This window comes from Halomicrobium sp. HM KBTZ05, assembly GCF_041530035.1.
Classification (GTDB): domain Archaea; phylum Halobacteriota; class Halobacteria; order Halobacteriales; family Haloarculaceae; genus Halomicrobium.
Genome location: NZ_CP168058.1, coordinates 57,672 through 173,014, shown reverse-complemented (window position 1 = coordinate 173,014; position 115,343 = coordinate 57,672). Strand labels below are relative to the sequence as shown.

Genomic DNA, 115,343 nt, shown 5'->3' with positions numbered 1-115,343 from the left:
ACGACGTGATCTACGACGCCGTCGGTGACGCGGTCGCCCCGTTCATGTACAGAGGGCTGATGATGGACGCGGTCAGCGGCCGGTCGATCTCGCGAGCGGACCAGACCGACCACGTACGCGGCCACGGCATCACCGCGACCGTCCTTCGGCTGGCGAACACCGCGCCGGAACCCTACGCCAGCGAGTTCCGGTCACTCGCCAAGGGCTGGATCGAGAACGACACGTGGGACAGTTTCCTGAGCGATGCAGACGTGCCCGACATCGCGAACGCGACGGCAGTCCTCGACGATTCGACGATCAGTGCCGCCGACGAACCGGTCCGACACGACGTGTTCCACAACATGGACCGGGTCGTACACAACCGCTCTGAGTGGGCCTACACGATCAGCATGTGCTCGGAGCGGATCGCACGCTACGAGGCGATCAACGAGGAGAACCTCCGTGGCTGGTACACCGGTGCCGGGATGACCCAGCTGTACAACGACGACCTCGGCCACTACACCGACGGCTACTGGCCGACCGTCGACCCCTACCGGCTCCCCGGAACGACCGTCGACACCCGCGAGCGGTCCGCTCTCGACGGCACTCACCACCCGCGGCCGTCGACACAGTGGGTCGGCGGCGCGTCGGTCGACGAGTTCGGGATCGCCGGAATGGAGTTCGACGCCGAGGGTGCATCACTCACCGGCAAGAAGTCCTGGCTGCACCTCGACGATACCGTCGTCGCACTCGGTGCCGACATCACCAGCTCCGACGGCCGCCCGATCGAGACCACCGTCGAGAACCGGAATCTCCACACGGACGGGAGCGAGACGCTCACCGTCGACGACACCGAGAAGTCCACGACACCGGACTGGTCCGAGACGCTCACCGGCGTGTCCTGGGCGCACCTCGACGGCGTCGGTGGCTACCTGTTCCCGAACCAGCCGAACCTCGAAGCCAAGCGCGAGGAACGCACCGGTTCCTGGCAGGAGATCAACGCGGGCGGACCGAGCGAGTCGCTGACCCGCGAGTACCAGACCCTCTGGCTCGACCACGGTGTCGATCCCAGCGCCGAGACGTACGCGTACGCACTGCTCCCGGGCCACACTGCGTCCGAGACGCGACAGCGGAGTCAGGAGCCCGGCTTCGAGATCGTCGCCAACGACGCCACGGTCCAGGCCGTCACGGTGCCACGCCTTGGGTTGACAGCTGCCAACTTCTGGAGTAGCGGTTCGATCACGGTCCCCGGCTCCGAGCGGACGCTCTCGGTGAGTGGCCCGGCAGCCGTCGTCGTCAGACACCGCAACGACGAACTCGTGATCGGCGTCGCCGATCCCTCTCGAACACAGGAGACGGTCACCGTCGAGTACGAGCACTACACGGACGGAATCGTCAGTACAGACTCGGCGGTCGGCGTCACGCAGTTCCAGCCAGGTGTCACGATGGAGGTCGCCGTCGGCGGCACTCGCGGTGCGACTCACTCGGCGACCTTCGACGCCCCCGTCACGGAGCTCTCACCGCGTGCAGACACGTTCGTTCGCGACGGGTCGTACTCCGGCGACAACTACGGGTCGTGGTCCTCGTTGGTCGTCAAAGGCGGCCCGACGGGCTACAGCAGAGAGTCGTATCTCGCGTTCGACCTGGCGTCAGTCGCGGGCGAGGTGCAGGAGGCCGTGCTCGACGTGTACGGCGCGGTCACCGACGACAACGGCGGAGCGTCCGTCGACTGTACGGTCGCCGCCGTCGACGACGACAGCTGGACGGAGGACGGACTCACCTGGGACACGAAACCCGAACTGGGCTCGTCGCTGGGCTCTCTGACCGTCACGCGGGAACGGCGCTGGTGGCGCGAAGACGTGACCGAGTTCGTACAGACAGCCGCCAGCAGTGACGGTATCGCCAGCGTCGCACTCCGACAACCGAACGACGAGCGCTACGCCAGCTTCGACAGCCGGGAGGCAGACGAGCACCCGCCGTCGCTGCGGGTCACGACCAGTCGCCCCGACACGACGGCGCTCACCCCGACGGCCGACACCTTCGTCCGGGACGGGTCGTACTCCGGTGACAACTACGGATCGTGGTCGTCGCTGGTCGTCAAGAACGCGTCAACCGGCTACAGTCGACAGGGGTATCTCACGTTCGACCTGAGCGCGCTGTCGGGTTCGATCGACGAGGCCGTGCTCTACCTCTACGGCGCGGTCACCGACGACAACGGCGGAGATGCCGTCGACTGTGCGATCAGCGCCGTCGGCGACGACAGCTGGACGGAGAGCGGACTCACCTGGGACACGAAACCCGAGCTGGGCTCGGCACTCGGTTCTGTGACCGTCACCCGAACGCCGCAGTGGTGGACCGTCGACGTGACCGAGTTCGTCCAATCGGAGGCCGGCGGCGATAGCGTCGTCAGTCTGGCCGTCCAGCAGCCACAGAGCGGCCTGTACACCGACTTCAACAGCCGAGACGCCGACGAGAAGGTGCCGACGCTCCGGGTACAGACCTCGTAGCCGGATACCGAACTCTTTCATCACAGTTGGAGACCGTTCGAGCCGCCGACAGCGTGACCAGACTGACGACAGCCGTCGAGAGAGTCAGTACGTGTACAGGCATGGCGACTGGAGTTCAGCATAGCTGAACCGTTCGCTTCGAGAACCAGATCTATGCCAGAAGAACGCGAGGGAATAGCCAATAGTGAACGAAGTTCGCCTATAGTGCATAGAATTCCCTATTAGCGGACTTGGTGGCATATCGGACCAGCGCCTGCATTACAACACTAATGCTGTAATAGAATCGGACTATCCCGTATCCCGTGCAGTCACTCGTGGAACGACCGTGGCACCATGACCGGAGGAAGAATCACCAAATCGCCCGTATTTTCGACTGTTCTATAGATATATGCACCCCTATTACAACAAAATATCCTATATCATTCCGTATTTCAGAGAGAGGAAGCCATCTTCGAGCTTTTCAAATATAGACAAGCATTTTTAGTTCCACTAATCTAAGATACGATGATTGTTTTGACCCACCAGGAGGTTAGATTCGCCTTTCGAACTGACAGGCGACCACACACGACTCTAAGCGACGGTCGGTGTCGCCACCGGCGAATCGGTTCGGGAGAACACTCTCGGTCGTCGGGCAACAGCGATCCGCATGAAGCAATCGGTAATCGACCGGCCGGAGATCGCGTGCGCGCTGCTGTGCGGTGCTGTCGGGTTCGGGTTGTACGGCGTCGAGAGTGGCGTGCTGTGGGCCATCGTCGGATACTTCCTCGGCAAGTCCATCGAGAGTCTGTTCTGGACCGTCACTGGAGGCCCGAGCTCGTAGACCACGACCCACGCAGCGAACGACGACGGACCCGCAGGTGTGCGAAGCGATCGGAGACGACACGTGTGACCGGCGACCCACTGTGCTTTTGCATGCGTCGAAGCGCCGTCGCGGTGGTCCTCGTCACGAGCGAGGAGGATCACTGATCCGGACGGAGACGCCGACATGGTCTTCACACGACTGCAACGAGCCTCTCCTCCATCGGAGCGATGTCTCTCAGAAGAGGGAGAGACCGGGCACCACCGCTCCCCGATCGATATGAAAAAAGCCCGCAGCCACCACGGCTGCGGGCTCTGTAGTATGAATAGCAGGCGGCGAACCGGCTTTCCCAGGGGTTCGCACACCCCAGTACTCACCGGAACGCTGGCAGGCTTAACCGCCGTGTTCGGGATGGGTACGGGTGTTTCCCTGCCGCTATGGCCGCCTTTACGCCGAGTCACGGAATCGAACCGTGAAACTACCACTCTCGGTCTCCGCGCAATACGTGCGATCCAGTAAACGCCTGGACTCGTGCAAATTGAGTCACAGTGCAATGAGTGTGTGGCTTCGGTCGATTAGTGCTCGCGGGCTCAACGTCTCGTTGCCTCGACGCGTACACCCCGAGTCTATCTATCTCGTCTTCTACGAGTGACCTCTGCGGTATCTCTTTTCCAGGTGGGTTTCGAGCTTAGATGCATTCAGCTCTTACCCCGTGTGGCGTGGCTGCCCGGCACGTGCCCTCTCGGACAACCGGTACACCAGTGGCCACCAATCGGAGTTCCTCTCGTACTATACGATCGTTCCCGTCAGATACCTTTACACCCCCAATAGATAGCAGCCGACCTGTCTCACGACGGTCTAAACCCAGCTCACGACCTCCTTTAATAGGCGAACAACCTCACCCTTGCCCGCTGCTGCACGGGCAGGATGGAGGGAACCGACATCGAGGTAGCAAGCCACCGGGTCGATATGTGCTCTTGCCGGTGACGACTCTGTTATCCCTAGGGTAGCTTTTCTGTCGTAGATCGGCCCGCATCAAGCAGGCGCATCCGTTCGCTAGACCACGCTTTCGCGTCAGCGTCACCGTGTTGGTAGTGACACTGTCAAGCTATCTTTTGCTCTTGCGCTCTTCGCCGCGTCTCTGTCACGGCTGAGATAGCCTTAGGGCGCGCTCGATATTCTTTCGAGCGCGTACCGCCCCAGTCAAACTGCCCGGCTATTGGTGTCCTCCGCCAGGAGTGAGGGTCACAGTCACTACCGGGTAGTGTTTCATGTCTGCCTCGGTGGTCCGCTAGCGCGGATACCTGTGTAATGGCTCCTACCTACTCTGCACAGTAGCGACCATGTCCCAGCAACAGCCTGCAGTAAAGCTCCATAGGGTCTTCGCTTCCCCTTGGGGGTCTCCAGACTCCGCACTGGAACGTACAGTTCACCGGGCCCAACGTTGGGACAGTGACGCTCTCGTTAATCCATTCATGCAAGCCGCTACTGAAGCGGCAAGGTACTACGCTACCTTAAGAGGGTCATAGTTACCCCCGCCGTTGACGGGTCCTTCGTCCTATTGTACTAGGTGTTCAGATACCCGCACTGGGCAGGATTCAGTGACCGTACGAGTCCTTGCGGATTTGCGGTCACCTATGTTGTTACTAGACAGTCGGAGCGTCCGAGTCACTGCGACCTGCTCCTGTCAGGAGCAGGCATCCCTTATTCCGAAGGTACGGGACTAACTTGCCGAATTCCCTAACGTCGGTTGTTCCCGACAGGCCTTGGCTTTCGCCGCCACGAGCACCTGTGTCGGATCTCGGTACGGATCATATGCTCCCTTTTCACGGGCCCCAGGTTGAACCAATTTTCACTATCCCGCCGTTCGTCCGCTTCCTGCCATTACGGCTTCCACGGATTTGGACGGTTCGACCGGGCGAAGGCCCGGCTTGGTCGACCCCGAGGCGTCGGTTTCACTGCATATGAGCGCTGGAATATTAACCAGCTTCCCATGTCGTCCCCTTCGAATTACGGGGGGACTTAGGACCGGCTAACCCTCAGTTGACGAACAGTGCTGAGGAACCCTTGCTCGTTCGGCCGTCGGAATTCTCACCCGACTATCGCTGCTACTATGGCCAGAATTGTCGTCACCGATCGGTCCACAGGAGTTCTCACCCCTGCTTCCATCCAATCGGAGCGCCAACCTACTCGATCTCCCTTTCACGGGAGCGGCCAGGTCTCGGTGGTGGATTTGAGTCCCGATCATTTTCAGCGCCTCAAACCTCGGCCGGTAAGCTGTTACGCTATTCTTAGAGGGTAGCTGCTTCTAAGCTCACCTCCCGGCTGTCTAGGGCTTGAGACCACTTTCGATCACACTTAATCCACACTTTGGGACCTTAACCCGGCGCTGGGTTGTCTCCCTTACGGTACACAGGCTTACCCCGCATACCGGACTGCCCGCGTCGACGGCGTTCGTAGGTTCGGAGTTTGACAGAAGTGTTCACTTCTCTCGAAGTGAAGCACCTCAATCGGTCGCTCTACCCCACGAACTACCTCGGCGGACGTCATGCTTCGACATGTTTTGGTTGGAACCAGCTGTTTCCGGGTTCGATGGGCCTTTCACCCCTACACGTAGGTCACGGGAGGGTATTGTAGGACACCATCCCTAACGGGCCTCCACGTGCCTTTCGGCACGCTTCACCCTGCCCACGCGTAGATCACCCGGTTTCGGGTCGTGCCCGTTTGACTCCCCGCCCTTGAAGACGGCGGCCCTCGCAATGCTGCGGCCATGTCGGTTTCCCTATGCCTTCCCCGATTATCGGGTTAGACTCGCCAAACAGGCACACTCTCTGGCTCGTTTTTCAAAACGCACGACGGAACTTCGGCTTCCTGTAAGTCCTACACGCGGCTCGCGCCGCTTTCGTTTGTTACAGGACCTTTCAAGCCCCGTCGCTCGATCGCCACCTGATTTCAAGCCCTATTGCAACCCCCGTCTGAGGGTGCTTTTCAGCGTTCGCTCACGCTACTTGTTCACTATCGGTCTCGGAGAGTATTTAGCCTTGGCAGTCGATGCCTGCCATCTTGACGAGGGATTTCCAACCCCCGCTACTCTGGAACTACCGCACGACGTACTGATCTTCACTACGGGGTTGTCACCCTGTATCACGCTTCGTTCCAGAAGACTTCGTGAAGATGGTCGGCCGATGAAAGGTAGTCCGTACACCACATTGCCCGTGAGGGCTTCGGTTTGGGCTGTGTCGCGTTCACTCGCGGTTAGTAACGACATCGCATTGCGCTTTCTATTCCTCTCGATACTAAGATGTTTCAATTCTCGAGGTTCCCCATTGCGCGAAGCAATTGTTGAAGGGATTCCCATTCGGAGATCCATGGTTCTTTGCCTCCGTGCGGCTCCCCATGGCTTTTCGCAGCTTGGCACGTCCGTCATCGGCTTCCGAGCCGAGCTATCCACCAGGCGGCACAGTAGCCAACGTCAAATTTGGTTGTGACTCGATGAAATTGCACGAGTCCAGTGGACGCCTGGATCGCACGTACACGCGGTGTCATCAGTACAGCCGGTGCGACCCGGTCTGTACATCGACCCTTCCTACCCACGCTTGCACGGGGTAGTGCACTGGTCTTCGTACCAGATCCGAGCGCCGTCCCACACTTAAGGGGCTCGGTTCGGAACTGCTACGAGGTACGGACCCGCTGGGAGTTGCACCCAGCCTCCCCGGAGGGGAGATCCGCCTCGGATAGGTCTTGTGAGCCCTGACGGCCCAACACGGTCTTCCGACCAAATTGTTGGTCGCGCTCGACCAACGGTAACAGCAGGTGGGCCAGGCGCGTCGGCCTGATCCCGTTCAGTAGGAGGTGATCCAGCCGCAGATTCCTCTACGGCTACCTTGTTACGACTTAAGCCCCCTTGCGAAGCCCAGATTTGACCATCGCATGATGGCCTCATCCGGACCTCACTCGGGTGCTTTGACGGGCGGTGTGTGCAAGGAGCAGGGACGTATTCACCGCGCGCTTCTGACACGCGATTACTACCGAATCCAGCTTCATGTGGGCGAGTTTCAGCCCACAATCCGAACTACGACCGAGTTTGGGAGATTAGCTCTACCTCTCGGTATCGCGACCCATTGTCTCGACCATTGTAGCCCGCGTGTTGCCCAGTCCATTCGGGGCATACTGACCTACCGTTGCCCGTTCCTTCCTCCGACTTAGCGTCGGCGGTCTCCGTAGTGTACCCGACTACCTCAGGGTATCGCTGGCAACTACGGATGCGGGTCTCGCTCGTTACCTGACTTAACAGGATGCCTCACGGTACGAGCTGACGGCGGCCATGCACCTCCTCTCAGCAACTCGGGTAAGCTCGTCAAGCTGACCGTCGTTATTGCTGTCGGGACTGGTGAGATGTCCGGCGTTGAGTCCAATTAAACCGCAGGCTCCTCCGGTTGTGGTGCTCCCCCGCCAATTCCTTTAAGTTTCATCCTTGCGGACGTACTTCCCAGGCGGCTCGTTTATCGTCTTCACTTCGGCTCACCGTGCACTCGTAGTGCACGGCAGACCTAACGAGCATCGTTTACGGCCAGGACTACCCGGGTATCTAATCCGGTTCGAGACCCTGGCTTTCGTCCCTCACTGTCGGGTCCGGCTTCTCAGCGTGCTTTCGCCATTGGTGGTCCGTCCAGGATTACAGGATTTCACTCCTACCCCGGACGTACCCGCTGAGTCTTCCGGCCCCAAGCCGTGCAGTTTCCACCGGAAGCCGACGCGTTGAGCACGTCGATTTCCCGATAGACTTTCACGGCAAGCTACGGACGCTTTAGGCCCAATAACAGCGGCCATCACTCGGACTGCCGGTATTACCGCGGCGGCTGGCACCGGTCTTGCCCAGTCCTTATTCGTCGACCACCTTACGGTCGAGAAAAGCGAGGGCTATATGCCCTCGCACTCGGAGTCCCCCTATCGCACTGTCGTGCAGTGTAAAGGTTTCGCGCCTGCTGCGCCCCGTAGGGCCCGGTATCTTGTCTCAGATACCGTCTCCGGGTTCTGGCTGTCACCACCCGTACCGATTACTGGCACGGTGGGCCGTTACCCCACCGTCTACCTAATCGGCCGCAGCCACATCCTATAGCGCCGGAACGTTTCTCGCATTCGGCAATTCAAGCATGAATGCGATATCCACGATTAGCCTCAGTTTCCCGAGGTTATCATGGTCTATAGGGTAGTTTGGCCACGTGTTACTGAGCTATACGCCACGGGTCTAAGCCCGTGCGACTAGCATGGCTAAATCGGACTCCGATAGCAATGGCCTCCGGCAGGATCAACCGGAATGTGCTGACATAGTCAGCGGCGGAAAGGTATCACTCCGTCGGAAGCAAATGCTGGGGTATCCCTCCCCAGCTACATCGTGTTGGGTCCGTCAGGGCTCACATCAGATCTCATCTTGACGGCGGACCGCAGGGGTGAGATCCTCATCCTTCGCGAGCGTGCCGATCACCGCGAAGCGGCGATCGGAGACACGCTCGCTCGCTACTCGCCGACGACCGAAGTCGCCGAGAGCCGGGGTGACGTAGCGGGCAGCGACCCGGCGTCCGTCATCCCTCGTACGGATATAATCGTGAGAGAGGAGACTATAAAAGGCCAACGATTCGAACACGGCGTGGGTAGTGAAACCACAGGACAGCGGTGGGGAGGGTATCGAGGCCGGAGTCGCCGATTTGGGGGTGTAGGGGGACGCTCGGAGAACTTCTCAGAGACGACAGGCGTTCGCGGCGACGTGGGGAGGTTCGATCAGACGATGTCCGAGAGTCGAACAGCATTGGGACACCCTGGCGAGCGAAAACAGCACGTAGAGTTGCCCAGTCGTACTACGACGAGGAGTTCGTCGTCGTATCCGGGGTCGACTCGGGACAGGCCACGAGCGTCGTCATCGTACTCACGGACAGTTCGCCGTCGGCGTCGATCGTCGCCCGCGTCGAGGACTCGTTGCAGTCGAACGACGAAGACGGAACCGTTTCGGTCGCAGTCCCACCGGTTTCGAGCACGTCGAAGGAGACAGAGTAGCTGCCAGGTTCGGCGAGCGTGAGCCGGACACGTCCGCCGGGCGCGACGGTGTACACGCCGTCGAACAGGGGACCGGCGTCGCTGTCGACGAGGAGGCGAGCCGTCCAGGTCCGATCGGATTCGTTCCGGAGGGCGACGCCGTGCGTCGTCTCCTCCGGGTCCTCGTCAGTCGAGGCGTCTCCGAGCGTGCGTGAGGCGACGGCGTCTGCCGAGACACGTTCGGTGACGACACCGGGACAGGCCATGCGCGTGGACGTCGACAGTACGTCGAGAGCGCCACCGTCCTGTATCCCGATCGACGTTTTCGTCACGTTACACGTAAAGCGATCGGGACCGAGAGAGATCGTCTCCGTCGCGTCGGCTGCTGGCACGGTCACTGTGAGGTCGTAGCTGCCCAGTTCCGTGAGCGCGACACCGACTGTTGCCGCCGATCGGAGTGTGAACACCTCGTCCAGAACGGTGGTACCCGACCGCTCGAGAGAGACAGTTACCTGTTTGGGCTCGTCGCCCGAGTTCGTGACCGCGACGCGGTGTGGCCGACGGCGGCCGCGCTCTTCGAGGGCGCCCGTGCCGACGGTGCGTTCGACAGTCTCGTCGGTTTCGACGAGTGTCGCCTCGAATCGATCACGCTCGGTCGACTCCGTCGTGTCCGTCGAAGGGTCAGTCGTCTGTGAGTTCGCACTCCCAGAAGAGAGACAGCCACTAGCCGCCGTCAGTCCGACACCGATCGTCGTCAGAAACGCTCTGCGTTCCATACCACAGTGTCAGAGTGGGAACGCCATCGGTCTGTGGAAGATTCAAAGACGGCTTTGAGTCCACGAAGACAGCACGCTCGTCTCTCTGCTGTCGTCTCCTAGCCGCCCTACGTGGAGTCGTCGTGAATGGGATCGAGCGGGACGATCCGAGGGCCGTGTTCGGTCTCGACGACCGTCGCTTCGATCTCGAAGACGTCGGCGAGCAGGGCCGGCGTCACGATCGACTCGGGGGGGCCGCGGGCGTACACCGCCCCGTCTTTGAGCGCCACGACGTGGTCGGCGTAGCGGGCCGCCTGCCCGATGTCGTGGAGAACGAGGACGACGGTCGTGTCGCTTTCGTCCCGCAGCGTCTCGACGATCTGCATCACTTCGAGCTGGTGGTGGGGGTCCAGGAACGTCGTGGGTTCGTCGAGCAACACCACGTCGGTGTCCTGTGCGAGTGCCATCGCGATCCACACGAGTTGCTCTTGGCCGCCGCTGAGACTACCCACGTCCCGTTCCCGGAGGTGGTCGATGCCGGCCAGCTGTATCGCGTCGTCGACGGCGGCGTGGTCCGTGTCCGACAGCGAGTCGAAAAAGCCACAGTGGGGATACCGACCGCGTTCGACGAGGTCGGCGACCGAGATCCCCTCAGGTGCCACGTTCTCCTGAGAGAGCAGCCCCAGTTTCCGAGCCAGCGCCTTCGTGCCGAACGAGTCGACCGCTCGCCCGTCGAGCAGAACCGTCCCGCGGTCCGGTTCGAGCCTGTGTGCGAGTCCTTTCAACAGGGTGCTCTTCCCGCTGCCGTTGGGCCCGATGAGCGCGGTCACCTCGTCGGTCGGGATGTCGATCGACTCCCCATCGATGACCGGGTCGGACGTGTCGCCGTAGCCCACGACGAGATCCGTGCCACGGACCGCCGTCGTCGGCGGGCGTCGGTCGGGCGTCGCGTCGTCCGTGCGGTCGTCGGTCCCCGACTTGCGCGAACGGTGATCGCCCGCCATCAGACCTCACCCAACTTCTCTTTCTTGCGCATCAGGTAGAGGAAGTACGGCCCACCGACGAGCCCGGTGATGATCCCGACGGGGAGCTGTATCGGGCTCAGAGCGAGACGTGCGCCAACGTCGGCACCGACCAGCAGCGTCGGCCCGAGGAAGAGACAGCCGGCGAGGAGCCGGCGGGAATCACTGCCGACGATGTTGCGAACCATGTGGGGGACGATCAGACCGACGAAGCCCACGAGCCCCGCCACGGCGATTGCGGCGGCCGTCGAGAGGATGGCGATGCCGGCGACGGCAAAGCGGACCTTCTCGACGGGCATACCGAGCGACTCGGCAGTCTCTTCGCCAAGCAGTAACACGTCGAGCTCTCGGGTCACGGCGAAGGCCAGGAGCATCGCGAGCACGGTAAACGGGAGCGCGATGCGGACCTGTGCCCAGTCGGTTCCCAGGAGCGACCCGGAGAGCCACGTCTGGGCCGACATGACGACACCGAGATTGTCGATGAAGAAAAACAGTGCTCGCTGGACGGACCCGAAGACGGTCCCGACCACGACGCCGGCAAGTACCAGCCGGACGGGACTGGTCCCGTTCTTCCAGGCGATGACGTAGACGAGCAAGAACGCAGCGCCCCCGCCAGCTGCGGCCAGCACCGGCAACAACGGGAGCAAGCCGGAGAAGGCCGTCAGCGTGAGGAGCACGACCAGGCCAGCGCCGTCGCTCACGCCGAGGATGTAGGGGCTGGCGAGTTCGTTGCGCGTGATGATCTGGAAGATCGCGCCCGAGACCGCGAGGTTCGCACCGACGAGGACGCCGACGAGGATCCGCGGGAGCCGGATGTTCCAGACGACGAGCTGTCGGCGCGTGAACCACTCCGGGGTGTCGCCACTGAGGAGAAACGCGTGCCAGACGTCCCCGTTCAGCAGGATCGCCGGGTCGAAGACGGTCGCCCACGCCTCGCCGAGTGTCAGCGGATACGCGCCGAAGCTCACCTGCAGGAGGGTGACGAGCAGCAGGATCCCCAGGCTACAGAGCGCGAGTGCGGCGAGTTTGGAGGTCACGTACCAGTCACGCCCGACGGCGGAACGCTCGGCGAGTTCGTCGAGTACCTTCGCCATCGATGCCTAGAAGTTCCCGTTGATGATCGCCGAGAGAGCCTGCCGGTCGAAGAGCTGTTCGGACGGCTCGATTGCGTCCGGCGATCCCGGCCACTCGCCGAAGGACTCCGGATAGACCATCTTGGCGAGTGCCTCCGTCGAGAAGAGGTCGACGATCGGACCCATGAACTGACCGCCGGTCCGGACGAGGTTCCGTTCCTGGACGGCGGTCAGGTCCTGTCCGTTCGAGTTGGCCTCGAACGGTTCGACGACGGTCTCGACGAACTCGTCGTGAGTGAGCGACGTGAGCCCACCGACAGCACCGATGTAGTCCGGATCGGCGTCGAGGAGCTCCTCGTACCCGATGGGACCGTCCGGCACGTTGCCGGCGAAGGCGTCTCGCATGCCCAGCCGGCGGTACGTGAGCGTGTTGTTCTGGAGCGGGTCCAGTGGTGCGATACGGAACTGGCCAGAGTCCGGCCTGACGCCGCGCCAGATGGCGGCGACCGTCGGGCGCTCGTCTTCCGGTGGGAGGCCCGCCTCGATCGTCGACATGAAGTCGGCGTGGAACGACTGCCACGCTTCGAACTGCTCGCGGCGCTGGAAGATCTCCGCGGCCTTCTCGAAGGCCCCGTAGAGTCGGTAGTACGGCTCGCGGCCGACGGCGGAAGAGGACGCGAACCGAATGCTCGATCCGAGGAACGGCCCGACGCCGGTCCGGATCTCCTCGATGTCGGAGTCGTTCCAGTTCGCGAAGAACTTCAACATCCGCGGGTCGATGAGGTGAACGTCGCAGTCGGCGGCGTAGAAGTTCTCCTTGTCGTAGCCGGATTCGGAGTCGGACGCGAGTTTCACCACCTCGTCTTCCTCGAAGGAGACGTTCGGGAGAGCGTCGTAGTACTTCAGCGGCGCGCGTTCGAGACTGGCTGTCGCGGTCGGCTGGATGCCCAGCGCCATGCCGATGTCCATCCAGACACTCGGAATCGCCGCGTAGGTCTCCGGGACTGTTTCGAACGTGTACGATGGGTTCGGTTCGACTGTCACCGTGTACGACGCCGCCCCGTCCGTCGATCGGGAGCGAGTCGTCGTCGACCGATCTGTGGTGGTGGTCGTCGGCTCCTCCGAGCCGCTGGTGTCGCCGAGACAACCGGCGAGAGCTGTTCCAATGAGAGTGCCACCACTTGCGAGTAGTTGCCGTCTGCGTACCATATGAATTAGGCGTGCCTAAACAGCATTAGTAATTCGCGCCGTGTGGTGTAACGGGCCCGTTTACGCTGTTCACGCCGTGTTACAGCCAGCGGTGTGTGTACAGGCGGCTGTTCAGGATCGTGCAGAGAGACACCGATCGAGCGGGGTCGCGTCCGCCAGTTGTCTCTCGATCGTCTCTCGGGCCCAGCGAACGACTGCCGGATGGGTACAGCGAAGAATGTCGAAGCCGCTGTGCTGTTCGCGGTCGACGGTCAGAAACACCGTGTCGCCGTCGATGAGGTCGATGCTACAGGGAACGGGGTCGTCGACCGTGTAGTAGACGGTCGAACCGATCTCGGCTTCGATGTGTCGCCAGCGATTTCGGAGGTCGGCGTCGTCGACCATCGTCTCCGTCAGGCTCGCGTCGAACAGGACCACACCGTCGGGCGGGTCGCCGGATCGAACTGCGTCCTCGAACGTGTACATCGGCAGCGAGATGAACGTCCCGAGCAGCGCGTGAAAGCTCGAAGCGTCCTGGACGGCGTTGGCGACGACCCTCGCGGCAGCGAGCGGGTCGTCGCTGTCGGGGGCCACCAGCGTGCTCTCGCTGAGACACCGAAGCTCGAAGTCGAACCACTCCGTGGGCAGTCGATCGACGACGTCGGGAACCGCCTGCCCGACGGAGACAGTGCCCAGGAGGCGAGCGAAGTCCGCGTAGACGAGTTCGCCGAAGCCGGTCAGTGCGTACGTGTTTTCCGTCGGATCGTGCTCGATCAGCGTACGGTCGGCGAGGTCGTTGAGGATGCGACTGAGCGTGACACGCGAGACGCCCGTGTGCTCGCCGAGCGCGGTACGCGAGTGGACGCCGTCGTCGAGCAGTGCGAGAACGCGAAGCCGATGCTCCGAGCGGGCCAGGAACGCCACCGCCTCGATCGCGTCGTCCCCGAATGCCGGTTCGTGACTGTTTTCGATCGGTTCGTCCGTGTTTGCCGCCGTCATAAGGCATAGATAATTTAGGTGGCCCTAAACAGTTTGCTACTCGGGACGGCGGCGCGAGTGGGCGACGGTCACCCGAGGCTCCCCTCCATCTCGAGTTCGATGAGGCGGTTCAGTTCGACCGCGTATTCGATGGGCAGTTCTTCCGTGATCGGCTCGATGAAGCCGGCGACGATCATCTGCTTTGCGTCGTCGTCGTCCAGACCGCGGCTCTGGAGGTAGAACACGTCCTCGTCGCCGATCTTGCCGACGGTCGCCTCGTGGGCCACGTCGACGTTCGACTCCTGGATCTCCATGTACGGCATCGTGTCCGACGTGGACTCGTTGTCGAACATCAGCGCGTCACACTCGACGCTCGTCGAAGCATCTTCGGCCCCGTCGGCGATGTGGACGAGGCCCCGATAGTTCGTCCGGCCGCCGTCCTTGGAGATCGACTTCGACTCGACGGTCGAGTGAGTGTCTGGCGCGTTGTGATAGACCTTCGCGCCGGTGTCGATGTTCTGGCCCTCGCCAGCCATGGCGATCGTGATGTGGTTGTCCGTCGCGCCGGGACCCTTGAGGACCGAGGCCGGATACAGCATCGTCGCCTTCGACCCCATCGAACCGGACACCCACTCCATCGTCCCGTCGGCCTCGACGATGGCGCGTTTGGTGTTCAGATTGTACGTGTTCGTCGACCAGTTCTGGACCGTCGAGTACTGGACGTGAGCACCCTCACCCACGAACACCTCGACGCAGCCGCTGTGGAGGTTGTGCGTGCCGTAGTGGGGTGCCGAGCAGCCCTCGATGAGGTGCAGTTCCGAGTCCGGTTCCGCGATGACGATCTTGTGCTCGAACTGCCCCATTCCCTCGGCGTTCATCCGGAAGTACGCCTGGAGGGGCATCTCGACCGTGACCCCCTCCGGAACGTAGACGAACGAGCCGCCCGACCAGACGGCACCGTGTAGCGCCGCGAATTTGTTGTCCGACGGTGGGACACACGTCGTCATGAAGTGTTCGCGGACCAGTTCGGGGTGTTCCTGGACCGCCGTGTCCATATCACAGAAGATCACGCCCTGCTCTTCGAGGTGGTCTTGCATGTTCTGGTAGACGACCTCGGATTCGTACTGCGCACCGGCTCCCGAGAGTGCCCGCTGCTCGGCCTCCGGGATACCGAGCCTGTCGAACGTGGCCGCGATGTCGTCGGGGAGATCCTCCCACGAGTCGACGCTGTCGTCGGTCTCCAGGTCGGGCCGCAGGTACGGGACGATCCCGTCGACGTCGATCTCCGAGAGGTCGGGCTGTCCAGGCCACCCCTCGGGCATCGGTAGCTGTCGGTACCGTTCGAGAGCGTCCAGCCGCCGCTGGAGCATCCACTCGGGCTCGTCTTTCTCCGCCGAGATGAGCCGAACGGTCTGCTCGGTCAAGCCGGTCTGGGACTTGAACTCGGCCAGCACGTCGTTCTTGAAGTCGAAGTCGGTCCCCGATCCGGTCCGTTCCAGTCGGTCGTGTTCAGTCATGGCTGGCAGGGCGACCGAGAGAGGGTGTTCGTTCGAGGCGTCGCTTGTGGTTCCACCGAACGGCGTCGACGGAGTCGGTCGAGCGGCCGATTTGGCAGGGCGATCGCGACGGTCATCCCGTGCTAGTTCCCGAAGTGGGGGAAAGACACCTGTGCCGAAGCGGTTCGGCAGCGGCGAATCGCCCGGTCTCCGGCGGCGTCGCCGAGAGAGGGGACGACGCAGAGAAGCCGTCAAGTCACGGGGACCCGTAGCGAGGGTATGCGCGAACTCGTCTTCGCTCTGGAGTACGAACCCGGCTGCAACAGGGTGGCCGACACGCTCGCCGACCACCCCGAGGCTCGGATTCGATCGCTCTCGCTGCACGCGACCGCGGATCGGCTCTGGCGGGTCGACCACGCCACCGGATCGCCCGAGGCACTCAGCGCCCTCGAAGACGCCTTTCTGGACGCGGACTACTACGCGGACTGTCTGGCGACCGACCACTGTGGCGCGACCCAGACGACACAGGTGCTCGATCACGACGACGAGACGCTCGTGCTCTACTCGAACTGGGAGCGGACGCCGGACTGCGACTCCGTGCCCCACATCGCGCGCGACCACCTCGGTAACGGCGTCCTCTTCGAGACGCGCCACGAGAGTCGCCACTACACGTGGCGGATCATACACTCGGGAGCGGGTGACGTCACGACCTTCTTCGACGCGCTCGAAGCGGCAGTCGGGGACTGTGCTCGGACGGAGATGCTCCGGACGGCAGAGACGTCGACGGAGGGCGAGACGAGCGGATCGGGGTCGCTCTCGGCCGAACAGGAGGCCGCGCTCCGGGCCGCCGTCGAACACGGCTACTACGAATCGCCCCGCGAGGTCGACGTGGGCGAACTCGCCACCCACCTGGACGTGCCGCGGTCGACGCTCACCTACCGGCTGCGACGGGCCGAAGAGCGACTGGCAAAGCAGTACGTGGCCGACGAGCAGCTGATGGGTGAGCTGGCGAGCTACGACTGATACTGCGGGCTGTCAGCCTGCGACGACGGGCGTCACCCCCGTGTGGCGGCCGGCGAACGAGCGCGGGCGGCGGCGTAGTTGGAATATTCCAACAAGGGCTTATCGAACTGTGGCCCGAACGAGTACGTAATGACGAGCAAATCGAAGACGGCGGGAGACGGTGGACAGGACCCCGGTGAGACGACCGTCCGGGTGACCGTCCCCGAGATGGACTGTCCGTCGTGTGCACAGAAGGTCGACAAGAGCCTCCAGCGCCTCGACGGCGTGCGTGAGACGACTCTCCAGCCGACGACCGGAACGGCGATCGTGAGCATCGACACGGGCGCGACGAGCGAGGCCGAAGTCGTCGGAGCCATCGAGAGCGCCGGCTACGAGGTCAGCGGAGAGCCGGGCGACTCGTCCGGCGAGGGAATCGAGGTCGCTCCGCCGGCAGAGATCTGGCGGAGTTCGCGGGCCATCAAGACGTGGATCGGGGCCGCGTTCGTGACGCTGGGCCTCCTCTTCGAGTTCGTCCTCGGGGGCCAGAACGTCGCTCTCGGGAGCGTCTTCGAGTTCCCGCTCCATCTCGCCGACGGGCTGTTCCTCGTCGCGATCGTCGTCAGTGGCTACCCGGTCGTCCGCGGAGGCTACTACTCGGCGAAAAACAGGAGCCTCGACATCGACCTCCTGATGGGGACGGCGATCATCGCCGCGACGGGGATCGGCTACTTCGTGGAGGCCGCGACGCTCGCGGTCCTGTTCAGCATCGCAGAGCTCCTCGAAGACTACGCGATGGATCGGGCGCGGGACTCGCTGCGTGAACTGATGGAGCTGTCCCCCGACGAGGCGACCGTCCGCCGAAACGGAGACGAGGAGACCGTGCCGGCCGAGGACGTGGCCGTCGGCGAGACGGTCGTCGTCCGCCCGGGCGAGAAGATCCCACTCGACGGCACGGTCGTCGAGGGCACCAGCGCGGTCGACGAATCGCCGATCACCGGCGAGAGCGTCCCCGTCGACAAGAACGTCGGCGACGAGGTGTACGCCGGCAGCATCAACGCGGAGGGGTACTTCGAGTTCGAGGCCACGTCGTCGGCCTCGGAGTCGACGCTCTCCCAGATCATCGAGATGGTCCAGGGCGCACAGGAGAAAAAGACCGAGAAAGAGCAGTTCGTCGACCGCTTTGCCGGCTACTACACGCCGACGGTCGTCGTGCTGGCGATCCTGACGGCCGCGCTCCCGCCGTTGCTCGTCGAGGGCGGCGCGACCGTCAGTGTCGCCGGGCTCAGCCACACGTTCGTCGGGAGCTGGCAGACCTGGTTCGTCCGCGGGCTGACGCTGCTGGTCATCGCGTGCCCGTGCGCGTTCGTCATCTCGACGCCCGTCTCCGTCGTCTCGGGGATCACGAGCGCCGCCAAGAACGGCGTCCTCATCAAGGGCGGCAACCACCTCGAAGCGATGGGCGGCGTCGACGCCGTCGCCCTCGACAAGACCGGGACGCTCACGAAGGGCGAACTCGCCGTCACCGACGTGGTTCCCCTCGGCGAGGCGAGCGAGACGGAGCTGCTCCGGTACGCCGCCGCCCTCGAACAGCGCAGCGAGCACCCCATCGCCGAGGCGATCCGCGAGCGCGCCCGGGAATCGGGGGTCGGCGAGCTACCCGCCGTCGAGGCGTTCGAGAGCCTCACCGGGAAGGGGCTCCGCGCGGAGAGCGACGGCGAGACGTACTACGCCGGCAAACCGGCGCTGTTCGAGGAGCTGGGCTTCGATCTGTCACACGCCCACGCTCGGCCCGACGGCGGCACCGTCGTCGAGGCGACCGACGAGGAGTGTGACCGGGACGACTGTGCCGACCTCGAAGCCGGTACGCTCTCGCAGTTCGAAGCGGAGGGCAAGACGGTCGTCCTCGTCGGCACGGCCACCGAACTGCTCGGCGTCGTCGCCATCGCCGACGAGGTTCGCCCGGCGGCGTCACGAGCGGTCGAGCGGCTACACGAACTCGGCGTCGAACACGTCGTGATGCTCACCGGCGACAACGAGGGGACCGCCCGCGCGATCGCCGAGCGCGTCGGGGTCGACGAGTACCGCGCCGAGCTGTTGCCCGACGAGAAGGTCGACGCCGTCGAGTCCTTACAGGCCAGCCACGGCGAGGTGGCCATGGTCGGAGACGGGATCAACGACGCGCCCGCGCTGGCGACCGCCGACGTCGCGGTTGCGATGGGGGCTGCGGGGACCGACACCGCTCTCGAAACGGCCGACATCGCGCTGATGGGCGACGACATCGGGAAGCTCCCGTATCTGTATGCGTTGTCGAACGAAGCAAACAGCGTCATCCGACAGAACATCTGGGCGAGTCTGGGCGTGAAGGCGGTGCTGGCACTCGGAGTACCCCTGGGACTGGTCAGCGTCGCGCTGGCGGTCGTCGTCGGTGACATGGGGATGAGCCTCGGCGTGACCGGGAACGCGATGCGACTGTCCCGGATCGATCCGGGTCGGTTCTTCGACGGCTGAGCGGTCAGTACGGCTACAAAAATCTCGTTCAGAGAACGTTCAAGTCGCTTTCGCGCGTACCGATGGACGCACGATGAGCGAACACGAACTGCCGCCGCTGCCGTACGACTACGACGCACTCGAACCACACATCAGCGAACAGGTGCTGACCTGGCACCACGACACCCACCATCAGGGCTACGTCAACGGCTGGAACGCCGCCGAGGAGACGCTCGAAGCGAACCGCGAGGCGGGCGACTTCTCCTCCTCGTCGGGCGCACTCCGGAACGTCACGCACAACGGCTCCGGACACGTCCTCCACGACCTGTTCTGGCAGTCCATGAGCCCGACCGGCGGCGACGAGCCGTCGGGCGCGCTGGCCGACCGGATCGAGGAGGACTTCGGCTCCTACGACGCCTGGAAAGGCGAGTTCGAGGCCGCCGCCTCGGCCGCCGGTGGCTGGGCGCTGCTGGTCTATGACTCGTTCAGCAACCAGCTCCGGAACGTCGTCGTCGACAAGCACGACCAGGGCGCACTCTGGGGGAGCCACCCCATCCTCGCGCTGGACGTGTGGGAACACTCCTACTACCACGACTACGGGCCGGCCCGCGGCGAGTTCGTCGACAACTTCTTCGAGGTCGTCGACTGGGAAGAACCCAGCCAGCGCTACGAGCAGGTCGTCGAACAGTTCGAATAGCGCAATTGAGGCGACTGTGAGGCATCACGTCGGCGCTGGGGCGCTGACGGTCTGAGTGCCGTTCGACCCTCCCGACTCTCGGTTTGTTACCACTCTCCCGCCGATTCCTGTACCAGAGATGCAGACAATGGGAGACGGTTTACCCCTCGGACCACTGTGTGTTCCTGATGAGGCGACGGCGATCAGCCACCGGCGAGGACACGCCACTGAAATCGACGCTGTACTGCCCGGAGTGTGACCACCGGAGTCCGGCGACCGGGGAGTGGAACGTCTCCGAGACGGCCCGCCGGACCCGCTATCGCTGCCCCGAGTGTCGGACCAGCGTTCTCACACAGCCCAGATACGATGACGGAGAGACCGCCGCGCCGGTCGTCGCGATGTGGGGCCGCTCCGTCCGGGGCGTCGTCGACCAGCTACGACTCTGTCGGCGGTTCTGGGCCGAGACGACCGCGTAGCGCTACGACGGAGAGGGCGTCGGCGTGTGAGAGTCAGTCGCCGCTGGCCGACGACGCGGTGCCGTTCGTCTCGAAGGTCACCGTCTCGTTGCCGTCGACGACGACGGTATCGGTCTCGTCGACGCTCTCGATCGAGAGCTTCGTGTAGGCGGTGACGACGCTCTCGGTTTCGAGATCGATCCGGACCACGACGGTCGGACTGTCCGACGACGCCGTGAGTTCGAGTGCGACCTCGCCGTCGTTGGTCGCTTCGACGACGGTCGCCGCCAGCGCGCTGGGATCGTCGAACCGCTGCTGGACGGTGTAGCTGGCCTGTGAGTCGTTCTCGACGAGTCGCTCGACCAGCGTCCGTTCCTCGTCGTCGAGGACGCCGATCGTGTCCGTGATCGTCAGGTCGAGATCGTCGAGTGCCGGCTGTGCGGAGCGCACGTCGACCGACTCGTTGTCGAGCGAGACCGTCCCCGCGACGCTCGGGAGACAGCTGTCGGCGGGACTGGCGCGGACGCCGACGGTGTCGGTCGGCTCCTCGCGGTCGACGCTCTCGTAGTACTGGTTGACCCGGAGTTCGACGTGCTCTGACTCCCCGAGTCCAGCGCTGGTCGAGAACTCGTCCCAGACCAGCGCCGCGAATCGCTGGCGGTCGATCTCGTCGAAGGCCTCGCCGCCGTGTGCCTCGATCAGCGTGACGGTGACGCCGTCGACGCGCACGTCGGTCCGGGTCCGGTTCGGATCGTCGACCCGGAGCGCGCCGCTGCACGTTCGGCCGGCCTCGCTGACCGTAAACGTCGTTGCGCTGGTGTTGGTGACCGATACGTCGACGGTCTCCGTGTCGGCGTCGGTGTAGGTGCCGGACGAGGTGACGGTGCCGTTCGTCGGTTCGGGCGACTCGTCTGTCGAGTCGGTCACGCTGCCGTCGGCGACGACGACCGCGCCACTGGCGGCCAGGAGGAGCGCCGAAACGGCCAGCGCGTAGGCTGCAAGCCGGTACTCACGTCGCATCTGTACCACTCCGTTGGCGGGGACTGGATCGTGTCATGTGTTCGTGTGGCGATCAGACCAGCCCGCGAGCGGCCGAGAGCGGCTCGTGGAGGGGGAACGTGTGACGGGGTTCGTCTCGGGGCCGCCGGCAGGGGACTGACCCGATCGCGCCACCCGTGGGTTGACAGAAAGGGCTTGTAAGCGTCCGTTGGAAACGGCCGTGAAACAGGTGTGAAACGCGTTTCAGTTCCGTTTCAGGCGTTTCGAACTGGTGGAAACCAGCACCTTCTTGGGAGGACGTTCGGTCTCGGAAGACATGAAGACGGTCGTGCGGTCCCGAGTGGTGTTGGTCCTCGCACTCGGCGTCCTCGGCGGCAGTATCGCGGTGTTCGCGACCGTGACCGGCGTCACTGCGGCGGTCACGCCACCCGCGGAACACGAGTTCGCGATCGACGACGGACAGCTCGTCGAAACGAGCGGCGAGCGCGACCGGACGGTGGTCGCCGATCTGCGTACCGTCGAGCGGGTCGAGATCGCCGGTCGCGGGAGTTCCCTCGTCGTGACGACGACGCCGCGCGAGCCGGTCGAGCTCCCGCTCGCGACCCGAGAGCGTGCCAAAGAGATCGTGACGACAGCGGGGACGGTCGCCGACGAGTCCACGCCGGAGGGCGCGGTGTACACGATCCGACCGATCCCCGAGTCCGTTCGAAGCGACACCGCCGCAGTGGCAGGAGCAGACCCGGGGACGGCGTGGACGCAGCTCGCGCCGGCAAACGACTCCGCGTTCACCCTGCGAGAGCGAGCGGACGGCGTCGTCGTCGAGCGAACCGAACGGCGAATGAGCGACCGGCGGGCGCTGGTGGTCGTCGATCCGGTCGAACGAGCGACGCGGTACAGCGTCGTCGTCGATCTGGAGAACGAGACGGTCGACGCGTTCGTCCGACTCAGAGAGGGGGCCAGCGGGTCCCCTCGTGGACGATGAACAACGAGAGCCGCGACCGACGAACGGTCGTCGCCGCCGGGACCTTCGTCGCCGCGACGGCCGTGACGGTCGCGCTGGCCGCCCGCCTCGCCACGCCGCCGTCGATCACGGTCGCGATGGGAGACGCCACCGTGCGGGCCGGGACGCTGGGTCCGTCGCTTCGCCCCGGCGGCGCGATCGCACTCACGATCGCGGCGTTCGCCGCTGGCGCGAGTGCGACCGTCCTCCTCGTTGACGGCGAGCCTGCGTCGCCAGCGGACCGGTCGATCACAGAGCCGGACAGCCCAACCGACGGTGACGGCGAGCAGACAGCGCCGTCGGAACTGCTGGCGGCCCGACGCAGCGAGTGGGAAAAAGTGGCAGACCGGCTCGCGAACAACGAGCGGATCGTCTACGAGACCGTACTCGACGCCGACGGCGTGCTCCCACAGAGCGAGATCGTCGAGCAGACGGACGTGTCGAAAGCGACCGTCAGCCGGGCGCTGGACAACCTCGAAGCGCGGGACCTCATCGAGCGCAAGCGCCGCGGGATGGGGAACGTCGTCGTTCTCACCTGAGACGGACAGTTGTCGTTGCTTCCCGGTGAGCGCTGGGACGGGGTCGATGCTCACCAGTACATCGCGACAACGGTCCGTATGATCGACCGTCGACCTCGCTGGCTGCGGGACCGAGACCGTCGGCCAGACGATATGAAAGGTTAATTCGGAGCGACTGTAACAGGCCCCCGTGAGCGAGTACAGCCCTGTTCCCTCCCCCGATGCGACGACCGTGTTCCCGTATCACGATCTCACCCCACCAGCGACCGCCGACGTGTACGAGGCCCGTCCCGTCGTCGACGACCACCTCCCGCGAACGCCGCTCGTCCGGAGCGAGTCGCTCTCGGCCGAGTTCGACGCCGACGTGTACCTGAAGCGCGAGGACACCCTGCCGACGGGGGCGTTCAAGGTCCGCGGTGGCGTCACCCTCGCGTCGCGCCTCGACGAGGAGTTCCGCGAGTCGGGCCTGATCGCCGCGAGCACCGGCAACCACGGGCAGTCGGTCGCCTACGCCGGCCGCGCGTTCGACCTGCCGGTGACGATCGTGGTGCCCGAAGCAGCCAACGCAGCGAAGGTGGCCGCGATGGAACGGCTCGGTGCCGACGTACAGTTCCACGGCGCTGACTTCGACGAAGCCCGCGAGCACGCCGAGTCCCTGGCCGCGCAGGCGGGCTATCGATACGTCCACTCCGCGAACGAGCCGAGTCTCGTCGCCGGGGTCGGGACCGCCGGCCTCGAAATCGTCGAGACGCTGCCGGATCTCGACTATCTGTTTTGTCCCGTCGGTGGCGGATCCAGCGCCGCCGGCTACTGTCTGACGGTGGGCGCGCTCACGGACGCCACCGTGATCGGAGCCCAGTCGGAGGCGGCACCGGCGATGCACCGCGCCTGGGCCGAGGACACGCTCGAACCCCACGATCGGATGGAGACGTTCGCCGAGGGTGTCGCGACGCGCGTCCCCTTCGCGCTGACGACGACGGTCCTCCGCGAGCGACTCGACGAGTTCCGACTCGTGAGCGAGGCGGCCCTCCGGCGAGGCGTTCGCGATCTGTTCGTAAACGAGGGGGTGCCCATCGAGGGTGCCTGTGCGACGAGCCTGGCGGCGATGAGACAGCGCGCGGACGAACTCGCGGGATCGACGGTCGTGTTCCCGATCTCGGGTCGGAACATCGAGCCCGAAAAGCTGACCGACATCCTCGACGGCGCGCCCTGATCGGCCGGGCTCGCGGGGACGCTCCCCAATACCTATCTCAGAGGAGCCAGAGAAAGCAGACAACGGAATGGGAGGGACACAGCCAGGAGCGACGCTGGCCGCAGGCGTCGGCATCGAAGTCGATGGCGGTCACTGCGAGCAGTTGCTCTCCCGAGGGCAGTCGCTACCGGCGTCGGCGAGGGAGACCTTCACGACGGCCGAGGACAACCAGCAGACGGTCCAGATTCGTGTGTTCCAGGGCGAGCATGAACGTGTCGAGGAAAACGAGCTGCTCGGCGAGTGTACGGTCTCCGGCCTCGCACCCGCCCCCGCGGGCGTGCCGGAAGTAGCAGTCATGTTCACCGTCGACAGCGATGGGACCCTGCGGGTCTCGGTCCAGGACGCGACCGGCGACGCGACACTCCAGATCGAGGGACAGCGTGAGTTCGACGACATCGCGGTCGAGACGGCAGGAAGGACCGGCGCAGGTCCGACCAACGACGTGATACTCGGCGTCGATCTGGGGACGACCGACAGCGTCTGTGCAGTGCCGGTGGACGGCGAGCCCGAAATCGTCGTCAACAGCGAGGGGGACCGTGCGACACCCACCGCGCTGTCCGTCGACGACGACGGGAATCTGCTGGTGGGCAAAGCGGCCCGGAAGCGAGCGGTCTCCCGACCGGAGCGGACCGTCACGTCGGTCAAGCGCGTCCTCCTCGGCGAGGGCAGCACGGTCGAGCTGGGCGAGCGAGAGTACTCGACCGTAGAGCTGGCGGGATCGCTCTTCGAGAAGTTTCGCTCTGACGCCGAGAGCGCCCTCGGGCGGCCCGTCGAGAAGGCGGTCGTCACCGTCCCCGCGGTGGCGTCGATTCGCCAGCGGAGACGCATCGAGCGAGCCGGCGAGATCGCCGGGCTGGAGATCGAACGGACGATCGACGACGCGGCGGCCGCGGTGATGGGATACGCTTACGGGAGCGACGGAGAACAGACCGTGCTGGTCTGTGATCTCGGCGATGGCTCGCTGAGCGTCTCGCTGCTGGACGTGGAGAACGGTATCTACGAGATCGTGGCCAACGGCGGAGACGACGAGCTGGGGGGCGAAGAGTGGGACGCGGCGATCGTCGACCACCTCGCCGATCGGTTCGAGGCGGACCACGGCATCGATCTGCGCGAGGACCCACAGGCCCGTAGACGGCTGGCCGACGCAGCGGCGGCCGCGAAGATCGAGCTCGCCTCGCGCGAGCGGACGCGGATCGACACTCCCTACGTCGCGACGACGGACGACGGTCCGCTGGATCTGAACGCGACACTCGATCGAGACACCTACGAGTCACTGACTGAGCCCCTCGTCGAGCGCGTCGTCGAGTCGACCAGCGCGGTCCTGAATGAGAGTCGACACGAGACGGACGACGTCGACGAGCTCCTCCTCGTCGGCGGCGCGAGCCGGCTCCCGCAGGTCCGAAACAGAATCGAGACGCTGGTCGGACAGCAGACGACCAGACGCGTCAACGAAGACGAGGTCACCGCACTCGGGACGGCCGTGCAGGCTGGCATCCTCTCGGGCGAGGTCGACGACGTGGTGCTGCTGGACGTGACCTCCCTGCCGCTGGGCATCGCGGTCGAGGGCGGTGATTTCGAGCGCATCGTCGAGCGAGGCGAGACCATCCCCACCGTCGAGTCAGTGGTGTTCACCACGACGGTGGACGACCAGACGGCGGTGCCGATACGCGTGTTCCAGGGCGAACACGAAACCGCCACACGGAACGAGTTGCTCGCCGAGTTCGTCCTGACCGACGTGCCACCGGCCTCGGCTGGGACACCGGCGATCGAGGTCACGGTGAGCATCGACGAGAACCGGAGGATCAACGTCGAGGCAGCCCACGACGGCGGCAGTGAATCGATCACGATCGATCCGACGACGGAGCTACCGCTGGAGGATGGAACGAGACGGCAGTCCGAACAGGAACGGCCCGCGCCCCGACTGGTTGCCGCACGGGACGAGGACGAGGCGACGGCAGCCGACGGCAACTCGGAGACGAGCGCCCCGATGGAGCTGGAGACGCTGATCGACGAGACCCTCGACGTGCGCAACCAGCTCCACCGGGGCGTCCTCTACTGTCGCCGATCGATCGACAACGACGTGGCGAACCTCCGCGACAACCTCGAAAAGACGGCCCGGAACGTCGAGTCGATCCTCGGGACGAACGCGGAGAGAGCAGACAGCCATGACGAGGACGGCGAGAGCCAGGGAGCCGACCGGCTCGTCGACGAGCTCGCGGCCGTCGAGGAGTCGCTGCGAGGACTGCTCGGCGAAGACACGTCGACCGGGCTGGCGTTCGACGACCTCGAAGCGCTGGTCGACCGGATCGACCGCGGGCTCGAAGCGGCGGGACTCGTGCTCGTCGATCCCGACGGCGGGGCCGAAACGGATCCCTACCGCCATCGGGTAGTCGCCTCGACCGAGAGTTCCGTTCCGGAGGGGCGAATCGTCTCCGTCCAGCAGATCGGATACGAGCGCGACGGTGCGGTGCGCCGGGAGGCGAAGGTGGTCGTCAGCACGGGTTCTCCAGCGGAGCGTGTCACAGCGGCCACGGACCAGACCGATCCCGACCGGTCGAGCGCCACACTCGATCGGGCGATCAGAGACGCGCGCGCCCCGGCTGTCGAACAGTTCCCGAGCCCACCACGACGGTCGGTGAGCTACGAGGACTTCGAGATCGGAGCGACGCTGGGAACCGGCGGCCAGGCGGTCGTGTACGAGACGACCCACCCGGCGATCGAGTCGCCGGCCCGGATCGCGCTGAAAGAACCGGCTCGCGGCGAGCGAACCCTGACACACGACGCGATCAGTTCGTTTCTCCAGCGGGCACAGACGTGGCGGACCGTCGACGACCGCGAGCGAGAGGGCCGCCGGTGGCGCTCCCACGAGTACATCGTCGGCGTCGTCGACGTCGGGGACACCCGCCCGTGGATCGCCATGGAGTACATGGACGGCGGCGATCTCGCCGATCGACTCGACGGCACCGACGGGCTGGCGGTCGAAGAGGCCGTGTGGATCGCGCAGTGTCTCTGCCGCGCGCTCGAAGTCGCACACGAGTACGGGATCGCCCACCTGGACGTCAAGCCGGGGAACGTCCTCTTCACCGAAACGGCACCGTCACGCTGGGACCTGCCGAAGCTCGCCGACTGGGGCCTCGCGAGAAAGCTGCGGGACCGAACCGACTCGATGGAGGGGTTCTCCCGGCACTTCGCCGCGCCCGAACAGTTCGACGCCGAGACCTTCGGCGAACCGGACCCGGTCACGGACATCTACCAGGTCGGCGCTGTGCTGTACGCGATGCTACGCGGCGAGCCCCCCGTGAGCGGCGGACGCCTCGCCGTCCGCAAGCGGATCGTCCGCGACGACGGGCCACCACCAGCCCCGAGTGCCTACCGTGACGACGTGCCCCATGAACTCGACGAGATCGTACGCACGGCACTGGCGACGGCAAAGCGGGATCGGTACGAATCGATCCGGTATCTGCGGGACGATCTGGAAGCCCTGTGGAAGTCGCCGGACGATACCGGCTAGCTTCGATCCCACAAGGGTCCGTCTGAAACTGAACACGACCGTCAATGTCGGAGATTCCGGCGGCGCTTCAATCCCACAAGGGTCCGTCTGAAACCTCGCCGAAGTGCTGCTCCTGGGCGAGATTCATCGCACGCTTCAATCCCACAAGGGTCCGTCTGAAACCGGCGGTCGAAACCCTTCGGGACGACGGGCAGATGACGCTTCAATCCCACAAGGGTCCGTCTGAAACAGTTTCTAAGAACGACTCGGGTTCGTCGGCCCAGAGTGCTTCAATCCCACAAGGGTCCGTCTGAAACAGTTTCTAAGAACGACTCGGGTTCGTCGGCCCAGAGTGCTTCAATCCCACAAGGGTCCGTCTGAAACGCCGGCACTGGCCAGGTTCGCCGGCCCAGTTCCGAGCTTCAATCCCACAAGGGTCCGTCTGAAACGATGTCTGAGACGGTCGCCCCATCGCCGTCGTCTCCGCTTCAATCCCACAAGGGTCCGTCTGAAACACGGCCATCCCGAGCACCGGATCGGACCGCATGACGCTTCAATCCCACAAGGGTCCGTCTGAAACGTGTCGGTGGGTGTACGACCGAGTGGCCCGGCGACGAGCTTCAATCCCACAAGGGTCCGTCTGAAACCATCGGCTCGAAGCGCACGTCCCCGCCGCGGCCGGCGCTTCAATCCCACAAGGGTCCGTCTGAAACTTTGGCAAGAGGTGACTGGCATATCGAGCGACCTCGCTTCAATCCCACAAGGGTCCGTCTGAAACGCGGCGACGTGTGTCCGTGGTGTGGTGTTCCCCTCAGCTTCAATCCCACAAGGGTCCGTCTGAAACGCGCGTCGTGGCAGTATCCGCGGCCACCTCTCGCACGCTTCAATCCCACAAGGGTCCGTCTGAAACCATGGCCGATTTGACCACGTGTACACCGCTATTTGCCGTTTGCACTTCATGGTTTCCGTCGACCCTCGATACCCCTCGAACCCCCCGGGGGTCGATGGAAACGCGTGCACTCCGGTCAGTACGCGGGCGAGAACGGTCGACGTGGCGGGAAACCGGCGACAGAGGGATCGGTCCGACCGTCTTAACCAACAGAACGACGGTTCTGGAGTCCGTGTTGGTTAACAGGGAGATCGAAGTGAGCGACGATCCACCGACGCCGCCGACAGACCTGCCCGATGACCTCGGCGACGGACTCGAACAGTGTTCGCCGACTCGTCTCCGCCAGATCGCGGAGTACGCCGAGGCGCTCGCAGCGTTTCGCGAACGGAACGATCGTCTGGATGGGGCCGACGACGGCGACGGCGAGCACGCCGACAGAGCCCACAAACGGGAGGACGGACCCGAGAACCCTCCCGACGGCGTCCCGTCGAAGGCGACGATCACGGTCAAGGAGATCAACGACAACCGCTACTACTACTGGCAGTGGCGCGACGGCGAACAGATCCGTTCGCAGTACGAAGGTCCCGTTGATCCGGCGTAGTCGTCGCCCGAGGCGACAGTGGCTGATACTACCGGCTGTACATCTGTGAACGATTTCGCCACCCCGGGGTGGCGAAGCTCGTCACGAAGTGACAGCCGGCAGTATGAGGAGTGTGACACACCCCGTGTGCGAAGTGATTCTCGGGTCGTGTCCGGAGCACCACCCCCCGTGTGCGAGATGAATCTCGACGAGAGCGGGACCGACCCCGTGTGCGAAGTGAAACGGAGTCCTGTGCTGGGTGCACGCCGGAGGCGTGTCGCCGCCGCCAGTGAGTGGTACACACCCACCCCGTGTGCGAAATGACTTGGGCGCTCTCAGTCTGCGAAACGATAGGCCACGAGATCGGCACCACACCGTCTGCGAGATGACCACCCCGTGTGCGAGATGAAACTGTCAGTGCGAGCGAGAGAGATCGTCCGGCGTATGCGAGCTGGGTCGGAGGGCATCAGAAGTCACGCGGCCTCACCCCTCGAAGAAGTCCTCGATCTGAGCGTTGACGACGGACTTGATCAGTGACTCGTCCTGCTCGACCTCTTCGAGTCGGATGTCCGAGCGTAGCGTTTCGGCGACGACCTCTGGGTCGTCGACGAACGTGTACTCTTTGTGGACGCCGCTGCCGTAGCCACGGCCCCGCTTCTCCGAGGTGACGAAGTTGTAGGTCTCGGCCTCGCCCATGTACCGGAGGTAGGAGTCCCGAGACTTCTCGTCCGTGTCCAGAAGGTCCGTGAGGTACTGATAGACGCGGTAGGCGACCGTACTCGGGACGGCGTTGAGGGTGCGATTCGAGTAGACCGGGACGATCGCCGTCGCGTACAGCGAGAGCTTCTTCTGCGAGGAGAGGCCCTGCATCTGGGTCAGCGTCCGGTCGCGTTCGGCCTCTTCCTGTGCGTCGCGAACGTGCTGTTCGTGGACCGTGTCGTCGCCGGCACGATCCGCGATCTCGCCTGCCGTCCGGAACAGGTCGATCGCCTTCCGCGCGTCGCCGTGATCCTGTGCCGCGAAGGCAGCACTGAGCGGGATGATCCCGTCTTCGAGGACTCCCTCCTGGAACGCGTCGCGTCGGCGTTCCAGGATCGCCTGCAGTTGGTTGGCGTCGTAGTCGGAAAACACCACGTCCTGGGGGTTGAACGAGCTCTCGGCACGGCCGTCGAGTTCCTCCATGAAGCGCGGATCGTTCGTGAGCGCGGCGACCGAGACGTGCTGGTCGATCCGGCCCAGTTGGGAGGCCCGCGACAGCTGATACAGGAGTTTCGAGTACGCCGGTTCGTCGTTTGGATCCCGCTGGCGACCGACGAGCAGGTCGACCTCGTCGAGAATGATGATGACCGACTCGAAGTGTTCGCTCAGAATATCGTAGAAGCGGTTGAGCTTCTGGCTCGTCGAGACCCCGCTCTGTGGGACGCCGACCTCGACGCCCGCTTTCGCCGCGGCGTTTTCCACGAGCTGGTAGACGGCCCGGTCGTGTGACTTGAGCGTCTGGCAGTTGATTTCGACGACGCCGAAGTCGATGTCCTGGCTGTTTGCCAGTTCGAGCACCTGCTGGCAGACGGCGTTGATGATCAGGGACTTGCCGGTCCCGGACGGGCCGTAGAGCAGCATATTCGGCGGGCGATTGGCCTGCAGCGCCGGCCGGAGATAGGTAATGATGTCTTCGAGTTGGTCGTCGCGACCGACGATGCGGTCCTCGTCGATAACGGCATCCGGATCGAGGAGACCCTTGTCCCTGAAAACGGAGTCCTGGACGCCCTCCTGAAGCCGTCCCTTGATAGATTGGGACAGTGACTGCTGGTCGTCGCCGTCGCCCATGATACCGTGATATGGCCCACTTCGCAGATAAAGATTTGGAACCGCCTGCGAGATTAAATATGGCGAATATACTGCAGAGAGTGGCTAATGTCTACGAGATGAGAGTGGCGGGACGTACCGTGGGCAAAGTCAAATTCGGTCGTGTTCAAATACACAGATGTCCAGGAATGGATGTGTTCAGAGACGAACGTGATAGGTCACGGGCCCCGTGTGCGAGATGAAACGACAATCCGGAAGCCACGACGACTGTGAAGATCGAGGGAACGTCGTCCCAGCGAGCTCGGACTGCGTCCGGATTCGGACGACATGCAGACCCGCACACCCCGTGTGCGAAATGAAATGTAGACGAACGGGGAAGGTACTGGTAGAGAGTCGAATCACGACAGCAGTCGAGATCCGTCGCTCCCACAACCCGTGTGCGAAGTGAATCGGAGCGGAGGACAGACTGGTGAACTGTCCCGAAGTCCGAGCGCTGTGGAGTGATACGGATTGTCGTCGCCCTTTTTCCGCCAACAAGAGATAAAGCGGGGAAGAGGAAGGGAAAGAAGAGGAAGGGAAAGAAGAGGAGGGGAAAGAAGAGGAGGGGAAAGAAGAGGAGGGGAAAGAAGAGATGGGTGAAAGAAAGCGGAGAGTGACCCCCACACCCCGTGTGCGAGATGAAATTGGTAAAGAGAAAGAGTCCCCTCCAGTCAGAGTCGGCGACAGATATCGTCGGAACAGCCGAAAATCCGTGGTTGATATGTTGTGAAGTGTATCTAGCGGTAATTGACGATCGATAGATTCTATCTAGATCGTCTAAGCTATCTAGCCCAAGTTACCTAACCAAGTTACCTAATAGTGTCAATATATTCACTATATTTCTGTCTTCGACTTGCAGTACGGCTATGGTTGCATACACTTGTTAATAAGTCTTTCTCATATAATAGCTTATTTTCTATTCTGTCTTATTAGACCTTCTCTCTGCTGAAAACGCCAATATCTGGTGTTTTCCGTCTCAAATCGCCCGCTCTCGCTAACACCCCACCCCCACTCTCTCACCAATTTCATATCGCACACGGGGTGAGGGGGTTCACTCACCCACTGACCCACTCATCCACTCACTCGCGCTTCTCCTCATACTGCCGGCTGTAACTTCGTGAGGATCTTCGCCACCCCGGGGTGGCGAAATCGTTCACAGATGTACAGCCGGTAGTATCACCACAGCACCGACCGAACAACTCGCCCTCTGTATTTTGTTGTCTCTTTCCTCTCGCTACGCTCTCTCGTTCTCCTGTTACGCTCTCTCCCGACGTTCTTCTGTCTTCTTTTCGTGTTGCTCTCACCCACGTCTTCCTTACGTGCCGTTACCGTCCCGCATTCCCTTCCACTTCGAGTGGTCCAAATGATCGACGGCTACAGGAAACGGTCGACGGCTACAGGTCTTCACACGCTTCCTGTAGAGCGTCCCGGAGGTAGAGAATGTCGTCGTACCGCTGGGTCTTCGATTTGGACAGTGCCGTCAACAGGATCTCGTCGATGCGCGGTGGGACCGCTGCGATCTCGCTGGGCGGCGTCGGCTCACTCTCCAGGATCTGGTACATCGCCTTCGATGGATTCCCGTCGAACGGTGGCTGTCCAGTGAACAGCTCGTAGAAGACCGCGCCGAGCTGATAGATGTCGGTGCTGTGATCGCTGGTCCCGTAGTCGTCGTCGAACTGCTCCGGTGCGGCGTACTGTGGCGTGAGTCCCTGAACGCTCTGGGAGTGTTCGAGCAACTGCTTCGAGAGTCCCCAGTCCGCTACTTTCGGCACGTCCCAGGCGTCTTCGACCGTCCGAAAGAGGACGTTCTCGGGCTTGAGATCGAGGTGAGCGACGCCGTGTTTGTGGGCGTGGCGAACGCCTTTCGTGACTACGAGCGCGGTCCAGAGCTTCTGGGCCAGACTCATCTCCCCGGCCCGTTCGCCGAGGTGTCCGCCGTCCATGAACTCCATTCCGATCCACGGGACCGGGCTCGCCCCCCAGTCGACGACGCCGACGATGTGGTCGTGTCCGTCCAGCCTCTCCCACCGCTCGGCTTCGTCGAGCATCCGCTCGATCGTCTCGCCGTGAATCGTCCCCGACATCCGCGGTCTCTTGATCGCGATCGACGTGTCCACCGTCCCCAGAACCGACGCTTCCACCACGTCGGCGTTGCCTCCCTGTCCGATCGTCCGTTCCTCTTCGATCTCGTCGAGGGCGATCTCCGCTTCTGGCGCACCTGGGATGTCTGCCGGTCGCCGTTTGTCGACGTGTTCGTCGACGTGGCTCGACTCTGCGATGTCGTCCTCGCCGTCTTGTGTCGACTCTGCGATGTCGTCCTCGTCGTCTTGTGACGTGTTTGCAGCCAGAATTGCTGCTACTCGCTCGACCGCCGCCTCTCCGAACTGCTTCGACTCGGAAGAGCGGATCAGGTCTCGCAACGGCTCGGGATCGTGTCTGGCGACCTGGGCGAAGCAGGATCCTGCGTAGTCCTCGACGGTGTCGTTCCCGTCTGCCAGCAGTGGGACGATCGACGGGAGGTAGTCGACGACCTGTGACGGATCTTCTTCGGATACGGTTGCGAACGTGGAGGCGGCGAATTCTCGTGTCGATCGCTTCGGATCGTCGAGTCGCGGTTCGATCGCGTCCAGATAGTCGATCACCTGCCGGGGCTCTTCTTTGGCCACTTCGGTGAACACGTAGGTCGCGAGATTCCGCGTGTTCTCACTCTCGTCGTCGAGCCGTGGTTCGAGCGCGTCCAGATAGTCACTCACTCGCTGGGGGGCGACCTCGACGCCCTCACTGAATGGCGTGGTCGCGAAGTTACGCGTCGGTCGTTTGGGGTCGTCGAGCCGTGGTACGAGTGCGTCTAAGTAGCCGATTGTCTGCCGGGGCTCTTCCTTAGAGACCTCTCCGAAGACGTAGGCCGCGAGGTTTCGCGTATTCTCGCTCTCGTCGTCGAGTCGTGGTTCGAGTGCGTCTATATGACCACTCACTCGCTGGGGGGCAACCTCGACGGCTTCGCCGAATGCGGTGGTCGCGAAGTTCCGCGTATTCCCACTCGCATCGTCGAGGCGGTCCTCGAGCGCGTCGAGATAGTCGAGAACCCGGTTCGGTTTCTCGTCGGCGACTTGCTTGAAGACGTAGGTTGCGAAGTTTCTCGTTCCTTGGCTTTCGTCATCGAGGCGGTCTTCGAGCGCGTCGAGATAGTCGATCGTCAGTCGTGGATCTTCCTTGGAGACTTCCTTGAAGACGTAGGCTGCGAAGTTTCTCGTCTCTTGGCCCTGATCGTCGAGACGGTCTTCGAGGGCGTCGAGATAGTCATACGCGAGGCGTGGCTCCTTTTTGACGACTTGCTTGAAGACGTACGTTGCGAAGTTCCTCGTCTTCTCTTCCCGGTCGTCGAGGCAGTCTTCGAGCGCGTCGAGATAGCCGCTCATGTGCCGCGGCTTCTCCTTGGCGACCTCCTTGAAGACGTAGGCCGCGAGGTGTCTCGTGTTCTCGCTCTCGTCGTCGAGTCGTGGTTCGAGCGCGCCCAGATAACGACTCACTGGTCGGGGGGCGACTTCGACGACTTCGCTGAACGCGGTGGTCGCGAAGTTCCGGGTGGATCGTTTGGCATCGTCGAGTCGTGGCTCGATCGCGTCCAGATAGTCGATCACCTGTCGGGGCTCTTCCCTGGCGACCTCTCCGAAGACGTAGGTCGCGAGATTTCGCGTATTCTCGCTCTCGTCGTCGAGCCGTGGCTCGATCGCGTCCAGATACTCACTCACTCGCCGGGGGTCGACTTCGACCACTTCGCTGAACAGCGAGACCGCGAAGTTCCGTGTCGACTCCTCGGCGTCGTCGAGTCGTGGTTCGACTGCGCCAAGCGAGTCGATCACCTGCCGGGGGTCCTCCTGGGCGACCTCCTTGAAGACGTAGGTCGCGAGATTTCGCGTATTCTCGCTCTCGTCGTCGAGCCGTGGCTCGATCGCGTCCAGATAGTCGTTCACCCGCTGGGGGGCGACTTCGACGACCTCGCTGAACGCGAACAGCGTGAAGTTTCGCGTCTTGCCGTTCGAATCGTCGAGACGCGGTTCGAGACTGTCGAGATAGCCGCTCACTCGCCGTGCGTCCGATTTGGCGACCTGCTTGAACACGTAGGTCGCTGTCTGGCGGTTCTTGGGCTGGTTGCTATCGAGAAACCGACCGGCCGCGTCGAGATCTACCCGGGCCGGAGCGGCATCGGCGTCACGCCGCAGACTGTCGATCTCGCGAGTCGAATCCTCGTCGGTGTCCATCACTCCTCTCGGCGTAGGACTTCCAGTTCAAATTATCTTCCCACTAGAACACGTCTCGAATCGGAGCGAATACGGACACTCATCGGTCACGTTCCGCTCGGTCAGTACGTTGAAGCCACTCCCAGTCCAACGACCTGCAGATGCGTGACTCACGGGAACCGGACCCCTCGACCGTCGAGAGTCCGAGTCGGCGGTCGCTGTCGCCCGACTCGTTCGATCACGAGGCGGTGATCGGCCGAACTCCCACGACGGTCGTCCACCGAATCGGGGTCGGATCGGACGATCCGATCGCAGTCAAACACCCGGCGACCCACGGGACCCTGGGCGGGGACGTGTTCGATTCGTTTCGACGGGAGGGCAAGCGGTGGGCCCAGCTCGCCGACCACCCTCACATCGTCGGCGTCGTCGACTGGGGCGAGAGCCCGCTGCCGTGGCTCCACCACGACGCCGACGTGCCGTGGGTCGCGATGGAGTACATGGACGGCGGGGACCTCGGAGAGTACACGGAGGGGCTCTCCGTCGAGGGCAAGCTCTGGGTCGCCCAGCGACTCGCCGACGCCGTCTGGTACGCACACCACGACGGCGGCGGCCTGATCCACCACGATCTGAAGCCCGAGAACATCCTCTTCCGGGAGACGGACGGCCGGCAGTGGGACGTGCCCAAGATCGCCGACTGGGAGCTCGCCCGGACGCTCCTGAACCACTCCGACAGCGTCGGCGTCACCACACCACAGTACGTCGCGCCCGAACAGGCCCACAACGAGTCGACCGACCAGCTCACCGACCAGTTCCAGCTGGGAATCGTCCTGTACGAACTGTTCACGGGGACCCATCCGTTCGTCGACGGTCCCGAGTCGGCACCCGAAGCGGCACTGATCACGGGCATCCTGCAGAACGATCCCGTCCCGCCCAGCGAGCGTCGACCCGCGCTGCCGTCGGCGCTGGACGACGTTCTCCTGACGATGCTGGCAAAGGACCCCGACGATCGCTACGAGGCGATGCTCCAGGTCCGGAACGACCTGCGTTCGATCGGGCGAGGCGACGACCGTTCCGACGACCCGGAGCCGAACCCGACCGCCAAGACCCGTCCTGACTCCCCTTCGGAGACGACGCAGACGGCCGACTGGAACGGTGTCGGCGTCGGCACCGGCGTGGTCCTCGATACTACTGCCCGCGGGGCGGCGGCGATCAGGACCGAACTGGCTGACGACGGGACCTTCTACCTGAGCGATCTGGACCACGATCTCGAACCCACCCAACGGGTCTCGCTCTACTACGAGGGGGACGATCCGGGAGCGAGCGACATTATCGAGGTCCAGCCCGTCGGGAGCGACGCGGACCCGCCCGCCGTGGGCGACAGCGAGACGTTCGGCGAGGGCGTCGTCGTCGACACGACCGGCGACAGCAAGGCGGCCGTCGAGACCGACCTCGCCAACGACGGCGTGTTCTACCTCAGCGGTATCGAGGCGACCCTCCAGACCGGTGACGCGGTCGCGCTTCGCTACGAGGGATCCGATCCGACGGCGAGTGATATCTCGCAGGTAGTGCCGGTCGACGAACTCGACCAGGCCGACGCGGCAGAGGCTGGCGAGTCCGACGCCACCCGACGCTCCGACGCCCAGGCTGCGTCCGAATCGTCGTCGGCGACCGCCAGCGACCGATCGATACGCGGCAGCTGGCCGCGATTTGGCTACGATCGAGGACGGACGTTCCACACGCCGGACCAGCAGGGGCCCGGCGACTCGCCGGACGTGGTCTGGGAGTCGGAGATCGGAAGCGGGCTCGAAGTGTCGCCGGTCGTCGCGAGCGGTGTCGTCTACGCCGGCACCACGAACGGGCTGGTGTTCGCACTCGACGCGCGAACCGGGGAGAAACGGTGGCACTTCGAGACGGAGAACGCCGTCGTCGCCGCGCCAGCGGTGGCTGGAGACACGCTCTACGTGGCCAGCAAGGACGCGCACGTGTACGCGATCGACCGCGAAGACGGCACCGAGCGCTGGGCCTCCGACACCGGGAGCGGGATCTACGCGCCGCCCCTGGTGACGAACGACCGCGTCGTCGTCACGTCTCGCTCCGGCGCTGTCAGAGCGATCCACACCGAGACCGGCAACGAGATGTGGACCGTGGAGACGACGCCGGGCATCCGCGTGCCGGTGACCCAGTACGGCCGGCGGCGCTTGCTGGTGGGCGACGACAACGGCGTCGTCCACGTCCTCACCAAAGGGGGCTCCGAGCAAGCCACCGTCGACCTGAGCGGACGAGGACGCATCCGAACACCGATCGTCGCACCCCACAACTCCGGGACGGTCCTGATCGGCGACACGCTGGTCGATCTCCGGCGGGAGACGGTCTCGGACACGCTCGCCCGTGGGGTCCGGTCGCTGCCAGCCGTCGCCGAGGGGACGGCCTACTACGTGACGGACGCCGAGGTCAGAGGCATCGAGATCTACAGCCGCGAACAGGTCGTTTCCTACGGGTTCGACGGATCGACGAGCCGCCTCGGAACCGACACCACGCCGGCTGTCGTCGACGGCACCGTCTACACGGGCCTCGGTGACGGTACGATCGTCGCGTTCGACGGCGCGACCGGCCGAGAACGGTGGCGACAGACCGTCGACGCGCCGGTCGCCTGTTCGCCCGTCCCCGTCGACGGGCACCTCTTCGCCGCGACGCGTGAGGGGACTCTCTACGCACTCGCCGAACAGTCTTGACTTCGCGTCGGGACCGCACGGTCCCCTCCCGGATGGGTGTCGATCACACCCCGGAACAAAGCATTTAGTAGTCGAACCGGAACGTGGCACCCAACGTGGTCTTTTCAGCAACGCCGTCCGTCCCGTCGCACGCTCGCAACACGACCGCCGCGTCGAAGGGAGTCGCTCGGCGTCTATGAGCCCGGAGACGACGGCCGGGTCGGACGCCGACGGTCGTACCGTCGGCTCCCGGACGGACGAGACCTTCAGCGAACTCTCGGTGCTCGAAGACGTTGGCCACGAGAAGGTGCCGGGCGTTGGGCGAGACGACTACCACCACCGCCAGATCGAGGGCGATCGGACCGACGTCGAGATCGTCACGCGGGCGCTGGAACTGGGGATGAACGTCGTCCTCAAGGGCCCGCCCGGCGTCGGCAAGAGCTTTCTCACGCGGTACGTCTGTGCGATGACCAACCGCCCGCTGTACCGCGTGACGCTGTCGGAGACGACGTACCGAGAGGACCTGCTTGGCCACCTCCACCTCGTGAGCGGCGACGGCGGCGAGACGGTCACGGAGTGGATCGACGGGCCACTCACTCGCGCGGTCAGGGAGGGCGCGGTCCTCTTGCTCGACGAGATCAACGCCGCCGACGCCAACACCGTCGCCGCTCTCAACGCCGTGATGGAACAGCGCGCGACCCGGTCGCTGACGATCCCACAGACCGGCGAGCAGATCGTCCCACACGAGGAGTTTCGCGTCGTCGCGACCTCGAACCCCGGCTATCAGGGGACCTACGAGCTGAACGACGCCTTCGAGGACCGCTTTCGCCACGTCAAACTCTCGTATCTCCCGGAATCGGTCGAGGTCGAACTCGTCTTCGACCGGACGGACCTCGACAGGGGGAAAGCAGCACAGATCCGGGACCTGGTGTCGTTCGCGAGCCGACTCCGGGAGGCGTACGTCGACGGCGAGCTGTCGACGCCGGTCACGACCCGGGAACTCGTTCGGATCGCCCGGTTCGTCGAAGACGACTTCATGACCGTCGGGGAGGCGGCCAGGAGCGAACTCGTCGCGCGCGTCGACGAGTACGACGAGTCGCTGGTCCGGACGCTCATCGACAAACGACTGTAGATGCGACTGACAGCACAGACCGAGGCGGCGGATCTGGCCGCGCTCTCGACGCCCGAGCGAGCGTCCGGCGAGCGCCGCCGAGAGCTCGAACGGCTCGCGTCGCTGTGTACGGACAGGGAGACGACGATCTCGATCGCCTTCGACGAGGAGCGAGCGTTCGCTCGGCCGGCCGAGGGCAGTCCGGACGCCTACGAGATCGTGCTGCCGACGGAGAAATACGAGCAGCCCGGCACGGCGCTGCCGCCGGGGCTGTGGGATCGCTCGATCCAGGTCGCCTTCCTCTTTCACGAACTGGGCCACGTCTACTACTCCGATTTCGACCGGTTCGGCGACTGTTTGGAGCGGGTCGACGGGCGCTGGCGCGACCTGTTTCGGATGGTGTACAACACCGCCGAGGACGGCGTCGTCGAGACCCAGATCGCCAACGAGTTCAGCGTCAGCGACGACTTTCTCGTCCTCAACGACGTGCTCGTCTCGCGGGCCGACGAGCGACACCGCGCGTACGTCGAGCTGTTCGACCTCGCGACCGTCGACGGCGAGCCGGTCCAGTCCTACACCGTCTTCGAAGCCCTGGCCGTGGGACTGCTGGACCGTGGCTTCGTCGATAGCGGTCGCTTCGCCGCCATCGTCGACCCGGACGACGACCGGCGTGTCGTCTACGACGGCCAGCGGGAGGCGGTCCGCGAGCTCGTCCCGGCGATGGACGAGTTCGTCGCGGACGTGCTTTCCGAGCCCGACGGCACCCGACGGGTCGAGCGGACCTCCGAGTTCTTCGAGACCGCCAGAGACACCCTCGCGGGGCTCCCGCCGCGACAGAACGGCCGGCTTCAGACCGCGCCGGTCCGGCCCAGCGACGCGCGGGCCCGCGCCGGGTGGACCGCCGACGCGGCCGACCAGCTGCCAGACGACGGTGCAGCCAGCGCCCACGTCGCCGGAGACAGCTCTGCCGACGGGCGTGCTGCCTCTGGGGCCAACGATGCGGGACGCGTCGCTGATCGAGACGGGGACCGTCGGCCGCCGGGCCGCGTCGAGGCCGACACAGTCAGACGAGTCCGGCGACAGCGCGTGCGCGCCCAGTCGACCCGGGCGGGCTCGGGCCGGTCGCCCCTCGAACGCGAGGCTCGCGAACTGCTCGCCGTCGTCGACGACGAGTCGACGGCCCTCGAAGAAGTGATCGTCGTCGACCCCACCGAGGACGGTGGCGACCGCGACCGCTGGGACGACGCTGTCGGGCGTTCGAAGCAACTCCAGCGAGACCTCGCGACGCAGCTGCGTCGAGAGCGCCGTCCCAGAGACGCGCCCGGCCATCGCACCGGTCGACTCGACGGGCGACGACTCGTCGACGCGAGCCACGGGACCCAGCGGGTCTTCACCCGCCGGGAGTCCGGGACGGCCAAAGACTACTCCTGTCTGGTCGTGCTGGACCGGTCGGGATCGATGGACGGCGAACCGATCCGGACGGCCGAGACCGCGACGGCCCAGCTCGTCCACGCGCTGTTCGCAGTCGGGGTCGACGCGTCGGTGCTGTCGATCTGGGAGGGGTACCCGTGCCTGGAACTCCCCTTCGGGGGTCGCCCGTCCGAGCACGTCGACCGCCTGATGACCGAACGCGCAGACTGGGGGACGCCGCTCTCGACGGCCGTCGCCGTCGCCCGTGAGCGCCTCGACGACGGGCAGGGGTCTCACCCGTTCGTCGTCGTCGTGACCGACGGCGAGCCCGACCACCCCGACCGCTACCGGTCCCAATTGGCGGCCTGCACCGTCCCGGTGTTCGGCGTCTACATCGGGTCGGAACCGGGGACCCACACGGAGTACTTCGACCGCATCGTCCACGCGGAGACGGACACCCTCGCACGAACGATCCAGCGCCTCGTCAGGGCGCTGTTCTCGACGGAGGCCTGACCGTGTTCGACCGGACGCCGCGGGCGCTCCGCGTCGGGTTCGAGACCGGGCGCGTCTCTGGCGAGACCGTGATCGACCGCGCACTCCCGGCGCTGGACGCGGCGACGATCGGGCGGCGACGCGCCACACTCGCGGCACTCACGGCGGCCGCCGACTCGCAGCCCGAGCAGGCGACCGAGATCTTCGACGCGGTCGAGTCCTCGATCGGGCCGGGAGCGATCCCGACGCGGGCCGAACTGGCGGCGCTTGGCGACCTCGGCTGTGACCGACCGCGCGCGTTCACGCCGCTGGTCGAGACGTTCCGCCGACCGCTCGCACACCCCGACGACTCCGCCATCGACCACGCCGCGCTCTCGGCGCTGCTGGGTGATATCGGGACGGCGGCTCCCGGCGTGGTGAAGCCACTGCTGGGGCCGCTGGTCGCGCTGACCGCGAACGACTACTCGGAACACCGGGTCGAGGCCGCCTGGGCGGTCGTGCGGATCGCGGCGAGCGAACCGACCATGCTCCGCCCGCTCGTCGCCGGCCTCGTCTGGGATCTGGACAGCGAGGACCCGGCCACCGTCTGTGAGGCCCTCGCGACGCTCGGCCGGATCGGGCAGTTCCTGCCCGATCACCTCGCGGGACTGGACACGGTCGCGTCGCTGCTCGATCACCCGTCTCCCGAGGTTCGGGCCGCCGCCGTCGAGACCCTCGGCGACACCGCTGGCCGCGGGGCGAAGTTCGACACCGGCGTCCCAGCGCCGGCCCGCGTCGAGCCGTTTCTGGACGGCGTCGCCGCCCGTGGGACCGACTCGGACCCGGCGGTCCGAGCGGCGGCCGTCGAGACGCTTGGGCAGGTGGCGCGACACGAGCCCCGCTTCGCGGAGACGTACTCGGCGCTGTTCCTGACCGCGACGGCGGACGACGACCGGCGGGTCCGGATCGCGGCCCTCGACGCGATCGCGGACACGTTCGAGCCGTCGGCGTTCGACCGCGACCGGTTCCTGCGCTACGCCGTGGGGCGATTGACTGACGGGGACGACGACGTCGCCGGGGCCGCCGTCGACGCGCTCCTGGCGGCCGCCCGCGCACTGCGTTCGGACCACCCGGAGACGGCGCGGTATCTCGTCGACGTGCTCACGTGGTTCCAGCTCTCGCCCCACGGCGGGCTGGGGGTACCCGACCCGATCGAGGAACTGGGATCGGCACTCGTCGGCGTCGTCGACCGCGACCGGTACCTCCAGGTCGCACGCACTCTGCGGGACGCCGAGGACAGCGCGCTCCGACACGCCGGCCTCTCGATCTGCGAGACGATCGTCTGTCACGCCGACAGCCATCGACTCGCGGCCGTCGGCATCCTGCAGTCGCTGCTCGCCGACGAGGACGAGCACGTCCGGCGGCGCGTGCTGTCGGTGTTCGAGCGACTCGCCGAGGACACCCCGGCTCTGTCTCCGGTCCTCGGCCAAATTGCCTGGCCCGTCGCCGCCTACGATCCCGCGGTGCGGCCGCGGGCCGTGGCGGTGCTCGTCGCGACCGGGCAGACGGACGCTCGGGATCGTCTGGGACCGGTCGCCGTGCAGTGTCGCGTCCTCCGCGAGCGTCGTGACGCCGAGGACGACGGCGACGGCCTCGACATCGTCGACTCGGAGCCCGAGTCCAGCCCGCTCCAGCGACTGGCCGAGGCCACGCCACGGGCCGTCACCGACGCCGCCCCCACGCTGGTCGAGTTCCTCTCAGAGGAGGGTGACGTGAGCGTCGCGACCGCGCTCGCGACCGCCGTCGCCGAGGGCGGGCGACTCGCTCCGGAGACGGTTCGCCGTATCGAGGCTGTCGTTCGATCGGCGTCGGTCTCCCCGCCGCTGCTCGCGTGGCTCTCGACGGCGCTCTTTCTCGGCGGCGACGAAGCGGTGCAGCGACGGGCGCGCGACCGCCTGCACTCGCTGGCCGAGCGCCGCGAGGAGACGCCGCTGCTCGCGTGTCTCTCCCTGCTGGTCGATCACGACCCGGTCGTCGTCGCCGAGATCCTCTGCTCGTATCCGCCCGCAGAGTCCCTCTCGACTCCGCGGGCCGAACGGCTGGCGGCTCTCGTCACGGCCCACCCGCGGCTCTCGCTCCGGTGTCGAACCGGGTGGTCGCCGTTCCCCGACGGCGCTCGCTCTCGTGAACGGGCCAGCCAGACGGCGTGGCCGGCGGCGCTGGCCGAACACGCTCCCCAGACCGTCCCGGCCCGGGACTGGCTCGCCGACCGCTTCTGGACCGACGACGGCGAGCTGACGGCGTCGCTGCTGGACACGATGGGACGCGCCGACACACTCCCCGGCACCGACGCGTGGCGGCGCCATCCCCACCCCGCGGTCAGGGACGCCGCCCGTGGGCTGCTGGACGGCGAGGCGGCCACCGATCGACCGGACCCAGTCGATCCGAGCGCGGCGACGACGGACACGGTCGCCGAGGTCGCGTCCCGTCTCGCCTCGACCGCTCGCGATCGCTGTCGGCGCGCGTGTGAGCGGCTGGTCTCGATCGCCGCACGCGACCCGTCGCTGCGCCCGGCCGTCCGACAGCACCTCCTCGCGAGCTCCGTCGCCCTCTCCGAGACGGCCGCGCCGACCGCCGTTCTGGGCGCGCTGTCGACGCTCGCGCCCCGTCCAGACCAGCCGGGCGGACGAGCCCGCTCGTCGGTACCGCCGGCCGAGCGCGTCGCCCCGCTGCTCTGTCAGTACGCCGCCGCGCCGTCGCCCGGCGTCCGAGACGTGGCGCTGTCCGCGTTGCGTGTCCGCGGCGGGGACGAGTCGGCAGCGCTCGCGAGCGTGGTGATCGAGCGACTGCGAGATCCGTCCGGTGCCGTTCGCGCCCAGGCCGCCCACACGGCCGCCGCGCTGGTCGGGGACGCTCTCGCCGTCACGCCGTCGCTCGTCGACGCCCTCGTCGACGCGGTCGACGGACCGCGGTACGTCGCGGTCGCGGCCTGTCACGCGCTGGGCCGCTGTGGCGCGACCGAGCCGTCGGTCACCGACCGCGTGGTCGCGGAACTGACGACCCACCTGCGGGCACGCGAACGCGGCGTCAGGCGCTCCGCGGCCGGCGGACTCGCCCGCATCGGACACGCCGATCCCGGGGCTCTCGCACCCGTCGCCGACACGCTGTGTGATCGCATCGGGGCCGATCGCGTGACCTGGCCCGCACTCTTCCCTGTGGTGTCGATGCTCCGGACCCACGACGCGGTGACGCTCGACTCGCTCGCGCGCGCTCGCGACGAGGCGTCGGACGGCTCGCGGTGCTGGCCACTCACCGCGCTCGTCTCCGAGACGCCGCCGTGTGTCACCCGGGCGGCCGGTCGCCTGCTCGTCGCCGCCGCCGAGGACACGCCCGGCACCGTCCACGGACAGCTAAACGCCGTCGGCGAGCGCCTCCACGAGGAGTACGATGAGGAGATCGTCACCAACTTCCAGGATATCACGACCAGCCCGCTGTCGACGTACTGGCTCTTTCGCGTCGTCGCCACCTGTGCGCGGGCCAACCACACGGTGACAGCGTCGTTCGAGTGGGCGCTGGCCGAGACCGTCGACTTTCTCACCTCGCCCGCGGCGGCGTCACCGCACTACGATCTTCCGCGGGACAGCCTCACCACGGACGGACTGGCGACAGTGACCGCGCGAGCGGCGGGGCTGGGCGGGGACTCGTCCTACGAGACGATCCTCGAATCGTGGCCGGGCGAGCCGACGAAACCGGCCCTCGACCCGACGGTGATCGCGCAGTTTCTCGTCCTCGCCGACGAGCCCACCCGGACGCGTTCGTTCGAGCACGTCGCGACGGCCCTCTCGCCCGCCGACCGCGACGACGTTCTGGCGGCACTGCTCTCCCAGTCGGTGAACCTCCACCGCTACGAGGCCGTCTTCGCGTCGCTCACCCGACTCCTCCCGCTGAGCGACGACGAGCGACTGCACCGCCGCGGCGTCGCGACGCTGCTCGACGCCTGCGAGGCCCACAACTGGGAGGTGCGGGTCAACGCGATCGAGGCGCTCGCGACGCTGGGAACCACCGCGGTGCTCCCGGCCGACGAGGCGATCGGTCACCTGCTGGGACAGACCGGCCGGGAACCGAAAACGCAGGAGGCGATCGCCGACGCGGTCCTCGACCTGCTGGGCCACGCCGAACGTACGCCCGAGACGGTAGCCACCGCGATGGTCGTCCGGTACGAACGCGGCGGGCCAGCGCGTCGCCGGCTCGCCGTCTGGCTGCTCGGGCGACTGGCGACGCGGCACGCGACGGTCCGCTCGCGAGCGGTAGCGACCCTGCTCGCGGCGCTGTCGGACTCGGATCGCTGGGCGAGAGAACGGGCCGGCGAGGACCTCGCCGCGCTCGCGGCGATCGATCCGGAGCCACTCGCTGCCCACCGCGAGCGACTCGAACGTCAGGCGGCGCGGGCCGACGGCGAGGTGGCCGACGACCTCCGGACGTGTCTCTCCGAGCTGGACGACCGGGAGTAGTCTCCCGCCCTGGAATCTCTCCGCCGCATGGCGCTCACAGCAGGAACGCGAAGACCGGATACGAGGCGGCGATCGCCAGCGACGGGGTCAACAGCCACATCGTCACGATCCGCTTCGCCGCGCCCGGATCGAAGAGGCTCCGCTCGTCGAGATCCGCCGGCCCCTCCATCCCCACGTCTGGGACGTCCGGCATCTCTGCGGGCTTCTCCGCGGGCTCTTCCTCGCGGGCGATATCTCCGATGGTCGGACCGGCGGGTGCCTCCTCGGCGCGTGAAGTGACCAGCGCGCCCGTCGCAACCTCCAGATTCGGGCGCTCGGGGGTCGGCGTCGCCAGCTCCGTCAGCGTCGCGGCTCGACTCGCCCGGCCCCAGCCCAGCCCGATGATCGTCGAGGTCGTACTGACCGCGAGACTCGCGGGAATCCCGAAGTAAGACAGCACCGTGATCACCGAGGCACCGACCACGGAGACGATCAGCGACGCGAGAATCGGCAGCTCCGTGATGTCGTCGCCGACCGTCTCCAGGGTCCGCCGAGCGATGGTGAAACTGCCCAGCCCGAAGGCCCCCACCGCGAGCAAGACGCCCTGGTTGACGGTGAGCGACCCACCCGCTCCGACCAGCGGAGCCACGGCGTTGGCCGCGTTCGACGCGCCCGCCGAGAACGCCATGTAGCAGGCGATCACGATCACCAGGAGCGAGCCGACGATGTCCTGTAGCGACGCGTTCACGTTCAGATACGGACGCGGGATCGTCCCCGAGCGGTCGAGTTGGACGAAGTGGAGGTCGAACTTCGTGAACGCGACGTAGCGGTCGAGATACGGGTAGACGTACCGTCCGACGACGACGCCGATGAGGAAGCACAAAAGCGGCGCGACGATCCACGCCGAGACGATCACGAACATGAGCGCCTGGTTGAGGGTGCCAGAGGCCAGCCCCAGCCCGACGATCGCGCCGACGGCCGTCATCGAGGTCGAGGCCGGGACGCCGTAGAGATTCGAGATCAACAGCGACGCGCCGGTAAAGAACAGCACTGCGACGCTCGCGACGGGCGTGAACTGGGCTGCCGGCACGATACTGCTGCTCATCGTCGCGATGACGTTTCGCCCGACCGTCCAGGCACCCAGGAAGCCAAACGCGACGAACAGGGCTCCCGCTGTCGTCTTCCGGACGAGGCGTGAGCCGACTGCCGGGCCGAACGCTACCCCCGTCGACGAGCCGCCGATGTTGAACCCCACGAACACGGCGACGCCGATACCGACGACGGTCAGGATTCCGAGCATCGTGTTCCTCCCGATACTGGCGTCTGTTCGTCTGTAAAGCGATCCGATATCACGAGAGCCGTCCCGATCGAAACGAGTATAGCCAACGGTATGGATCACCGTCGCTCGGCACGCATATAACTCCTGCCGACCGCTCCGAGTCGATGCCGCCCGAGCGTCGCCGCTCTCAGATCACTCTGTTCTGGAACCGGTCTCTGTGCTTGACGTTGTACAGGAGCTTGACGTGGTCCGACGCGGGCGTCCCGATACAGGTCAGGACCATGTCCTCTTGTTCGACCTCCTCGTCGGCGAGGATCTGCTGCATCTCCATGTCGATCTCGCCTTCGACGACGACGGCCGCGCAGTTCGTACACGCCCCGGCACGACAGGAGAAGGGCCAATCGAGCCCCGCCGCCTCGGCGGCTTCGAGGACGTACTCGTCACGCTCGACCTCGATCGTCCCGTAGTCCTCCGGCGGGAGGTCGCTCGCGGCCGCCCGCGTGAACGCCCGTTCACTCTGTGGGTCCCACCCCCGATCTGCGACGACTTCGTCGTTCAGGTACTCGACGGTCGCCGTCCGCGAGGACGACACCGTCGAACCCCGGTCGCTCGATCGCTCCACCGAACTCCGCGAGCCCGTGCGGTGGTAGCCGCCGTTAGGGTCCGAACGATACGCCACGCGGCCGTCGTCTTTCAGATCGTCGAGCGCGTCGAGGACGGCCCCGCGGCTCGCGTCGAGATCCCGGCTCAGCTCGACGCTCGAAACTGGCGTGGTTCCACGCCGCGATCGCTCCCTGATTGCCTCGTAGACGGCTTCGACACCGACGCTCGACGCTCTGTGCTGAGACCCGCCGGTCTCACGACCGTCGCTCTCGCCACGCTGGTCCGTCCTCGACACGTCGACTTCGATCGTCTTCGCGCGCTCGACCCCGCGCCGCGTCGGCCGGTAGCCGGAGGGGCCGTCGGAGGTGTACTCGACCAGGTTCGCCTGCTTGAGTTCGTCGAGCCGATCCAGCACCGACTGTCGTCCGCCCTCGACGTGCTCTGCTACCGTCTCGCTGGACACTGTCCGCTCCCCGCTGTCGGTCAGTTCGTCGACGACTGCGAGCACTGTCGTCGTGTACCGCTGTGCCGTCGTGTCTGATTCCTCGTGGTGGTCACGATCCGATTCGCTCGTCTGTTCGTCCCGGTCGTTCTCGGAGTCGCCGGACTGGTCCGTCTGTCCCCTTTCCCTATCGGGGGCTCCACCAGAGTCCTCGACCCGTTCTGCGATGATCGTCGGCAGCCGCCCACCGCTCCGGACGGCGTGTAGCGCCCGCTCGAACAACTGGACGCTCTCGTATCGCGACCGCTTCTCGGTCTCCAGTGCCGTCAGCACGACCGCGTCGATGGCCTCGGTCACGTCGTCACGGTACTCGCTGGGCGGCGTCGGCGGATCTCCGTAGACGATGTCGTGCATGATTCCGGTCTGACTCCCGGTGTAAGGCGGTTCGCCGGTGAGCAGCGCGTAGACGATCGCACCGGCCTGATACACGTCCGTCAGCGTGTCGGGATCGCCGAACTCGTCGGACTCGAACTGTTCGGGCGCGGCGTAGGCCACCGACAGTCCGTCCATCGTTCCGGTCTGCTCTGAGAGGACCCGAGATAGTCCCCAGTCGCCGATCTTGGGGAGGTCCCACGTCCCGGCGGCCGTCTCGCGAAAGAGGACGTTCGCCGGTTTGAGATCGAGGTGGACGATCCCGTAGGCGTGGGCGACGGCCAGGCCCCGGCAGAGACATTCGCCGATCCAGAGCGCGTGGGGCAGTCCCAGTCCGCCGTCGCTCGCGTCGAGGCGATCGGCGAGCGTGCCACCGCCCATGTACTCGATGGCGATCCACGGCAGCCGGTCGCCGGTGTCGACGACGCCGACGATGTGTTCCGACTCCGTCCAGCGCTGCTTGTTCCGTTCCCGACCGTCGACCGTCTCCCAGCGCTGGGCTTCGCTGAGAAACCGTTCGATCGCGTCGCCGGTGAGCGTCCCGGCTCGGGGTGGCTCCTTGAGTGCGATTTTGTCCGGTGGCTCCTCGTCGGTGACTCGTCCCTCGTACACGACGGCCTGTCCCCCTCGCCCGATCGGCTCGTCGCTGGTCTCGATGTGCTCGTATCGCAACGACCGACGCGGCGGACTGGTGACCGCTTCGACATCGGGTGGCTTCCGATCGCTCATCGTCTCTGCTGTCTGGCTGGCTCTCATTAATCTTTTTCTGGTGTCTTCGGGGCTGATTCGTCGGTTCGTGAGCGACTCGTAAGATTGAATTGACCGGTTGCTAACTACCTGGTATGCGTGCAACGATCCGTGCGGCCGATCCCGAGTCGGCGGCGTCTCTCTCCGTCACCGACGAGTCGGCTGTACGCGTCTACCGCGTTCCCGAGCGCGGGGAAGCGGTCGTCGCCGACAAGGACGGGTCCGTCACCTCGCTGGGCGTCCACGACATCTCCGTGTCCCGCGAGTTCGACGACGACGGCGAGCCCGGATACATCGAGTTCTACAAGGAAGACAGCCAGCTGTACGTCCGGGACGCGGGGTCGAGCAGCGAGACGGTACAGCAAAACGCCTTCGGCGAGATCGACCTCTCCGACGGCGACCCCTCGCTGATCACCGGCGACTGCACGGTACAGATCGGCTACAGTACGGCACTCGAAGTCGAGGTCGAGCAGTCCCGTGGTGACGATCGTCCGATCCCGTACAAGGCCGACCTCGTGCTCAAGATCTGCGACGTTCGGTCGACCAACGAGGTCAAGAGCGAACTGCGCGAACTCAAAGCGATGATGCACGAGGCCTCGATCTCCGACAAGCGGTACCGCAACATCCTCGCCGACGTGGAGACGGCCTTCGAAAACGTCGAGAACACGAGAAGCGACGAGCTACCGACCGAGGCCGTCCAGAAAGTCTCCAGTGCAACCAAACGGGCTCGCAACTACTTCCTCAGCTCGTAACGCCCATCTCGGCGTCGTCGCCCTCCCGCTTCCGGACCGCTCTCGATAGCGGACGGCGTCCGCGGATCACGCCACCGTCCTCTCACGCGCCGGAGCCAAACTCTCGGTCCCACTCGTCGAAGCGCCGCACGCTCTCCTCGGAGAGCGAGGCCGAGGTGCGTTCGAACGCCTCTCGCACGTCCTGTGGCCGGACGGCGTCGACCGAGAGGTCGTACTCCCTGACGGCGTCGAAGCCGCGGTCGGCGACGGACGCCAGCCCCGTGTTCGACCGGTTGATCATGGCGTTGACGGCGGCCCGACACACCGCCTCCACGTCACTGCCGGTGAAATCGCGGTGGATACACTCGCTGGCGATCGCCTCGACTGGTGTGTCGACGCGTCGCCCGGTGTCTGACAACTGGAACGCAGAGGGCTCTCCCTCGAAGGTAATTCCGCCTTCGACGGTGTTGATCGCGACGATCTCCTCGGCCGCGCCCACGTCGGGCAGCGGGATCAGCACCCGCCGCGGGAAGCGACGACGGATCGCCTGATCGAGGTCCCAAGGGGTGTTTGTTGAGCCCAAAACCATCACGAAACTATCGTCGTTCTTGTCGATCCCGTCCAGCTCCGACAGCAGCGTGTTCAACACGCGCCGAGACGTTTCGTCCAGGTCGGACTCGCGGGACTGTGTCAGCGCGTCGATCTCGTCGAGGAAGACGATGCTCGGACTCATCTCCTCGGCGAGATCGAACAGTGCGGTGATCTGCTTGCTCGTCTCGCCGAAGTACTTCGAGAGCAGCCCGCCGAGCTTGACGTCGAAGAACGTCGCGTCGAGCGAGCCAGCGACCGCAGACGCCAGCAGCGTCTTCCCGGTTCCCGGCGGGCCGAACAGGAGGACGCGGTCGGTCGCGGCGACGGCGTCGGGCTTGTCGTCGATGCCCCCCAGCGTGATCGTCCGCTTCAACTCGCCTTTGACCTCGTCGAGGCCCCCGATGTCGTCCCACGTGACCTCCGTCTGGGAGATGAACGATTCGACTTGCTCACGAAAGTCCGACTCCGGCTGTTCGGCGTCCTCGGCCTCGCCGCCGTGGTCCTCGCCGATGTCCTCTTCGGAGAGGGACTCGCCGCTCTTTAGCTTCGAGATCGACGACTCCAGTTGCTCTTTGCGATCCGGATACGTCGTCTCCCGGATCGTTTCGAGCTCTTCCAACCGATCGAGAGACTGTGAGAACGCTTTCGCGGCCTTCTCGTGGTTCTCCTGATCGAGGTGTGACTTCCCCTTCTTGAGGTACTCCTCGTACTGTTCCTGTAGGATGTCCTCTTTGTACTGTCCGAGATCCATAGTTACAAAATTAGTGTGACGGGAACGCGGCGAGCGCGTTAGCGACCCAGCTCCTCGTTGAAGATGTCCTCACTCTCGTCTTCTTCCTTCGTGAGCTCGCTCAGCGAGACCGGGTCTTCGTTGGTGTCCTGGAACAGCGTGTCGATCTCCGACTCCTCCATCGTCGCCCCGAAGTCCTGCGAGACGCTGGTGAGGGTCCGGTTGAGCTGGTCTCCCTTGCGCTGGATCCACTCCGTGTCCTTGTTGCGCTTCTCGATCTCGCGGACGATGTCGTTCATGAACGCCTGTACGTCCTCCTCGCTCATATCTCGGAGCGACGACTGGGGCTGCTCTTCGAGCCGTTCTTTGGCGTTTTTGGCAGCCAGCAGGGTGGTGTACTCTTCCAGCATCTCCTGCCACGCGGCTTCCTTGTTCTCGTAGTCCCGCTTGAGCTGCTTGGCCTTTCGCTTCAGTCGCTCTTTTTTAGGTCCGGCGACCTTCCGCCCCTTCTCGACCAGTTGCTCGAACTGGTGATCCAGCCGTTCGAGCTCCTGTTCTTTCAGCTCGATCTGAGTTTCGAAGGTCCGCGCTTCGAGATCGAGTTCGTCGGCGTCTTTCTCCATGAGCTCGTTCGAACTTCCGCCCCAGCTACCTGGTATCCAGTCTCTGAACTGAACCATATACGAGTACATGGTAGGCACCATAATAAAACTTTGGCACTAAACCCATTCTACTGGATCTCCATATCGGAGAAAACCGCTACGAAAACTCGACGGTCTCGTCGTCGCCGTCTTCGCTCAGTGTGTCCGATTCCGTTTCGATGTCCCCCACTGCTGTGGGCTCTTCGCTCACTTCTTCGTCGGTCTCGGGGGTGTCGTCGCTCCACTCTTCTTCGAGTTCAGAGCCAGTGTGGAGCTGGCTCGCGCCCTCACTGAACGAGTCCAGGGTGTTCGAAGAGAGCGTATCTGTCTGACCGAGCACGTCGTGTAGCTCCTCGTTTTTCATCTCCTCTCGCTGGAACAGCCGGACCAGTTCGCTCTGTTCCATCTCCCGGAGCTGGCTCCAGTAGTCGTCGCCCCGGCTCTCGCCGATCTCCTTGATGTTCGCCAGGTTCGAGGCCAGATTCCGCTGTTTGCTCGTCTCGTCGATACGCCCTCTTACGGTTTCGAGCTCCTCTTTGATCTCTTCCGCGTCGCGAAGGAAGTCCTGTGCTTGCTCTTCGTTACCGGCTTCCTTCGCCGACTCGTACTTCGAGCGCTTGTCCTCGAGCGCTTCTTTTAGCTCTTCTCGGCGACTCTTGAGCTCGTCGAGCTTCCGTTCGGCTTCCTGTCGCTTGACCTGATGGTCCTCCTTCGAACGATCGAGCAGGTGCCCGTCGTCACTGTCGCCAAACAGTGAACCGAACCACGACTTCACGGTAGCAAACATAGTTGCTATCTTTGGTCACAGATGCATAAATATGCGTGCAAGTGGCTATCACACGAGAACGGTCGTATCAGCGACGGCGGCCCGGAGTTCTTTGCACGGCGCGCGAACTGGTCGACTCGTGGACCGACCTGCGAGGGACGCCGTCGTCCGTCGCGGAGGGTGACATCGACGGTGCGCTACTGGCGGATCACCGAGTGAGGACTTCGATCGTTCGCTCGATCACCGCCCGGTAGAACGGCCCCGGATCGTTCTCCCGGAGTCGCGCTGCGAACGGTTCGATCCACGTGCGCGGGTGTTCGTCGAGGAACTGCTCCAGCGTGTCGTCGTCCTCGGTGGCGGCGAGGTAGGCGGCGAATTCGAGTTCCGTCGCGATGTGGTCCGGGGGTGCCGATCTCGAGTCCCGCAACTCCAGTCCGTACTCGGCGTACCAGCGCGCAACCGCCTGTGTCGCCGGCCCGTACACCGGACCGACGTTCTGTTCGTCGCCGTCGTGGTCGCCGTCCCGATAGACGCTCTCGTAGGGCGGACACTGTTCGGGACCGGGACCGATGAACAGTCGCGTGTACTCGACACGCAGGTCGTCCAGATCGACGGCCGCCTCGCTCTCGTCGAGCCACGCGATCGCATCCGACTCGACGGCGGTACGCAGTTCCTCTGACGGCTCGCGCCAGCACACCGCCAGGGTGCCCAGCGTGTCGGCCGTCGGCAGTCTCGTCTCTCCCGTCGGGTCGTCGACCGCCGTCGCGGTGTCGTCAGTCACACCCGCCACCTCCGCCGTCTGGGGCGTATCTCTCCTGCTCGGTCTGTCGCTGGAGCGGGACGTATCGGAGCCCGACGGTGACGATCAGTGCGCCGAATGCGACGATACCTGCGGTCACCACCAGCTCGATCACCGTCGGCGTGTACGCCCCCGTCGTGGCCCAGATATCCGTCGTGACACCCGCGTACTCACCGCCCAGCGAGATGCCCGGCGCGGCGTCGATGTTCACGCTCTCGTAGCCGGTGAACACCAGCCGAACCCCTTCGAACAGGGTGCCGAACACGGCGAGTACGCCCGCGACGAATATCACGGACAGTCGCTTCCTGAGTTGCGGTGTCGCCAACAGCACCAGCGGTAGCGCCCCGCCGACGCCGGTCCAGAGCCAGAAGTAGACCGAGTCTCCGATGAGGAACTCGCTGGTGATCGCCCAGAAGCCGAAGTGGTCTGCCCACGCGTGTGGCAGGCGCTCGGCAGCCAGGAGGTAGACGACGTGAAACGCCAGGAAGATACCCAGCATCTTCCCCAGACTCGTCAGCTCGTCCCGATCGGCGTCGAAGCCCGTGTAGCGGTCTGCCAGTATCGAGACCACGAGCAGGAGCCCCAGTCCGGAGACGAGCGCCTTGGCGATGAACACCGGTGCGACCAGCGGGCTGAACCAATCACCGCGGCCGACCTGCGTCGCGAAGATCCAGCCGGTCACGGAGTGGAGCATCACTGCCGTCGGCAACGCGACCGCGGCGGTCCAGAACAGCAGCTTCCGGTCCCGATCCCGGCCGGCCTGCGTGTCCTCGGCCCCGAAGGCCAGTCGCGATCCGCGGGCGGCGAGGTCTCGCCGGGTGAGCAACCAGAGGTACCAGACGTTCAACACGCCGTACAGGACGACGATCCCGAAGTCCCAGACCATCGGCGAACGAAAGTCCGGCGACGTGAAGAACTGATACAGCCGCTCTGGGCGGCCGATGTCGGGCAGGATGAGCAGTCCCGCGACGATGATACAGGCCAGACTCACGAGCACACCGAGCCGCGCGAACCCCTCGTATCGGTCCGAGTGGAAGAACTTCGGCGCGCTCGAGATGATGAGTCCGCCCGCCGACAGCCCGACGAACATCACGAACAGCATGATGTACAGCCCCCAAGAGAACACGTTCCGCATCCCGGTCACGACCAGCCCCTGCTGGAGCTGGTACGCCCACGCTCCGAGTCCGGCGACCAGGAGCACGCCCAGGAGGCCGAGCCAGACCTTCGAAACGACCCCGAACGAGGACAACACGGGGCTGCGGGCCGTCGACGTCGCCGATCTCTCGGTCACTTCACCAGTCATCAGTCGTCACCCCACACTGGATCGGCAGTGGCTCCTTGCATCGACTGCTCGCTGTCGGGGTCGCCGGCCTCCTCGGCCGTCGGCTGTTCGTCGAGTTCCGATTCGAGTTTGTCGCTCGTCCACGTCCGACCCGGCGTCATCTCGCCTTGCACGTAGTAGGTGTTGGGGTCGGTCCCCTTCTCGTCGAGCAACTGCTCGGTGTTGTACTCGTTCACGTACTTCGATACCGTGCTGGTTTCGTCGTCGAGATCGCCGAAGATCCGGGCGTCTGCGGGACAGTTCACCGCGCACGCGGGATCGAGCCCCTCCTCGACGCGGTGGCTACAGAAGGTGCACTTTTCGACGACGCCCTGGGGCCGTTCTTCCACGTCCCCAGTTCCCTCTTCTGGGAGGTGCTGTGGCTCGTCCCAGTTGAATACCCGAGCGTTGTAGGGACACGCAGCCATGCAGTACCGGCACCCGATGCACTTGTCGTAGTCGATCTCCACGATCCCGTCGTCGCGCTTGTACGTCGCGTTGACCGGACAGACCTTCACGCAAGGTGCGTTCTCGCAGTGTTGACAGGCTGTCGGCTGGTACTGCATGTCGAGGTCCCCGCTCTCGCCGTCCTCGGGGTACGACCCCTCTGGCGTGTCGATGTGGTCGCCGCCGACAGTCAACACTCTGTTCCAGAACTGTCCCATCGGGACGTTGTTCTCTTGCTTACACGTCACGGCGCACGTCTGGCACCCGATACACCGCTCTTGATCGATGACGAGTCCGTAGTTGGTCATGGTCAGTCACCCCCTGCGGCGTCGGCGTTCGAGCCGCGGGGATTGTTTGCAGTGTACTTGCTCGTGTCGAGGTCCTCCGGAGCCGGTTCGACCTCCACGCGCGTGTCGTAGAACGCGAAGTTCCCCGTCGCGTCGCTGATGTCCATGTGGGTCAGGTCGTTGTGGTGGCCCCGCACGAAGTCCCGGACCCACCACCCCTGATCGGTGTTGACCATCTCCGGGCGAATCCCGTTGTTGTACTTTGCCTTGACGACCATCTCGCCACGGTCGTTGTACACTCGAACGTAGTCCCCGTCCTCGATGCCGCGTTGCTTCGCGGTCTTCGGGTTGATGTCGAGCTGGGGCTGGTCGTTGATCTCCCGCACCCAGGGCTGATACTCGTACTGCGAGTGAATCCGCCACTTGGAGTGTTTTTGCATGAACGTGAGCGGATACTCGTCGGCGTTCTCCCAGTCGTCGTCGGTGCGGCTCTCGAGTGGGACGGGGACTTCCAGCGAGACCGGTTCTCCTACATCTGCTCCACTCTCGGTCGGTGCGTCCTCGTCGTATATTTCGAGCCGACCGGACGGCGTGTTGAACGCTCCCTTGTAGAGGACGGGGTCGTCGTCGATGTGTACGGAACCCTGTTCGACGAGCCTGTCGTAGTCGATTCGGTCGTCGTTGGCGATAATCTGCTCGATCGCCTCGCTCTTGTCCGAGACGAACTCGTCACCGTAGCCGAGCCGATCGGCCAACTGGTTGATGATCCACCAGTCGTCTTTCGCCTCCCACAGCGGATCGTGGGCCGGTTCGCGGTAGTTCACGTGGGGGTGAGTCCCGGCACTAATTATGTCCTCGCGGGTAAACCAGTGTGAGGCCGGGAGGACGATGTCGGCGTGCTGTACCGACGGCGTGTGGTGCATGTCGGCAACCGCGATGAGGTCGAGGTTCTCTGCGGCGTCGAGCCACCGCTGGCGGTTGGGCAGCTGGTTCGCGAGGAAGTTCGACGCCTGGCTGTACATCATCTTGATCTGGTACGGGTCACCGCTCTCCATCGCGGTAATGATCTTCGACTGAGGGAGCGGCGACGTTCCCGGGGCGTCCTCACCCGCAGCAAAGAAGCCACCGCTGTCGTAGCCACTGCCGCTGGGATGTGAGGCGTGAATGTTCCCGTGGCGGCCGAAATCACCCGTCAGGCTCAGGAGGGTGGCGTAGGCCTGCCCGAAGACGTGTCCGTACTTGTAGCGGTCGACGCCGTAGCCAGAGGCGATACCACCGGGACCGCGAGTTGCGAGCCAGCGCACTGCCGTTCTGATGTCCTCGGCCTGCAGGCCCGCCGTATCGGCTACCACTTCGGGCTCGTACTTCGACGCTTCGCGTTCGAGCGCCGTCAGGCCGGTGTGTGTCTCGACGCCGTCGACGGTGTACTCTCCGAACAGCTTGTACTCGCCGTAGGTCTCCGGTTCGAGGGCCACCGGTTCGTCGGTCGCTGCATCGAGTGCGACCGGCGTCTCTTCGTCACCGTCTTCGAAGACGTCTGCCGTCTTCAGCAGCTTCCCGTCGTCTTCGCGGACCAACGCTGGTGCGAGCGTCCGCTTCCGGAGGAACTCGGCATCGTACAGTTCCTCGTCGAGGACCGTCTGGATCATCGCCATCGCGACGTGTGGATCTTTCCCCGGCCGGACCGGTAGCCAGAGATCAGCTTTTGACGCCGTGCCGGTGTACACTGGATCGACGACGACGAGCTTGGCTCCGCTCTCGATGGCGTCCAAGAGGATCGAGGCGTCTTGTTGGAGGTTACTAGCGAAGATGTCGGAGCCCCAGACGATCACGGTGTTGGCGTTCTCCCAGTCCTCCCCGAAGTTCGTATTCGCGTTGAACCAGCCAGCCCCGGTTACCCGCCTGAAACCTCGCCCGGTGTTGATGTCGATCGACCAGGACATCTGGGTGCCGCCAAAGAGGGCGGACAACTGCCCCTGCATCGACCCACTGAGTCCGTAATCGCCCGATCCGGTCTCGAAGTAGACGCTTTCTGGCTGGTACTCTTCCCGGACTCTCTCCATCTGGTCGGCGATGTAATCCAGCGCCTCTTCCCAGCTGATCCGTTCGAACTGCGCTTCCTCGCCGCGCCCAGCGGGTTGCGGATCGTCTGGTGACCAGTTCACGCGCTTCATGGGGTACTTCAAGCGCGTCGCGTTGTAGACGCGCTGCGTGTGGGTGAGCCCCAGCATGCAGCCGCGCTTGTACCGCTCGTCTTCGGGAACGTTGGGCTGGACTTTCTTTATCCGTCCATCCCGAACGAACGCTCGCAGGGAACACTTCCCCCGACAGTTCGGGGAACACGCGGTGTTGAAGACCTTGTCCTCACCGAGGAAACTGGTGACCTGGTTGGCGGCTTCTCCCGAGTCGTCGGCGGGTTGGAGCGTCGAGAGCACGCTGTCCGCGCCGCCGAGTCCGACCGCGGCGACGGCACCGCTCTTCAGAACGTCCCGGCGAGAGGCCGTGAACTCGTCGTCAGTCATCGAATCCCTCCGGTTTCGTGGGTCGCTCGTCTGTTCCGAACTCTGCTTTGACCTCCTCGTGATACTTCTCGTGGAACTCCTCCTCGGTTAGCTCACCGTTCGTGATCTTGATGGCGTCTTCGGCCATCCGCTTCCCGAGATCCGGGTCGTATCCACACCCGTCGAGGATCTCGTCGGCAACCTCGTCCCACTCTGGTATCGGCTCGTGGGCTGGTTGCGATTCTTTTGTCATACGTTTCAATATCGCCCGCTCCCGTCGATATCCCTTCTTGTGGATTATGAAGTGGTTTAAATGGGGGAGGATGCCGACATCGTCGTCGAGCGGCACGTGTCGCGTCTCGTCGGTCGCCGAGATCACTCTCGCCGTTTGACAGAACTCGTCGCCTCGGACTGCCGAAATACGTCACAAACGAAGGCTTGGCGGTGTTGGTCGTCGTCGCTCGACCGGTGCAATCCTTATACTGCCGGCTGTAACTTCGTGAGGATCTTCGCCACCCCGGGGTCGCGAAATTCTTCACAGACGTACAGCCAGCCGTATTAGTTGGTGGTCGCGTTCGCAAATGCGCCGACGGTAAGCGTCGACTCTACGGCGTTCAAACGCTGCGAGCACGCCGACTTCGAGATGTCGAGATCGTCGGCCAGCTCTTCCAGCGACGTTTCGCGTGGCGTCGCGTAGTAGCCGGCGGCGACGGCCCGCGTAACGGCCTCACGCTGTTTTTCCGTAACGTCGTCGAGAGCGAGTGTGACGGTCTGTCCGCTCGTCTCGTCCGTCCCCGTGTCGATTCGTTTCAGCTGTCGCAGATGCAACTCACTCGTTACGTCCCTCAACGACTCGACCAACTCGGTGAGCCGGTTCCTGTCGGGCAGATACGTCTCGACGCGGACCGACTCCTCGGTGACGTCGACGATCTCCGGGATACAGTCGAACGCACCGAAGACAGCACAGAAACAGGCTCCGTCGACCTCACTCGCCGAGTGAACGATGTCCGCCTCCTCGCAACCCGGAGACGCGAGAGCTTCCTCCGACTGAATCGTCATCTCGGTCTGACACTGGTCGTGTAGTAACTGCTGTCGTACCTCGACGACGTCGCCGTCGGCGTCTTCGAACTCGTCGAGCGGACAGTCACTGTCGAGTACGGGTTTGATATCGAAAGCGACATAGAGATCCCGTCCGTCGTCTCGCTGTTTTGTCGTAGTACCTTGCATATCCAATAGGTGTATCTACAGCCAGCGCAGGTATACGAACCCGGCTGGTTCTCACTCACTGAGAACGAACGGGTGACGTTGACGTGTCTGATACCGTCGCCGTCTGTCGGTGTCGCAGCTCGCGACCTCGGTGCTCTAAATTTTCGAAACAGTGGCGGCCGACAGTATCAATCTGAGGAGCCGATTGCAGCAGTCGTCTCGACGTACTTTTCGTTGCGCACCCAGTCGCCATCTTCCTCGACGAGGTACTCTCCGTAGTACGGGACGCGGTTGCTCACCGTTTCGACGAACGCCTCGCGGATCTCGGCCCGAGACATGCCCTGGATCGATTCGTGATCGTCACGTCGGTTGAGACAGCCCCGCAGCCGACCGTCGTGGGTCATGCGGATGCGATGACAGTTCGCACAGAACTGCGGGTTCTCTACGGGATCGACGACCTCGACCACACCCGTGCTCTCGGAGTCCGGTGACTGCACGTGGTACCGCCGCCGATCGTGCATCTCGCGGGTCTCGACGAAGTCGGCGCGGTCCTCCAACCAGCCGTGGACGCGGTCGATGTCGATCGCCCACTCTGGGTGGCCGGCGAGCTCGGGCATGTACTCGACGAGCTGGAGCCGGAGCCCGTCGCGCTCGGCGACGTGGTCGACCATCTCTGGGACGTAGCCAGCGGTCGGCTCGAAGACGACCATGTTCAGCTTCACCGGCGATAGTCCGGCATCCAGTGCGGCCTCGACGCCTTCGAGAACTGTCTCGTAGGCACCACTCTGAGTGAGATCGGCAAACGCCTCTCGGTCCATCGCGTCTTGCGAGACGTTGACGCGGTCGAGACCGGCGTCCACGAGGGCCTGCGCGCGGCCCGGGAGGAAGGTCCCGTTGGTCGTCATCGAGACCTCCATCTCGTCCGGGGCCTGGCGGACGATCGCCTCCAGATCCGAGCGCAACATCGGCTCCCCGCCGGTGAGCTTCACGGCGTCGACGCCGAACTCGCGGACGACGCCGAGGAACCGACGGATCTCCTCGGCCGAAAGCTCGTCCTCGCGTGGTGTTGCCGGTCCTCGCGCCTCTCCCAGTCCCTCGTTGTGACAGTACACACAGTCGAAGTTACAGCGGTCCGTGAGCGAGACACGAACCTCCGTCACTGCCCGCCCAAAGTCGTCCTGAAGGACCATACTGCCGCTTTCTCACACGGCCTGAAAACTCCCCGTTCAGTTCTCACGCATCGATAACGGGACGGCGGGACAACAGAAGTGGACTGTGTCACATTCGATGCCGCCGTCAGGATCTCAATGATTCACAGGTGGAACTCGCGGCGCTGCATCAGACTCTCACCTCGCTTGAGCCCGCCAACTGGTCAGCGAGTACGGCGAACGAGTCTGCACCGTCAGCGATGTATCGACTGCTTTCCCACTCGCGTCTCCCCACGCCGTCGCGTTCGACCGGTATCCTCCCATCCTGTCCGTCGAACTCTTTCGGGTGTCGGTCAGGCCACCAGCTTCTGTCGCAGTTCCCGTTCGTCGACGCGGAACTTGAACGCCGGCCGGCCGTCGACGAGCACGTAGGGGACGCGGTCGCCGTACTCCTCGCCCAGCGACGCCTCGTCGACGTCGACGACTTCGATGTCGACCGACCGAGCCACCGACTGTGTCACCGTCCGTATCGTCTGGAGTGCGTCCTCACAGAGGTGACACTCCTCCCGGGTGTACACCGTCACTGTCGTGTCCGCCATCGTCTCGGTGTTGGTCCAGCAGCGTGAAAACCGATGCGATGGCCCGGCCACCGAACCGTCGTCCCCTCGCCCGGCAGTACAGTTATCTGCGACGCGTGATAACCGATCGGTCACGATCCGTTCGTCGCAGCTCAACTATGATCTCTTACTGTCACAGCAACGTCGGCCAGCAGCGTTCCGAAAACGAGGATGCGGCTCGCTGTGCGTCGCTCGACGACGGGCGCGAACTCGTCGTCGTCGCCGACGGCATGGGAGGCCACTCGAAGGGTGCCGAAGCGAGTGCAACGGCCGTCGAGCGACTGTTCGAAACCGTCACGTCGGAGACGCCAGAGGCCGCCGACCGGCCGGAGGACTTGCTCGAACGCGGCTTCCGGGCCGCACACGACGCCGTGACCGACCTCGCGGCGGGCGAGCGCAAGACGCCGGGGACGACGCTCGTCGCTGCACTCGTCGCGGACGACACCGCGACGATCGCCAACGTCGGGGACAGTCGCGCCTACTACGTCGACGAGGAACTCCGGCAGGTAACCACCGACCAATCACAGGTCCAGGAACTCGTCGAGGCGGGCGAGATCACGCCAGAAGAGGCCTCGAACCACCCGATGAGTCACGTGCTGTCCCAGGCGATCGGGACCGCCGACGACCTCGATGTCGACCTGTACACACAGTCGATCTCGGAGGGGTGGCTCCTGCTCTGTACGGACGGGCTCACCGACCCCGTTCCGGAGGACGCCATCGAGGCGACCTGTCTCGACGCCACGTCGCTCGAAGCCGCGGGGACGGATCTGATCCGGGAAGCCAACGATCGAGGCGGACCGGACAACGTCACTGTCGGTCTCTGTCGGACCGACACGGCGTAGCCACACCGTGGTGTCCGCTTCGTCGCCGCGTCGGGGACTGCACCCGCCCGCCGGCCGCGTCTGCCGGGCAGTTCGCGGCCCCGGAGTGGCGAACACCTCCCACTCACGGAACCAGTCTCGTACGGATGGTTGTCGATCTTTCCCAGATCGACTGCACGCCGTCGTGCGGTCAACCGGGAAAACGGTGACAGCAATCCGTCTCAGTCGACGACGAAACAGAGCCCGTCGGCGGTGTTGGGGTAGCCAGTCTCGCCGTAGCCGTCGTCGGCCAGTCGCTCGAAAGCGGCCCGCACGATGTGTGGGCCGAAGTCGTGTTCGTCGACGACTGCGTGGTGCTGGACGACTTCGGTCATCGGGTCGTCGACGTAGTCGTTTCGCAGGACCTCGATGCAGTCGGCGACGCGCTCGCTGTCCACCGCACGCGTGAACAGATCGACGTTCTCGGAGACGAGGCGGTCGTTCCGGTCGTAGAGCAGCTCGTTGGACTGGATGTCGACCAGACAGACGCTCACCTGCTGGTCGAACCGGGACCGGGCGGCGTCCTCGTTCTGGACGAACGCTTCCACGTCGTCGGTCCAGCCGGTGGGTGAGGCGATGCCGATCAGGTGGGTCGTGTCGTTCGACTCGGCGCGGGCGACCGTCTCGTTGACGACATCGATGAGATCGTCGAGGCCGGCGGGCCGCGCGTCGAAGCCGTTCGCGGCGAAGGCTTCGAGGTTGGCGGCGACGACGGCCTCGACGACCAGCTTCGTCTCCGAGAACGCGACGAACTTGTTCGTCCGCACGCGGTAGGTCGAGAACCGTCCGACCGGGTACCGGTCGACCGTGGTCTCGTCGTCCAGTACGTCTGCGACGATCGATCGATGGTCACCGGTGAAGTGTCGCCGTCGGTCCTCCCAGAACCCTTCCGGGATCTCGAAGCGCTCGCCACCGGGGAGCGTCAGGTGGGTCGCCTCCTCGACGGAGGTCTCGAACCGCGTGACGTAGTCCATCTCGTACAGCCGCGCCACTTCCGCGCGGATCGCCTTCCCGTCGGGCTCCTCGTGCTGGCTCCGGACGGATTCGGCGATCTCACTGACTCGGTCGTCCAGCTCGTCGACCTGGTCGACCCGCTGTTCGGCCGTCGCGACCCGCTCTTCGAGGTCGCCAAACTCCTGGTCCAGTCGATCCCCGGTCGTCTCCAGGCGCTCGCGCTCGTTCCGTAGCCGCTGGATCTCGGCGCTGAGATCGCCTTTCCGCTCCGAGAGGCGTTCGAGTTCGTCTTCGAGCAGCGACGCGGCTTTCGACGCGGCCTCGTCCTGTAGCTCCTGGCGGGTCTCCTCGCGGGCCGCCTCTAGCTGGTCGATCTGGGCTTCGAGATCGTCTTCCAGCGTCGAGATCGTGTCGAGCTTCTCCGAGATCTCTCGTCTGTCCGCGGAGCGTTGTTCCGAGAGGGTCGCGATCTGGTCTTTGATCTCGTCGAGTTCGCCTTCGACGGCGTTTGCGTCGACGCCGCCGGTCGCCATCTCCGACTGGAGGCGGCTCATCTCGGTCCGGAGGGCTCGCTCTTGATCCCGGAGGCTGTGGTGGATCGTCTCCGAGAGCGACTCCAGTTCGTCCCGGACCGTCGCTTCGACGGCCTCTCGCTCGGATTTCGCGTCCCGGGCCGCTTTCGCGGCACTGACGATCCCCTCGATGGTGTTCGGGAGCCCGTGGTGTTTGATGTAGAGGAAGACGGCCTCGTCGGCGAGTTCGAAGAACTCCTCGAACTCCTGCTGGAAGTACGAGATCGTCGCCCCGCGGATCTCGTTCGACGACGTGTCCAGCAGCGACTCTCTGAGGTCGGCCTGGGCCTCGAGTTCCTCGGTGACGAACTCGTGGACCTTCCCGTCCTTGTTCTTGATGTTGGTCTCCAGGTTCTCTTCGTCGATCTGTTTGAACTTCCGGCGGAAATCGTCGAACTGCCTGACGAACTCGCGTTCTCCCGCCTCGAACTGGTCGACGAACCCCTTCGACTCGGGGTCCGCCTCGGCGGCCTCTTCGATCGCCGTCGCCAGGAGCAACTTCGCGGCCTCGAAGGAGGCCAGTTCGTTTTCCTTCGTCGCCTCGGGGATCGACTCCCGGTGTTCGGGGTAGAAGTCCCACTCGTACTCCTCTTTGTTCTGTTCGAGTTGGTTGTACAGGTCTCGTCGGCGCTGTGCCGAGTAGTTCGCTAGTTCGACCAGGTCCTTCTGCAAGACCTGGTGGGCTGGATACGTCAGCTCCTCGCGCTTGTCTTTGATCGTTCCCATTGTTAGGCAATCATGTACCCGATCTCTTCTTCGATGAATTCACGGAGAAACTCCGGTGCCTCTCCGAAACCGTCGATGACGACGTGGAGTCGGACCGCGTTCTGTTCTCGTTCTCGGATGTCGTACTGGATCTCGGCTCGTCCCTTCTTCGTGTAGACGGCCCAGAGACTCTCGCCGTCGGCCGTCGACCCCTGGTCGACGGCCTTTCGCTTTTTCATGATCGACTCCATCGCCCACTCGACGCGTTCGGCATCGACGTCGTCGAACGTCTCGTCGATCGTCGCCTGGACCTGCGTCGCCTCGGTGTCGACGCGGTTCAGTTCGTACGCCGACAGCTCCTCTTCTGGCACTTTCGCCGCCAGCTGGTCGTACAGTTCGTCGATGTCGACGTCTCGCACGACGCGAGACATGCCGTCGAGGGATTCGATCGTCCCGTCCTCCCAGTTGTCGAGCAGGTACTCCGCGCGCTTTCGCTCGCGCTCGTCTTCGTAGTCGACGACGACGAGGTACGCACCGTCCTCGCTCATCTCGGCGCTGCCCTCCACTGATCCGGGTGCTCCGTCGCGACGCCGGCTGGCGTCGACCGACTCATACACCCATTCGTCGCGTCTCTCATCTCTCTGGCACAACGTTCCGTCTCCAACTATAAACAATTTCTCCACATTGGACACAACTGTCCGTCGGCCGGAAATCTGGGCGCGACGCGTCGGCTCCGACACCTTCGCGCTCACCCCGCTTCGCAGGCCGCTCGGTGGGTGTCACGTCACTCGCACAGGTCGATCACGTCGTCCAGCGTCCACTCGTCGTCGGCCACCTCGAAATCGAGCGACCAGTCGGGGAGGTACCGATCGTCGATTGCCAGTGCGTCTGCGACGGCGGCGAGATACTCGTCGGCCCGGCGCAAGTCGCTCGACACGGCTGCTACGGCGTGTCGTCGACGAGATCGTCCAGCGCGTCGGCGAGGTAGATCGCCCGACCGTACCGCTCCGAGGGGGCCGGTGCGAGCGCGGTCTGGACGACCTCGTCGACCGACGACGGCAGTTCGGGGCGCAGTTCCGACGGCGGCGTCGGGAGCGACCGCTCGGCGACCGACTCGCCCTCGGCTCCCGTCGCCGTCGGCACCGCTCCGGTCAGCAGTTCGTAGAGCACCGCCCCGAGCTGATAGATGTCTGTCCGGTGGTCGAGTTCTCGGTCGGACTCGAACTGCTCGGGGGCGGCGTAGCGGGGATCGAGCGCCGTCGGACCGTCGCCGCTGCGCTGTGTCTTCGCGACGCCCCAGTCGCCGATCTTGGGGAGGTCCCACGCTTCGTCGGACGTCGTGGCGAAGAGGACGTTTCGGGCCCGGAGATCGAAGTGCCGGACGCCGAGGTGGTGTACGTCGGCGAGGGTCTCGGCCAGCACGCTCGCGATCCACAGTCCCTCGTCGATCGCGAGCCCGTCGTCGGCGTCGCGGAGGCGCTGGCGCAGGTCGCCGCCGGTCAGACGCTCCATCGCGATCCAGGGCCGGGGTACCTTCCCCCAGTCGACGACGCTGACGACGTGGGGGTGGTCGTCACACTGGCCCCACAGCTTCGCCGCTTCGACGAACTGGTCGATCGTCGCTCTGGCCAGCGTCCCCTCGTCGGACAGGCGCTTGACCGCGAGCTCCGCGTCCGGGGACGATTCGACCGTCGCCGCCCTGACCTCTGCGAAGCCGCCGTCGCCGACGCGCTCGCCGATCGTCAGCTCGCTGTAGGCGACCGACTCGGGCAGCGGCGGCTCGACCGGCTCGGGCACTCTCTCGACGGGTCTGGCGACCGTCGTCGCGGCGTCGGGCTCGTCGTTCGCTTCGGTGTCTGGGTTCTGTGGCTCGGCTGTCTGGTCAGCTGTCGTTGCTCCCTCGTCGGTCACGCGCAGGTCGGTCTCGTCCGTGATCGTCGCGACCTCGCTGGTGGCTACATCCGGTTCGACGGAGCGGACTTCGGCAACGACGGCGTCGTCTGGTGCCTGCACGTCGGGAGGGTAATCTTCGTCCCCCACAGGTTCGATGTCGAGTCCCTCGGTCGACACTTCTATTCGGTCGCCCTCCTGGACCGGACGCCCGGCCAGTTGTCTCGCCAGCGGATCATCCACTCCACGAAGACGGCCGGGGGCAGACAGATCGACAGTGTCTGCCGCCACCGTGAGCGCCGGAGACACAGTGACGGTCTCGCCCAGCGCCGCGTCCGCATTTTTCCGCTGGAGTGCGTTACAGCGGACGATTCCGAGGCCCCTGTCAGCCGTCTCGGCGTCGGTGACGACACACGGCGTCCGCTCGTCGCCGGCCAACCAGATCACGTCCCCGCTTTCGATTTCGAGTTCTCGTTTCGCGGTCGCGTCGAGTGCGACTCCCGATTCCCGAAGATCGGTTCCGGGCGGGACTTGACCGACCCGGAGGTCCACGACGCGTGGCGACCGGGGCTCGTCGATCCAGACCGCCAGGTGACACTCGCCCTCGTGGATCTCGGTCGAGTAGACCCCGACGACCGCCTGGCCGCCTTCGCCCGCCAGGCTGTGGACGAGCACCGGCTCGGACTCGACCGTCGTCGTCCCGAAGTCCGTCGAGAACTGCTCTGTCGTCGTCACGAACCGCGGCGGCTCGTCGTCCGTCATCGCGCGCTCCGCTGGAAGCTGGCGGTTCCGACGAGGCCTGTTCCGCACGACGTTTGGACCATTCTGTCGTCGCCACTGTTTCCGTGCCACCGTCTCAACTCTTGTGCTTCGCGGAGAGTTCTGGTTTTAACATCCGTCCACTGGTCACTCCGACCATGGCTGCTGACTTCGAAGCTATCGACGCCGGGAGGCGCGTCGGGATCTCGGTCCTCACCGTCGATGGGGTGACCGATGTCACCGAGGAGTGATACTACCGGCTGTACATCTGTGACCGATTTCGCCACCCCGGGGTGGCGAAGCTCTTCACGAAGTGACAGCCGGCAGTATGAGCCGTTCGGCGACTGTCGAACGGCCCCTGGCGAGCGGAGGGGCGACTCGTGAGCGACACCGACGAGGGCGAAGTCCACCTCGACGAGGCCCGAGCGTTCCTCGCGACGCTGCCCGACGACCCGGCTGCGTACACCGAGGCCGACCGGTCGCGCATCGAGGAGCTGCTGCTGTCGGACAACCACGGCGTCGTCCACGTCACGGCGCAACTGGTCAGGGAGGCAGCGGCACGGGACCCAGAGGCAGTGGCATCGCTGGTCCAGCCGCTGATCGACGCGGTCGTCCACACCGACCGGATCAGCCGTCCGACGCTGGTGGCCGCGATCGCGGAGTTCGATCGCACACGAGTCGCGGCGGCAGAGCCAGCGTTCGACCGGACGCCGGTCGCGCGGGCCGATCCCGTCGGTCAGTACCACCGAACGCTGGCCGACACCGAAAACGAGGAGCTCGCCCGCTCGAAGCGGGCGGCCGCACTCGCCGCGATCTACGACCTCTTTCCCCAGCAAGTCCGGGACACGGTCCCCACGCTGCTCGACTGTCTGGAACCGGCCGAGGACGATCACGGACTGCTCTGTGAAGCCGCCGGAAAGGCGCTGGGGACGGTCGCGGGCAAAGACGAGCAGGTGCGCGCGCAGATCGGGGAACGGTTCGAGCGCGAACTCGACCGCGGCGCGCTCCCGAACAAGGGGGTGGTGTACGGCGTGCGGAACCTCGTGACCTGCCGCTCGGACTCGGGGGCGTCGCTCGTCGAGCCGCTGGTCGAGGCGACGATGCAAAGCGGCGTCGAGAGCGCGGTCTCCGAGGCGTCCCGCTGGCACGTCGTCGTCGCACTCGAGACGATCGCCGAGGACCGGCCGGCGCTCCTCGATCCCCACGTAGACCGGCTCACGCTGCTCCTGACGGACGACGAGTCGATGGTCCGGAAGGGGGCGATCGACCTGTTCGGGACGCTCGGCGAGACGGAGCCAGCCGTCCTCGAACGCGTCGCCGACGACCTCGTGGCCGCCGCCGACGATTCCGACTCGAAGATACGACGAAAGGCCGTGACCGCCCTCGCCCCGCTGGAGGCTCGACTGGCCGAGGCAGCCGAGCGCGCGACACGCGCGCACCTCTCGGCGCTGTCGTCGGCACCGGACTTCGAGAAGAGCACGGTGCTTGGCGAGCTGGGCCGGCTGGCCGAGCACTGTCCAGACCTGGTCGTCGGCGGGCTGGACGGGATGGTCGACCACCTCGACCACCAGTCCTGGGCCACCAGATCGAGTGCGGCCTCTGCCATCGGTCGACTCGGCAGCGAACGCCCAGCGGCCGTTCGACCGCTGATCGACCAGCACGCCACGGGAGCGGCCGTTTCGGCCGGGACGGCTCCCCTCCTCGATCTCCTCGACGACGCGGAGGAATCGGTCCGGGCGGACGCCGTCGACGCCCTCGGACGGATCGGCGCGGCCGATCGCGAACTGGTCGACGCCGTGCTCTCCGCCGTTCTCGCGGCCGTCGACGACGGCGACCCACTCGTCGAGCAACGAGGGCTCCAGGCGCTCGGCCAGATTGGCGAGGCCCATCCCGACGCGGTGACCGACGACCACGTCTCGTCGGTCGTCACTCGGCTGGGACACGTAAGCGCAATGGTCAGGGCGGCCGCGGCCGAGGCGATCGGCGCGTTCGCCGAAGGGGGTCGCACGCTCCGCGCTGCGCGCGATCCGCTCGTCGACCTGCTCGACGACTACTACCCCAGTCCCCGCGTCGAAGCCTGCAGAGCGCTCGCGGCACTCGGCGCGGCGTCGGCGGCCGAGCAGATTGCGCCACTCCGCACGCACTACGACGACGACGTGCGGGCGGCCGCCCAGGCCGCACTCGCGGCGCTCGACTACGACCCCGACGGTTCGACCGAGCGGGATGCGGAGTCGCCGGCCGACGCGGCCTCCGGTTCGGAGCGCCCGGCGGGGGCACGGTCCGGGGCGACCGATCACCGGGTTCGCGACGAGCAGTCGGCGACCACCAGCGAGTCCGCTTCGACGGCGATACCCACCGGCCAGCCGACACAGGCCCCGTCGCTGTCGCTGGACTACGGCGACGTGGAGACCGGCCGAGTCGTCGGCCGTGGCGGCAACGCGATCGTCCGGGAGGGGACAGTCGAGATCGACGGCGAGTCGCGGACGGTCGCCGTCAAAGAGCCCGTCACGGAGGGGACACAGACGGCCGACGACATCGCCGCCTTCGAGCGCGAGGCGCGGCAGTGGGAACGACTCTCCGACCGGGCTCACGTCGTCGGCGTCATCGACTGGGACGTCGAGCCTCTCCCCTGGATCGCACTGGAGTACATGAACGGAGGATCGCTGGCGGCCAGGGTCGGCGAGTGTGACGACCGCCAGGCGCTGTGGATCTGTGAGCGCGTCGCGAAGGCGGTCCGACACGACCAGACCGGGATGGCACACCTCGATCTCAAACCCGCGAACATCCTCTTCGAGTCGACGCCCGAGGGCGTCTGGGACGTGCCGAAGGTCGCCGACTGGGGAATCGCCCGACTGTTGAACGAGCACGGCGCGACTGCCGGCGGGATGACCGCGACGTACGCGGCACCGGAACAGTTCGATCCCGACACCTACGGGACGCCCGACAGCAAGACGGACATCTACCAGCTCGGGGTCGTCCTCTACGAACTCCTCGTCGGGGAGCCTCCCTTCACCGGTTCCGACGTGGCCGTGATGCAGAGCGTTCTGTCCGAGGACCCCGAACTGCCGGGCGAGCGAGTCGACGCTCTCCCCGCCGGGATCGACGACACCGTCGAGACGGCCCTCGCCAGGGAGCCAGAGCACCGCTTCGAGACGATCGAACGGCTGCAGTCGCGGCTGCAGGCCCACCTCGACGAGCTGTAGCTCAGAGCTGTGCCCGGAGCTGGGACTGGAGGCGCTCGACGGTACTGAACCGCTCCGCTGGCTCCTTTCGCAGCGCCTTCATCACGGCGTCGCTGACGGCCTGCGGGACGCGATCGTCGACCGCCGCCGGTGGCTCGGGCTCTTCGGTGAGGATCGCGTTCATCAGCGCGACGCTGTTGCCCTCGAAGGGCGGTCGGCCGGTCAGCACCTCGTACATGAGGACGCCCAGCTGGTAGATGTCCGTCTTGCTGCTGGGGTCGCCGAACTCCTCGGCGTCGAACTGCTCGGGGGCGGCGTAGGTCGGCGACATGCCCTCGACGGTCGGCTGGTGTTCTTCGAGCGTGCGTGCCAGCCCCCAGTCGGCGATCTTCGGGACGTCCCAGCTTCCCTCGCCGGTCCGGCGAAACAGGACGTTCTCGGGCTTGAGATCCAGGTGGAGGACGCCCGTCTGGTCGTGGCGAACTCCCTGCGCGATCCGTTCACACGTCCAGACGGCCTGCTCGATGGAAAACTCCGAGAGCCGCTCGCGCAGCGTGCCGCCGTCCATGTACTCCATGGCGATCCAGGGCTTGGGCTGTGTCCCGCTGTCGACGACGCCGACGACGTGGTCCCGGGGCGACAGCAACGACCACGTCTCCGCCTCCTGCTCGAAGTCCTCGATCACCGACGACGTGATCGTCCCCTCGAAGTTCGGTACCTTCAGCGCGACCGTCGTCGGCTCACCGTCGACGCGGTACTGTGCCTCGTGAACGACGCCGCTGCCCCCGTGTCCGAGTTGCTCCTCGATCTCGAAATCGGCGTACGCCAGCTCTTCTCGGGCCGGACTCTGCACGCTCGCCACGTCGGGCACTTTCGAGGCCGTCTCGACCGTCGTTGCAGTAGAGGACTGCGCGTCGGCCGACGCCTCGGTGGCCGCCGTCGATTCGGTCTCATCGGTGTTCTCGGCCGCCGATTCCGTCTCGGTCGCAGACGCCGTCTCGGCCGTCGACGCCGACTCGCTGCTCGCTTCGTCCGGCGACGCGTCGGTCGTTTGCTGTCCTCCCGCCTGCTCTGTGTCCTGGCCTGCTGTCGCTTCCGTCCGTCTCTCTCCTTCGAGGGCATCCGCTTCCGTCGCCTCGCTCGACTGTTCCTCGTCCGAGCCGAAGGCGGCTGCACACGTCCGGAGTCCGGACTGAAGCTCCGCCAGTCCGGCGTTTGCCGCTTCGATCGTCCCGACGACGTCACCGGTCGTCACCGCGCCCTCTGCCGTCGGCTCGATGAGGTTCTCCTCTTCCAGCACTCGCAGCGAGTATCGGAGCTCGTGGTGAGGGTGGTCAAGCACTTCGGCGAGATCGGTGATCCCCGCGGGCTCCCGTTCGAGGACGGTTCGGAGCACGGTCAGATTCCGCCCGGTGAGCTCGGCCTCGCTCTCGACCGTTTCGAATATCTCCGTGAGCGTCGGTGTCTCCTCCTCCTCGGAATCCGTCATTATCACAGCATCCGCGTGCCAAAAGTAATAGCTTGTCCCGAGTGTTCGGGACCGCTCCGGCGTTTCGACGCGCGTTTTCCAACGGTGGTCCGTCGCGTTCCCGATCTCATTTGTCTCCATTCTGGAGATTCAATATTGCATCTTTCAAAGCCAAATCTTTATGTGTCTGGTGTGCATCGGACGACGTACTGGGAGCGATCCAACATGGCACTATCACTGTGGACGCTGGCGCTGGCACTGCTCGTCAACCTCGTACTCGGTGCGGTCCTCGTACTGGGCGTGTTCACGCTGATGGAGCAACGCATCCTGCTCGGGGCCATCGCGGGGCTGGTCATCGGCGGCATCGTCGTCTACGCAGAGGCGACCATCGGCGCACAGCTGTTCTCGCTGACGTTCGAGGAGAAGCGACTGATCGTCGTCCTGGCGGGCATCGGCGCGGCGCTGGGAATCTCGGGGACGATGCTGACGATCGAACCGGAGATCAACTGACGCCGTCGGCCGTCACTCTCTCACGAAAAAGTTCAACACCTGTTCCGACGTACTCTCTGAGAGATGAGGGTTCGGTGAGAGAATGAGTGTCGATGCACTGCAGCGGGTGTCTCGTCTCCGATCTAAAGCCGACTCCGAGCGCCACACCGTCACTGCAGACGAGATCGAGGAACTCACTGAACTGCTGGAGTATCGCCAACCGACGGCTCCAGCGTCGTCCGCGGAATCGGCCGAGACCCCTCTGGACGGCGGGGACGTTCGCGCTGGGGCGGCTCTGGCACTTGCGGCCGTCGCTCGGGACCGACCAGACGCCGTCGTTCCTGCCGTGGATGGTCTCAGACAGTGCCTCACTGACACCCATCCGGGTTTACGTGGGAACGCCGCCCTCGCACTCGCTGCGGTCGCGGAGGCACACCCCGAGGAGGTCCGACCGGCGGTTCCCGACCTCCGGACGCTCCTTTATGAGGCGCGCAACGCGACACGCGCCACTGTGACGCCAGCGGAGTATCCCGAATCGATCCAGCCGCTGGTCGCGGAGCTCCGGTCGCTGCGAAACGACGAGCGTGACACGGCGCGTGCCGCCGGTGCCATCGCGCTCAAAAACGTCGCGAGCGCCTATCCCGGATCGGTCGTCCCCGTCGTCGACTCGCTTCTGACACTCCTCGACGAGGAGAAAGCCGCGACACGCACTGCGGCCGCCGAGGCGTTGCAAAACGTCGCCAGCGAACGACCGACTGCGATCGAACCGGCCGTCGACGATCTGCAGGACACACTCGACGACGACGACCAGCGCGTACGCGAAGCCGCCGAACGGGCGCTTGCGGTGCTCGACGGTGACTCCGTCGAGAGCGCAGCCGCCGAAGAGACCGCTCAGGCTGCGTCGAACCGCCAGCAACACCAACGAACCACGACCATGGACTCTGCTCACGAACCAGATCTCGACGAGGGAGGAGAGACGCCGTCGGTGTCGCTCGACCCGTCCGCACTGCGCCACGACGACGTCATCGGCCGCACCGCGACGACGGTCGTGCATCGGGTCCGTCGCCCCGGCGAGGACGGGCCGGCCGACATCGCCGTGAAACACCCCGCTCGACACGGGACGCTGACCGAGGAGACGATCGACGGGTTCGATCACGAGGCCCGGCAGTGGGCCGGCCTCGACGACCACCCGAACGTCGTCTCGGTGATCGACTGGGGGTACGACCCACTCCCCTGGCTCCGCGGCGATGCGCCGGTGCCCTGGATCGCCACGGAGGTCGTCGACGGACCGGACCTTCGCGCCGTCGCCGAGGACGCGACGGTCGAGCAGTCGCTCTGGACCGCACAGCGACTCGTCGACGCGGTCTGGCACGCCCACCACCGCGGCGTCGTCCACCTCGATCTGAAGCCGTCGAACGTGCTGTTTACCCCCGGCGAGCCCGACCGGTGGCCGATTCCGAAGGTCGCCGACTGGGAGCTCTCCCGGTCGCTGCTGGGCCAGGGGGCCGCCGTCGGCATCTCGACGCCCGGCTATTGCGCCCCCGAACAGGACGGCCAGGGCACGACGGACCAGCGGACCGACCAGTTCCAGCTCGGGATCGTCCTCTACGAGCTGTTCACCGGGACGCATCCGTTCGTCGACGACCTCGCGGCCACCCCGCAGCGGGAGCGCATCGAGCGCGTCCTCGACGCCGATCACAGGCCGCCCAGCGAGCGCCGTCCAGAGTTGCCGGCCGCTCTCGACGACGTGTTCGAGCGCGCACTGGCGCGGGACCCGGCCGATCGGTACGAAGCGACGATCGACCTCCGTCGCGCCCTGGAGCGGATCGCTGGGGAGTGGGAGTCGACGCCGGACGACCGGGAGCGCGCGACCGAGCCCGCGACGGCAGACCGCGACCCCACTCCGACGACCGATCCCCCCGCGCCGGAAACGACGAGTACGGACCGCTCGGGGTCGACGGCCGACGACCGCGACTGGCCGACCCTCCACGGGAGCGCGTCGCGGTCCGGCCCGCGACAGAGTGCGGTCGGTCCCACGCCACCCGTCACCGAACGCTGGACGTTCCAGGCGGGCGATTCGATCAAGGGCGGACCGACCGTCGTCGACGACACGCTGTACGTCGGGAGCGACGATATGGCCGTCTACGCACTGGCGACGGCGTCCGGCGAGACGCGGTGGACCTACGAGACGGGCAATCCGGTCCAGTCGCCGCCGACGGTCGTCGACGGGACGGTGTACGTCGGCAGCCACGACAAGCACGTGTACGCGCTCGACGCTGCGACCGGAGAGACTCGCTGGGCGGTCGAAACGGGCGGGATGGTCGACGCCGCGCCCGCGGTGGTAGAGGGCACGGTGTACGTCGGCAGCTACGACAAGCACGTGTACGCGCTCGACGCCGCGACGGGAGACGAGCGGTGGGTCGTCGAGACCGACGGCAAGATCGGCGCGGTCCCCACTGTCGCCGACGGGACGGTGTACGCCTCCTGTGGGACTGGCATCCTCGCCGCGCTGGACGCCGACTCCGGCGAGCACCTGTGGCGCTACCCCACCGGCGGACCGGCGATGTCGACGCCGGCGGTCTCGGATGGCGTCCTCTATACGGGCACCAACGACGGGTGCGTCGTGGCCCTCGACGCCGACACGGGCACCGAGCGCTGGACGTTCGACGCCGGTGGTAACGGCCGGTCGGCACCGGCGATCTGTGGGGACACCGTGTACGCGGGCAGTATCGACGGCTACGTCCTCGCGATCGACGCGGACAGTGGCACCGAACGCTGGCGCTACGACACGACGGGACAGATCAACAGTGCGCCGGTCGTCGCCGCCGACACCCTCTTCGTCGGGAGCTGGGACGAGTGTCTGTACGCGCTGGACGCCGCGACGGGGGACGAGCGGTGGCACTACCGGGCCGGCAGTCTCATCGACGGGTCGCCAGCAGTGGCAGACGGGACGGTGTACGTCGCCACGCACGACGGCGTCGTGTCCGCGCTCGGCGAGGAGTAGACCACGGTCGCTGTCGTCGCCAAGCTTGATGTCGCTCTCTGCCCAACACCTGGCCAATGACTGATCCTCGGATTCCCGACCGCTCGGCGGTCGCGAGTCCGCCGCGTCGGGACCTCGATTACCGGACGATCGACGCTGCGAAGTCCCCGCTCGACGCCGGTGGACAGGCACTCGTCTACGAGGCGGCCGTCCCGGACGACGAGCCGCCCGATCGGATCGCTCTCAAGGAGCCCGCAGACCCCGGAACGCTGACCGGTGACGTGGTCGAGACGTTCCTGGAAGAGGCCCGCACCTGGGAGCTGGTCGACCGCCGCGAGCGCGAGAAGCGCCGGTGGGCCGACTCCGAGCACGTCGTCGGCGTGATCGACACCGGCGAGCGCCTGCCCTGGATCGCGATGGAGTTCATGGACGGCGGCGACCTCGCTCAGCGCCTCGACGGCACCGACGGGCTGGCACTGGACGAAGCCCTGTGGATCGGCGAGTGTGTCTGTCGCGGGATCGAACTCGCCCACAACTACGGGGTCGCCCACCTCGACGTCAAACCGTCGAACGTGCTGTTTCGAACCACGGCGGGCGACGCCTGGGACGTGCCGAAGCTCGCCGACTGGGGGCTCGCCCGCTCGCTCTCGGAACACACCCGCACGATGGAAGGGCTCTCGGTCACCTACGCCGCACCCGAGCAGTTCGAACCCGACGAGTTCGGCGACCCGGACATGCTGACCGACGTGTACCAGGTCGGAGCGCTGGTCTACGCGCTGCTCACCGGTCGCCCGCCCTACGTCGGCAACCAGATGAGCGTCATGCACGACGTCGTGTACGGTGACCAGCCAGCACCGCCGAGCGCGCACCGCGACGACGTGTCTCCGGCACTCGACGCCATCGTCTCGACCGCCCTCGAAACGAGCAAGCGCGACCGCTACGACGCCATCCAGATCTTCAGGCAGGCACTCCAGGCGGCCCGGACGGATCGCGCGCTCCCCCCGATCGTCGCCGATCGCCTCTCGGCAGACGACCGCTCGCCCCGCGTCGACGCCGCAGAGAGTACATCCACGGACGCCGAGTCGACCGAAGTTACTTCCAGCGGGGACGACGCGACGGACACGGACACCGACGAACCCGACGAGGACCTGACCTTCAGGGAACGCGTCGAGCAGGTCAGGGAGGAGCGATCCGAGGACGGCGAGTCTTCGCCAGACGACGACACGACGGACACCGCCGAAGCGGACGAGAGCGGAGAGGACGAGAATCTGAGCTTCAGAGAGCGCGTCGAGCAGATCAGAGAGGAGCGGTCCGGGGACGGCGAACCCTTGGCAGACGACGATTCAGTCGACAGTGCCGAAGCGGACGAGAGCGGAGAGGACGAGAATCTGAGCTTCAGAGAGCGCGTCGAGCAGATCAGGGAGGAGCGGTCCGAGGACGGCGAATCACCCTCGGACGACGACTGTTCGGCGGACGACGACACGACGAACACCGCCGAAGCGGACGAGAGCGAGGAGGAGGAGAATCTGAGCTTCAGGGAACGCGTCGAGCAGATCAGAGAGGAACGCTCCGAGGACGACGCTGGGGGGAGCGGCGACCTGCGGACCGACGGCTGGTTCGACCCGGCTGCGTTCCCCGAGGGCAGCGAGCGAGACCTCGCGGCGGCAATCGACGGAATCGACTCCAGTACCGCCGAGCTGTCACTCGCCGACGCGATCGCCAGGTGCGACGATCGCTCTCTCGCGGCGGTGCTCGCCGCGATGGATGCCCCCGATCACTGATCTCGCTCGGCGAGGACCGCCTCGATCCGTAACATTCGGGCCTCGCTTCGCTCGACGCTGACGATCAGGGACGTGCCGACCAGTGCGTCGACCACGTAGCGGAGGACGTAGTTCTTCGTCTGGGTCTCCTCGGTCTCTCGCATCGCTTCGATCGTCCCCCGATCGGAGAAGCCACGTACGAACGGCTCGCTGGCGGTCTCGTATCGAGATCGCAGATCGACGGCTCCGTCGATCGGGTCGACCCCTTTCTCGCTGGCGTGGAACCGGACGAGGTCGAACAGCGCGTCGGAGGCGGCCTCGACGACGAGTTGCTGGCGGCCCGCGACGCTGTGAGCGAAGTCGGCCACCCGCTGGCTGAGCACCATCGCCGTGGCACCGTTGCCCGGCACCCGGCCGTCGTCGTCGACCTGCTCCGCGATGTCTGCGAGCTGATCGACGATCTCGCCTTCCACCACGTCGAGCCCATCCGTGATCTCCTGGCGCGTCACGCCATCGGCCCAGAGCTCGGCGCAGTTGTGCAGGAGTCGCTGGGCTAGAACTCTCGTCTCGCGCGTGTCGAGGAACGCCGCCACCAGGTCGGGGTACTCGTCGGCGAGCGCCTCCGGCCGCTGGTCCGCGATCGCCAGTATCGTCCGCTGCACGTCGTCTCTGACCATCATCTCGTCGCGGCTGTAGCCCGCGGCTTCCAGGAGCTTTCGCAGCCGTGGCAGGTACGTGGCGACGACCGCCGGGTCGGACTGGGCCCGCGTCTTGAACTGGTCGGCTTCGGCCTGTAACTCAGATATCGACTTGTCGAAACGGCGCTCCATCTCCGAGTCGAGTCCTGCCATGTGGCCACGACGGCACGCCAGCGCCAAAACTGTTGAGTCTGCGCGCCCCCGCCGTGTTACCGACGGGTCTCGACGGTGACGCCGGGGCAACTAAGCGCCAGCGCGTCGAACGGGCACTCGATGCCCAGTGCAGCGGACCCTCACGACCTACAGCGCTTCGTCGAGGCACAGGAGTCGGTCATCGGGACGGTCAAGCGGGAACTCCGGTCGGGCCAGAAACGCAGCCACTGGATGTGGTTCGTGTTTCCCCAGGTCGCCGGGCTCGGCCGGAGTGAGATGGCCCAGCGGTTCGCCATCGCCTCGCGAGCGGAAGCCGACGCCTACCTGCGCCATCCCACTCTCGGAGCCCGATTACGCGAGTGTACCGCGATCGTCAACGACCTCGAAGGGCGCTCCGCGAACGACATCTTCGGCTCGCCGGACGATCTGAAGTTCCGGTCGTCCATGACGCTGTTCGAGATGGTCGCCGACGATCCGACGCCGTTCGCCACGGCACTGGAGCGGTACTACGACGGCGACCGCGATCAGAAGACTCTCGATCTGCTGGAGGACAGCTGAACGCCGCCTCTGGCTGGCCGGTCTCGTTCAGAACCGCACTCTGCTCCTGCCCTCGAAGGTATCGAAGTCGAAGACGAGAACGGCGTGGGGGTGCTATGGAGACGTTTTATGCGCACACGGTGGCATACCTCCGGCAATGTTCGATTCGGTTGCGAGGGCTGTCGAGACCCTGACGGCTGAGTACGCTGCCCACTCCGATGTCGAGCCCGCCTTCGACCTCACGGAGTTTTTCGAACCCGCGCTCGACGATACCGAGCCACGCGAGACCGTCGGAGAGCGCCGCAAACGACGCTTTCGCTCGACGATCGAACGCGGACAGACGTTGTCCGAGCAGGTGTCTCTCTCACTGCCCATCGAGGCGATCACCGAACGACTCGTCGACGTGGCCAACGACCAGTCGATCGAAGCGCGTCGGCGCGCCGCGGTTCTCGACTACTGTGACGCTCTCTTCGCGTTCGCCGCGCTGGCGTTCGAACTCCAGGAGCGCTATCCCAGTGCGCCGGTCGCGACGGCCGTCGATCGACTCCGAGACGCCGGGGACGCCGCCGTCGCGGACGATCTGAGCGGCGGTCTCTCGTCGCTCCAGTCGGCCGGCCACGAGCTGTATCGCACCGCCGTCGTGGTCCGCCGTGCCGATCAGCTGTTCGCCGCGCTGTCAGCCGTCGGCGAACCACAACTGGGACGCGCCGAGGCCACCCTCGGCGGGACACTGGACGAGGCGATCGCCGAGCGCGACACGGACCGTATCGACACCGTCGCCGAACGGCTGAACGCCGCCACCGACGGCGAGTGGACCAGCGACGATCTGCTGTCCTGTTCACACCGCGAGTTCGAGGTCCTGATCGCGGACCTCTGGCGAGAGGGCGGGTTCGACGCTCGGACCACGAAGTACGTCCAGGACTACAACGTCGACGTCATCGCCCAGGCCGACGGCACGCGCGAACTGATCCAGGCCAAACAGTACGAGCCGGGCAACACGGTCGGGGTGCGCACGGTCCAGCGGACCGCCGGACTGCTCGTCGAGTTCGACGCCGACTCCGTCGCCGTCGTCACCAGTTCGAGCTTCACCGAGAACGCCAGAGAGAGCGTCGAGCGGATGAGCGAACAGGTCCGCCTCGTCGACGGCGAGCAGCTCTGTGAGCTGCTGACGCGCTCCCAGCTCGTCCCGTCGCTGTAGGGCAGCCACTCTCCCAGCCGCCACCCTCGCCCGGTGCAGTCGACGACGTGTCCCAGCGGCGTCGGAGCCCGTCGCCCGAGGGATCTCCACTCCGGCCGTCTTGAGTGGCGGTAGGCACCTTTATTACCGTCATCCAGCAAGCAACTCGTAACTGAGATGGGCCGACTCCGCACGTCGACGAAAGTCGTCTTCCCCGCAGTCTTCGTCGTCAGCCTCGGTATCGGATTCGTCGTATCGATGGTGGTTGACGTCCTCGGCCTCTCGCTCACTCCCCTGCAAACCAGTCTCGCTGGCGCGATCACCAGTGTCGTTCTCGTCGGTGCGACGTTGGTCGCGATCTACGGAATCCCACCGTGGCGGTCCGAGCGTCCGACTCCCGACGTCGATGTCGAGGACTTCGAGACACCGGCAGCGAACACAGCGCCCGACGACGACGCCGCCGAGACGGATCGATCTCTCACCTGCCCCAACTGCGGGACGGAGTTCGACTCGTCGGCCGCGTCGGTCGGCGACCGCTGTGGGGCGTGTGGCGACGGTTACCTGACGAGAGCCGGCGACAGGGTGGTGCTCGATGACGGCGAGTGAGTCCGTCCCGGAGCAGATCCCGGACGTGTCGCCGATCTCGGTCGACCTCTCTGCGGAACTCGACGTGCTGTCTTTCAAGCTCGCAGACAGGATCGCGACGGGGGCCAGCGGCGAGGTGTATCGGCACTCGCTCTCGGACGGCACTGCGATCGCCGTCAAGGTGCCCGACACCTCGGGGACGATCGACACGGCGGACCGCATCGAGCGCATCCTCCAAGAGGCCGAGAACTGGGCCGAGTTCGAGGGCCACGACCACGTCGTCAGTCTGGTCGATCACGGGAAGAGCAAGGGAAAGCCCTGGATCGCGATGGAGTACATGGACGGTGGCCACCTCGGCGAGTTCGTCGAGCGCGACGGGGTCCAGTCGCTCTGTCACGGGCTCTGGATCGCCCGGTGTATCGCCAGCGGCATCGAGGAAGCCCACTACCGCGGGGTCGCTCACTGCGACATCAAGCCACAGAACGTCCTGTTTCGGACCGTCGAGGACGGCTGGAACGTCCCGAAGATCGGCGACTGGGGGACCGCCAGCGCGCTCTTGGGGCCGAGTGACACGATCGGCGAGTACACGCCCCGGTACGCGGCCCCGGAACAGCACGCCCGACGGGTACAGAGCCGCCAGCAAAAGCGCGTCGACGTGTTCCAGTTCGGCATCCTCCTCTTCGTGCTCTTTACCGGCCGCCATCCGTACGGGAACACGTCCGAGCGTGCCCTCGACGAGGAGCCGCCCCGGCCCGCGGAGATCCGTCCCGGCGTTCCGAGAGTGCTCGAAGACGTCATTCTCCGCTGTCTGGAGCGCGCTCCCGCCGACCGATACGAGGACATCAGGCCGGTCTTGCACCGTCTCGACGAGTTCTGGGACGCGCTGTGTGACTAGACGGACGCCTGTGTGCAGTTGTATGGTCGCCGACGCGTATCGTTGGGTCGTCTACAGGTGATCGAGAGCCGACGCTCGACACCGGGCGTTCGATTCCGGGGTCGCCGGCCGGCTGGGCCGGCGAACTCTCTCCGGTGGCTCGCTCTACTGGTTCGCACACCTGGCTCTGCTGGCTGAGTAGGATAGTTATTTGGGTTAGCTATTTTGAATATTTGGCTAACTCAACTAATTGGCTTAGCTGAGTGACTTAGCTAGCTTAGCTGGCCGAGTCGTCTGGCTGAGCTTTATAGCTGCGGCGCTCGACTGGGTAGCTATGCTGGCTTACACAGTGTACTCGGAGGCCGGCGGGGTCGGGAAGACGACCCTCGCCGCGAACCTCGCGAAGGCCGAGGTTCGGGCCGGTCGGCGCGTCCTCGTCGTCGACCTGGACACGCAGGAGGCGTCGCTGTCACACCTGCTCGACGTCGCCGACGACCGGAACAACGATCAGGCAGACAGTCTCTTGCGTCACATGATCGATCGTCCGCGAGGGGAGTTCTCGGATCTCGTCCGGACGAGCGAGGGCATCGACGTCGTGCCGGCCCACAACATCCTCGAGTACGCCTCGAAACACCTGCGCCGTCGCGAGGAGGAGGCCGCGGACTTCGGGGAGTCGTGGAACCCGAACAAGCAACTCCTCCGCGTCCTGCGAGAGGCCGGCGTCCACGAGACCTACGACACGCTGATCGTCGACCCGCCCGCCAGCGCGGACATCAAACTCCACAACGCGATCCACGCGACGCGCCACGTCGTCATCCCCTTCGAGCCCAGCGGCAAGGGGTACGAATCCGTGCAGGGACTCGACCAGCTGGTCGGCGGACTCGAAGACCAGCTCGACATCGAGGTCGGCGTCCTCGCGGTCGTCCCGAACCGCTACAAGGGGATGAACGACCAGGATCGGTTCCTCGACGAACTGGCGGCCGACGGCTGGGAGCTGCCGATCAAGTTCCGCGAGCGGTCGTCGCTGCTGGAAGGGTGCTGGGCCGAGCAATGTACCGCATTCCGCTATATCGATGTCCACCGGGAGCGCGAACGCGACCACGAACTGGACACCCTCGAAAAGTACGACGAGCTGGCGGCACACATCCGTGAGATGCGGGCGGTGGAAGCATGAAGCAGGGTTCGACCGACGATCCGTTCGCCGACGACCCCGACGGCGAGAGTGGGGAGACGGCCGACGAACCGACCGACGCCGAGGAACGCGACGCTGCCAACCCGTCGCCGAGCGAACTCGGGAGCGACGAGCGGACGGACCCGTCACTCGACTCCGAGCCGTCGAGCCAGCAAAGCGGCCAGCGGTCCGCCGATCGCCAGTCCGACGACCAGCAACGCCACTCGCTGCCCTACATCCACGCTCGGGACGGCGTCAAGGACGGTCGGACCCAGCGCCCGGTCTTTCTCAGAGACGACGTCGAGGCGGGCATCGACGAACTCGTCGCCACGATGGAAGCCGAGTTCGGCGAGGACGTGTACAAGACCGACGTGACCGAGGCCGCGATGGTCGTCGCACAGGAACACCCGGAGCTCGTCGTCGCCGAACTCGAAGGCTGGGGCTACGGCTGGGACTGACAGCTGTCACTTTGCCGGACGGTGCGTCTCTCCGACGGTCGACAGTGAGCGTCGGCGCTCTCGGCCTCAGTTCAGGGCGTCGATCGTCTGGTCACACGCCGGTGGGACGGCCCGCGCGACGGCCGTCGCAAGCACGTACCCCTCGACGATATCGTCCAGACGGTCTGGCCTCACGTCGCGATCGAACCGAGCGAGCCGCCAGTCGGCGTTGGTCACCTCCCAGGACACGTCGCTGACGACAGTCCGGGCGAGCGCGGCGTCGCTACTCGCTTCGAGGGCGGCATCGAGCGCGTCGTAGGCCGTCGTCCGCAGTGCTCGCAGTTCGTCGGCGCTCTCGACGCCGGTGATCTCGCCGACATCGATCCGCTCCTCGATCTGCTCTAGCGCCCGGGACCGTGCCAGCCGTCCGGTCGCGTCGACGACGGCACTGGCCGGTCCGCTGGCGTCCTCGACGGTGGCGGGGCCGCGTTCGATCGATCGCCGGAGGTCTGCGACTAGGTTCTCGGCGACGCCCCACTCCTCCGGCGTCGGTTCCGGCGGGAGCTGGGACCGACGCGATCGAACGTCGGCCAGCAGCGTCTCTGCGCCGCTGGTGAGCGCGTCCTCGACGGTCCCGGCGTCGGCTGGCAGCGACTCGGTGAACTGACTGTCGAGGTGGCGGGCGTCGTCGAGATCGACTCGCGCCGACTCGACGGTCTCGCCCCACTCGGCGACGGTCAGCAGCGCCCCGTCGTCGTGGGTCCGTGGGCCGTCCATCTGGGCGAGTCGATCGAACGCGTCCTCGATGCGAGCGTGTACCAGCGCCGCTCGGACGGGGTCGGTCCCGCGGTACGTGTGCTCGTCCCAGAACGCGTGGGCGTTCGAGACGATCTCACCGTGCTCGCCGCGGAGACCATCGACCGACAGTCCATCGTCGGCCATCGCCCAGCCGGCGGCCGCGTATCTGGCTCGTTCGCGCGCCTCGCCCAGCGCCGTCAGCGCTTCCAGCTCCGTCCGGGCGGTGCGTGCGTCGTCGAGCGCGTCCGTCGCGTCGCTGGCGCTGTCGGTCAGACGCTCGCGGACGTACCCGTTGGGAATGTCGTCGGGTCCCATCGGCGTCGGGAGTTCGCCGAGCAACGCGTCGACGCGCTCGCGGGCCGCCGTGAGGTGCGAGGGCGCGATGTCGACGGGCACCGACCGGGCGACGATCGGCGACGGGATCGACTCCCGGTCGAGGTCGGGGAGTTCGTACACGCTGATCTGCTCGTCTGTGTCGTCGCTCAGCCCGCCGATCGATTGACAGCCGGCGACGGCACCCGTCGCGGCCACGGCGAGCAGCCCACGACGCGTCAGGCGCTGTCGGTCTGCCACGTTCCGAGCGTCGTCGCCCATCACCGGTCACCCCCCGTCGACGCGGCGCTCGCACTGTCGCCGCTCCCGGCCTCGGCCCGATTCCGTCTCGCACAGCCGGCCGTGCCGATCGACGAGCCGTAGCCACGCACTTCGTCGGCCGAGAGGCTGGCCGGAATGCGGACGAGACGCGCTTCGAAGACGTGGTCGTCGACGCCACAGCGCGTATCGTAGGGGAGCTGAGTGCGCGCGTAGTCTGTCGATACTTCGTCGGGCTGCCACTCGATCCGACACAGCGTCAGCTCGAAACAGGCTCGGACCTCGACGCTCTCCAGATACAGCGTCTGGCTGTCGAGGTCGGTCTCCGACAGGAACGAGTCGAGCCCGTCGGCCTCGACGCCGTCGGCGACCCTGAGCCGTTCCGCTCGGGCCGGCGTGTCGACGACGGTCCGCGAGTGTCGACGCCGCTCGCGGTGCGACCTGCGCTCTCGCTCGGTCTCGCTGTCTGGATCGGCGAGCCAGAGCGGTGCCCGTTCGGTCGCCCCACGAACGTGGACCATCTCGGGATCTGTCGCGGACCCGGCCCCCGGCGCGTCCGTGTCGATTCCGCCCTCGGCTGCCCTTGTTTGCGTCGACTCGCTGGTGGCGCTGCCGTACCCGCTACAGCCGGCCAGCGCGGCGGCGACCCCCGCGAACGCGGCGAGGGACTCTCGTCTGTTCATGCGGGTGCTTGCAGTAACCGACACAAGAGAGCGGCGGTGGCTCCAATCTCGCTTTGAGTGACGCTCACCACTGGTCGGCCAGCACGTCACGGACCCGAGCGGCCGTTTCCGGACGCGCCGTCGGTAATCACGACCAGATTGAAGTGGCCCCGCGTCGTCGGGGCGCACGAACGATGCGACCGCCACACGCCGACGCCGCTTCGACGCTACCGAAGTCCTGCCGGAGTCGTGAGGTGACCGGCGGTGTCTGATCGGTCGCGCTCGACGCCGCTGACCGAGACCTTCGAGCGGTATCTCACGGACAAGGGGAAAGGTCGCGGCGGCGATGGGGGCAACTACCGACGCAACGCGGCGCGCGAACTCGATCGATTCGCCGCGTGGGCCGCTGGCGACGCCGGTTCCGACGACTGGTCCGGGATCGCTGACGACGCCGACCGGGGACCCACCTTCGCCGACCTCGACGAACGCGTCTTTCGCGCCTACGCCCGCCACCTCGCCGGTGATCGCGGGCTCAAACAAAACACCGTCCACACCTATTACCGCTACGTCTCGGCGTGGTGTGGCTGGTGTGTCAACGAGGGGTACCTCGGAGCCCACTACGCCCAGCGGGCGAGCGCGATGGCCCCGCTGCCCGAGGACGACGGCCGCAAGCCAGGCGACCAGCAGGCCTGGACCGCCCAGCAGCGCCACGCGCTCACCCGACACGTCGACGAGCGTGCTCGCACGGCCATCGAGACCTACACCACGCTGCCGGCGGACACCGACCCCCTCGACAAGCAGCGAGCCCGCTACGCGGCGCTGAAGGCGGCCCGCGACCGCGCCCTCGTGTTCGTCCTCGCGTACACGGCCGTCCGCGTCGGGGAAGTTCTCCGGGACCCCAACGATCCGCGTCGGCGCGGCGTCCGCTGGGGCGAGCTCTCGCTCGACGAGGGCAGCATGGAGGTGTATCGGAAGAAACAGCAGTGGGACGCCGCTAGCCTCCCCGACCCGGTGATATCGCCGCTGCGAAGCTACCGCCGGCTGCTGGCTCCGCCGACCGACCGGTGGCCCGTCTTCCCGACGTTCGACCAGCGGACGCTCGGGGGACTCGTCGAGGACGAGCTGGCCGACCGAGGGGAACGTCCGGACGTGATCAGCGAGCGACGAGACGCGTTCGCCCGGGACCTGTTGCTGGCCCTCGACGCGGACGTTCGACCGCCGTCGATCACGACCGACGGCGCTCGCTCGATCCTCCAGCGACTCTCGGACGACGCGGCGATCGACGTCGACCACCCGAAACACGACTATCTCGCGCCCCACGGCGGGCGGCGCGGCATGGGCGAGGTCCTCGTCAGGGCCTTCGGCTACACCGTGGCCGCCCGCTATCTGGACAACTCCGAGGAGATGATCCGCGAGCGCTACTCACACATCGAGGCCGGCGAACTCGGCGACGTTGCGACGGAGGCCCTCGACGAGATGGAGGGGACCGTCACCGGCGGGATCGAGTGACGCCGCGTCTACTTTCACTTCGAGGCGAGCATCTTTAGGGCACAACTGCACTTCTCTCACAGGTATGGACGACGCTGCCGCCGCCCGGCGCTGTTCGCCCGCCGTCCACGTCCACGACGAGCAGTCCCTTCTGGAACGCCCGCAGCGAGCCCGCGACCCGATCGACATCGTGATGACGCCCGAGCAGCTCCACCAGCGCAACTGCAAGCGGGCGCTCGCACAGCGCAGCCGGCCCCGTTCGTCGGTCCTGTTTCGGACGCCGATCGACGTGGCGTCGCGGGTCCTCTCGACCCACGAGGGCCGGGCGGTCGAGACGCTCGACCGGCTCGACCGGCTCCGGCTGTTCCGCACGCTCCTCGACGAGCCGCCCGCGGGCGTCGAGGCACTCACCACCGTCTACGGCACGGCACTGACCGAGCACGCCGAGTCGATCGAGGTCGCTCGCGAGGAGCTCCAGCTCCTGACCGGCGGGCGAGCCGACCGAGCGGCGGCCCTCGACGACGTTCGCTCGTCGCTGTCGGCGGCTGCCAGTGCCGACACACGCGCGCTCCGCACCGGTGTGGGGGCGCTCGTCGACGCTCTCGACGAGCGTGTCGCGGCCTATCCAGCTTCCGGCGCTGTCTTTCGGGCCTGTGCGAGCGCGATCGAGGAGACCGACGGCGCAGTGTGGTCGGCGACGTTCCCGACGATCGAGCGGATCGATCTCGCTGGCGTCAGCACTCTCGGCGCGCCGGTCCGGGACTTTCTCACGGCGGTCGAGGCGGCGACCGACGTCGACGTGCAGTACTACCTCCGAGCCGGGACCGGGCCCCGGATCGCCCGTCGGCTGGCTGCCCGGTCCGGGATCGCTGACACCGTCCCGGATCGCGTCGAGCAGTCGCCCGACCGCCGGCTCGACCAGCCGCCGCGGACGACCGAGATCGCGGTCGAGACGAGACACGACGAGGCTCGCACCGCGGCGGCGATCGTCGACGGGGCCCTCCAAGCGGGTGCCAGCGTCGACGATATCGCGCTCGTCGCTCGTGACGTCGATCGCTACGAGCGGCCGGTGGGGCGCGCGCTGTCGACGTACGGACGGCACCCGTCGGTCTGGACGCAGCTCCCGCTGACGCGGACGCTCCCCTACCGGCTCGTCGTCGCCGTCTGTGAACTGCTGGGGGCGGCCGCGACCGACGACATCGCCGCCGACACGCTGCTGGAACCGCTCGCACTCCAGTGGACCCCACCCCGCGGCGGTCACGACCGCCCGACGCCACCGGCGACGGTCCACGCGCTCGGCCGTGCGCTCGACGGCGCGTCCCGTTCGCGGGTCGGATGGCTCACGGCCGTCCGGGAACTCGACGGCGTCGACACGACCGCACGCGAAGCGGCGGCCGGCCTGCTGAACTGGGTCGGCCAGCAGCCCGCCGAGCCCGCGCCGGCCGACATCTGTCCCGTCCTCGAGCCCGTCGTCGACGCGTTCGACGAGTCAGTCCTGCCCCGCCGGGCCGCGTCAGACGGGCCGGACTACACCGAGACCGCCCAGACCGCCCGCGCCGTCGAGCGCGTCGCCGGCACGGACGACGGCGATCACCTCCTTCGCGAGACGTGGGCGAAGTACGCCGACTGGCTCGAACGGGGCCACCTCGACCGCTCGTGGGACACCGTCCTGACGGTCCTCGACGCGCTCGCGACCGCCCGACCCGGTCGGCGCGAACACGCCAACGCCGAGCGCATCGACGTGCTCGACGCGACGGACGCCTGGCTCCGGACGTACCCGCTCGTGGTCGCGCTGGGGTTCGTCGACGGCGAGTGGCCCCAGCGTCCCCACGGGGAGTTGCCGGCCGAACTGCGGGCAGCGATCGTCCGGGGCCAGACACGGTCGGCACGTCAGTTCCCCGTTCGGGGGGCCTGGTCGACCGAGCGGGACTTCGATCACTTCGCCGACGCGGTCCGGGCTGCCACCGACCACCTCGTCGTCACTCGCTACACCAGTGACGTGGACGGCGTCCGCTACGAGCGGTCGCCGCTGCTTGCCCATCTGGACGCCGACCGCCTCGCGCCCGAGCGGGTCCGTCGATTGCGGGCCGGCGACGCATCGACGCTCCACGACTGGATCGACGACGGCCCGAGCGTGGGGGGTGGTGGCCGGTGACCGACGGCGTCCCGCCCCTGGAGGGCGCACAGGAACGCATTCGCGACGCGTTCCTCGCTCACGACCGGGGGCTGTTCGTCCTGAACTGCACGGCGGGGTTCGGCAAGTCGACGACGGTCGAGCGCGTCGCCGCCGAGGCGCTGGTCGAGGCGGCCGCCTGCGAGCCCGCTCCCGAACGGGGGCTCTGCGTGGTCTCGTTCTCCCGCGAGGACGCTGCCGGCATCGTTCCGGGGATCACTGCCGCGCTGACCGCGTTCGCCGACGACGAGCAGGCGACGGCGACGACCATCAGCCCCGAGCGTTCACAGCGGCTCCGCGAGCGGGTCCGCCACGCCGACCACGTCGGGACCATCGACAGCATCTTTCGCACCGTCTTCACGGAGATTCACGCCGAGTACGGCTTCGAACAGATGCCGACGGTCGGTAACGACGCGCACCTCACCTCGCTTCGGGAGGCGGCGCTGGACGCCCTGCGTGCCCGCGAGTCACTGACGGCCCGGTTCGAGCGTCTCGACGAGGCTTACGGCGACGAGACGGCCAGCGACGGACGGGGGGCCGACGAGCGCACGCTGGACGCGCTGCTCGAAACGGCCCGCTCGGCCAAGCGCGCCCGCCGACTCTCCGACGAGCAGTTCCGCGACAGACTCCTGGGCGCGATCGACGAGGCCTTTCCGGACGGTCGCCCGGCCACGTTCGACGCCGTGGTCCGTGACGTGGCGCGGTTCTTCGACGAGGAGACCGCCGCGGCGTTCCGGCACCGACACGACGACGAGGCGGCGGTCACGGCCCAGTCCCGGGCGTGTTTCGACCGCTGGCGTGCGCGTGTCGAGGAGTTCTGTTCGCTCGTCGCCGCCTACGAAACCGAGTACGACCGTCGGTGTCGAGAGCGCGGCGTGCTCGCCCACCAGGACGTGGCGTACTGGGTCGCCGACTTCTTCGAGGACGCTGGCGACGCCGACGACTCGTTCCGCGAGCGGGTCCGACAGCGCCACGCGCACGCCCTCCAGACGCTCGTCATCGACGAGGCCCAGGACGTGTCCGTCGCACAGCACGACGCGCTCGCGCCGCTGGTCCCCGACGACGCTCGCGTCCTGCTGGCCGGCGACACCGACCAGTGCATCTACGCCTGGCGCGACGCCCGGCCGGCGCTGTTCACGCGGGCGTTCGAGGCGGGGGAGTACTTCGGACGATCCTGGACGCCCCACGAGCGGGCCGACGCCGCACGGACCTACCGGATGCGACCGGACGTCTCGGCCGCCGTCGACGCCGTCTTCGAGACGGTGTTCACCGATCCCGCACGCGGTGGCGTACACCGGACCGGCGACGACTACACGTTCGTCGAGACCGACCGCGAGGCGACGGGCGAGCCGGCGGTCCACGTCGCGAGCTACCGGGCGCGGGGCTCGCCGGGGACGACCACGTGGTTCGAGGAGAGCGAAGCAGCGCCGCTCTCGAACTACCTCCACGGTGCGCTGGCCGACGACGGCTTCGCGAGCCGAGACGCCGACGGCCCGGTGGAGGTCCTCTTCCCGACGCGGACGAACATGCGCTCGCTCGCCGCCCGTCTGGAAGCGACGGGGCTGTCCGTCGCCGACGCCAGCGAACTGCTGTTCGAGAGCCCGCTCGTCGAACTCGTCGTCGGCGTCGTCGAGTGGCTCGTCGACCCGTTCGACCCGGAGCGAACGCGCGCGCTCCTCGACGGTGCGGTTCCGGCGGTGACCTGCGACGACGGGACGACCCTCCACGAGATCGCTGCGGCCGCCGATTACCGCCTCGACGAGATCGGGACCGACGATCGACTCCCGGCCCGCGTCGAGACGTTCTTCGACGGCCTCGCCGAACTCCGCGGGCGGCTCGCGCGACGGACGGCCGATCCGGGAGCGCTCGTCGTCGCGAACGTCGTCGAGACGCTGGCCCTGGCGACCGATCCGTTCGACCAGGTCGACGATCCGCGGCGCTGTCTCGCCGTCCTCGACACCCTCGTCGAAACCGTCGAGGAATGGGAGGGAACCGACCGCTACGCGCTGTCCGAGCTGGCCGGCGTCCTCAAGCAGTACCGCGCGTCCCCGTCTCACGGGCCGCTCGTTCCGGTGCCCGACGCCAGCGACTACGACGTGGTGTTCCGGACGATCCACAACGCGAAAGGCGACGAGGCTGACGTCGTCTGTCTGGCCGATCTGAGCCGCCCGCTCGGAGTCAACGGCCCGCACCGCGATTCGTTCGTGGCCCGCGGTGAGACGCTCGCGCTCGCACCGCCAGCGACCGCGCCGCCGGTCCCGATCGACGAACCCAGTGCCCACGGCGTCGAGTCGGTGCCGCGGCTCCGCTGGGCGACGAACCGCTGGGTCGGGGACGAGCAGCCGCGAATCGGCGGCCCGCCGGTGTTCAGCGAACTCGCGGCCGCACACCGCGCGGACCGCTGGCGGACGCTGTACGTCGCCATGACGCGGGCTCGGGACCACCTCGTCCTCTCGGTGCCACGGGACGCGACGAGCGTCGGAACCCCGCCACAGGACAGCTGGGTGACGACGATCCGGCGGGCGCTCGATCTCCCCGACTCGCTCTCGCGCGGTCGGATCGACACCACACTCCAGCGACCGACCGGGGAGTACCCGCTGACGATCGGCTGTCTCGACGTGGCCTACGACGCCAGCGTCTCGCCGTCGTGTCGCCCGACGCCACGGACCGCGCTCGCGCCGTCGCCGACCCGGACGGGCCGGACGCCGCGCTTCGTCAACGGCAGTACGCTCTACCCGCTGGCGACGGGACTGGACGAGCACTGGCTCGACCACCTCAAAGGGACTTCACTTCACAGCGAGCGCCCCGCTCCCGCCGACGACCTCCCGCTGGCCTTCGACGCGGTCGGTCCCGACGACCTCGGCACGATCGCACACGACGTGCTCACGACCGCCGTCGAGCGAGGCGTCTCGACCGCGACGCTGGAAGACTGTGCCGAACCGCTCGCGGGGAGGCTCGAAGCCGCCATCGACGAGCAGTGCCGCGCCGTCGGGGGCCGCGAGCGCCAGCAGGTGGTGCGCTACGTCCGCGAGACCGTCTGTCCGCAGTTCGCCGCGACCGGCGTCTGGGAGCGCCTGCAGTCGAGCGCCGTCTACGTCGAGGAGCCACTCGACGCCGTGATTCCCGTGGCCGACCACACCATCGAGACCCGGAACCACGCCGACATCGTCTCGCGCGCTCCGGACGGCACGTGGTACGTCGACGACATCAAGCTCGTCCTCGCCGACACCGACGCCACCCGCGACAGATACGCGCTCCAGACTGCCTTCTACGCCTGGCTGCTCGAACGCCAGCTCGACGACGCGACGGTCCGGGGGCGCATCACCTGCGTGGGCGAGCGCGTCGACTCGACGGCCGGCACCGCGCCGGTCGACGACATCGAGTCGTGGCTCGCGCGGTTCGCGTGAGCCTCGTACCGCTGGCAGTATCAGACATCGCCGGTCGCGATCTCTGCCAGCCGTTGTCTGTCGAACAGCTGTTCGTCCGACGACAGCTCTCCGTAGCCCGGATACGCGCCGAACTCCTCGGGGTAGAGCTGCTTTGCCGCCATCTCGGTCTGGAACATGTTGATGATCGGTCCCTGGTAGGGCGTGCCCCCGACGTACAGGTCCCCGTTGTCGACCGCGGTCACCCTGCTCCCGACGGGGTGGTCTTCGAGCAACTCGCGTTGCTGCTGGATGTAGTTCGTGCCGTCGAAGTCCCGGTAGGTGATCCCGAAGTTGAAGATGATCACGTCGGGATCGTACTCCAGCAGTCCTTCGTGGTCGACGGTCACCGACGATTGGCCGTCGTAGGCTCCCTCGAACGCGTCGACGACGCCCAGATCTCGATACTGCTTTTTGCCCCACGTCGCTTCGACCTCGGATTTCGGGTTGTAGACGACCCATCCGTCCCGGTTCTCGGGGTTGTACCGGCCGTTGACCAGCGCCATCGATCGCCGGTCCTCGGCGGGTGGGAGCCGAGTGGTGACCTCCTCGACGAACGGTTCGTACAGCTCCAGCAGTGCGTTCCCCCGTTCTCGTTCGCCGAACAGCGCCGCGTACTTCGGGATGTACTCGGGGAGCGAGAGGTAGTCGTAGGGCTCACCGACCGGCCAGTGCGTCCAGCCGTCGAAGCGCTTTCGCCTGCTCTCGTTGCCGAACCAGGGGGCGACGTCCGCTTCGATCTGGCGCGCCCCTTCTTCGTCGAGCCCGTAAATGCCCATCAGGGCGTTCGGGTCGACGGCCATGAGGTCCGGATCCAGCTCGTACACCATCTCGATGTCCGTCTCCCGGTCTTCGGTCGTGATCTGGGCGAGGTCGTCCGTCGACGGTGCGGTCACGCCGTCGAGGAAGTCGTAGAACCCGGTGTACCAGAAGCTCGGATCGACCATCCCGACCGCGCCGTCTGCCTGTCCGAGCGCCGTCAGCACGTCGGCAGTGAACCCGAGCCCGCCGATCCACGAGGACGGCGGCGCTTCGAGGGTCACCTCGCCGACGGGAGGCATCGTCGCCGTGTACGACTCCTCGGTGGGCGTGCCCGCCTTCGACGCCGTCGCCGTCGGCTCGGGTGTCGGCGTCGCCGTCTCGGTCACGTCCGAACCCGAGCTCTCCTGGTCGGTACAGCCGGCCAGCAGGCCCGATGCGGCGACGGTGAACCCGTACTTGATCGCGTCACGTCGCGTCGATGTCTCGTCTTCGGCCATGCTTTTAGGCTAGCCTAATGATATAAAGTGGCTGTGATTTAGGCCGACCAAAGAACTTCGCCACAACTTCACTGCGACTCGTACGTCCGTCGCCGGTCGCCGTCGTGACTGGTGGCACCGCTGTCGCCGTTCGACCTCGCGGGGTGGAGACCGCTGTGACAGTCAGACCGTCGGCAGCGTCACGGGGCTATCTCGAACTCGAACCGCGCTCCGCCCGCTGTCCCGCCGGTGACACTGACCGTCCAGCCGTGGGCCTTCGCGATGTCTTCGACGATCGAGAGTCCGAAGCCGGTGCCGCCCTCGTTGGTGGTGGTGCCGTGTTCGAACACTGTCGCTCGCTTCTCCGGCGGAATGCCGACACCGTCGTCTTCGACGTAGAACCCGTCCGTCTCTGCCAGTCGTCCCACTCTCACCGCAACCTCCTCGCCGCCGTGTTCGACGGCGTTTCGAAAGAGATTCTCGAACAGTTGGGTCAAGCGACCGCTGTCGCCCGCGACGACCGGGACAGATTCGACCGTCAGTGTCGCCGCGCTCGTGTCGACGTACCCCCACGCTTCCGTCGCGATCGTTTCGAGGTCGATCTCCTCGGTCTCGGTCACGGTCGACTCGCCACGCGCGAGCGTGAGCAGGTCGTCGATCAGACGCTCGATGCGCTCGTGCGCGGTCTCGATTTTCTCGAAGTGTGCCGGATCCTGTGTCTGTTGGACGATGTCGGTGAACCCGATCGCGACGCTGAGCGGGTTCCTGAGGTCGTGGGCGACGACGCTCGCGAACTGGTCCAGCCGTTCGTTCTGGCGCTGTAGCTTCGCCTCCCTGTTCGCCCGACCGAAGGCGGCTTCGACGGTCGCTCCGAGGATGCGAAACAGGTCTACGTCCGTCTCGGAGAACCCTCGCTCGTTCGAGGTCCCGACGCCGACGAGCCCGTACTCACCCAGTGGAACGAACAGCCCACTCGCCGGCAGCGCGTCTGCCTCGTCGATTCCCGGCTCCGCCTGGAGATCGTCGTACGTCCGCAGCTCCGAGGACTCGAACGCCTCCCAGGCCAGATTCTCATCGGGCTGGAGCCGTGGCAACTCGCCGAGCAGGTCCCCGACGGCCTCACTCGACGCCAGCGGAACGAGCTCCTCCGCTCGTTCGTCCGATTCCCAGATCCCCGTCAGCTCGAAGCCAAGAATTTCGACGGCTGTCTCGACAGCGATCTCACCGATCTCGTCGCTGGATTGTGCCCTGCTGAGCCGCTGGGCCGTCTCCTGTAGCGACCGCAGTTTCGTCTCCAGTTCTTTTTGCTCGGTGATGTCCTCGAGCACTGCGAGGATGCTCGTCACCTCGCCGTCGGGATCGCTGATCGGCGCGACCGACAGCAGCAGATCCAGTTCGTCGCCGTCCTTGGTCTCTCGTCGTATCTCCTTGCCGCGGATCCGCTCGCCGCTCAGGGCTCGCTGTCGGTGTTCGTCGAACTCGGCCTGCCTCTCTTCGGGGATCATCGGATTGGGCTCCCCGAGCACTTCCGCTCGCGACCAGCCGAACATCTTCTCGGCCTCGTCGTTCCAGCGGACGACGGTGCCGCCACGGTCGATCTCCATCACTGTGAGTGGCGTCGCCTCGATGAGCGATTCGAGCCGCTGGTTCGTCGCTTCGAGATCCCGCTCACGTTCGACCTGTTCGGTGACGTTGCGTGCGATACCGACGATCTTGACGATCTCACCGTCGACCATCACCGGTGCGAGGCTCGTCTCCCAGAACCGCGCGCCCTCGTCGATGGCCAGTTCTTCGCGGTACGAGATCGGCTCTCGCTGCTCGACACAGCGGCTGTAGTTCGATTCGAGCGCTGCGCCGCGTTCCGCTCCGAACACCTCGCTTGGCGTCTGGTGGCGAACGGCCTCGGTCGTGAGCCCGGTCTGATTCTCGTATCCCGAACTGAGCCGTGAGAACTCGAATGCCGGCTCCGAGCCGGTCGTATCGACGTTCAGCAGGAAGATCGCGTCACCGGACGTCTCCAGCAGCGCCTCGTACTCCTCTGCGAGCTCTCGGTGGTCGCGCTCCTGGGCTTTTCGCTCGGTGATGTCCTGAAAGACGCCACGGAGTACGGTCGTGCCGTGGGGTGTGCTGTCGACGCGTTCGCCCCACACGCGCACGTCCCGGATCTCGCCGTCGGCTCGAACGATCCTGAGGTCGAGGTCGTAAGCCTCGCCGTGTTCGAGTGTCTGCTCGACAGCAGTCGCGATCGTTTCCCTGTCGTCGGGATGGTAGAAGCCGAGCGCGCTTTCGAGTGACGGGTCGTAGTCGTCATCGACACCGTGGATTCGACGGACGCCGTCGGACCACTCGAGATCGCCAGTCGAGGGGAAGTACTCCCAGACACCGATCTCTGCGATGTCCTGTACCCGCTCGAAGAGGAAGTCCTGCCGTTCGAGTTCGGTCTGGTCGCGACTTCGGGATATTTCGGTGCTCACCAGCTCCGACAACAGTTCGACGAATGTCCGCTCGGCCACCCCGAACGGCGTGACTCGTGTGGTCGGGCTCGAGAAGTTGATCGTTCCGTAGCGCTCACCGTCGACGACGAGTGGCGCACCGATGTACGACTCCAGGCCGAGTTCGCGATATGCGGGATGGGTCCGCTTTCCGTCGGCGACCGCGTCGGTGAACGCACAGATCCCGTCATCGTCGATGACCTCCGCACAGTACGTCGCTTCGAGCTCGAACTGCGCTCCCGGTTCGATGTCGGCTTCCGGTGCGTGGACTGCCTCGACGGTGTAGTCACTGCCCCGAACGCGCGATGCGATCCCGATCTCCAGGTCCAGCGTCCGACAGCCGACCGCCAGCAGTTCCCGGAGTCGGGTCTCGCCCGAGACGTCGCTCTTTGCCATGACGCTCTGAAGCTCTCGGAGCGCGTCACGCTCTCGCTCTACTCGTTGCTCGACTTCGCTCTGTTCCGTGATGTCTCGGGCGACGACGAGGACCTGCTCGCTGGTGCCACTCCGGAACGGCGTCACGCGGATGTCGAAGGTCCGCTCGTCGTTCCCGACCGCCATATCGACCTGTAGATCCGAGTCGTACAGGCCGGTCAGGCCACCGTCGCCCTCTGGCCCGTCGAGTGCGGCGTCGATGACGCTTCGTAGCTGCTCTGTCTCGTCGTCGGAGAGTCGCTCCTCGACGACCGCGTCGAGCTGTCGCCCGTCGAGTGTCGTCGACTGGTTCTCCCCGACCAGGCGTTTTCCGGCTCCGTTCGCGAACTTCACGACGCCGTCCTCGTCGACGACGAACACGATGTCGTGGATGTTTTCGAGGATGGCCGCGCTGCGCTCCAGTTCTCGTTCTCGCTCCCGTTCGTCGGTGATCTCACGCGAGAAGACGGTCAGGCCGTCGTCGTCGGGAAACGCCCGCACCTCGACCCAGTAGTCGAAGGGGTCGCCGAGGCGCTGTTCGAACGACACCGGCTCGCCAGTCTCCATGGCAGTCCGATACCGCTCTTCGAGTTCTGTGCCGACGATCGAGGGGAACTCGTCCCAGATTCTGCTGCCGACGATGCTCTCTGGGTCCCTGCCGATCCGGTCGGCCATCTTCTCGTTCATGTACTCGATCCGCCAGTCGTCGTCTACCGCGTAGATCGCGTCTGTGGCACGTTCGAGCGTCCGCTGGAACCGGTCGGAGAGCCGCTGTGCGATGGCCGCTTTGCGTGTGGCTTCGACCAGCGTGTGGATGCGGCGTGCGAGTAGCTCGAAGTTGTGCTGGTCTGCCCGCAGCGGGATGTAGTCCGAGACGCCCGCCTGCGTCGCTTCGCTGGCGATCCGCTCGTTGCCTCTGCCGGTAAACAGGATCGTCGGCAACTCGGTGTCTGCCGATCGGAGCTGCTCGATGAGCTCGATTCCAGTTCCGTCCGGCAGCGAGTAGGAAGTGACCACACAGTCGATGGTCGCCGTCTCGATCTGTTCACGGGCGGCTGCGACGGTGCCGGCAGTCGAAATCTCGAACGCCGAAGAGTGATTCTGGAGTTTGGCGCGTGCCAGATCGACGAAGTCGGTGTCGTCGTTCACATACAGAAGACGAATCTCTTCCGACGTGGCGTTCTCTGTATGATTCATTACTGTACAGAGGCGGTGCTGTTTAATCAATCACGTGCACCGATTCTCTTTCCTGATAGTCGAAGGTCTCGATCGAGTCGACGACTGTCTCTCTCGGCCCGTCCCGAGTACGCTCATACTGCCGGCTGTCACTTCGTGAAGATCTTCGCCACCCCGGAGTGGCAAAATCGGTCACAGATTTACAGCCGGTAGTATCAGAAGTCCCCGCCGATGACGTCTGCGACCCGCTGTCGATCGAACAGCGTGAGCGACTCCTCCCGAAGTGTCTCTATCCCGTTCCACTCGCCGAACGCCTCGGGGTAGAACTGTCTCGCCGCCGCCTCCGTCTGGAAGAGGTTGACGATCGGCCCCTGGTACGCGGTGCCGCCGCGATACAGCCGGTCGTTTTGAACCGCCGACAACTGGCTGCCGACCGGATCCGCACGCATCGTCTCCATTCGGGACTCGAACTCCTCGGTCGAGACGTGTGAGAAGCCGTACTGGAATACGATCGCGTCGGGGTCGACGTCCAGCAGTTGCTCGTAGTCGAACTGGCCGTAGCCTCCCTCGATGTGGTCGTCGAAGGCTCCGCGCATCCCGAGGTCGCGGTACTGCTTGTGGTTGTTCCCCGCCTGGACGGGATAGACGTAGAACGTGGCGTTCTCGAACTGCGAGTTGACCGACACGAGACCGACGGTCGGTCGCTCCGCTGCCGGCGGCAGCCGCTCCTCGATAGTCGCCTGCACGTCGTCGTGGACGGACGCGAGCGCCTCGTAGCGCTCTCGCTCGTCGAACGCGTCCGCGACGATCTCGAAGGCCTCGTACAGCGAGTAGTACGGGTAGTCGTGCCAGTCGTCGCCACGCCGCCGGATGTAGTTCCCGAGGAACGGATCGACGCCGGTGGCGATCTCTTCGGTGTCGTCCTCGTCCCAGTCGTCGGCTAACACGCCGATCCAGTTCGGATCGAGTAGGTGTACGTCAGCGTCTAGCTCGTAGAAGATCTCCTTGTCGAACTCGCCGTCACCGGAGATCGGCGAGACGTCCTCGAAGGAGATGTCGACCCCAGGCAACGCGTCGTAGAACACGTCGGGCATTCCGTCGGGGTCCCACAATCCCTGCAGGCTGTCGGCTTTGCCCAGGGCGATGCCCATGTCGCCGTACGTACTGAGATAGCTCACCCAGCGCTCGGGCGGTGCGTCGAACTCGACGGTACCCATCGGCTCCATCGTTACCGAGTAACTGGTGTCGGCGTCGGTTTCTGTCGCCGCCACTGTGGCTTCCGGGGTCGTGGCCCTGGCGTCCGTCGACTCGCCGTCACCGCCGGACCCGCTGTCGCCCGTACAGCCGGCGAGCAAACCTCCGCCGATGACTGCGCCGCCGTACTTCATGTACTCACGTCGTGTCGGTGGCTCCTCACCGCTGCTGTCGCCTCTCATGATTTTTAGGCCGACCTAATATAGTAAAAGCGTTCCGGTACTTCGCCGAGCCGCCCCAGCGATACGTCTGTGGGTGTGTCGGCAGTTGCGGCCGGCTCTCACTTCGAGGGCTCGTCATGCCGGTCGAGGGATGCCTCGAAGCTGTCGTCGTGAGCACTGTTTCCCACACGATACCGCAGTATCACCGGCAGCGATACCTCGGCGACGGACTCCACGACCACGAATTAGACCAGTCTAACCTTTATCTTTGATAGATACTATTATATAGTTTGACTAATCTCTAGCTAGTCGACGATGGACGATACGACGCAGTCGCGAACGCAGCACAGCTTCTCACGTCGAAGAGCCATCACTGCCGGTGCCGGACTTCTCGCCGCCGGCCTCGCCGGCTGTACGACCAGTGTCGGTAGCAACGATTCCGAGTCCACGAACGACGCGGACGGCGCGAACGGAGACGGACCCACCGTTGCAGTCGCTTCCTTCTTCAGCTTCTACGACTTCGCACGGAACATCGTCGACGGGACGCCAATCCAGGTGGAAAATCTCGTTCCGACCGGATTGCACGGTCACGGGTGGGAGCCGAATGCGAGCGTCACGAAAGATATCATCGAAGCGGACGCGTTTCTCCACGTCGGGCCGGGGTTCCAGCCGTGGGCCGACCGCGCGATTCAGACACTCGAAGACGACGACGTCGACACACAGTTGATCAACGTCCGTGAGGGCGTCGAAATGGTCGATCTCGCCGCGACGCTGGATCCCGACGAAGAGGGGGTCGGAAAGCAACAGGGGAAGGACCCACACTTCTGGCTCGATCCCGACCGCGCGAAGCAATCGGTCGACAACATCGCCGACGGGCTCGCACGACTCGCGCCCGAACACGCACAGACGCTCCGGAAAAACGCCGAGACGTACAACTCTGACACCCTCGAACGGATCGACCGGGACTACCGGGCCATCTTCGATGCCGCCGACCGAAACGTCGTGCAACTCGCGGCGCACAACGCCTTCCAGTACATCGGCGTCACGTACGACGCCGAGATGGTCCCCCTCGTCACGAACCTCGCAGCCAGTGGCGACGTCAAACCCTCTGACATCGCCGAGGCGAAGACGGTCATCCAGGAAAACGACATCGACTACATCGCCAACGGTGTCTTCGAGTCACGGAAGCCCGCGAAGCAACTGCTCGAGGAAACACGGGTTACTGGCTATCTCCCCGTCACCCCCTACGCGGGGGTCCGAGAGGACTGGGTCGAGAACGACTGGGGCTACGAGGAGATCGCTTACAACATCAATATGCCCACGTTCGAGGTCGTCCTCGGCAACAAACGACCCGAGGAAGCCGGACCCGACGGCTGGGCCGACGAGTGGCTGAACTTCGAGTGATCGTCCAATGAGCACACACAATTCCGAGAACACCACGAGCGTAGAGTCGGCCAACAGTACCGAGCCGATCGTCGAACTGTCCGGCGTCGACTTCGGGTACACGTCTACCCCGGTCGTCGAGGACATCTCGCTTCGGATCGACCCCGGTGAGTACGTTGCGGTGGTGGGTCCGAACGGGTCGGGCAAGTCGACGCTGATGAAGTTGCTGCTGGGGCTGCTTCGACCTGACGAGGGCATCGCTCGGCTCTTCGGCGAGCCCTCTCACGAGTTCGACGACGGCTCCCGTCTCGGCTACGTCGCCCAACACGCCAGTGCCTCGAAAGAGATGCCGATCACCGTCCGCGAAGTCGTGAAGATGGGTCGGTTCCCACACGTCGGCTTCGGTCGGCTCTCGGGTGCGGACTGGGACATCGTAGACGAGGCGCTTGCGACCGTCGGCATGACGGCGTTCGCCGATCGCCGCGTCACACAGCTGTCGGGCGGTCAGCGCCAGCGGGCATTCATCGCCCGCGCGCTCGCCGGTGAGGCCGACCTGCTCGTGCTCGACGAGCCGACCGTCGGCGTCGACATGGAGTCCGTCGAGGCGTTCTACGACCTCCTGGATTCGCTGCACGGCAACGGTATCACGGTCTTGCTCATCGAGCACGACCTCGGTGCGGTCACCGAACACGCCGAACGCGTCGTCTGTCTCAACCGGGAGATCTACTTCGACGGACCGGCCAGTGAGTTCGTCGAGAGTGATTCCCTTGCTCGCGCGTTCGGCACCACGGCGAACCTGCTGGGTGGTTCTCGATGACCCTCCTCGCTGCTCTTTCGCTTCAAACGGGACTGCTGGACTCTGTGCTCGGGCCACTGTACTGGTTTCTGGCGTACTGGTCGGAGATTATGTCGTGGCTCGCCGGACAGACCGGACTCGAAATCCTTCAGTACGGCTTCATGCACCGGGCGATTCTGGTCGGTCTCTGTATCGGCGTGATGGCACCGCTGATCGGGACGTTCCTCGTCCACCGCCAGCTCGCGCTCATCGGTGACGCACTCGCCCACACGGGCTTCGCTGGCGTCGCGATTGGCCTGTTCCTGAACGCCGTCATCGACCTGGGGGTCTCGCCGTATCTGACGGCCGTCGTCGTTGCGATGATCGCAGCCCTGCTCATCGAGCTCATCTCGGAGGCGACGGACGCCTACAACGACGTCTCGATGGCGATCGTGCTCTCGACGGGCTTCGCGCTGGGGACGACACTGATCAGCATCAACGCAGGCGGGCTCGCTGTCGGCGTGAATCAGTTCCTCTTCGGCAACCTCTCTACCGTCTCGAACGAGAGTGCGGCGATACTGCTGGCGCTGTTTGGCATCATCATCGGCGTGATCGGGCTCACACGCAACCAGCTACTGTACGTTACCTTCGACGAGACGGCCGCTGCGGTGTCGGGTCTCTCGGTGAGCTGGTACAACCGCATCACGGTGATGCTGACTGCGATGGTCGTCGTCGGCGCGATGCAGATCATGGGCGTCATCCTGGTCGCGGCGATGCTCGTCGTCCCCGTCGCTGGCGCGAGCCAGGTCGCACGGAGTTTCAACGAATCCCTCCTGATCTCGGTCGTGCTTGCCGAACTGGCAGTTATTCTCGGCATCGGAGCGTCGTACTACGGTGAGGCGACTGCCGGGGGCGTTATCGTCCTCGTCGCGGTCGCGATTTACGTCGTCGCCGTCGTGCTCGGGAAGCTCCAGACGGCCTTCGGCGAGGAAGCGACTCCCGAGATGGGCAGTATCGACATGGGCGAATCCGCATCGAAGGGTGAGCAACACCGGCCTGGGAGCTGACGCGGTCCATCGCGTCCTCTTCGGCGTTTCTGACGGCGTCGTCTCCGAGCAGCCCCGCCAAGAGTACACCACCAGTGGCGAGAAACGAACGGCGGGAGGGCATACAGAGAGACACCCGTCCGAATCGTATAGACACTCTGGAGATCGTCTCTGAGACCTAAATAGAACATCCACCCGGCACAATATTTAGGCTAACCTAAAACACCACTGTTAAGTAGAATTAGGTGGGCCTAGAATATATGGCCGGCAGCTATAACTCTCAGAAGACACCGACGCGGCGAGATGTGCTCAAGTACGGCGGTGCTGTTACAGGTAGCGGATTGATGGGGGGTTGTGCGGGATTGTCCGATTCTGACTCTGAATCAACTCCGACTAACGATACGACTGAAGAGTCGACCGAGACATCTACTGAATCCACTAGCTATTCTGTAACGATGGAACCGACGGGCACCGTCGAGTTCGACTCGGTCCCCGAACGGTGGATTGCCTACGATGGCAGCTACGCAGATATGGGGGTCGCATTGGGCCAAGCCGACGGTATGACCGGCATTGGTGGGGCTGATCGATACTATACACACCTGTACGACGAGTTACCAGGTGTGGCGGTCGATACCGATCCCATTGAAAGTTCTCCAGAAGTTCGGACAAAAGAAGAGTTCTACGAGCTCGATAATGATGTCCACTTATATGACCCATACATGCTCATCAATTGGTTCGACTGGGACGAGTCGGACATCGAGGAAATTTCCACGAACGTCGCCCCCTTCGTCGGCAACTTGATTTTCCGCCGATCGGACAGTTGGCACGACTATCGGTACTATACGTTGTACGAGGCTTTCGAAAAGGTCGCCCAAGTGTTCCAAGAACAACAACGCTACGAGGCGTTCAAGCGACTCCACGACGAGTTCATTGCAGACATACAGACCCAACTCCCAGCAGCCGATGAGCGACCGAACGTTTTCCTCACATACGGCGTCACGGAGGAACCCGACGAGTTCACACCGTACCGGCTCAATGATAGGGGAACGAGCAAGAAGCAGTGGCGTGACCTCGGCGTGAACGACGCTCTCGGCGGGACAGACATCGAGAATCAGAGTACCACCGAGAACACGGATCTCGACTACGAGGGGCTGCTCGAGCTGGACCCGGACGTGATCTTGTTCCGAAACTTTGCCGAGATGTCGGCGGCAGAGTTCCGGGACACCGTCCTCGCGTACATGGAAGACCATCCGGTTGGAAGCCAACTGACGGCCGTCCAGAACGGTCGCGTCTACCGCGGCGGATACCTCCATCAAGGGCCGATCCACAACCTGTTTCTGACCGAACGGGCCGCGAAACAGATTTACCCCGACGTGTTCGGGGACGTGACGGGCGACACGGAACTATTTGACCGTCAACGCGTCGCAGACATCATCAACGGGGACTTCTAGAGTCCTGTCCCGTCGTCTCTGATTCGACAGAGGGCGAGCGATCACTCTCTGATAGCTTGTTCGAGGGTGTGGACGGCGACGGTCAGCTCCAGTTCTCTAAATTCGCGGTACACGCGGCTGGCCAGACAGCGGACCGAATCGGTGTTTGATGGCCGAAAACGTCGTCTCGGCAATCAACCGTTGCCCGTAGAGACCGTGTTCAACTGCGCGTTGTGCGTGTCCGTAGTGAGTGAATCGCCGGCGTTACTCTCTCTACACTGATTCTATCTTCGGAGCGACACCATTTCCTGTCGTCTGTGGATGAACAGAGCACTATCCTCCGAAGTAGCACATCTCCCCATGCTGCAGTAGTTGAGACTGATACGCCTAATGCATACGATATTGCCATCACGAGTCCTATTTAGTGAGATGGTGACTGAACCAGGTGCTTGGTAAAGCTGCGAACGCAGATATAAGACAGAGAATTGAGCTACAGCAACCCTGATCTCCCCGCACCCAGTATCTGTTTGCTATGTACATACTGTCGCGGTTAGTCAACACTACGATACTGATAGAGGACGAGTGCAACCCCGAACGGGATGACACACCAGAGGATGAGCTCGACGAACGCAACTGTTGGATGCAGGTACCACACAGGTACGTTCGAGCCATAGGCTGATTGTACGACCACGATATTCGAGAACACGTTCTCCTGCAGATCGCGGATAACGCCGGCCGCTGATGCTGCCGAATTCGGGACCCCGAGAATCGGGTTTGTAACGACATTGAACAGTCGGAGCGGTGGGAGCCAGCGTACGAACACGAATATCGGATTGTCCGGTGGAGCGAACCCGTCGACACTCGTACCAGTGGCAACACTGTAGATTGCGTTCGATATTGGGAACCACGCAAAATGAAGCCCGGTGAACACGAGAATCACTGTTCCAGCAATGGATTGGCTCCGTATGACTGTTGAGATTGCAACGCCGAGTCCAGCCATACAGCCAACAAAGACGAGAGTAACTGCCAGAAAGCCGGCAAGCGTACCAAAGGGAACCAGCCCGTATCGAGGGATTGCAACAAGACAGGTCCCAAGAACAGCACCGACGACTGGAACGGCGAACGCGCTCGCACGGCCGAGAACGAGACCGACAAGGGTATTTGCCCGTGAGGCCGCGGTGCCTGCAGTCACCCGGATGGTCCCAGTATCGCGTTCGCGTGTGACCGTCCGGAAAGTGCCAAAGAGGATACCAACACCGCCCAGCAAAGCGATAGGCGTCTGAAGCCCTGCCAGAGGGACACGGGCACCAAGCGAGTCCTGAACGAGCGTGGTCGGGGAGAGGCTCAAAACGCCAGCATCGAGAACGAGAACGCCGAGCACCCACACGCCAGGTGTTCGAACGAGACGACGGAACTCGCGGCGAGCTACTGGCTGCCACGACCCAGGTAGTGAATCAACGACACCGTTCTGGCCGGGTATCCATTTGAATGGGAACCGACCCAACAGGAGGTGTGACGGGGATCGATTCCAGAGCTTCTGAAGAATTCCCGTCTCGCTGGCTGGGGCGAGATCATTCCGTCGAAAGACCGCTGTACCGCTCCACAGAGCTATCGCCGGCCACGCAGAGGCGATTATAACGGCAGTCCATAGAGGAATCACTGGACCCGTTGATGTGGCCTGCCCAGTTTTTCTAAGAGCATCGGAGACCTGGGAAGCTGCACTCGTGGGCCCGACAGGCCCGCCGAGAAGCCAGTCGGTAAGGGCGTAGTACGCGCTCGGAAGCGAGAGCCACTTTGCAGCCTCGAAGGCTGCCGGATTTGCCATCTGGTTGCTCGGTGCGGAGCCGGTTACAAACTGCCAGAGGAATGGGAGCGTGAGAGAGTTCCAGAAACCACCGAGAAAGAGCGTTACACCGAAGACGATTACGGCAGCACGAGCCGTTGACGAACTCGCAGCCGATAGCCCCACTGTCACCCCGACCCATGCAAACACATAGCCGAGGGAAATGAGTAGTAGTCCGACCAGTAGTGGGACCGAGAAACGGCCATATTGGAAGACATCAGAGCCGACGATGACGATGGTTCCAGCGACAATTGGGACGGCGAGAGCTGCGCTACGGCCGAGTGTTTTGCCGAGAACGAATTGACGTCGAGTAAGCTGGGTCCCGATAAGTACCCGAGTAGTTCCGTTCTCACGTTCGCCGATAATCGATCGAAAGCCGAGCGCGGCCGCAGCGAATGGCACGGTGACCGCAACGGCAACTTGGGCATCTACGAACACGACTGCATCACCGAGAACCTGGACAACGTCTGCGTCCGGTTGCGTCGGCAATCCGCTCACCAGGACGAAGCACAACCCGATAATCCACGGTGTCTTCCCGCGGAGATAGCGCCGGAATTCGGTCCGCATGACGGAGGTGGAGGGCATCGATACTGGGTCGTCATTGTATTGATGTAATACTCCCGAAACAGTCCACTGCGACTTCGCTTCTGTCTGGACGACGTTTAATAAGCATAGATTTGAAAAGGACAGTCGTTCCAAATGTTTTTACAGGTATTCTACGAACCGCTGGTATGGTCCTCCAGAACGATATTCCGATGTTACAGTCGGCGAGTAGCCCCCTCCGAGTGCGATGACTGCAATCAAAACGTCAGGGCTCACAAAACGCTACGATGGTCAACCCGTTGTTTCCGACCTCGAGCTCTCTGTCGAGGACGGTGAAGTGTACGGGTTCCTCGGCCCGAACGGCGCTGGCAAATCAACGACCATCGATATGCTGATGGATTATACGCGACCCTCTACAGGAACTGCAATCGTTCTCGGGATGGATGCCCGCCAGGATGCCAGTACGATCCACGCACGAACTGGTATTCTCCCCGATCAGTTCGGGGTCTATGGTTCGCTTTCCGGCCGTGAACACGTCGAGTACATCCTCGATGCGAACGACGCGAGCGGTGATCCCGAGACGGTTCTTGGACGTGTCGGTCTCGGTGACGCAGTTGACCAGCGTGCTGGTGGCTATTCGAAAGGGATGCGCCAACGTCTCGGCCTCGCGATGGCGATTGCTGGCGAGCCAGACCTGCTCATTCTGGACGAGCCCTTTTCTGGGCTCGACCCCTACGGAGTACGACTCGTGCGGGAGGTCGTCACCACCGAACGAGAGCGCGGGGCGACTGTCTTCTTCTCGAGTCACGTTCTCGATCAAGTCGAGCGTGTCTGTGATCGAGTAGGTCTGCTCGCCGAGGGCCATCTTATCGCTGAGGGTACACCGAAAGAACTCCGCGACATGGCCGGGGTCGAAAGTCATCTCCGAATAGAGACTGACGGCGACGACACTGCGCTAACCGCTATCCGGAAGATCGACGGGGTCGAGCGTGTGTCCCAAGCGGGTGGAGATATTGTTGTGACGTGCCCCCGCGGCCTCCGCTATCGTATCCTTGATGTGCTTGAAGAAACTGGAGCGACTATTCGTTCATTTGATGTCGATCAAGGTACCATTGAGGATGCGTTCGTGGAGATAGCAAACAAGCAAACTGCGTAATCAATATATGTAGTAGTTGACGATCCATACGTGGAAAATCATTCGGATAGACGAGTTCTTATTTATGTATTTGCCAGCATCTCTTAGTGGCTCCGACACTCAGATCTCGCCAGATTACCTTTCGGAAGATAGCTCGTCAGCCGTACACAGACTGGCCCGCATACAATTCGACGCCGCTGTACGACCGTGCTTCTCTCACCGCGCTGGAATCGGATGTCCGAGTCGTTTCAGAGGTCTGGTTTACTCATCCGAGTCACGACTCGGTTGAGCAGTTCGTCTGTGAACTTCCACTAACCTACTTCCGATTCGAATCTCACGACTGCTATGAGAATTCGACATACTATGATATGGAAACCCTTCTTCGCGTGTTCGTACTGAAAGAACTTCATGAATGGGAGCATGAAACAGCACTCGTCAGTTACCTCAAGAATCACCCTGAACTCTGCGAACAACTGGGTTTCGAGTCGATTCCGGACCAGTCAACACTGTGGCGGAGCTGGCACGATCGGTTCACTGCTGACCTCAGGGAAACAGTTGAGGCGGCGGCTCGAACTATCCTCATCAAAGCCCAGAATGCGGGTGTCGCGGTTCCGCGTGAGCCGGCACGAAAGCTCCAATACCACGGGAACGAGTCTGGTGAGTCAGACCCGGATGATCAAACCACGTTGAAGCAGGCAGAGAAGATCACTGACCACGTCAGCCGCATCGTTTTCCCGGCGTTCTCGCTGGACCGTGGCGAGGGCTGTGCAATCCACGAGAACGCCTACTGGGGCCTGCAGACATATCTCGGACTTCGTGAGAGTCTCGCTGCAAATGAGGGGGCTCGCAGTTTCGTCTACGAGTCGACTCGGGAGCGGACACCACTCGGGCACGCTCATCGTGACCACATTCGCAACCTCTCGATACCGGAAGTTCGAGAGATGTACCGACAGTCAATTCGGCAACTCATCAACGAGGTCGCAGAGACGGAGGAGTTCTTCCGCGCAGGGATCGTCGCCATCGACATCACCGAAGCCGACCCATTCACAGGCGACCGCACGGGTCACGAGGACGAAATCATCGGAACGAAAGAGAACACCGACGAGTACACCTACCAATGGGCGACAGTCCAGTTGGTCGGCAACGCCGTTCCGCTCGTGCTTGATGCCCGCCCGGTACGGAAAGGCGAGTCACGCGAGGAGATCGTCGGGGATTTGCTGGATTCGGCTGAAGAGCTCGTCCACGTCGATAACGTGCTGATGGACCGAGAGTTCGATAGTCAGCACGTCCTGGAGATGCTCAGCCAGCGTGGCTTGTCGTATGTCGTGCCGAAGCGGATGCAGACCAGCGAGAAGGCTCAGGCGAAGCGGTTGCTTCAGCGCGACCAAGACCGCTACGAGACCGACCGGAAGCTCCACCTCGGCAAGAACGAATGGCACGAAACGACGCTGATCTACCGCCGGAAAGAGGACTCCGAGTACGACGACCACCGGCAGTACTCGGTGTTCATGACGAAGTGCGGGAGTGGGCACCTTACAGAGTATGGATACAGGTGGGAAATCGAGAGTGGCTACCGATCGATAAAGCGGTTCATGGCGGCGACAACGTCGAAGAATTTCGGGTTGCGGTTCTTCTACTTCGCATTCGCGTGTCTCTTGTACTCGATTTGGCGAGCGGTCGATTTGCTCGTCCAAGTCGAGTTGACGGGTGAGTACGAACACTCACCCATTGTGACGGCCGACAATACGCTCACGCTGCTGAAGAAGGAGACCGGAATCGGATAGAGAGATACTCTGTCCGGGGAAATTCGGATTCCTGAGTGGCAACGCTGTCGGGGATCTTGGAAATTCACCGGTCTAGTTGGTAGTACGACACGAGAAGACTATCGAGAGTAGATCCGAAGCAGCTTCGCCTCGAAAATTCGCCCGAAACCACGCATCACAGCCCCGCTAAACCCACTGTAGTCTCAACTTAGGCATGCTGAACTCTATATAGCTTTATGTGGTTTATGGATTGGGGCTGTGGAGTCTCGGAACTGCTACTGCGGGAATTCGGCATTTCGGGCAAATATATACTTGCACGTGATTACTTCAATAATCACGACCACATTGACGTACCCCGACGCCGTCGGTGAAGCGCGAATGCGGTACCTGGTGGAACGAGGCCCGACACCCGATCGGGCGACGCCGTGGCTGATGACCGACGGCGTGTGGCCAGCGAGTGCTCCTTGCGATGGCAGGCCCAACCGTTTCTCACCCTCCGGTCGAAGGACGCACGGGAATGTCTCTCACAGAAACGGTCTCGAAGATCGAAACCCTCAGCGACGAACAGCGCGAATGCATCGAACACTGCAACGAGGCGGCCGAGGTGTGTGAATGGTGTGCAGACGAGTGTCTCGGGGAGTCGGAGATGGAGGAGTGTGCCCGACTGTGCCGTGACGTGGCCGACATCGCGTCGCTGCACGCTCGCCTCGTGGCACGGGGGTCGACCTACAGCACCGATCTCGCAGCGATCTGCGCCGAGGTCTGTGAAGCGTGTGCCCAGGAGTGTGAGACACACGACGCCGATCACTGTCAGGTCTGTCGTGACGTCGTGCAGACGTGTGCCGAGAGCTGTCGGCGGATGGCGAACGCGTAACGAGGTCGGGCGCTCCCCTCGGGTCGGCGTCCCTCTGCGATGGGGTCGACGACCTCGGTGACGGTCCACGTGTCTGTCCGGCGTGTCACGCCTTGAATCGCTTGCAAGTGCCTGCAGACCGGTTTTGCTGCTCGGGCCGAGAGAGCAGGTATGGCACAGATCGTCGAACGGGAAGACGAGTACGTCCACGTACAGTTTCGCGATCCAGACGCGTTCCAGACGGTCAGAGAGCCCAACTGGGCCCAGTGGGTCGCGTGGTCGGTCTCGTCGAGTGCCCGCGTCCGCATCGGGAAGGAGCGTGGGTGCGAAGAGTGGACGGTCCAGAGCGTTCTCGTCGACGGAGAGGAATCACTGGCGCGGGAGCAGGCGGAGGAGATCGCCGAAAAGATCGACGCCTGATGCTGTCGGCTCGGTCTGTGACGACTGGCGTCTCCCCGGTGTGATGGTGAACATAGAGCAGCCAGCGTATCAGTCGTCGGACGGCGTCCCGCGGGCGGCGCTACAGGCCCCGAGGAGCGGTCCGGACCGGGTAGATTCGGACTCTGCGGTCGGGTCGCCGAGCGCGTCGACCGTCTGGCTGTCGACGTGGTGGTAGATGTGACGGTGCTGAGCACCGACCCGTTCGAAGCTGTTGGCGCTCTTGTACTGGGCCATGCGTTCCCCCAACTGCTCGCGGGCCGTGTCGTCTTCGAGCAACGACCGGACCCGCTCGACGAGCGCGGACCTGTCCTCTGCGTCGACCGTCGCAGGAGCCCCCCACTTGGCCTCGATGCGCCGGAAGTACTCCACGTCGTTGGCCAGCACGGGCAGCTCCTGGCTCGCACAGGAGTTGAACGTCCCGCTCTGGGTGACGACGCGATAGGGGAGGACGGCGAGGTCGGGGGCGGCCAGCGCAGTCCAGTACGCTTCGTCGTCGAGCACGCCCGTGACAGTCACGTTCTCCGGTGCGTCCTCGCGGATCCGCCCGGCGAACTCGAAGTCCGCGCCTTTCGGCCGTGGGCCACCCGCGATCACGAACTCGTAGTCGGGCAGCGCGCGCGCCAGTTCGATGAAGATGTCGTGGCCCTTCGGCGGCCGGACGAAGCCCGGAATCGCTACGACGTCGTCGTCGGGAGCGAAGCCGAGCGCGCGTTTGGCCTCGGCCGTGTTCGACACCCCCGGTACGTCGGTGTTGACGCCGTGTGAGAGGACGCTGTGCTCGGCGTCGCCGAGAGCGATGTCGGCTCGGAACTTCGAGGCACAGTCCGGCGATAGGAAGATCAGGTGACTGGTACCCACTGCCAGAAGCTTGTGCAGCAAGATCAGATACAGCCGGACCGACAGCGGAGATTCGTCGGGACTCGGTTTCAGGACGGAGTGCATCGTGACGACGACCCGTTTCGACCGCAGTCGCGCGAGCAGGAACAACACGGGGAAAAAGACCAGTCCCATGATCCCGTCGTACTTGCTTCCCTCCCGCCTGAACAGGCCGTACTCGTGCTGGACGTGGACGACGTCGCCCGTCCCGCGGACGGCCCGGACGGCCAGCGAGAGGAACTGACCGATCGATCGGTCCGCCTGTGAGATGTGGACGGAATCGGCGTCGATCGAGTCGATTCCGTCCAACAGGTCACGTGCGTACGTGCCGATACCGCACGAGCCGTCTCCGGGCGTGGTGACCATCGTGACGCTCACGTCCGTTGAGGGTGTCGACTCCGGGTCTGCCGTCTTCGCGTTTCCAGATGTATGCGTATTGCTCATGGTGCGGAGATGCCACTGACCCGGACCGGCAGGACTGAACCCAGAAGTGTCTGGTCGGGGCCCGGCGTCCGGATTGCGGTATGCGGACCTGACGTGCCACACTTATTGTAGTTAGTACCGTTCACAGAGTGTCTCGGCCTTACCCATACCGGAGAGCGGAGTTTGGGCACCCAGCGACCACGGGACGGCGGTTCGAGGATACGTGGGTGTACGATCCCGATAAGTCGACCACTACCATCGGAGCCGCCGTACGTCGATGCACGTCTCCGACGGACAACCGACAGTCTGGAGCGCGTAATCGGTGCTTACCGGCGTCTCCTCGACGGGACGGGCGGTGAACGAGTCGGGCATCGCCTCTATACGGAGCGGTACGCTTCCCGGCCGAGAGTGGTACACACTCGAAGGTAGCGGACACGCATCTACAGACAACCTGTAAGAAGGCATATACGTCAAACTTCTCTTAACGGAGGTATGAGGACCCAACCGAAGCCGACCCTCACTGGTAAGCACTGCTTCAGTCGACAGATACACCCGTTCGCGACGACCGTTCGACGGGGTGGTCTGTGACGATGGCCGAGTTCGACGTTGCGTTCGTCGGCACGGGTGCAGACCCCGACGAGCCGTCGGTCGACGGATTCGCCATGGCGTACCGCCACGCGGCGGCCTACCGCGAACTCGACAACTGTCGTCTCGTCGGCGCGGCCGACATCGTCCGTGAGAACGCCGAGGCGTTCGCGGACGAGTACGACGTGCCGGCCGACGGCGTCTTCGAGGACTACGAGGCGATGCTGGCCGCGGTCGAGCCCGACATCGTGAGTATCTGTACCCCGCCCGCGACCCACGCGGACCTCGTCGTCGGCACCGCCCGGAGCTGCGGCGTCGACGCGATCCACTGCGAGAAACCCATGGCTCTGACGTGGGGCGGTGCCCGGCGGATGGCTCGCGTCTGCGAGCAAGAGGACGTGGCACTGACGTTCAACCACATGCGCCGCTTCGGCGCACCGTTTCGCGCCGCCAAGCGCAAACTCGATGCCGGTGCCATCGGCGACCTGCGCCGGATCGAGTACAGCTGGGGGAACTTCTACGACAACGGCACCCACGCGGTCGACATGTGCAACTACTTCAACGACGAGCAGCCCGCGTCGTGGGTTATCGGCCAGCTGGACTACACCGAGGAGGACGTTCGCTTCGGCACACACAACGAGAACCAGGTGCTCGCCTGCTGGGAGTACGACAACGGCGTCTTCGGCATGGCCGCGACGGGGCCGGCCGAGGACGTCGCCGAGGGCGACTGGCGACTCGTCGGCAGCGACGGCTTCATGGACGTTCACCTGACGGACAGGCTCGCCGTCGAGGTGTACAGCACCGATCCCGACGACTGCGAGGAGCAGACCTTCGAGGAGATGGTGCCTGGGGAGGCGACCGCGATCGACCTCGCAATCGCCGACGTAGTCCAGGCCCAGTCGGAGGGTCGGACTTCCGAACTCTGTGCGGAGAACGCACTCACGGCCACGGAGATCATCTTCGCCGGCTACGAGTCCGCCCGCCGTCGCGGCCGGGTCGAACTCCCTCTCGAGATCGACGACAACCCCCTGGAGTCGATGGTCGACGCCGGCAAGCTCTCGCCGTCGGCTCCCGGCGACGACTAGGCGTCGTCACTCCATCGCATCGCGGACCGTCGTGACCGTCTGCTCGACGGCCGGCGTCGGATTCTCCCCGTCGGCCTCGTACTCGATCACGAGCGGTCGGTCGAACGCCGTCTCCGCATCGAGCAGGTCGAGCAGCGCCGCCACGTCGAGCTGTCCGGTCCCCGCGACCGCCTCCGTCTCCTCGTCGACGAAGTCTTTCAGGTGCAGCGCCAGCACCCGGTCGCCCAGCCGCGAGATGACCTCGCTTGGCTCCTCGCCCGACCGGAAGAAGTGGCCGGTGTCGACACAGGCCCCCAAGCGCGGGTCGTCGGCGGCGTCGAGGACGCTGGCCACGTCGTCGACGGTCGCGTACGTCGCGTCGGGGCCGTGGTTGTGGATCGCCAGATCCAGGTCGAACTCCGCGGCGACCGAGAGCAGGCGGTCGCGGATCGCCGCGTCCTCGGGCGGGAACTCCAGCGAACAGTAGTCGCCCCCGAGCCGGTCGACCAGCTCGAACGTCTCCCGGATCTGGGCTGCCGACTCGTCCTCGAAGGAGACGACGCCGTACCCGCAGACGCCGAGGCCGGCGTCGGCGAGAGTGTCGCGGACCCGGTCGATCGCGGCGGTGTCGGCGTCGGGCCGAACGTGTACGTCGCACAGCTCGACGGCGGAGACGCCGGTGTTCGAGAGTTCGTCCCGGATCGCGGGCACGTCGAACTCCCGATACGTGAAACTCTGGACGCCGATCTCGTACCGTCCGCGGGCCTGCTCGGTGGGTGCGCTCATGTGTTGGCTCCGTCCCGCGATACGACGTGGTGTGTGACACGATCGTCTGCTCGTCTCATTGTCGGTAGCAGCCGACGGAGGCAATTAGTTAGCAGCGCCTTATCGGGATCAAACGTGGCGGAACGCTCTCGCGTCCACGTTCGTGATCCCCACGGACACCTCTCCGGCGGTCGTTTCGCCGACGGTGTCGACGGTGTCCCCGACGTAGGCCGCGTCGAGACGCGTCGTGACCGTCGCGTCGTGACGCCACAGCGTTCCGGCGACGTTCGCGCCGTAGAGCATCCCGAAGCGGTTGATACCGCAGTCGTCGCCCACCAGCCTGACGCCGTCCTCGCAGGCCTCGACGTTGAGCCACTCGACGACGTTCGCCATCGAGTACCCGGAGAGCCGGAGTGACTGGCCCTGTCGGCTGCTCGTCGATCCTCTGAGCCCCCCGAACTGGAACTGTCGGAGGTCCAGTGCCGTCCCGCCGACCGTGTTGTGGACGCCGAAGTGGTCGGTGTTGAGGACGTGGTTGAGCCGACAGGCCGCCGTCGCAGTCGATGAGCCGTTGTTCGTCGCGATCGACAGCGTGCAGCTGTTGTACGCGTCCGCGAAGTCGTCCCGGCCCAGACGGAAGAGGACGCCGTCGCGGTCGCCCTGAAACCCGACGCCGGTGATCTCGACGTAAAAGAGATCGCTCCCGTCGCCGTCGACGATCGCGAACCCGTCGCCGTCGCCGTCCCCGAGATCCAGGACGCTCGTACCGACGCCGCCACCGCGGATCGCGAAGTCGTCCCCCACCGCCTCGTAGTCGGCGAGATCGACCGTCGTCGGTTCACAGTCGTGCGTTCCCGGCGGCACCCAGAGCACGCCGCCACCGCGCTCGTCGAGGCGTTCGAACGCGCCGTGCCAGTCTCCGTCGCGGAGTGTGACGACTCCGGATACGTCGGTCATGCGCCGACCTGTGCGCGAGGGGGCAAGAGTATGCAGGGCTTACGGCGGCTGTCGCGGGGGATACGTCGGTACAGCCTCGTTCGTCCCGTGGCTGTCGGACGAGAGTCGCGCTCTCGGCCGGCGACGGTCCGTCCAGACGCAGTCGGCTGTCCGGGCGATCCCGTTCCCTGCGCTCTCGCTCTCAGACGAGACCGATTGAAACGATTGACACACCGACTGCACTTTCGTCGTACGATCGGGTGTGCAGTGATTTTCAGTGGCTACTATATTACAAAGGCACCGTCTTCCCACTCTGGTGTATGCAAATCGCGATCACCGGTGGTGCCGGTCGGGTCGGCCGCGTCGTCGCCGAGGCGTTCGACGCGGCCGAGCGGACGCTGCTCACCCACGGCGAACACGACGACCTCGACGGCGAACTGCTCGACGCCACGGACCGGGCCGCGTTCGAGGAGGCCATCACGGGTTCGGACGTACTCGTCCACCTGGCCTGGAGCCCAGCCGACCGGGACGCGTGGGACGAGGGCGACGAGGCGAACGTCCGGATGGCGGACAACGCCCTCGCGGCTGCCCTCGCCTGCGATCTCGACCGGGTCGTGGTGGCGAGTTCTGCCCACGCGTTCGGCATGTACAACCGCGACGACCCCACAGAGTTCGAGGCCACGGTCGAGCGGCCATCGACGACGATCCGGCCCGAGACGCCGCCGCGACCGGACTCGTACTACGGCGTCGCCAAGGTCGCGATCGAGGGCTTGTGCCGGTTCTACGCCGACCGCTACGACCTGGCGGTCGTCGTGGTCCGTGTGGGGTGGCTGATGGACGAGACCGAGTTGCGCGCGACGGCCGACGACGCCGAGGCCCGCCACCGCTTCGCTCGCGCGATGTGGCTCAGCCCGCGTGATTGCCGGGCGCTGTTCCGTGCCGCCGCCGAGCACTCGATCGAGCGGTCTCCGGTCGTCGCCCACGGCATCTCCCGCAACGCCGACCGCACCCTCTCGCTGACAGAGACGATGCAGCGACTCGACTACCGACCCCGAGACGACGCGGCGGCGGTCCTCGACGGCTGATACCGCCCGGCACCGCGACGCGGGCCACTCTCTCCGAGGTGGCGATCACCGTCACAGACGAGCCGTCCGTTTCGGCCACGTGGCAGGCGCTGCACAACGCCCTTGTGGCTGGTCCGCGTAGCTGGGGTATGGCGAACGACCAGTCCAGCAGCGACAGTGACGCCGCCACCGACTCGCGAGAGATGGGCGTCGACTTCGGCCAACTGACAGACGAACTCCGGGGCATGGAGTACCCGGTGACCAGAGAGGCCGTGCTCGCGGAGTACGGCGACGCCGATATCGAGTTGTCCGGCGGCACGGAGACGCTCCAGTCGATCCTCGGGGATCAGGAGACGGAGACCGACGGAGCAGAGCGTCACGAGTACGACTCGGCGGACGCCGTCCGCCAGGCGGTCCTCACCATGGTCGGCTCCGAGGCCGTCGGTCGCGAGGACTACTCCGACAGAGGTGGCTCCGCCGAGTCGGCCGGCGGCGATATCGACGGCGATGGTGACGAGGACCAGTCACTGTAACCGCGGTCTGCGGTCCG

At 65.1% G+C, this 115,343-nt stretch carries 78 protein-coding genes, 3 rRNA genes, 2 pseudogenes and 1 CRISPR repeat array (1 of these 84 only partly in view); of the genes and pseudogenes, 42 read left to right on the top strand and 41 right to left on the bottom strand.

Annotated features, from left to right (window positions below; translation table 11 throughout):
• Nucleotides 1-2,486: the 3' portion of a polysaccharide lyase family 8 super-sandwich domain-containing protein gene (locus tag ACAH01_RS16540; protein WP_372480851.1), read on the top strand. 910 nt of this gene lie to the left of the window's left edge; only the last 2,486 of its 3,396 coding nucleotides appear in the window; its start codon lies off the left edge, out of view; the stop codon is at nt 2,484-2,486.
• A 646-nt stretch (nt 2,487-3,132) separates the two neighbouring features.
• Nucleotides 3,133-3,306: a hypothetical protein gene (locus tag ACAH01_RS16535; protein WP_170092925.1), complete on the top strand. Its 174-nt coding sequence runs from the start codon at nt 3,133-3,135 to the stop codon at nt 3,304-3,306.
• A 306-nt stretch (nt 3,307-3,612) separates the two neighbouring features.
• On the opposite strand, the gene rrf is transcribed toward ACAH01_RS16535, so the two are convergent.
• The 9 genes from rrf to sufB form a co-directional block, all read right to left on the bottom strand.
• A 5S ribosomal RNA gene (gene rrf, locus ACAH01_RS16530) occupies nt 3,613-3,734 on the bottom strand.
• Nucleotides 3,735-3,841: 107 nt separating this feature from the next.
• A 23S ribosomal RNA gene (locus ACAH01_RS16525) occupies nt 3,842-6,760 on the bottom strand.
• Between the two features lie 372 nt (nt 6,761-7,132).
• Nucleotides 7,133-8,604 (bottom strand): 16S ribosomal RNA (locus ACAH01_RS16520).
• The 16S, 23S and 5S rRNA genes sit together here, the layout of an rRNA operon.
• A gap of 536 nt (nt 8,605-9,140) precedes the next feature.
• A complete protein-coding gene (locus ACAH01_RS16515; protein WP_372480850.1) occupies nt 9,141-10,091 on the bottom strand; it encodes a hypothetical protein in 951 nt (316 codons plus the stop codon).
• 107 nt (nt 10,092-10,198) lie between these two features.
• On the bottom strand, nt 10,199-11,074 hold the full coding sequence (locus ACAH01_RS16510; RefSeq protein WP_372480849.1) for an ABC transporter ATP-binding protein: 876 nt from the start codon (nt 11,072-11,074) through the stop codon (nt 10,199-10,201).
• Complete coding sequence (locus ACAH01_RS16505) at nt 11,074-12,186, bottom strand: FecCD family ABC transporter permease (protein ID WP_372480848.1); 1,113 nt, start codon at nt 12,184-12,186, stop codon at nt 11,074-11,076. Before ACAH01_RS16505 ends, ACAH01_RS16510 begins: the two co-directional genes overlap by 1 nt.
• A gap of 6 nt (nt 12,187-12,192) precedes the next feature.
• Nucleotides 12,193-13,374: an ABC transporter substrate-binding protein gene (locus ACAH01_RS16500; protein ID WP_372480847.1), complete on the bottom strand. Its 1,182-nt coding sequence runs from the start codon at nt 13,372-13,374 to the stop codon at nt 12,193-12,195.
• 111 nt (nt 13,375-13,485) lie between these two features.
• Complete coding sequence (locus ACAH01_RS16495) at nt 13,486-14,352, bottom strand: ArsR family transcriptional regulator (RefSeq protein ID WP_240936983.1); 867 nt, start codon at nt 14,350-14,352, stop codon at nt 13,486-13,488.
• Nucleotides 14,353-14,420: 68 nt separating this feature from the next.
• Nucleotides 14,421-15,848, bottom strand: coding sequence for a Fe-S cluster assembly protein SufB (gene sufB / locus ACAH01_RS16490; RefSeq protein ID WP_372480846.1), 1,428 nt, complete (start codon nt 15,846-15,848; stop codon nt 14,421-14,423).
• Nucleotides 15,849-16,106: 258 nt separating this feature from the next.
• Between sufB and ACAH01_RS16485 the strand changes: the two genes are divergently transcribed.
• The 4 genes from ACAH01_RS16485 to ACAH01_RS16470 all read left to right on the top strand — a co-directional run bounded on the left by ACAH01_RS16485 (nt 16,107) and on the right by ACAH01_RS16470 (nt 20,468).
• The gene (locus ACAH01_RS16485) at nt 16,107-16,850 is read left to right on the top strand and encodes a helix-turn-helix domain-containing protein (RefSeq protein ID WP_372480845.1); all 744 of its coding nucleotides are present in this window, start codon (nt 16,107-16,109) and stop codon (nt 16,848-16,850) included.
• A gap of 129 nt (nt 16,851-16,979) precedes the next feature.
• The gene (locus ACAH01_RS16480; RefSeq protein WP_372480844.1) at nt 16,980-19,337 is read left to right on the top strand and encodes a heavy metal translocating P-type ATPase; all 2,358 of its coding nucleotides are present in this window, start codon (nt 16,980-16,982) and stop codon (nt 19,335-19,337) included.
• A gap of 73 nt (nt 19,338-19,410) precedes the next feature.
• On the top strand, nt 19,411-20,013 hold the full coding sequence (sod, locus tag ACAH01_RS16475) for a superoxide dismutase (RefSeq protein WP_372480843.1): 603 nt from the start codon (nt 19,411-19,413) through the stop codon (nt 20,011-20,013).
• Between the two features lie 167 nt (nt 20,014-20,180).
• Entirely contained in the window at nt 20,181-20,468 is a 288-nt protein-coding gene (locus ACAH01_RS16470; protein ID WP_170095278.1) for a hypothetical protein, read from the top strand.
• Between the two features lie 33 nt (nt 20,469-20,501).
• Here the strand turns inward: ACAH01_RS16470 and ACAH01_RS16465 are convergent, their stop codons facing one another.
• The gene (locus ACAH01_RS16465; RefSeq protein WP_372480842.1) at nt 20,502-21,467 is read right to left on the bottom strand and encodes a hypothetical protein; all 966 of its coding nucleotides are present in this window, start codon (nt 21,465-21,467) and stop codon (nt 20,502-20,504) included.
• Nucleotides 21,468-21,762: 295 nt separating this feature from the next.
• Between ACAH01_RS16465 and ACAH01_RS16460 the strand changes: the two genes are divergently transcribed.
• The 5 genes and pseudogenes from ACAH01_RS16460 to ACAH01_RS16440 all read left to right on the top strand — a co-directional run bounded on the left by ACAH01_RS16460 (nt 21,763) and on the right by ACAH01_RS16440 (nt 29,196).
• Entirely contained in the window at nt 21,763-22,428 is a 666-nt protein-coding gene (locus tag ACAH01_RS16460) for a hypothetical protein (protein ID WP_372480841.1), read from the top strand.
• Nucleotides 22,425-22,985 (top strand): helix-turn-helix transcriptional regulator, encoded by a 561-nt coding sequence (locus tag ACAH01_RS16455; RefSeq protein WP_372480840.1) that lies wholly within the window; start codon nt 22,425-22,427, stop codon nt 22,983-22,985. Before ACAH01_RS16460 ends, ACAH01_RS16455 begins: the two co-directional genes overlap by 4 nt.
• 169 nt (nt 22,986-23,154) lie before the next feature.
• Complete coding sequence (locus ACAH01_RS16450) at nt 23,155-24,177, top strand: threonine/serine dehydratase (protein ID WP_372480839.1); 1,023 nt, start codon at nt 23,155-23,157, stop codon at nt 24,175-24,177.
• A 67-nt stretch (nt 24,178-24,244) separates the two neighbouring features.
• Nucleotides 24,245-27,598 (top strand): annotated as a pseudogene (gene grpE, locus ACAH01_RS16445) (nucleotide exchange factor GrpE); the annotation flags it as partial.
• A gap of 128 nt (nt 27,599-27,726) precedes the next feature.
• Nucleotides 27,727-28,616: direct repeats of the CRISPR family, unit length 30 nt; unit sequence GCTTCAATCCCACAAGGGTCCGTCTGAAAC.
• A gap of 235 nt (nt 28,617-28,851) precedes the next feature.
• Nucleotides 28,852-29,196, top strand: a complete 345-nt coding sequence (locus tag ACAH01_RS16440) for a hypothetical protein (protein ID WP_372480838.1) — start codon at nt 28,852-28,854, stop codon at nt 29,194-29,196.
• Nucleotides 29,197-29,658: 462 nt separating this feature from the next.
• Here the strand turns inward: ACAH01_RS16440 and ACAH01_RS16435 are convergent, their stop codons facing one another.
• Nucleotides 29,659-31,002, bottom strand: a complete 1,344-nt coding sequence (locus tag ACAH01_RS16435) for an orc1/cdc6 family replication initiation protein (RefSeq protein WP_372480837.1) — start codon at nt 31,000-31,002, stop codon at nt 29,659-29,661.
• Between the two features lie 479 nt (nt 31,003-31,481).
• Here ACAH01_RS16435 and ACAH01_RS16430 point away from each other — a divergent pair, with 479 nt between their 5' ends.
• Nucleotides 31,482-31,637: a hypothetical protein gene (locus tag ACAH01_RS16430; protein WP_372480836.1), complete on the top strand. Its 156-nt coding sequence runs from the start codon at nt 31,482-31,484 to the stop codon at nt 31,635-31,637.
• A gap of 777 nt (nt 31,638-32,414) precedes the next feature.
• Here the strand turns inward: ACAH01_RS16430 and ACAH01_RS16425 are convergent.
• Nucleotides 32,415-35,282, bottom strand: coding sequence for a protein kinase (locus ACAH01_RS16425; protein ID WP_372480835.1), 2,868 nt, complete (start codon nt 35,280-35,282; stop codon nt 32,415-32,417).
• Nucleotides 35,283-35,422: 140 nt separating this feature from the next.
• On the opposite strand from ACAH01_RS16425, the gene ACAH01_RS16420 reads away from it, so the two are divergent.
• From ACAH01_RS16420 to ACAH01_RS16405, 4 genes are all read left to right on the top strand, one after another.
• A complete protein-coding gene (locus ACAH01_RS16420; RefSeq protein ID WP_372480834.1) occupies nt 35,423-37,993 on the top strand; it encodes a PQQ-binding-like beta-propeller repeat protein in 2,571 nt (856 codons plus the stop codon).
• Nucleotides 37,994-38,168: 175 nt separating this feature from the next.
• Nucleotides 38,169-39,104: an AAA family ATPase gene (locus tag ACAH01_RS16415; RefSeq protein WP_372480833.1), complete on the top strand. Its 936-nt coding sequence runs from the start codon at nt 38,169-38,171 to the stop codon at nt 39,102-39,104.
• Nucleotides 39,105-41,006, top strand: coding sequence for a VWA domain-containing protein (locus ACAH01_RS16410; protein ID WP_372480832.1), 1,902 nt, complete (start codon nt 39,105-39,107; stop codon nt 41,004-41,006).
• A gap of 2 nt (nt 41,007-41,008) precedes the next feature.
• A complete protein-coding gene (locus ACAH01_RS16405; RefSeq protein WP_372480831.1) occupies nt 41,009-45,475 on the top strand; it encodes a HEAT repeat domain-containing protein in 4,467 nt (1,488 codons plus the stop codon).
• A gap of 34 nt (nt 45,476-45,509) precedes the next feature.
• Here the strand turns inward: ACAH01_RS16405 and ACAH01_RS16400 are convergent, their stop codons facing one another.
• The 3 genes and pseudogenes from ACAH01_RS16400 to ACAH01_RS16390 form a co-directional block, all read right to left on the bottom strand.
• Nucleotides 45,510-46,754 carry an anion permease gene (locus ACAH01_RS16400; protein ID WP_372480830.1) on the bottom strand — a complete coding sequence of 415 codons (1,245 nt, stop codon included), beginning with the start codon at nt 46,752-46,754 and terminating at the stop codon, nt 45,510-45,512.
• Nucleotides 46,755-46,920: 166 nt separating this feature from the next.
• On the bottom strand, nt 46,921-47,325 hold the full coding sequence (gene fer, locus ACAH01_RS16395) for a ferredoxin Fer (protein ID WP_372480955.1): 405 nt from the start codon (nt 47,323-47,325) through the stop codon (nt 46,921-46,923).
• 804 nt (nt 47,326-48,129) lie between these two features.
• Nucleotides 48,130-48,939: pseudogene (locus tag ACAH01_RS16390) on the bottom strand (serine/threonine-protein kinase); the annotation flags it as partial.
• Between the two features lie 113 nt (nt 48,940-49,052).
• On the opposite strand from ACAH01_RS16390, the gene ACAH01_RS16385 reads away from it, so the two are divergent.
• Nucleotides 49,053-49,709, top strand: a complete 657-nt coding sequence (locus tag ACAH01_RS16385) for a hypothetical protein (protein ID WP_372480829.1) — start codon at nt 49,053-49,055, stop codon at nt 49,707-49,709.
• Between the two features lie 82 nt (nt 49,710-49,791).
• Here ACAH01_RS16385 and ACAH01_RS16380 read toward each other — a convergent pair whose 3' ends face one another.
• From ACAH01_RS16380 to ACAH01_RS16330, 11 genes are all read right to left on the bottom strand, one after another.
• Nucleotides 49,792-51,030, bottom strand: coding sequence for a 26S protease regulatory subunit (locus ACAH01_RS16380; protein ID WP_170095263.1), 1,239 nt, complete (start codon nt 51,028-51,030; stop codon nt 49,792-49,794).
• Nucleotides 51,031-51,068: 38 nt separating this feature from the next.
• Nucleotides 51,069-51,689 (bottom strand): Atg14 domain-containing protein, encoded by a 621-nt coding sequence (locus ACAH01_RS16375; protein ID WP_240936982.1) that lies wholly within the window; start codon nt 51,687-51,689, stop codon nt 51,069-51,071.
• 79 nt (nt 51,690-51,768) lie between these two features.
• On the bottom strand, nt 51,769-52,437 hold the full coding sequence (locus tag ACAH01_RS16370) for a hypothetical protein (protein WP_372480828.1): 669 nt from the start codon (nt 52,435-52,437) through the stop codon (nt 51,769-51,771).
• A gap of 187 nt (nt 52,438-52,624) precedes the next feature.
• On the bottom strand, nt 52,625-53,197 hold the full coding sequence (locus ACAH01_RS16365) for a molecular chaperone (protein WP_372480827.1): 573 nt from the start codon (nt 53,195-53,197) through the stop codon (nt 52,625-52,627).
• Nucleotides 53,190-54,518 carry an NrfD/PsrC family molybdoenzyme membrane anchor subunit gene (gene nrfD, locus ACAH01_RS16360; protein ID WP_372480826.1) on the bottom strand — a complete coding sequence of 443 codons (1,329 nt, stop codon included), beginning with the start codon at nt 54,516-54,518 and terminating at the stop codon, nt 53,190-53,192. Before nrfD ends, ACAH01_RS16365 begins: the two co-directional genes overlap by 8 nt.
• On the bottom strand, nt 54,518-55,291 hold the full coding sequence (dsrO, locus tag ACAH01_RS16355) for a sulfate reduction electron transfer complex DsrMKJOP subunit DsrO (RefSeq protein ID WP_372480825.1): 774 nt from the start codon (nt 55,289-55,291) through the stop codon (nt 54,518-54,520). Before dsrO ends, nrfD begins: the two co-directional genes overlap by 1 nt.
• Before the next feature lie 2 nt (nt 55,292-55,293).
• Nucleotides 55,294-57,792, bottom strand: a complete 2,499-nt coding sequence (locus tag ACAH01_RS16350; RefSeq protein WP_372480824.1) for a molybdopterin-dependent oxidoreductase — start codon at nt 57,790-57,792, stop codon at nt 55,294-55,296.
• Nucleotides 57,785-58,024, bottom strand: coding sequence for a 4Fe-4S ferredoxin N-terminal domain-containing protein (locus ACAH01_RS16345; RefSeq protein ID WP_153555106.1), 240 nt, complete (start codon nt 58,022-58,024; stop codon nt 57,785-57,787). The genes ACAH01_RS16350 and ACAH01_RS16345 overlap by 8 nt, the downstream gene beginning before the upstream one ends.
• Nucleotides 58,025-58,329: 305 nt before the next feature.
• On the bottom strand, nt 58,330-58,998 hold the full coding sequence (locus ACAH01_RS16340) for a helix-turn-helix domain-containing protein (RefSeq protein ID WP_372480823.1): 669 nt from the start codon (nt 58,996-58,998) through the stop codon (nt 58,330-58,332).
• 167 nt (nt 58,999-59,165) lie between these two features.
• Nucleotides 59,166-60,167: a GTP 3',8-cyclase MoaA gene (moaA, locus tag ACAH01_RS16335; protein WP_372480822.1), complete on the bottom strand. Its 1,002-nt coding sequence runs from the start codon at nt 60,165-60,167 to the stop codon at nt 59,166-59,168.
• Between the two features lie 311 nt (nt 60,168-60,478).
• Complete coding sequence (locus tag ACAH01_RS16330) at nt 60,479-60,724, bottom strand: glutaredoxin family protein (RefSeq protein ID WP_170095415.1); 246 nt, start codon at nt 60,722-60,724, stop codon at nt 60,479-60,481.
• Between the two features lie 137 nt (nt 60,725-60,861).
• On the opposite strand from ACAH01_RS16330, the gene ACAH01_RS16325 reads away from it, so the two are divergent.
• Nucleotides 60,862-61,584 carry a PP2C family serine/threonine-protein phosphatase gene (locus tag ACAH01_RS16325; RefSeq protein WP_372480821.1) on the top strand — a complete coding sequence of 241 codons (723 nt, stop codon included), beginning with the start codon at nt 60,862-60,864 and terminating at the stop codon, nt 61,582-61,584.
• A gap of 200 nt (nt 61,585-61,784) precedes the next feature.
• Here the strand turns inward: ACAH01_RS16325 and ACAH01_RS16320 are convergent, their stop codons facing one another.
• From ACAH01_RS16320 to ACAH01_RS16305, 4 genes are all read right to left on the bottom strand, one after another.
• A complete protein-coding gene (locus ACAH01_RS16320; RefSeq protein ID WP_372480820.1) occupies nt 61,785-63,854 on the bottom strand; it encodes a hypothetical protein in 2,070 nt (689 codons plus the stop codon).
• A gap of 2 nt (nt 63,855-63,856) precedes the next feature.
• Nucleotides 63,857-64,399, bottom strand: a complete 543-nt coding sequence (locus tag ACAH01_RS16315; protein ID WP_372480952.1) for a hypothetical protein — start codon at nt 64,397-64,399, stop codon at nt 63,857-63,859.
• 218 nt (nt 64,400-64,617) lie between these two features.
• On the bottom strand, nt 64,618-64,770 hold the full coding sequence (locus ACAH01_RS16310; protein WP_208628586.1) for a hypothetical protein: 153 nt from the start codon (nt 64,768-64,770) through the stop codon (nt 64,618-64,620).
• A 5-nt stretch (nt 64,771-64,775) separates the two neighbouring features.
• On the bottom strand, nt 64,776-66,485 hold the full coding sequence (locus ACAH01_RS16305) for a protein kinase (RefSeq protein WP_372480951.1): 1,710 nt from the start codon (nt 66,483-66,485) through the stop codon (nt 64,776-64,778).
• Nucleotides 66,486-66,862: 377 nt separating this feature from the next.
• On the opposite strand from ACAH01_RS16305, the gene ACAH01_RS16300 reads away from it, so the two are divergent.
• Complete coding sequence (locus ACAH01_RS16300) at nt 66,863-69,685, top strand: HEAT repeat domain-containing protein (RefSeq protein WP_372480950.1); 2,823 nt, start codon at nt 66,863-66,865, stop codon at nt 69,683-69,685.
• Between the two features lies 1 nt (nt 69,686).
• On the opposite strand, the gene ACAH01_RS16295 is transcribed toward ACAH01_RS16300, so the two are convergent.
• Nucleotides 69,687-71,153, bottom strand: coding sequence for a protein kinase (locus ACAH01_RS16295; protein WP_372480949.1), 1,467 nt, complete (start codon nt 71,151-71,153; stop codon nt 69,687-69,689).
• Nucleotides 71,154-71,357: 204 nt separating this feature from the next.
• On the opposite strand from ACAH01_RS16295, the gene ACAH01_RS16290 reads away from it, so the two are divergent.
• The 3 genes from ACAH01_RS16290 (at nt 71,358) to ACAH01_RS16280 (ending at nt 76,385) form a co-directional block, all read left to right on the top strand.
• Nucleotides 71,358-71,642, top strand: a complete 285-nt coding sequence (locus tag ACAH01_RS16290) for a hypothetical protein (protein WP_170095406.1) — start codon at nt 71,358-71,360, stop codon at nt 71,640-71,642.
• 82 nt (nt 71,643-71,724) lie between these two features.
• The gene (locus ACAH01_RS16285) at nt 71,725-74,625 is read left to right on the top strand and encodes a PQQ-binding-like beta-propeller repeat protein (protein ID WP_372480948.1); all 2,901 of its coding nucleotides are present in this window, start codon (nt 71,725-71,727) and stop codon (nt 74,623-74,625) included.
• A gap of 56 nt (nt 74,626-74,681) precedes the next feature.
• Complete coding sequence (locus ACAH01_RS16280; protein WP_372480947.1) at nt 74,682-76,385, top strand: protein kinase; 1,704 nt, start codon at nt 74,682-74,684, stop codon at nt 76,383-76,385.
• On the opposite strand, the gene ACAH01_RS16275 is transcribed toward ACAH01_RS16280, so the two are convergent.
• Nucleotides 76,379-77,215, bottom strand: coding sequence for a TCP-1/cpn60 chaperonin family protein (locus tag ACAH01_RS16275; protein WP_153554979.1), 837 nt, complete (start codon nt 77,213-77,215; stop codon nt 76,379-76,381). The two genes, ACAH01_RS16280 and ACAH01_RS16275, sit on opposite strands and share 7 nt — an antisense overlap.
• Nucleotides 77,216-77,335: 120 nt before the next feature.
• Here ACAH01_RS16275 and ACAH01_RS16270 point away from each other — a divergent pair, with 120 nt between their 5' ends.
• From ACAH01_RS16270 to ACAH01_RS16245, 6 genes are all read left to right on the top strand, one after another.
• Nucleotides 77,336-77,773 carry a DUF1810 domain-containing protein gene (locus tag ACAH01_RS16270; protein ID WP_372480946.1) on the top strand — a complete coding sequence of 146 codons (438 nt, stop codon included), beginning with the start codon at nt 77,336-77,338 and terminating at the stop codon, nt 77,771-77,773.
• Between the two features lie 136 nt (nt 77,774-77,909).
• Nucleotides 77,910-78,950 (top strand): restriction endonuclease, encoded by a 1,041-nt coding sequence (locus ACAH01_RS16265; RefSeq protein ID WP_372480945.1) that lies wholly within the window; start codon nt 77,910-77,912, stop codon nt 78,948-78,950.
• Between the two features lie 156 nt (nt 78,951-79,106).
• Nucleotides 79,107-79,535, top strand: a complete 429-nt coding sequence (locus ACAH01_RS16260) for a hypothetical protein (protein WP_372480944.1) — start codon at nt 79,107-79,109, stop codon at nt 79,533-79,535.
• Nucleotides 79,522-80,409: a serine/threonine protein kinase gene (locus ACAH01_RS16255; protein ID WP_372480943.1), complete on the top strand. Its 888-nt coding sequence runs from the start codon at nt 79,522-79,524 to the stop codon at nt 80,407-80,409. The genes ACAH01_RS16260 and ACAH01_RS16255 overlap by 14 nt, the downstream gene beginning before the upstream one ends.
• Before the next feature lie 313 nt (nt 80,410-80,722).
• Entirely contained in the window at nt 80,723-81,562 is an 840-nt protein-coding gene (locus ACAH01_RS16250; RefSeq protein ID WP_170095400.1) for a ParA family protein, read from the top strand.
• Entirely contained in the window at nt 81,559-82,017 is a 459-nt protein-coding gene (locus ACAH01_RS16245; RefSeq protein WP_372480942.1) for a hypothetical protein, read from the top strand. The genes ACAH01_RS16250 and ACAH01_RS16245 overlap by 4 nt, the downstream gene beginning before the upstream one ends.
• 66 nt (nt 82,018-82,083) lie before the next feature.
• Here ACAH01_RS16245 and ACAH01_RS16240 read toward each other — a convergent pair whose 3' ends face one another.
• Both ACAH01_RS16240 and ACAH01_RS16235 read right to left on the bottom strand, forming a co-directional pair.
• The gene (locus ACAH01_RS16240; RefSeq protein ID WP_372480941.1) at nt 82,084-83,388 is read right to left on the bottom strand and encodes a hypothetical protein; all 1,305 of its coding nucleotides are present in this window, start codon (nt 83,386-83,388) and stop codon (nt 82,084-82,086) included.
• Nucleotides 83,388-84,068: a hypothetical protein gene (locus tag ACAH01_RS16235; protein WP_372480940.1), complete on the bottom strand. Its 681-nt coding sequence runs from the start codon at nt 84,066-84,068 to the stop codon at nt 83,388-83,390. The genes ACAH01_RS16240 and ACAH01_RS16235 overlap by 1 nt, the downstream gene beginning before the upstream one ends.
• Nucleotides 84,069-84,311: 243 nt before the next feature.
• Here ACAH01_RS16235 and ACAH01_RS16230 point away from each other — a divergent pair, with 243 nt between their 5' ends.
• From ACAH01_RS16230 to ACAH01_RS16220, 3 genes are all read left to right on the top strand, one after another.
• A complete protein-coding gene (locus tag ACAH01_RS16230) occupies nt 84,312-85,556 on the top strand; it encodes a phage integrase SAM-like domain-containing protein (protein ID WP_372480939.1) in 1,245 nt (414 codons plus the stop codon).
• Between the two features lie 64 nt (nt 85,557-85,620).
• Nucleotides 85,621-87,690: a hypothetical protein gene (locus tag ACAH01_RS16225; RefSeq protein ID WP_372480938.1), complete on the top strand. Its 2,070-nt coding sequence runs from the start codon at nt 85,621-85,623 to the stop codon at nt 87,688-87,690.
• Complete coding sequence (locus ACAH01_RS16220) at nt 87,687-91,115, top strand: UvrD-helicase domain-containing protein (protein WP_372480937.1); 3,429 nt, start codon at nt 87,687-87,689, stop codon at nt 91,113-91,115. Before ACAH01_RS16225 ends, ACAH01_RS16220 begins: the two co-directional genes overlap by 4 nt.
• Before the next feature lie 20 nt (nt 91,116-91,135).
• Here the strand turns inward: ACAH01_RS16220 and ACAH01_RS16215 are convergent, their stop codons facing one another.
• The 3 genes from ACAH01_RS16215 to ACAH01_RS16205 form a co-directional block, all read right to left on the bottom strand.
• Nucleotides 91,136-92,392, bottom strand: coding sequence for an ABC transporter substrate-binding protein (locus tag ACAH01_RS16215; protein ID WP_372480936.1), 1,257 nt, complete (start codon nt 92,390-92,392; stop codon nt 91,136-91,138).
• A gap of 179 nt (nt 92,393-92,571) precedes the next feature.
• Complete coding sequence (locus ACAH01_RS16210) at nt 92,572-96,474, bottom strand: PAS domain S-box protein (protein ID WP_372480935.1); 3,903 nt, start codon at nt 96,472-96,474, stop codon at nt 92,572-92,574.
• Between the two features lie 194 nt (nt 96,475-96,668).
• The gene (locus ACAH01_RS16205; protein WP_372480934.1) at nt 96,669-97,889 is read right to left on the bottom strand and encodes an ABC transporter substrate-binding protein; all 1,221 of its coding nucleotides are present in this window, start codon (nt 97,887-97,889) and stop codon (nt 96,669-96,671) included.
• Between the two features lie 294 nt (nt 97,890-98,183).
• Between ACAH01_RS16205 and ACAH01_RS16200 the strand changes: the two genes are divergently transcribed.
• The 4 genes from ACAH01_RS16200 (at nt 98,184) to ACAH01_RS16185 (ending at nt 102,523) form a co-directional block, all read left to right on the top strand.
• On the top strand, nt 98,184-99,272 hold the full coding sequence (locus tag ACAH01_RS16200; protein ID WP_372480933.1) for a metal ABC transporter substrate-binding protein: 1,089 nt from the start codon (nt 98,184-98,186) through the stop codon (nt 99,270-99,272).
• A gap of 7 nt (nt 99,273-99,279) precedes the next feature.
• A complete protein-coding gene (locus ACAH01_RS16195; RefSeq protein WP_372480932.1) occupies nt 99,280-100,068 on the top strand; it encodes a metal ABC transporter ATP-binding protein in 789 nt (262 codons plus the stop codon).
• Nucleotides 100,065-101,093, top strand: coding sequence for a metal ABC transporter permease (locus tag ACAH01_RS16190; RefSeq protein ID WP_170095385.1), 1,029 nt, complete (start codon nt 100,065-100,067; stop codon nt 101,091-101,093). The genes ACAH01_RS16195 and ACAH01_RS16190 overlap by 4 nt, the downstream gene beginning before the upstream one ends.
• A 239-nt stretch (nt 101,094-101,332) precedes the next feature.
• Nucleotides 101,333-102,523, top strand: coding sequence for an ABC transporter substrate-binding protein (locus ACAH01_RS16185; protein WP_372480931.1), 1,191 nt, complete (start codon nt 101,333-101,335; stop codon nt 102,521-102,523).
• 529 nt (nt 102,524-103,052) lie between these two features.
• Here ACAH01_RS16185 and ACAH01_RS16180 read toward each other — a convergent pair.
• Nucleotides 103,053-104,930: an ABC transporter permease gene (locus ACAH01_RS16180; protein ID WP_372480930.1), complete on the bottom strand. Its 1,878-nt coding sequence runs from the start codon at nt 104,928-104,930 to the stop codon at nt 103,053-103,055.
• Nucleotides 104,931-105,135: 205 nt separating this feature from the next.
• Between ACAH01_RS16180 and ACAH01_RS16175 the strand changes: the two genes are divergently transcribed.
• The 4 genes from ACAH01_RS16175 to ACAH01_RS16160 all read left to right on the top strand — a co-directional run bounded on the left by ACAH01_RS16175 (nt 105,136) and on the right by ACAH01_RS16160 (nt 109,059).
• Nucleotides 105,136-106,044 (top strand): ATP-binding cassette domain-containing protein, encoded by a 909-nt coding sequence (locus tag ACAH01_RS16175; RefSeq protein WP_372480929.1) that lies wholly within the window; start codon nt 105,136-105,138, stop codon nt 106,042-106,044.
• An 86-nt stretch (nt 106,045-106,130) separates the two neighbouring features.
• Nucleotides 106,131-107,807 (top strand): transposase, encoded by a 1,677-nt coding sequence (locus tag ACAH01_RS16170; RefSeq protein ID WP_372480928.1) that lies wholly within the window; start codon nt 106,131-106,133, stop codon nt 107,805-107,807.
• A 496-nt stretch (nt 107,808-108,303) separates the two neighbouring features.
• Complete coding sequence (locus tag ACAH01_RS16165; RefSeq protein ID WP_208628536.1) at nt 108,304-108,660, top strand: four-helix bundle copper-binding protein; 357 nt, start codon at nt 108,304-108,306, stop codon at nt 108,658-108,660.
• Between the two features lie 150 nt (nt 108,661-108,810).
• Entirely contained in the window at nt 108,811-109,059 is a 249-nt protein-coding gene (locus tag ACAH01_RS16160; RefSeq protein WP_372480927.1) for a hypothetical protein, read from the top strand.
• A gap of 69 nt (nt 109,060-109,128) precedes the next feature.
• Here the strand turns inward: ACAH01_RS16160 and ACAH01_RS16155 are convergent, their stop codons facing one another.
• Nucleotides 109,129-110,322 carry a glycosyltransferase gene (locus ACAH01_RS16155; protein WP_372480926.1) on the bottom strand — a complete coding sequence of 398 codons (1,194 nt, stop codon included), beginning with the start codon at nt 110,320-110,322 and terminating at the stop codon, nt 109,129-109,131.
• 647 nt (nt 110,323-110,969) lie between these two features.
• Between ACAH01_RS16155 and ACAH01_RS16150 the strand changes: the two genes are divergently transcribed.
• Nucleotides 110,970-112,049: a Gfo/Idh/MocA family protein gene (locus ACAH01_RS16150; RefSeq protein WP_372480925.1), complete on the top strand. Its 1,080-nt coding sequence runs from the start codon at nt 110,970-110,972 to the stop codon at nt 112,047-112,049.
• Nucleotides 112,050-112,055: 6 nt separating this feature from the next.
• Here ACAH01_RS16150 and ACAH01_RS16145 read toward each other — a convergent pair whose 3' ends face one another.
• Both ACAH01_RS16145 and ACAH01_RS16140 read right to left on the bottom strand, forming a co-directional pair.
• On the bottom strand, nt 112,056-112,814 hold the full coding sequence (locus ACAH01_RS16145) for a sugar phosphate isomerase/epimerase family protein (protein WP_372480924.1): 759 nt from the start codon (nt 112,812-112,814) through the stop codon (nt 112,056-112,058).
• A 108-nt stretch (nt 112,815-112,922) separates the two neighbouring features.
• Nucleotides 112,923-113,750, bottom strand: a complete 828-nt coding sequence (locus ACAH01_RS16140) for a hypothetical protein (protein WP_372480923.1) — start codon at nt 113,748-113,750, stop codon at nt 112,923-112,925.
• Nucleotides 113,751-114,049: 299 nt separating this feature from the next.
• Between ACAH01_RS16140 and ACAH01_RS16135 the strand changes: the two genes are divergently transcribed.
• Together ACAH01_RS16135 and ACAH01_RS16130 are read left to right on the top strand one after the other, a co-directional pair.
• Nucleotides 114,050-114,814 (top strand): NAD-dependent epimerase/dehydratase family protein, encoded by a 765-nt coding sequence (locus ACAH01_RS16135; protein ID WP_372480922.1) that lies wholly within the window; start codon nt 114,050-114,052, stop codon nt 114,812-114,814.
• A 128-nt stretch (nt 114,815-114,942) separates the two neighbouring features.
• Nucleotides 114,943-115,326, top strand: coding sequence for a hypothetical protein (locus ACAH01_RS16130; RefSeq protein WP_372480921.1), 384 nt, complete (start codon nt 114,943-114,945; stop codon nt 115,324-115,326).
• Nucleotides 115,327-115,343: the final 17 nt, after the last annotated feature.

What these genes read in the sequence shown, in the direction of transcription:
- ACAH01_RS16535 (WP_170092925.1), top strand. Translation starts at nt 3,133, where the DNA reads ATGAAGCAATCGGTAATCGACCGGCCGGAGATCGCGTGCGCGCTGCTG.
- ACAH01_RS16515 (WP_372480850.1), bottom strand. Translation starts at nt 10,091, where the DNA reads ATGGAACGCAGAGCGTTTCTGACGACGATCGGTGTCGGACTGACGGCG.
- ACAH01_RS16510 (WP_372480849.1), bottom strand. Translation starts at nt 11,074, where the DNA reads ATGGCGGGCGATCACCGTTCGCGCAAGTCGGGGACCGACGACCGCACG.
- ACAH01_RS16505 (WP_372480848.1), bottom strand. Translation starts at nt 12,186, where the DNA reads ATGGCGAAGGTACTCGACGAACTCGCCGAGCGTTCCGCCGTCGGGCGT.
- ACAH01_RS16500 (WP_372480847.1), bottom strand. Translation starts at nt 13,374, where the DNA reads ATGGTACGCAGACGGCAACTACTCGCAAGTGGTGGCACTCTCATTGGA.
- ACAH01_RS16495 (WP_240936983.1), bottom strand. Translation starts at nt 14,352, where the DNA reads ATGACGGCGGCAAACACGGACGAACCGATCGAAAACAGTCACGAACCG.
- sufB (WP_372480846.1), bottom strand. Translation starts at nt 15,848, where the DNA reads ATGACTGAACACGACCGACTGGAACGGACCGGATCGGGGACCGACTTC.
- ACAH01_RS16485 (WP_372480845.1), top strand. Translation starts at nt 16,107, where the DNA reads ATGCGCGAACTCGTCTTCGCTCTGGAGTACGAACCCGGCTGCAACAGG.
- ACAH01_RS16480 (WP_372480844.1), top strand. Translation starts at nt 16,980, where the DNA reads ATGACGAGCAAATCGAAGACGGCGGGAGACGGTGGACAGGACCCCGGT.
- sod (WP_372480843.1), top strand. Translation starts at nt 19,411, where the DNA reads ATGAGCGAACACGAACTGCCGCCGCTGCCGTACGACTACGACGCACTC.
- ACAH01_RS16470 (WP_170095278.1), top strand. Translation starts at nt 20,181, where the DNA reads ATGAGGCGACGGCGATCAGCCACCGGCGAGGACACGCCACTGAAATCG.
- ACAH01_RS16465 (WP_372480842.1), bottom strand. Translation starts at nt 21,467, where the DNA reads ATGCGACGTGAGTACCGGCTTGCAGCCTACGCGCTGGCCGTTTCGGCG.
- ACAH01_RS16460 (WP_372480841.1), top strand. Translation starts at nt 21,763, where the DNA reads ATGAAGACGGTCGTGCGGTCCCGAGTGGTGTTGGTCCTCGCACTCGGC.
- ACAH01_RS16455 (WP_372480840.1), top strand. Translation starts at nt 22,425, where the DNA reads ATGAACAACGAGAGCCGCGACCGACGAACGGTCGTCGCCGCCGGGACC.
- ACAH01_RS16435 (WP_372480837.1), bottom strand. Translation starts at nt 31,002, where the DNA reads ATGGGCGACGGCGACGACCAGCAGTCACTGTCCCAATCTATCAAGGGA.
- ACAH01_RS16425 (WP_372480835.1), bottom strand. Translation starts at nt 35,282, where the DNA reads ATGGACACCGACGAGGATTCGACTCGCGAGATCGACAGTCTGCGGCGT.
- ACAH01_RS16420 (WP_372480834.1), top strand. Translation starts at nt 35,423, where the DNA reads ATGCGTGACTCACGGGAACCGGACCCCTCGACCGTCGAGAGTCCGAGT.
- ACAH01_RS16415 (WP_372480833.1), top strand. Translation starts at nt 38,169, where the DNA reads ATGAGCCCGGAGACGACGGCCGGGTCGGACGCCGACGGTCGTACCGTC.
- ACAH01_RS16410 (WP_372480832.1), top strand. Translation starts at nt 39,105, where the DNA reads ATGCGACTGACAGCACAGACCGAGGCGGCGGATCTGGCCGCGCTCTCG.
- ACAH01_RS16400 (WP_372480830.1), bottom strand. Translation starts at nt 46,754, where the DNA reads ATGCTCGGAATCCTGACCGTCGTCGGTATCGGCGTCGCCGTGTTCGTG.
- ACAH01_RS16385 (WP_372480829.1), top strand. Translation starts at nt 49,053, where the DNA reads ATGCGTGCAACGATCCGTGCGGCCGATCCCGAGTCGGCGGCGTCTCTC.
- ACAH01_RS16380 (WP_170095263.1), bottom strand. Translation starts at nt 51,030, where the DNA reads ATGGATCTCGGACAGTACAAAGAGGACATCCTACAGGAACAGTACGAG.
- ACAH01_RS16375 (WP_240936982.1), bottom strand. Translation starts at nt 51,689, where the DNA reads ATGGTTCAGTTCAGAGACTGGATACCAGGTAGCTGGGGCGGAAGTTCG.
- ACAH01_RS16370 (WP_372480828.1), bottom strand. Translation starts at nt 52,437, where the DNA reads ATGTTTGCTACCGTGAAGTCGTGGTTCGGTTCACTGTTTGGCGACAGT.
- nrfD (WP_372480826.1), bottom strand. Translation starts at nt 54,518, where the DNA reads ATGACTGGTGAAGTGACCGAGAGATCGGCGACGTCGACGGCCCGCAGC.
- dsrO (WP_372480825.1), bottom strand. Translation starts at nt 55,291, where the DNA reads ATGACCAACTACGGACTCGTCATCGATCAAGAGCGGTGTATCGGGTGC.
- ACAH01_RS16350 (WP_372480824.1), bottom strand. Translation starts at nt 57,792, where the DNA reads ATGACTGACGACGAGTTCACGGCCTCTCGCCGGGACGTTCTGAAGAGC.
- ACAH01_RS16345 (WP_153555106.1), bottom strand. Translation starts at nt 58,024, where the DNA reads ATGACAAAAGAATCGCAACCAGCCCACGAGCCGATACCAGAGTGGGAC.
- ACAH01_RS16340 (WP_372480823.1), bottom strand. Translation starts at nt 58,998, where the DNA reads ATGCAAGGTACTACGACAAAACAGCGAGACGACGGACGGGATCTCTAT.
- moaA (WP_372480822.1), bottom strand. Translation starts at nt 60,167, where the DNA reads ATGGTCCTTCAGGACGACTTTGGGCGGGCAGTGACGGAGGTTCGTGTC.
- ACAH01_RS16330 (WP_170095415.1), bottom strand. Translation starts at nt 60,724, where the DNA reads ATGGCGGACACGACAGTGACGGTGTACACCCGGGAGGAGTGTCACCTC.
- ACAH01_RS16325 (WP_372480821.1), top strand. Translation starts at nt 60,862, where the DNA reads ATGATCTCTTACTGTCACAGCAACGTCGGCCAGCAGCGTTCCGAAAAC.
- ACAH01_RS16320 (WP_372480820.1), bottom strand. Translation starts at nt 63,854, where the DNA reads ATGGGAACGATCAAAGACAAGCGCGAGGAGCTGACGTATCCAGCCCAC.
- ACAH01_RS16305 (WP_372480951.1), bottom strand. Translation starts at nt 66,485, where the DNA reads ATGACGGACGACGAGCCGCCGCGGTTCGTGACGACGACAGAGCAGTTC.
- ACAH01_RS16295 (WP_372480949.1), bottom strand. Translation starts at nt 71,153, where the DNA reads ATGACGGATTCCGAGGAGGAGGAGACACCGACGCTCACGGAGATATTC.
- ACAH01_RS16290 (WP_170095406.1), top strand. Translation starts at nt 71,358, where the DNA reads ATGGCACTATCACTGTGGACGCTGGCGCTGGCACTGCTCGTCAACCTC.
- ACAH01_RS16285 (WP_372480948.1), top strand. Translation starts at nt 71,725, where the DNA reads ATGAGTGTCGATGCACTGCAGCGGGTGTCTCGTCTCCGATCTAAAGCC.
- ACAH01_RS16280 (WP_372480947.1), top strand. Translation starts at nt 74,682, where the DNA reads ATGACTGATCCTCGGATTCCCGACCGCTCGGCGGTCGCGAGTCCGCCG.
- ACAH01_RS16275 (WP_153554979.1), bottom strand. Translation starts at nt 77,215, where the DNA reads ATGGCAGGACTCGACTCGGAGATGGAGCGCCGTTTCGACAAGTCGATA.
- ACAH01_RS16270 (WP_372480946.1), top strand. Translation starts at nt 77,336, where the DNA reads ATGCCCAGTGCAGCGGACCCTCACGACCTACAGCGCTTCGTCGAGGCA.
- ACAH01_RS16265 (WP_372480945.1), top strand. Translation starts at nt 77,910, where the DNA reads ATGTTCGATTCGGTTGCGAGGGCTGTCGAGACCCTGACGGCTGAGTAC.
- ACAH01_RS16260 (WP_372480944.1), top strand. Translation starts at nt 79,107, where the DNA reads ATGGGCCGACTCCGCACGTCGACGAAAGTCGTCTTCCCCGCAGTCTTC.
- ACAH01_RS16255 (WP_372480943.1), top strand. Translation starts at nt 79,522, where the DNA reads ATGACGGCGAGTGAGTCCGTCCCGGAGCAGATCCCGGACGTGTCGCCG.
- ACAH01_RS16250 (WP_170095400.1), top strand. Translation starts at nt 80,723, where the DNA reads ATGCTGGCTTACACAGTGTACTCGGAGGCCGGCGGGGTCGGGAAGACG.
- ACAH01_RS16245 (WP_372480942.1), top strand. Translation starts at nt 81,559, where the DNA reads ATGAAGCAGGGTTCGACCGACGATCCGTTCGCCGACGACCCCGACGGC.
- ACAH01_RS16240 (WP_372480941.1), bottom strand. Translation starts at nt 83,388, where the DNA reads ATGGGCGACGACGCTCGGAACGTGGCAGACCGACAGCGCCTGACGCGT.
- ACAH01_RS16235 (WP_372480940.1), bottom strand. Translation starts at nt 84,068, where the DNA reads ATGAACAGACGAGAGTCCCTCGCCGCGTTCGCGGGGGTCGCCGCCGCG.
- ACAH01_RS16225 (WP_372480938.1), top strand. Translation starts at nt 85,621, where the DNA reads ATGGACGACGCTGCCGCCGCCCGGCGCTGTTCGCCCGCCGTCCACGTC.
- ACAH01_RS16215 (WP_372480936.1), bottom strand. Translation starts at nt 92,392, where the DNA reads ATGGCCGAAGACGAGACATCGACGCGACGTGACGCGATCAAGTACGGG.
- ACAH01_RS16210 (WP_372480935.1), bottom strand. Translation starts at nt 96,474, where the DNA reads ATGAATCATACAGAGAACGCCACGTCGGAAGAGATTCGTCTTCTGTAT.
- ACAH01_RS16205 (WP_372480934.1), bottom strand. Translation starts at nt 97,889, where the DNA reads ATGAGAGGCGACAGCAGCGGTGAGGAGCCACCGACACGACGTGAGTAC.
- ACAH01_RS16200 (WP_372480933.1), top strand. Translation starts at nt 98,184, where the DNA reads ATGGACGATACGACGCAGTCGCGAACGCAGCACAGCTTCTCACGTCGA.
- ACAH01_RS16195 (WP_372480932.1), top strand. Translation starts at nt 99,280, where the DNA reads ATGAGCACACACAATTCCGAGAACACCACGAGCGTAGAGTCGGCCAAC.
- ACAH01_RS16190 (WP_170095385.1), top strand. Translation starts at nt 100,065, where the DNA reads ATGACCCTCCTCGCTGCTCTTTCGCTTCAAACGGGACTGCTGGACTCT.
- ACAH01_RS16185 (WP_372480931.1), top strand. Translation starts at nt 101,333, where the DNA reads ATGGCCGGCAGCTATAACTCTCAGAAGACACCGACGCGGCGAGATGTG.
- ACAH01_RS16180 (WP_372480930.1), bottom strand. Translation starts at nt 104,930, where the DNA reads ATGCCCTCCACCTCCGTCATGCGGACCGAATTCCGGCGCTATCTCCGC.
- ACAH01_RS16175 (WP_372480929.1), top strand. Translation starts at nt 105,136, where the DNA reads ATGACTGCAATCAAAACGTCAGGGCTCACAAAACGCTACGATGGTCAA.
- ACAH01_RS16165 (WP_208628536.1), top strand. Translation starts at nt 108,304, where the DNA reads ATGTCTCTCACAGAAACGGTCTCGAAGATCGAAACCCTCAGCGACGAA.
- ACAH01_RS16160 (WP_372480927.1), top strand. Translation starts at nt 108,811, where the DNA reads ATGGCACAGATCGTCGAACGGGAAGACGAGTACGTCCACGTACAGTTT.
- ACAH01_RS16155 (WP_372480926.1), bottom strand. Translation starts at nt 110,322, where the DNA reads ATGGTCACCACGCCCGGAGACGGCTCGTGCGGTATCGGCACGTACGCA.
- ACAH01_RS16150 (WP_372480925.1), top strand. Translation starts at nt 110,970, where the DNA reads ATGGCCGAGTTCGACGTTGCGTTCGTCGGCACGGGTGCAGACCCCGAC.
- ACAH01_RS16145 (WP_372480924.1), bottom strand. Translation starts at nt 112,814, where the DNA reads ATGAGCGCACCCACCGAGCAGGCCCGCGGACGGTACGAGATCGGCGTC.
- ACAH01_RS16140 (WP_372480923.1), bottom strand. Translation starts at nt 113,750, where the DNA reads ATGACCGACGTATCCGGAGTCGTCACACTCCGCGACGGAGACTGGCAC.
- ACAH01_RS16135 (WP_372480922.1), top strand. Translation starts at nt 114,050, where the DNA reads ATGCAAATCGCGATCACCGGTGGTGCCGGTCGGGTCGGCCGCGTCGTC.
- ACAH01_RS16130 (WP_372480921.1), top strand. Translation starts at nt 114,943, where the DNA reads ATGGCGAACGACCAGTCCAGCAGCGACAGTGACGCCGCCACCGACTCG.